Annotated in this window: 93 protein-coding genes; 40 read left to right on the top strand and 53 right to left on the bottom strand. The window is 63.3% G+C overall.

Going from position 1 to position 85,479, the window contains the following annotated elements:
* Positions 1–65 precede the first annotated feature (65 nt).
* The 5 genes from JKL45_RS17775 to purD all read right to left on the bottom strand — a co-directional run bounded on the left by JKL45_RS17775 (position 66) and on the right by purD (position 4,948).
* Positions 66–779 (bottom strand): hypothetical protein, encoded by a 714-nt coding sequence (locus tag JKL45_RS17775; protein WP_201862918.1) that lies wholly within the window; start codon positions 777–779, stop codon positions 66–68.
* 204 nt (positions 780–983) lie between these two features.
* A complete protein-coding gene (locus tag JKL45_RS17770) occupies positions 984–1,922 on the bottom strand; it encodes a YsnF/AvaK domain-containing protein (protein ID WP_210345818.1) in 939 nt (312 codons plus the stop codon).
* A 166-nt stretch (positions 1,923–2,088) separates the two neighbouring features.
* On the bottom strand, positions 2,089–2,523 hold the full coding sequence (locus JKL45_RS17765) for a YsnF/AvaK domain-containing protein (protein ID WP_201862917.1): 435 nt from the start codon (positions 2,521–2,523) through the stop codon (positions 2,089–2,091).
* A gap of 90 nt (positions 2,524–2,613) precedes the next feature.
* The gene (locus tag JKL45_RS17760) at positions 2,614–3,522 is read right to left on the bottom strand and encodes an alpha/beta hydrolase (protein WP_201862916.1); all 909 of its coding nucleotides are present in this window, start codon (positions 3,520–3,522) and stop codon (positions 2,614–2,616) included.
* Between the two features lie 148 nt (positions 3,523–3,670).
* Positions 3,671–4,948 carry a phosphoribosylamine--glycine ligase gene (purD, locus tag JKL45_RS17755; RefSeq protein WP_201862915.1) on the bottom strand — a complete coding sequence of 426 codons (1,278 nt, stop codon included), beginning with the start codon at positions 4,946–4,948 and terminating at the stop codon, positions 3,671–3,673.
* 185 nt (positions 4,949–5,133) lie between these two features.
* Between purD and xseA the strand changes: the two genes are divergently transcribed.
* Both xseA and JKL45_RS17745 read left to right on the top strand, forming a co-directional pair.
* A complete protein-coding gene (gene xseA / locus JKL45_RS17750; protein WP_201862914.1) occupies positions 5,134–6,708 on the top strand; it encodes an exodeoxyribonuclease VII large subunit in 1,575 nt (524 codons plus the stop codon).
* A 73-nt stretch (positions 6,709–6,781) separates the two neighbouring features.
* A complete protein-coding gene (locus JKL45_RS17745) occupies positions 6,782–7,000 on the top strand; it encodes a DUF2093 domain-containing protein (RefSeq protein WP_201862913.1) in 219 nt (72 codons plus the stop codon).
* Positions 7,001–7,012: 12 nt separating this feature from the next.
* Here JKL45_RS17745 and lpxK read toward each other — a convergent pair whose 3' ends face one another.
* From lpxK to JKL45_RS17710, 7 genes are all read right to left on the bottom strand, one after another.
* Positions 7,013–8,020 (bottom strand): tetraacyldisaccharide 4'-kinase, encoded by a 1,008-nt coding sequence (gene lpxK, locus JKL45_RS17740; protein ID WP_201862912.1) that lies wholly within the window; start codon positions 8,018–8,020, stop codon positions 7,013–7,015.
* On the bottom strand, positions 8,020–9,309 hold the full coding sequence (locus JKL45_RS17735; RefSeq protein WP_201862911.1) for a 3-deoxy-D-manno-octulosonic acid transferase: 1,290 nt from the start codon (positions 9,307–9,309) through the stop codon (positions 8,020–8,022). Before JKL45_RS17735 ends, lpxK begins: the two co-directional genes overlap by 1 nt.
* Positions 9,306–10,040, bottom strand: coding sequence for a lysophospholipid acyltransferase family protein (locus tag JKL45_RS17730; RefSeq protein ID WP_201862910.1), 735 nt, complete (start codon positions 10,038–10,040; stop codon positions 9,306–9,308). Before JKL45_RS17730 ends, JKL45_RS17735 begins: the two co-directional genes overlap by 4 nt.
* Before the next feature lie 10 nt (positions 10,041–10,050).
* Positions 10,051–10,284: a DUF4170 domain-containing protein gene (locus JKL45_RS17725; protein WP_190844795.1), complete on the bottom strand. Its 234-nt coding sequence runs from the start codon at positions 10,282–10,284 to the stop codon at positions 10,051–10,053.
* A gap of 61 nt (positions 10,285–10,345) precedes the next feature.
* Positions 10,346–11,152 carry an inositol monophosphatase family protein gene (locus JKL45_RS17720; protein ID WP_201862909.1) on the bottom strand — a complete coding sequence of 269 codons (807 nt, stop codon included), beginning with the start codon at positions 11,150–11,152 and terminating at the stop codon, positions 10,346–10,348.
* 106 nt (positions 11,153–11,258) lie between these two features.
* Positions 11,259–12,188 carry a 4-hydroxybenzoate octaprenyltransferase gene (gene ubiA, locus JKL45_RS17715; RefSeq protein WP_201862921.1) on the bottom strand — a complete coding sequence of 310 codons (930 nt, stop codon included), beginning with the start codon at positions 12,186–12,188 and terminating at the stop codon, positions 11,259–11,261.
* A gap of 18 nt (positions 12,189–12,206) precedes the next feature.
* A complete protein-coding gene (locus JKL45_RS17710) occupies positions 12,207–12,683 on the bottom strand; it encodes a hypothetical protein (protein ID WP_201862908.1) in 477 nt (158 codons plus the stop codon).
* Between the two features lie 208 nt (positions 12,684–12,891).
* Between JKL45_RS17710 and JKL45_RS17705 the strand changes: the two genes are divergently transcribed.
* The 4 genes from JKL45_RS17705 (at position 12,892) to JKL45_RS17690 (ending at position 18,878) form a co-directional block, all read left to right on the top strand.
* On the top strand, positions 12,892–13,638 hold the full coding sequence (locus JKL45_RS17705; protein ID WP_201862907.1) for a 16S rRNA (uracil(1498)-N(3))-methyltransferase: 747 nt from the start codon (positions 12,892–12,894) through the stop codon (positions 13,636–13,638).
* Positions 13,639–13,811: 173 nt separating this feature from the next.
* Entirely contained in the window at positions 13,812–14,951 is a 1,140-nt protein-coding gene (locus tag JKL45_RS17700; protein WP_201862906.1) for a carboxylate-amine ligase, read from the top strand.
* A 215-nt stretch (positions 14,952–15,166) separates the two neighbouring features.
* Positions 15,167–16,537, top strand: coding sequence for a glutamate--cysteine ligase (locus tag JKL45_RS17695; protein ID WP_201862905.1), 1,371 nt, complete (start codon positions 15,167–15,169; stop codon positions 16,535–16,537).
* Positions 16,538–16,781: 244 nt separating this feature from the next.
* On the top strand, positions 16,782–18,878 hold the full coding sequence (locus tag JKL45_RS17690) for a hypothetical protein (RefSeq protein ID WP_201862904.1): 2,097 nt from the start codon (positions 16,782–16,784) through the stop codon (positions 18,876–18,878).
* Between the two features lie 45 nt (positions 18,879–18,923).
* Here JKL45_RS17690 and JKL45_RS17685 read toward each other — a convergent pair whose 3' ends face one another.
* From JKL45_RS17685 to ilvD, 4 genes are all read right to left on the bottom strand, one after another.
* Entirely contained in the window at positions 18,924–20,417 is a 1,494-nt protein-coding gene (locus JKL45_RS17685) for a sensor domain-containing diguanylate cyclase (RefSeq protein WP_201862903.1), read from the bottom strand.
* 25 nt (positions 20,418–20,442) lie between these two features.
* Positions 20,443–20,760, bottom strand: coding sequence for a quaternary ammonium compound efflux SMR transporter SugE (gene sugE, locus JKL45_RS17680; RefSeq protein ID WP_201862902.1), 318 nt, complete (start codon positions 20,758–20,760; stop codon positions 20,443–20,445).
* 138 nt (positions 20,761–20,898) lie between these two features.
* Positions 20,899–21,195, bottom strand: a complete 297-nt coding sequence (locus tag JKL45_RS17675; protein WP_201862901.1) for a hypothetical protein — start codon at positions 21,193–21,195, stop codon at positions 20,899–20,901.
* A 216-nt stretch (positions 21,196–21,411) separates the two neighbouring features.
* Positions 21,412–23,241 carry a dihydroxy-acid dehydratase gene (ilvD, locus tag JKL45_RS17670; protein ID WP_201862900.1) on the bottom strand — a complete coding sequence of 610 codons (1,830 nt, stop codon included), beginning with the start codon at positions 23,239–23,241 and terminating at the stop codon, positions 21,412–21,414.
* A gap of 290 nt (positions 23,242–23,531) precedes the next feature.
* Here ilvD and JKL45_RS17665 point away from each other — a divergent pair, with 290 nt between their 5' ends.
* A complete protein-coding gene (locus JKL45_RS17665) occupies positions 23,532–23,774 on the top strand; it encodes a hypothetical protein (RefSeq protein WP_201862899.1) in 243 nt (80 codons plus the stop codon).
* Here the strand turns inward: JKL45_RS17665 and JKL45_RS17660 are convergent.
* Positions 23,771–24,208: a YqaA family protein gene (locus JKL45_RS17660; RefSeq protein WP_201862898.1), complete on the bottom strand. Its 438-nt coding sequence runs from the start codon at positions 24,206–24,208 to the stop codon at positions 23,771–23,773. The two genes, JKL45_RS17665 and JKL45_RS17660, sit on opposite strands and share 4 nt — an antisense overlap.
* Before the next feature lie 159 nt (positions 24,209–24,367).
* Positions 24,368–24,841 (bottom strand): aminoacyl-tRNA deacylase, encoded by a 474-nt coding sequence (locus tag JKL45_RS17655; RefSeq protein WP_201862897.1) that lies wholly within the window; start codon positions 24,839–24,841, stop codon positions 24,368–24,370.
* 253 nt (positions 24,842–25,094) lie between these two features.
* On the opposite strand from JKL45_RS17655, the gene JKL45_RS17650 reads away from it, so the two are divergent.
* On the top strand, positions 25,095–26,273 hold the full coding sequence (locus JKL45_RS17650) for a BaiN/RdsA family NAD(P)/FAD-dependent oxidoreductase (RefSeq protein ID WP_201862896.1): 1,179 nt from the start codon (positions 25,095–25,097) through the stop codon (positions 26,271–26,273).
* Between the two features lie 10 nt (positions 26,274–26,283).
* Here JKL45_RS17650 and JKL45_RS17645 read toward each other — a convergent pair whose 3' ends face one another.
* Positions 26,284–26,757, bottom strand: coding sequence for an AAC(3)-I family aminoglycoside N-acetyltransferase (locus JKL45_RS17645; protein ID WP_201862895.1), 474 nt, complete (start codon positions 26,755–26,757; stop codon positions 26,284–26,286).
* A 191-nt stretch (positions 26,758–26,948) separates the two neighbouring features.
* Between JKL45_RS17645 and JKL45_RS17640 the strand changes: the two genes are divergently transcribed.
* The gene (locus JKL45_RS17640) at positions 26,949–27,929 is read left to right on the top strand and encodes an aldo/keto reductase (RefSeq protein WP_201862894.1); all 981 of its coding nucleotides are present in this window, start codon (positions 26,949–26,951) and stop codon (positions 27,927–27,929) included.
* A gap of 3 nt (positions 27,930–27,932) precedes the next feature.
* On the opposite strand, the gene JKL45_RS17635 is transcribed toward JKL45_RS17640, so the two are convergent.
* The gene (locus tag JKL45_RS17635; protein ID WP_201862893.1) at positions 27,933–29,126 is read right to left on the bottom strand and encodes an aminotransferase class V-fold PLP-dependent enzyme; all 1,194 of its coding nucleotides are present in this window, start codon (positions 29,124–29,126) and stop codon (positions 27,933–27,935) included.
* A 17-nt stretch (positions 29,127–29,143) separates the two neighbouring features.
* Positions 29,144–29,968 carry a tryptophan 2,3-dioxygenase gene (gene kynA / locus JKL45_RS17630; protein ID WP_201862892.1) on the bottom strand — a complete coding sequence of 275 codons (825 nt, stop codon included), beginning with the start codon at positions 29,966–29,968 and terminating at the stop codon, positions 29,144–29,146.
* Between the two features lie 229 nt (positions 29,969–30,197).
* On the opposite strand from kynA, the gene JKL45_RS17625 reads away from it, so the two are divergent.
* Positions 30,198–30,440 (top strand): DUF3297 family protein, encoded by a 243-nt coding sequence (locus tag JKL45_RS17625; RefSeq protein ID WP_201862891.1) that lies wholly within the window; start codon positions 30,198–30,200, stop codon positions 30,438–30,440.
* Positions 30,441–30,556: 116 nt separating this feature from the next.
* Entirely contained in the window at positions 30,557–30,847 is a 291-nt protein-coding gene (locus JKL45_RS17620; RefSeq protein WP_201862890.1) for a hypothetical protein, read from the top strand.
* A 360-nt stretch (positions 30,848–31,207) separates the two neighbouring features.
* Here the strand turns inward: JKL45_RS17620 and JKL45_RS17615 are convergent, their stop codons facing one another.
* The 7 genes from JKL45_RS17615 to JKL45_RS17585 all read right to left on the bottom strand — a co-directional run bounded on the left by JKL45_RS17615 (position 31,208) and on the right by JKL45_RS17585 (position 36,862).
* Entirely contained in the window at positions 31,208–31,474 is a 267-nt protein-coding gene (locus JKL45_RS17615) for a DUF7696 family protein (RefSeq protein ID WP_201862889.1), read from the bottom strand.
* Positions 31,475–31,526: 52 nt separating this feature from the next.
* A complete protein-coding gene (locus JKL45_RS30830) occupies positions 31,527–31,835 on the bottom strand; it encodes a helix-turn-helix domain-containing protein (protein WP_201862888.1) in 309 nt (102 codons plus the stop codon).
* A 204-nt stretch (positions 31,836–32,039) separates the two neighbouring features.
* Positions 32,040–32,744, bottom strand: coding sequence for a M10 family metallopeptidase C-terminal domain-containing protein (locus tag JKL45_RS30525; RefSeq protein WP_201862887.1), 705 nt, complete (start codon positions 32,742–32,744; stop codon positions 32,040–32,042).
* A gap of 764 nt (positions 32,745–33,508) precedes the next feature.
* A complete protein-coding gene (locus JKL45_RS17600; protein ID WP_201862886.1) occupies positions 33,509–33,769 on the bottom strand; it encodes a PilZ domain-containing protein in 261 nt (86 codons plus the stop codon).
* A 123-nt stretch (positions 33,770–33,892) separates the two neighbouring features.
* Positions 33,893–34,663 carry an ABC transporter ATP-binding protein gene (locus JKL45_RS17595; protein ID WP_201862885.1) on the bottom strand — a complete coding sequence of 257 codons (771 nt, stop codon included), beginning with the start codon at positions 34,661–34,663 and terminating at the stop codon, positions 33,893–33,895.
* A complete protein-coding gene (locus JKL45_RS17590; RefSeq protein WP_376771047.1) occupies positions 34,657–35,697 on the bottom strand; it encodes a FecCD family ABC transporter permease in 1,041 nt (346 codons plus the stop codon). Before JKL45_RS17590 ends, JKL45_RS17595 begins: the two co-directional genes overlap by 7 nt.
* A 28-nt stretch (positions 35,698–35,725) precedes the next feature.
* Positions 35,726–36,862 carry an ABC transporter substrate-binding protein gene (locus tag JKL45_RS17585; RefSeq protein ID WP_201862883.1) on the bottom strand — a complete coding sequence of 379 codons (1,137 nt, stop codon included), beginning with the start codon at positions 36,860–36,862 and terminating at the stop codon, positions 35,726–35,728.
* 210 nt (positions 36,863–37,072) lie between these two features.
* On the opposite strand from JKL45_RS17585, the gene JKL45_RS17580 reads away from it, so the two are divergent.
* Together JKL45_RS17580 and JKL45_RS17575 are read left to right on the top strand one after the other, a co-directional pair.
* On the top strand, positions 37,073–37,855 hold the full coding sequence (locus JKL45_RS17580) for a class I SAM-dependent methyltransferase (protein WP_201862882.1): 783 nt from the start codon (positions 37,073–37,075) through the stop codon (positions 37,853–37,855).
* A 59-nt stretch (positions 37,856–37,914) separates the two neighbouring features.
* Positions 37,915–38,589 carry a hypothetical protein gene (locus JKL45_RS17575; protein ID WP_201862881.1) on the top strand — a complete coding sequence of 225 codons (675 nt, stop codon included), beginning with the start codon at positions 37,915–37,917 and terminating at the stop codon, positions 38,587–38,589.
* Between the two features lie 292 nt (positions 38,590–38,881).
* Here JKL45_RS17575 and JKL45_RS17570 read toward each other — a convergent pair whose 3' ends face one another.
* Positions 38,882–39,883, bottom strand: a complete 1,002-nt coding sequence (locus tag JKL45_RS17570; protein WP_201862880.1) for a threo-3-hydroxy-L-aspartate ammonia-lyase — start codon at positions 39,881–39,883, stop codon at positions 38,882–38,884.
* Positions 39,884–40,110: 227 nt separating this feature from the next.
* Between JKL45_RS17570 and JKL45_RS17565 the strand changes: the two genes are divergently transcribed.
* The 6 genes from JKL45_RS17565 (at position 40,111) to JKL45_RS17540 (ending at position 46,652) form a co-directional block, all read left to right on the top strand.
* Positions 40,111–41,166 carry a hemerythrin domain-containing protein gene (locus JKL45_RS17565; RefSeq protein ID WP_201862879.1) on the top strand — a complete coding sequence of 352 codons (1,056 nt, stop codon included), beginning with the start codon at positions 40,111–40,113 and terminating at the stop codon, positions 41,164–41,166.
* 413 nt (positions 41,167–41,579) lie between these two features.
* On the top strand, positions 41,580–42,389 hold the full coding sequence (minD, locus tag JKL45_RS17560) for a septum site-determining protein MinD (RefSeq protein ID WP_201862878.1): 810 nt from the start codon (positions 41,580–41,582) through the stop codon (positions 42,387–42,389).
* A complete protein-coding gene (minE, locus tag JKL45_RS17555; protein ID WP_196262949.1) occupies positions 42,386–42,664 on the top strand; it encodes a cell division topological specificity factor MinE in 279 nt (92 codons plus the stop codon). Before minD ends, minE begins: the two co-directional genes overlap by 4 nt.
* A gap of 87 nt (positions 42,665–42,751) precedes the next feature.
* Positions 42,752–43,687 carry a DUF5996 family protein gene (locus JKL45_RS17550; RefSeq protein ID WP_201862877.1) on the top strand — a complete coding sequence of 312 codons (936 nt, stop codon included), beginning with the start codon at positions 42,752–42,754 and terminating at the stop codon, positions 43,685–43,687.
* A gap of 233 nt (positions 43,688–43,920) precedes the next feature.
* Positions 43,921–44,592, top strand: coding sequence for a ComEA family DNA-binding protein (locus JKL45_RS17545; protein WP_201862876.1), 672 nt, complete (start codon positions 43,921–43,923; stop codon positions 44,590–44,592).
* A 239-nt stretch (positions 44,593–44,831) separates the two neighbouring features.
* Positions 44,832–46,652 (top strand): PAS domain-containing HWE histidine kinase family protein, encoded by a 1,821-nt coding sequence (locus JKL45_RS17540; protein ID WP_201862875.1) that lies wholly within the window; start codon positions 44,832–44,834, stop codon positions 46,650–46,652.
* A gap of 77 nt (positions 46,653–46,729) precedes the next feature.
* On the opposite strand, the gene JKL45_RS17535 is transcribed toward JKL45_RS17540, so the two are convergent.
* The 3 genes from JKL45_RS17535 to JKL45_RS17525 form a co-directional block, all read right to left on the bottom strand.
* The gene (locus JKL45_RS17535; protein ID WP_201862874.1) at positions 46,730–47,902 is read right to left on the bottom strand and encodes an ABC transporter substrate-binding protein; all 1,173 of its coding nucleotides are present in this window, start codon (positions 47,900–47,902) and stop codon (positions 46,730–46,732) included.
* A 124-nt stretch (positions 47,903–48,026) separates the two neighbouring features.
* Positions 48,027–48,803, bottom strand: a complete 777-nt coding sequence (locus tag JKL45_RS17530) for an SDR family oxidoreductase (RefSeq protein ID WP_201862873.1) — start codon at positions 48,801–48,803, stop codon at positions 48,027–48,029.
* Positions 48,804–48,881: 78 nt separating this feature from the next.
* Complete coding sequence (locus JKL45_RS17525; protein WP_201862872.1) at positions 48,882–50,081, bottom strand: ABC transporter substrate-binding protein; 1,200 nt, start codon at positions 50,079–50,081, stop codon at positions 48,882–48,884.
* Positions 50,082–50,252: 171 nt separating this feature from the next.
* Between JKL45_RS17525 and JKL45_RS17520 the strand changes: the two genes are divergently transcribed.
* Positions 50,253–50,645: a GFA family protein gene (locus tag JKL45_RS17520; RefSeq protein ID WP_201862871.1), complete on the top strand. Its 393-nt coding sequence runs from the start codon at positions 50,253–50,255 to the stop codon at positions 50,643–50,645.
* A gap of 50 nt (positions 50,646–50,695) precedes the next feature.
* Here JKL45_RS17520 and kce read toward each other — a convergent pair whose 3' ends face one another.
* On the bottom strand, positions 50,696–51,628 hold the full coding sequence (kce, locus tag JKL45_RS17515) for a 3,5-dioxohexanoate:acetyl-CoA acetone transferase (RefSeq protein ID WP_201862870.1): 933 nt from the start codon (positions 51,626–51,628) through the stop codon (positions 50,696–50,698).
* Between the two features lie 278 nt (positions 51,629–51,906).
* Between kce and JKL45_RS17510 the strand changes: the two genes are divergently transcribed.
* On the top strand, positions 51,907–53,589 hold the full coding sequence (locus JKL45_RS17510; RefSeq protein ID WP_246498623.1) for a methyl-accepting chemotaxis protein: 1,683 nt from the start codon (positions 51,907–51,909) through the stop codon (positions 53,587–53,589).
* A 138-nt stretch (positions 53,590–53,727) separates the two neighbouring features.
* Here the strand turns inward: JKL45_RS17510 and JKL45_RS17505 are convergent, their stop codons facing one another.
* Positions 53,728–56,187 carry a cadherin domain-containing protein gene (locus JKL45_RS17505; RefSeq protein WP_201862869.1) on the bottom strand — a complete coding sequence of 820 codons (2,460 nt, stop codon included), beginning with the start codon at positions 56,185–56,187 and terminating at the stop codon, positions 53,728–53,730.
* A gap of 261 nt (positions 56,188–56,448) precedes the next feature.
* Between JKL45_RS17505 and pepT the strand changes: the two genes are divergently transcribed.
* On the top strand, positions 56,449–57,684 hold the full coding sequence (pepT, locus tag JKL45_RS17500; protein WP_201862868.1) for a peptidase T: 1,236 nt from the start codon (positions 56,449–56,451) through the stop codon (positions 57,682–57,684).
* An 8-nt stretch (positions 57,685–57,692) separates the two neighbouring features.
* On the opposite strand, the gene JKL45_RS17495 is transcribed toward pepT, so the two are convergent.
* From JKL45_RS17495 to JKL45_RS17480, 4 genes are all read right to left on the bottom strand, one after another.
* Positions 57,693–58,448, bottom strand: a complete 756-nt coding sequence (locus JKL45_RS17495; protein ID WP_201862867.1) for a sulfite exporter TauE/SafE family protein — start codon at positions 58,446–58,448, stop codon at positions 57,693–57,695.
* A gap of 120 nt (positions 58,449–58,568) precedes the next feature.
* On the bottom strand, positions 58,569–60,059 hold the full coding sequence (locus JKL45_RS17490) for a TrkH family potassium uptake protein (protein ID WP_201862866.1): 1,491 nt from the start codon (positions 60,057–60,059) through the stop codon (positions 58,569–58,571).
* A 3-nt stretch (positions 60,060–60,062) separates the two neighbouring features.
* Positions 60,063–61,454 carry a Trk system potassium transporter TrkA gene (gene trkA / locus JKL45_RS17485; RefSeq protein ID WP_201862865.1) on the bottom strand — a complete coding sequence of 464 codons (1,392 nt, stop codon included), beginning with the start codon at positions 61,452–61,454 and terminating at the stop codon, positions 60,063–60,065.
* A 129-nt stretch (positions 61,455–61,583) separates the two neighbouring features.
* A complete protein-coding gene (locus JKL45_RS17480) occupies positions 61,584–61,730 on the bottom strand; it encodes a hypothetical protein (RefSeq protein ID WP_201862864.1) in 147 nt (48 codons plus the stop codon).
* 561 nt (positions 61,731–62,291) lie between these two features.
* Here JKL45_RS17480 and JKL45_RS17475 point away from each other — a divergent pair.
* The 6 genes from JKL45_RS17475 to JKL45_RS17450 all read left to right on the top strand — a co-directional run bounded on the left by JKL45_RS17475 (position 62,292) and on the right by JKL45_RS17450 (position 64,672).
* A complete protein-coding gene (locus tag JKL45_RS17475) occupies positions 62,292–62,501 on the top strand; it encodes a cold-shock protein (RefSeq protein WP_036357668.1) in 210 nt (69 codons plus the stop codon).
* 106 nt (positions 62,502–62,607) lie between these two features.
* A complete protein-coding gene (locus JKL45_RS17470; RefSeq protein ID WP_201862863.1) occupies positions 62,608–62,808 on the top strand; it encodes a hypothetical protein in 201 nt (66 codons plus the stop codon).
* Positions 62,809–62,851: 43 nt separating this feature from the next.
* A complete protein-coding gene (locus JKL45_RS17465) occupies positions 62,852–63,220 on the top strand; it encodes a DUF6481 family protein (protein WP_312896980.1) in 369 nt (122 codons plus the stop codon).
* A gap of 16 nt (positions 63,221–63,236) precedes the next feature.
* Positions 63,237–63,431: a hypothetical protein gene (locus JKL45_RS17460; RefSeq protein ID WP_201862861.1), complete on the top strand. Its 195-nt coding sequence runs from the start codon at positions 63,237–63,239 to the stop codon at positions 63,429–63,431.
* Between the two features lie 80 nt (positions 63,432–63,511).
* Positions 63,512–63,811, top strand: coding sequence for a 30S ribosomal protein S21 (gene rpsU / locus JKL45_RS17455; protein WP_199046515.1), 300 nt, complete (start codon positions 63,512–63,514; stop codon positions 63,809–63,811).
* Between the two features lie 141 nt (positions 63,812–63,952).
* The gene (locus JKL45_RS17450) at positions 63,953–64,672 is read left to right on the top strand and encodes a lysophospholipid acyltransferase family protein (protein WP_201862860.1); all 720 of its coding nucleotides are present in this window, start codon (positions 63,953–63,955) and stop codon (positions 64,670–64,672) included.
* A gap of 21 nt (positions 64,673–64,693) precedes the next feature.
* Here JKL45_RS17450 and JKL45_RS17445 read toward each other — a convergent pair whose 3' ends face one another.
* The 6 genes from JKL45_RS17445 to JKL45_RS17420 all read right to left on the bottom strand — a co-directional run bounded on the left by JKL45_RS17445 (position 64,694) and on the right by JKL45_RS17420 (position 70,697).
* Positions 64,694–66,967 (bottom strand): bifunctional diguanylate cyclase/phosphodiesterase, encoded by a 2,274-nt coding sequence (locus tag JKL45_RS17445; protein WP_201862859.1) that lies wholly within the window; start codon positions 66,965–66,967, stop codon positions 64,694–64,696.
* Between the two features lie 173 nt (positions 66,968–67,140).
* On the bottom strand, positions 67,141–67,389 hold the full coding sequence (locus tag JKL45_RS17440) for a DUF6894 family protein (RefSeq protein WP_201862858.1): 249 nt from the start codon (positions 67,387–67,389) through the stop codon (positions 67,141–67,143).
* A gap of 113 nt (positions 67,390–67,502) precedes the next feature.
* Positions 67,503–67,640, bottom strand: coding sequence for a hypothetical protein (locus JKL45_RS17435; protein WP_201862857.1), 138 nt, complete (start codon positions 67,638–67,640; stop codon positions 67,503–67,505).
* A gap of 129 nt (positions 67,641–67,769) precedes the next feature.
* Positions 67,770–68,858: a sensor histidine kinase gene (locus JKL45_RS17430; protein ID WP_201862856.1), complete on the bottom strand. Its 1,089-nt coding sequence runs from the start codon at positions 68,856–68,858 to the stop codon at positions 67,770–67,772.
* Entirely contained in the window at positions 68,855–70,357 is a 1,503-nt protein-coding gene (locus JKL45_RS17425; protein ID WP_201862855.1) for a DUF7125 family protein, read from the bottom strand. Before JKL45_RS17425 ends, JKL45_RS17430 begins: the two co-directional genes overlap by 4 nt.
* Positions 70,347–70,697, bottom strand: a complete 351-nt coding sequence (locus JKL45_RS17420; protein ID WP_201862854.1) for a HigA family addiction module antitoxin — start codon at positions 70,695–70,697, stop codon at positions 70,347–70,349. Before JKL45_RS17420 ends, JKL45_RS17425 begins: the two co-directional genes overlap by 11 nt.
* Before the next feature lie 233 nt (positions 70,698–70,930).
* On the opposite strand from JKL45_RS17420, the gene JKL45_RS30520 reads away from it, so the two are divergent.
* Positions 70,931–71,170, top strand: coding sequence for a NepR family anti-sigma factor (locus JKL45_RS30520; protein ID WP_201862853.1), 240 nt, complete (start codon positions 70,931–70,933; stop codon positions 71,168–71,170).
* The gene (locus tag JKL45_RS17410; protein WP_201862919.1) at positions 71,160–71,708 is read left to right on the top strand and encodes a sigma-70 family RNA polymerase sigma factor; all 549 of its coding nucleotides are present in this window, start codon (positions 71,160–71,162) and stop codon (positions 71,706–71,708) included. Before JKL45_RS30520 ends, JKL45_RS17410 begins: the two co-directional genes overlap by 11 nt.
* A gap of 18 nt (positions 71,709–71,726) precedes the next feature.
* Here the strand turns inward: JKL45_RS17410 and JKL45_RS17405 are convergent, their stop codons facing one another.
* Positions 71,727–71,963 carry a BrnA antitoxin family protein gene (locus JKL45_RS17405; RefSeq protein WP_201862852.1) on the bottom strand — a complete coding sequence of 79 codons (237 nt, stop codon included), beginning with the start codon at positions 71,961–71,963 and terminating at the stop codon, positions 71,727–71,729.
* A gap of 185 nt (positions 71,964–72,148) precedes the next feature.
* Between JKL45_RS17405 and JKL45_RS17400 the strand changes: the two genes are divergently transcribed.
* Positions 72,149–72,436 carry a hypothetical protein gene (locus tag JKL45_RS17400; RefSeq protein ID WP_201862851.1) on the top strand — a complete coding sequence of 96 codons (288 nt, stop codon included), beginning with the start codon at positions 72,149–72,151 and terminating at the stop codon, positions 72,434–72,436.
* A gap of 45 nt (positions 72,437–72,481) precedes the next feature.
* On the opposite strand, the gene JKL45_RS17395 is transcribed toward JKL45_RS17400, so the two are convergent.
* The 6 genes from JKL45_RS17395 to JKL45_RS17370 all read right to left on the bottom strand — a co-directional run bounded on the left by JKL45_RS17395 (position 72,482) and on the right by JKL45_RS17370 (position 78,324).
* Entirely contained in the window at positions 72,482–72,859 is a 378-nt protein-coding gene (locus JKL45_RS17395) for a hypothetical protein (RefSeq protein ID WP_201862923.1), read from the bottom strand.
* A 167-nt stretch (positions 72,860–73,026) separates the two neighbouring features.
* The gene (locus JKL45_RS17390) at positions 73,027–73,500 is read right to left on the bottom strand and encodes a VOC family protein (protein ID WP_201862850.1); all 474 of its coding nucleotides are present in this window, start codon (positions 73,498–73,500) and stop codon (positions 73,027–73,029) included.
* 49 nt (positions 73,501–73,549) lie between these two features.
* The gene (locus tag JKL45_RS17385) at positions 73,550–75,214 is read right to left on the bottom strand and encodes an ATP-binding protein (RefSeq protein WP_210345817.1); all 1,665 of its coding nucleotides are present in this window, start codon (positions 75,212–75,214) and stop codon (positions 73,550–73,552) included.
* Positions 75,215–75,219: 5 nt separating this feature from the next.
* A complete protein-coding gene (locus JKL45_RS17380; RefSeq protein ID WP_201862848.1) occupies positions 75,220–76,041 on the bottom strand; it encodes an alpha/beta fold hydrolase in 822 nt (273 codons plus the stop codon).
* 218 nt (positions 76,042–76,259) lie between these two features.
* A complete protein-coding gene (locus tag JKL45_RS17375; protein WP_201862847.1) occupies positions 76,260–77,807 on the bottom strand; it encodes an MFS transporter in 1,548 nt (515 codons plus the stop codon).
* 85 nt (positions 77,808–77,892) lie between these two features.
* Positions 77,893–78,324: a RidA family protein gene (locus JKL45_RS17370; RefSeq protein WP_201862846.1), complete on the bottom strand. Its 432-nt coding sequence runs from the start codon at positions 78,322–78,324 to the stop codon at positions 77,893–77,895.
* Positions 78,325–78,566: 242 nt separating this feature from the next.
* On the opposite strand from JKL45_RS17370, the gene JKL45_RS17365 reads away from it, so the two are divergent.
* From JKL45_RS17365 to JKL45_RS17325, 9 genes are all read left to right on the top strand, one after another.
* On the top strand, positions 78,567–79,250 hold the full coding sequence (locus JKL45_RS17365; protein ID WP_201862845.1) for a TetR/AcrR family transcriptional regulator: 684 nt from the start codon (positions 78,567–78,569) through the stop codon (positions 79,248–79,250).
* A 405-nt stretch (positions 79,251–79,655) separates the two neighbouring features.
* Complete coding sequence (locus tag JKL45_RS17360) at positions 79,656–79,865, top strand: cold-shock protein (RefSeq protein ID WP_201862844.1); 210 nt, start codon at positions 79,656–79,658, stop codon at positions 79,863–79,865.
* A gap of 118 nt (positions 79,866–79,983) precedes the next feature.
* Positions 79,984–80,193 carry a hypothetical protein gene (locus JKL45_RS17355; RefSeq protein ID WP_201862843.1) on the top strand — a complete coding sequence of 70 codons (210 nt, stop codon included), beginning with the start codon at positions 79,984–79,986 and terminating at the stop codon, positions 80,191–80,193.
* Positions 80,190–80,483, top strand: a complete 294-nt coding sequence (locus tag JKL45_RS17350; protein ID WP_201862842.1) for a hypothetical protein — start codon at positions 80,190–80,192, stop codon at positions 80,481–80,483. The genes JKL45_RS17355 and JKL45_RS17350 overlap by 4 nt, the downstream gene beginning before the upstream one ends.
* A gap of 50 nt (positions 80,484–80,533) precedes the next feature.
* Positions 80,534–80,839, top strand: coding sequence for a hypothetical protein (locus JKL45_RS17345; protein ID WP_201862841.1), 306 nt, complete (start codon positions 80,534–80,536; stop codon positions 80,837–80,839).
* Between the two features lie 37 nt (positions 80,840–80,876).
* Positions 80,877–81,017, top strand: coding sequence for a hypothetical protein (locus JKL45_RS17340; RefSeq protein ID WP_201862840.1), 141 nt, complete (start codon positions 80,877–80,879; stop codon positions 81,015–81,017).
* Positions 81,018–81,205: 188 nt separating this feature from the next.
* Positions 81,206–81,913 (top strand): spermine/spermidine synthase domain-containing protein, encoded by a 708-nt coding sequence (locus tag JKL45_RS17335; RefSeq protein WP_201862839.1) that lies wholly within the window; start codon positions 81,206–81,208, stop codon positions 81,911–81,913.
* A 46-nt stretch (positions 81,914–81,959) separates the two neighbouring features.
* A complete protein-coding gene (locus JKL45_RS17330; RefSeq protein ID WP_201862838.1) occupies positions 81,960–82,208 on the top strand; it encodes a ParB N-terminal domain-containing protein in 249 nt (82 codons plus the stop codon).
* Positions 82,209–82,427: 219 nt separating this feature from the next.
* Entirely contained in the window at positions 82,428–83,954 is a 1,527-nt protein-coding gene (locus JKL45_RS17325; protein ID WP_201862837.1) for a methyltransferase domain-containing protein, read from the top strand.
* A gap of 131 nt (positions 83,955–84,085) precedes the next feature.
* Here JKL45_RS17325 and JKL45_RS17320 read toward each other — a convergent pair whose 3' ends face one another.
* On the bottom strand, positions 84,086–84,715 hold the full coding sequence (locus tag JKL45_RS17320) for a peptidoglycan-binding domain-containing protein (RefSeq protein ID WP_201862836.1): 630 nt from the start codon (positions 84,713–84,715) through the stop codon (positions 84,086–84,088).
* A 188-nt stretch (positions 84,716–84,903) separates the two neighbouring features.
* On the bottom strand, positions 84,904–85,413 hold the full coding sequence (locus JKL45_RS17315; RefSeq protein WP_201862835.1) for a hypothetical protein: 510 nt from the start codon (positions 85,411–85,413) through the stop codon (positions 84,904–84,906).
* Positions 85,414–85,479 lie beyond the last annotated feature (66 nt).

Below are 85,479 nucleotides of genomic sequence, written 5' to 3'. Positions count from 1 at the left end.
AGCAGCGCCCACATGGTAGCCTCGGGCGACGAACACCGGCTCAGGCTCTCGCCGGAACAACCTGATCAGAAGTCACAGCTAGCAGTAACTGATATCTCTCCGTTGACGCCTTGGATTGTATCAATAGAAATGGTGACGACATTATTAGGAAGAGTGATTATGTCAGCTTCGATGTAGGTATTCCCTACATCGTTGTAGGAAAAAAGGCTGACGAATTTTCCAGTTTCCAGCGTTATTGAGCCTCTAGGATCTAACCCATCGCCATCCAAACGGTAATGATCTGATTCCCATTTGCCGTTCCGCTCCGTGGTGATGGTTGCCAATTGAGCTTGTTCGCTACTCTCTATACCGCTGTATAGAACCGAAAAACCCCCATTCTGAAGGGCGTGAATCTGCGGCATCTCTTGAGAGGTGACACTACTCTCTCCTAATGAGAGGAGCTCGCTTGAGGCCGTGAACTCTGAACTCAAAACTTTGCCAATGATGGATCGACCGGAGCTGTCGCTCTTGCCCCAGGCAACGACTGTTCGTCCGTCACTCAAGGTCGCAACTGTAACGTCCGAGTAGCTCGCCTGTGCCTGCTCAGAAGCGGCGTCGATCAGAAAAGTCTCTCGCAAGGTCGTGCCGTCCGCCTTGAAGGCTTTTCCATATACGTAAGCGGCACCAGTCGCAGAGAATTCTGTCCAAACTGTCAGAAAGCTTCCGTCATCATAGCGGGTGAGGTGACCGCTGCTCCCGAAAGAACGGAAATTCACAAAGCTTGGAACCGAGGATGCCATTGCCGTGCCTTATCTCTACGCGCCATATGTAATGAAGTTTCATATAGGCGTTCATAGGTCATCGCAACCTAAAAGCGGTGCGATGACGCACATCGAGCATCCGTTCCGTATCGGCAGAGGACCTACTCCCACAACGAGTAGTGCACACCTGACAAAGCCCGGGGCAGTCTGCCCCGGGCTTTGTCATTCACGCTGGTGACAACTCTAGCGATTCTTGTCAGCCGTACCTGTACGCGAGACGCCTGTGCTGCGGTCGTCGTCGACTTCCACTTCGGTCTTGCGCACCGTGTCGGAGACCGTTTGCGTGCGCTGGTCGGCGTCCTTGCGAACCACCACTTCCTCGACCACGCGGGCTTCCTTCGACACGACAGCTTCCTCGGCGCGCTCCTCCATCTCGATGGAGCGCTCGCGGAAGAGATCGCCATCGTTCACCGAGCCGGTGCGCATGGTGCCCTCGACTGGACGGCGCTCGACGGAGACGCGTTCTTCCCTGAGAGAAACCTGCTCCTGCACGGGACGTTCGGTCACGTGGGAGCGGATGCGGACGCGGCCGTGGCTGACTTCGCGCTTGCCCACATGCAGCTCTTCCTCGGCGACCGGAATCACCTCATCGCGATCCGAACGGCTTCCCTGAGCGTACAGGCGATCGTCCTCAAGGCCGTCGCGGTCGCGCATGGCGCTGCTCTCGGTCATGCCGGTGCCCAGCATGCCGGCAGATGTGGTCGCCGAAGCTCCCAGATCCGCAACGCCCGAGTCCTGATGGCTCCAGCCTTCCGACCGCCAGGCGTCCTGCCGCTCGTCGAGGTCGAGCACATCATCGTCGTCGAGGATGTCGACCACGCGATCGACCTCGTCGTCATCGCAGCGCACGGCAATGAGGGCGTGACCGCGGCGCACGCCTTCCGCATAGGCGCGGGCATCATCATGCGGCACGCCATTCGTCGTGAGATAGTTCTCAACACGGTCGTGATGCGATCTGCTGGAGCTCTCACCGAAGCTGCCGGTGCCGTCCCAGGTCCTGTTGTCGCCCGATGCGGTGAAGAGGCAGATCTTGCCTTGCGAGATGCCCGATTGCTCCAGCTCGCGGACGATGGAAGACGCTTGAGAGTCGCTGCCGAAGAGACAGGTTACAGTCTTGGCCATTGCGCAAAATCTCCATGGGCCGTCAAACACGGCACGGTTGTTGAACAGTTCGGTGCTTCTGAATGCCTGTGCCGCATACAAGAACGCATCGCGGCATCAGACGCATTGACCTGTCAATCGCTGCTCGTCGACTTCGTTCCTAAGGACAAGCTGCACACGCGTTGTTTCATGTGCTGGTGCTGGTATCGTCATCGACCGGCACACGCTCGATCACGGCACGCTGCTTGCGAAGCTCTACCGGAGCCTCGACATCCTCGGTTGTTCTGCGCTTATGAACATGCAGCTCCTCTTTCAGGACGAGACGCTTCTCGACGACAAGAACTTCCTCGAGGATAGGAATAATCGTCACGTCGTTCTCGGTGCGGATCGCGGGAGCTTGGTCGACAATTCTGTCGACGGGAACGCGCGTCACTTCGACGGTTTCGCCGTCGAGCGTGGCCTTGACCAGCTCCGTCTCCACATCGACGCTCGTCTGGACACGAACCTTGCCAGTAGTGACCATCCGCTTGTCGAGGCGCAACTCCTCTTCCGTGAGCGGAATGATCTCCGTGTCGGAAGATGCATCCTGTGAGGTCGGCTGGTCAGGAATGTGCTTGGCCATGAATGGGATCCCGTCTGCAGCGGTGAACGTGCCGCTTGCATGACAGGTTCCTCCGCCATGGATGCCGGGATCAGTGCAGGGCGTCAGGCTTCAGCTGAGCAGAAAAGCCTGCAACGCCTCCAGGGTAGCGCCCGGGTTCTCCTCCGCCACGAAATGTCCCGATGTCACGCCGATGCCGTTCGCCTTGGGCGCGAAGCTTCGGCGCCAGATGTCGAGCGGCTTCTGCGTGTGGCCCATCGGTCCGCTCACGAGATAGAAGTCGCTCCAGATCACGTAGGTCGGGCAGGAGATCGTCTTGCCGGCGGCAAGGTCGGCCTCATCGGCTTCGACGTCCTGGGTGGCGCCGGCGCGGTAATCCTCGCAGAAGGCGTGAATGCGGGTCGGTTCGTTGCAGCTCTGCCAATAGGCCTCCAGCGCCCGGTGATCGAAGGCGCTCAGGTCGCCCGCGGCGGACCATAGCCGCATCAATCCTTCGAAATATGGAATCGGATCGCGTCCGATCTCCTCCTCGGGTTTCGGATAAGCCTGCGAAAGATAGCCCCAATGCGCTTCCGGTATCGTTCCCGCGCGCATCTGCTCCCACACATGGTAGGTCGGCAGAATATCGAGGAGCGCGAGGCGTTCGACGCGGCCCGGGTGATCCAGCGCGAGCCGGTAGCCGACACGCGCGCCGCGATCATGCCCGGCAACGGCGAAATTCACATGGCCTAAGGCCTCCATGACGTCGATCACGTCGCGGCCCATCGACCGCTTGCTGTAGGTCTCGTGCTTTGCATCGCCTTTGGGCGCCGTTGACCAGCCGTAGCCGCGCAGATCCATGCAGACGACCGCATGGGTCTCGGCGAGCACCGGCGCCAAGTGGTGCCACATGGCATGGGTCTGCGGAAACCCGTGCAACAGGACCAGCGGCTTTCCGTTGCCCTTGCTGCGCGCGAAGATGCGCCCGACCTCGGTGTCGATCCAGTGGCTCTGAAAGCCGGGAAACAGATCATCGCTCATGGGCAGCCGCTCAGCGTTATGGAATGGCCTCCATGATAAGCTAGAGCGCCGATCCTCAAAGTTGATGAGCTGGCTCCGGAAAATGAGGCGCAACCCGGAGGGGAGAAAGCTTACCTAACGTCATCAGTCAATAGGAGTAAAGGCGCGTTCAACCCTGCTCACGCTCCACGGCCCGCCAGCCGATGTCACGGCGGCAGAAGCCCTCGGGCCAATCGATCCGGTCCACGGCCTCATAGGCCCTTCTTTGAGCGTCGGTGATGGTGGCCCCGAGAGCGGTCACGTTGAGAACACGCCCGCCGCTCGCGAGGATCCGGTTTTCCTCCTGCTTCGTGCCAGCATGGAAGACGATCACGTCGTTGAGGTCCTCGGCCCGGTCGATGCCTCTAATCTCGGAGCCTTTCTCGACCGCACCCGGATAGCCGTTGGCCGCCATCACAACGGTGAGCGCCGCCGCATCCGACCATTGCAGGGCAATGCTGCTCAACAGGCCGTCGCAGGCGGCGAGCAGGGCCGTGACGAGGTCGGATTTCAGGCGCGGCAGAAGCACCTGGGTTTCCGGATCGCCGAGACGGGCATTGTATTCGATGAGCTGCGGACCGCTCTCGGTGAGCATGAGCCCGGCATAGAGGATGCCCGTATAGGGCATGCCCCGCGCCTTCATGCCGGCGAGCGTCGGTTCGATGATCTCCCGCATGACACGCGCCTGCAGGTCAGGCGTCAGCACGGCAGCGGGGGAATAGGCGCCCATGCCGCCCGTGTTCGGGCCCTTGTCGCCGTCGAACACGCGCTTGTGATCCTGGGCCGTGCCGAACGGGATGGCGCGCGTGCCGTCGCAGAGAGCGAAGAAGCTCGCCTCCTCGCCTTCGAGAAAGGCCTCGATCACCACCTCGGCCCCGGCAGCGCCGAGTCCGCCGCCGATCATCATGTCGATGGCGCCTTCCGCCTCCTCGAACGAGGTGGCGACAACCACGCCCTTGCCGGCGGCCAGGCCATCCGCCTTCACGACGATCGGCACGCCGTAACTGCGCACATAAGTTTTCGCCGTCTCCGCATCGGTGAAGCGGCGATAGGCGGCGGTAGGAATGCCGAATTCGGCGCAGAGGTCCTTGGTGAAGGCCTTCGAGCCTTCGAGTTGGGCCGCGGCCTTGCTCGGCCCGAAAGCCTTGATGCCGGCAGCCTGCAGGTCGTCCACGAGACCGGCCACGAGAGGCGCCTCGGGCCCGACCACCACGAATTCGACCTTCATCACCCGGCAGAAATCGATCACCGCGTGATGATCGGTGACATCCAGGACCACATTGGTGCCGTGCTGCGCCGTGCCGGGATTGCCAGGGGCAATCAGGAGCTTGTCGCAGAGCGCACTCGCCGCGAGGCTACGGGCCAGAGCATGCTCCCGCCCGCCGGAACCGATGAGAAGAATGTTCATGCCAGAGCCTCCCGCTGATGCCTGCGCTCTTAGCGGCTCCCGGTCTTTTCGCCTACCCGGAAACTGCGTCGCCTAAGGCTGTTTCGAAGGGCGCGGCGAAATGCACAGGGGATAGGTTGTCGTCATCGCCGCCTGTTGCGCCTGCGCCCTTGGCAGGCCCCTGGGCCACGGGGTAGGTTCACGTCATGTTCGCAGAGAAAGCCCCATCGAATGCCCAGGAATGGTCGGTCTCCGACCTCGCGGGCGCCCTTAAGCGCACCCTGGAGGATGCGTTCGGCCATGTGCGCCTGCGGGGCGAAGTATCGGGTTATCGTGGGCCGCATTCCTCGGGCCATGCCTATTTCTGCATCAAGGACCAGAATGCCCGCATCGATGCGGTGATCTGGAAGGGCGCCTTCTCCAAGCTCAGGATCCGGCCCGAGGAGGGGATGGAGGTCATCGCCACCGGGCGCATCACCACCTTCCCGGGCTCGTCCAAGTACCAGATCGTCGTCGAGAGCCTGGAGCCCGCCGGCATCGGTGCCCTCATGGCGCTGCTGGAAGAGCGGCGCCGGAAGCTCAATGCGGAGGGCCTGTTCGCTCCCGAGCGCAAGCGGCGCCTGCCGTTCCTGCCCCAGGTGGTGGGCGTCGTCACCTCGCCGACCGGCGCGGTGATCCGCGATATCCTCCATCGGCTCGAGGACCGCTTCCCGCGCCGGGTGCTGGTGTGGCCTGTGCGCGTGCAGGGCGAGACCAGTGCGGCGGAGGTTGCCGCCGCCATCCGCGGCTTCAACGCGCTCGAACCGGGCGGGCTGATCCCGCGCCCTGATGTGCTCATCGTCGCCCGCGGCGGCGGCTCCATTGAGGACCTGTGGGGCTTCAACGAAGAGATCGTGGTGCGCGCTGCCGCCGAGAGCGCCATCCCGCTCGTCTCGGCGGTCGGGCACGAGACCGACACGACCCTGATCGACCATGCCGCCGACGTTCGCGCACCGACGCCCACCGGTGCTGCCGAAATGGTGGTGCCGGTGCGCGTCGAGCTTATGGCGGCCGTCAACGACCTGTCCCGCCGCCATGTGGAGGCGGCGCTGCGGCTCGTCGAGCGCCGTCGCTCGGACCTGCGCGCCACGAGCCGGGCCATGCCCAGCGCCGAGGCGCTGTTCTCGCCCAAGCGCCAGCGGCTCGATCTGGCCGCCACCAAGCTCTATCCGGCGCTCTCCCGCAATGCTCGCGGCCACGAGGAGCGCCTGCTCAAGCTGGCGCGCCAACTCGCCCATGTGTCGCCGGTGGCGAACGTGGCCCGCATGCGTGCTCGCCTCGATGCGGTGGGGCCGCGCCCCCACAACGCGGTCTGCCGCTCCATCCTGCTGCGCGAGGAGAGCCTCAAGCAGATCGGCCGGCGCCTCGTGGTCTCCCGCGAGACCCTGCTGCGCGCCGAGCGGACGCGGCTCGCACAGGCTTCCGAGACTGCCCAGCGTATTGCCGAGCGCCTTACTCCGGCGCTGAAAGGCCAACTCGCCCGCAAGGCCGACCGCCTGGATGCGGTTTCCAAGCTCTTCGACAGCCTGAGCTACAAGTCCGTGCTCAAGCGCGGCTTCGCCCTCGTACGCGATGCGGAGGGGCGGCCCATGAACTCCGCCGAGGCCGTGCAGGACGGCCAGGCGCTGGTGCTCGAATTCGCCGACGGCAAGGCCGATGCCACCGGCGGGCGCATCGGCTCGCGGCCTAGACCCGCGAAGCCGAGGCTCGTCGTAGCGGAGGAGCAGGGCGCTCTGTTCTGAGTTAAGATTGGCAATCCGCCGACGCAGCCCTTATGTGAGGGATTGAGCGCAACGCATTCCGTCGATGTCTTTCATGTTGAACAAGTTCGAACGCAGCGGCGGCGAAGCCGTCGTGCAATATCTCGACAGCAATCTCCGGGTGGTGAAGCCCGGGGCCTATGTGCGCTGTGCGGTGACGGGGGCCGAGATCCCTCTCGACGAGCTGAAGTACTGGAGCGTCGAGCGTCAGGAGGCCTATGCCTCCCCCGAGGCGGTGATGATGCGCCTCACCGGGAAAGCTGCGCCCAAGTAACAGGCAAGCGCCTCAGACGATGCGCAGGCGCCGTTCGTTGATGCGCCGCATGAGCAGGTTGCGCAGGCCCGTCTCGTTCTCGATCCGGAGCCGCACCGGCAACGCCGTCAGTTCCGGCCAAGCCTCCGACGCATTGGCAATCCGCACGAGATCCTTTTCGGTCGTGACAGGCAGGAGTCCTAGGCTTTCGGCCTCCTGTCGCAAGGCTGCCACTTCCTCCGGCTTGAAGGGATGGTGGTCGGGAAAGGTATGGGTTGCGTCCACGAGTGCGCCGCAGGCGTGGAGGGTGTCGAAGAATTTCTCTGGCCGTCCGATGCCGGCAAAGGCCATGATTCTCCGACCCTTGAGAGCTTCGGCCGCTTCCGGCGCCGGTTCCAGCGATGCGGTGAAAACGCGCTTGCCGTGCTCGTCCGCCTCCAGGGCGACCTGTCGTCCCGGCTCACCGTCCCCGATCACCAGAACGGCGTCGACCAGAGGCCATTGAGCCCCCATGGATGCCCGCAGGGGTCCTGCCGGCAGGGGCAGGCCGTTGCCGATCCCCGTGGCGCCGTCGACCACCGCGATGGCGCAATCCTTGACGAGCGATGGGTTCTGAAGCCCATCGTCCATGATGACGACCGTGGCACCGATCTCGTAGGCGAGCCGCGCTCCGGCAGGGCGGGAGCGGGACACGATGGTCCGGGCGGTGCGGGACAGAAGAACGGGCTCGTCGCCGATGTCAGTTGCCCCGTGCTGCGGCTGAACCCTCACGGGACCTGCGAGACGGCCGCCATAGCCCCGGGACAGAAAGGCCGGGCTCTCGCCTGCCATATCCAGGATCGTGGCAATCGCGATGGCGGTCGGCGTCTTGCCGGCTCCGCCTGCCGTGAAGTTGCCGATGCAGATGACGGGCAGTTCCGCCTGCTCGCCACGCCGCCTCATCCGACTTGCCGTAACGGAACCATAGATCAGGCCGACCGGGCGCAGCAGGTTCGCCCGCAGCGAAGGAGAGGGGTGCCACCAGAAGCGCGGAGCGCGCATCAGCGGCGGGCTCCGAGCTTGGCCTGCACGATGAAGGGCTCGACGGATTGCATGGTGCGGTCCACGGCGCCGCCCAGCGCCTGCACGGCGTCTCCGGCGGCCCGGGCCATGTCCCGGGTCAGGGCGGCGTTGCCGAGCATCTCGCTCACCGCTCGCGCCAGGCTGCTGCTGTCCTTCACCATCAAGGCTCCGCGGGAGCGGTCGAGAGCATCGTAGATCTCGACGGCCGCGTGAACATGGGGCCCGTGCAGAATGGCGGCTCCCAGCTTAGCCGGTTCGATCGGGTTGTGGCCGCCGACCGGCACAAGGGTTCCGCCCATGAGCACGACCGGGGAGAGCCGGTAGAACAGCCCCATCTCGCCCACCGTGTCGATCACGTAGACGTCCGTCGCCCGGTCGGGATGGATGCCTTGCGAGCGGCGCCCCGCCCGCAGACCGGCCTGACCCGCAAGGGCGGCGACCTCGTGACCCCGGTGAGGATGGCGCGGAGCAATGATGGTCAGGAGATGCGGGTGACGTTTCGCCAGGGCGCGATGAACCGCAATGATGGCGCTTTCCTCACCTTGGTGGGTGCTGGCGGCAAGCCACACCGGCCGCCCCGCGATTAGCCCTGAGAGCTGCGCCACCACGCGCGGATCTGCGGGCGGCGGGGCTGCGTCGAACTTGATGTTGCCGGTCACGACCACGCGCGGAGCACCGAGCCGCGCCAGTCGCTCTGCATCCTCGGCGGTCTGGGTCAGGCAGAGGGCGAAGCGTTCCAGCAGGCGGCGGATGATGCCGGGCATCTTCTGCCAGCGTTGGTACGACCGGTCCGACATGCGGCCATTGACCATGACGAGCGGAATGTCCCGCTCCGAGAGCGCCATGATCGTGTTGGGCCAGATTTCCGATTCAGCGATGAGGGCCAAGTCCGGCTGCCAGTGATCCAGGAAGCGCCTTATATAACGTGGCACGTCCAGCGGTACAAACTGATGCACGGCGCCCGGCGGCAGCCTGCGGGCGATCAGGGCGGCCGAGGTCTTGGTCCCGGAGGTCACCAGAACCGCGAGACCGCGCTGCGTCATGCGCTCCACGACCGGCAGGAGTGACAGGGTCTCACCGATACTGGCTCCGTGGACCCAGATCAGATGGCCCTTGGGCCGCTGCCTGCTGGGATGTCCCTGACGCTCGCCGAGCCGTGTCTTGTCCTCGCGGCCCTTGCGCTGGCGCCAGTAGAGGAGGCCGAGCACGGCGGGCTCCAGGATGGATACGACGGTGCGGTAGGTTCTGAAGGTGAACGGCAGCCTCATGCCCGGGAGCCTCCCGCAAGCATGGGGGTGGCCTTAGCCCCCGGATCCCTGGAGCCGACCAGCGCATAGGCGCGCTCGTGCACCCGGTCCAACTCCCGCTCGACGCTCTGTCTCAGGCGCTCAAGAGCAGGTTCGTCCGCATCTCTCGGCACCGAGACGGGCTCGCCCAGCACGATGGCGCCCCGGCCGAAGGGCAGGCCGATGCTGGCCCGGTCCCAGCTGTTGAAGTCGATGCGGCGGCTCGTGACCACGGCGACGGGCACGATCGGCCGCCCGGACAGCTGCGACAGGGTGACGATCCCCAAGCCGCATACGCGGGAAATCTTTGGGATGTCGGCCGTCATCACCACCATCTCGCCTTCACTCAAGGCACGCAGCATGGCCCGCAGGGCCTGGGCACCACCCTTCTTGCGGATATCGCGGCCGCGAGCGCCCGAGCCGCGGATGGCCCGGACTCCAAGGTGACGCAGGGCGATGGCGTTGAACTCGCCGTCGCCCGAGCGGGAGACAAGGCTCGCCGCCCGGTCCTGCGGCCGTCTGGCGAAATGGATCATAAAATGCTGCCCGTGCCACATGGCGGCGATCACGGGCATGTCGATCCGGTCATAGGCATCCGCCGGCTCCATGACGAACCGGTTCGTGCGCTGCACGAGCTTGAGATAGCCCGCGACGAGAAAGCCCATGGCTTCCTGCACCGCACGGGAGCGGGTGATGCGCTTGACGAGACCCATCGTGCTCGGGTCAGCCCTGCTGCGGATCCAGCAGGCGGTGCAGGTGGACGATGAAGTAACGCATCTGCGCATTGTCCACAGTCGCCTGCGCCTTGGCTTTCCAGGCGGCATGGGCCGAGGCGTAGTTCGGGAAGACCCCGACGATTTCGAGCTTGGACAGGTCTTTGAACTCGGTGGATTCGAGGCTGGTAAGCTCGCCGCCGAAAACCAGATGCAGGAGCTGCTTGCCAGGCGTGTCGGTCATGGTGATAGGGCTCTTCTGACGAGGGTTGTAACGATTGAGGCTTCAAGGAGCCGATGATGTTTCAGGCTCTCATGGCTCCAATAGCACGAGGATGCAACCGTGACGCAACGGCAATCATCTCATCGTGGGAGGGGACAGGCTTGTTATAGACCGGAGCTGAACCGCCAAGATCGGTCAGCCGGCCTCCCGCCTCCTGCAGGATAAGGTCGGCGGCGGCGATATCCCAGTCCTGGGCATGGGCTGAGACGAGGCCTACATCGATGGAGCCGTCTGCCACGCGGGCGAGCCTGAGGGCCAGGGACGGAACCTTGGGCAGGCGCTCGATGGGGTTGATCCGTCGCTCAAGCCGGTCGACGAGGGGCTTGGGACCGGCCACCCGTACAGGGCTCGAAAAGGATTCCGCCTCCGGCAGCCGCAGCTTCACGCCGTTGCTCCAGGCCCCTTCACCCAGCCGCGCTTCATAGAGACGGTCGTGGATCGGGGCATGCAGGATCCCGAGAACGGGCTTTCCGTCCCGCACCAGGGCAATGGAGATGGCCCAGTCCGGATGGCCCGAGGCGAAGGCCCGGGTGCCGTCGATGGGATCGACGATCCACACATAGCTTCGCCCGAGCCGGGCCGGATCGTCGACCGTCTCCTCGGACAGCCAGCCGGCCTCAGGGAGCAATTCGGAGAGTTGGCCCTTCAGGTAGGTATCGAGGGCGATGTCCGCCTCGGTCACCGGGGAGGACCCGGCCTTGTACCACAACTTGGCAGTACTCTGCGCGCCGGCGCGGAAGTAGGGGACAGCCAGGTCTCCCGCGCGGCGGGCGGCATCGCGCACGGCCGGTGCGAGGGACGACAGGGAATGGGGTGAGGGGAGCAGCATCGAACCTGAGATGGGAAGTCCTGGCAGGAGATACCATATCTCACCGGACCATTCCGCGACCTTTCCGGAGCGATGGGGGCAATGTCCTAGAACGGCCTTGAGAGCTCTAGATCAGGGCATCCAGGGTCATGGCGGCGAACAGGATCAGGCCCGCATCCCGGTTCGACCGGAAGAGCCGCAGCGCGCCAGCTCCATCGTTCCGGTCGATGCGCGCGACCTGCCAGCCCAGGTGAAGGGCGAAGAGGCCTAAGCCCGCGAACGAGACGAACCCCGCTCCGGCCTGCACGAACGCAGCGGCGAGGAAGATCACGGTCAGGGCATAGCAGATTCCGACGCCCTGCTTCACCTGTTCGCCGAAGAAGCGGGCGGAGGACTTGATCCCGACCACCTCGTCATCCTCGATATCCTGCAGGGCATAGATGGTGTCGTAGCCCACCACCCAACTGATGCTGCCGAGATACAGGAGAATGGGAGCCCAGCCCAAGGAGCCGAAGGCAGCCGCCCAGCCCATCAGGGCGCCCCAGGCAAAGGCAAGGCCGAGCACGATCTGCGGCATCCAGAAGAAGCGCTTCATGAAGGGGTAGAGGGCGACGATGCCGAGCGAGGCGAAGCCCGTGGCAATGGCGAAGACGTTGAATTGAAGCAGGACGAGGAGGCCGACGAGGCCCTGGAGGGCGAGAAACGCCAGGGCGCCCTTGAGGGTGATCTGTCCCGAGGGGAGGGGGCGCTGGCGGGTTCGTTCGACCTTGGTGTCGAGATCCCGGTCGACGATATCGTTATAGGTGCAGCCAGCGCCACGCATGGCCACGGCGCCGATCAGGAAGAGCAGACAGTGGAGCGGGTTGGGCCATGACTGGCCGGCGTTGAGAGCTGCCAGCGCCGCCGACCACCAGCAGGGCAGAAGCAGCAGCCACCAGCCGATGGGGCGCTCGATCCGGGCGAGGCGCAGGTATGGCTTTAGCGAAGACGGCGCCCACCGCTCGGCCCAATGGCCCCTGACGGCATCGGGCAGGGAAGGCGCGGCAGGGCGCTCCATCACGGCTGAGGGGTCAGATTAGAGGGCGCCCTTCGGGATCGACAGGGTGCCGGTCAGGCCACCGCCCATCTTGCCGGCCATGCCGCCCTGCTGGGCTTGCTGAGCCTGCTGCTTGGCGCGCTTTTCCATCTCGGCCATCTTGGCTGCGGCCTGGCAGGCATTGCCCTTGATGGTCTGGGTCTGCTTGTGGTCCCTGGTGAAGCCCTCGACCACCTGGTCGGGGATCTGGCACCAGTCCTTGTTCTCGGTCATCCACTTCTCGCCGGCACTGCCGTTCGCCACGAGCTTGGTGAAGACCGAGCAGGCGGCACGCGGGTCGATTTGCTTCTTCTTGCCGCCTTCGGTCAGCTTGTTGACCTGCTGAATGAGGCCCTGGCGCTCCTGCAGGATCTTCTGCCCGTCCTGGCAGGCGCTCGACTGTGCGGAGGCGGGGGCGCTCATGAAGAAGCCGGCAACGGCAAACGCAGCCAGAAGATGCGAACGGAAATGCGTCATGCCCAAAATTCCCTCGAAACGGCCTGCGACGTCTCGCGGGCCTGCGCTCTGTTATCAGGTGAAGGGCCACCAGGCCAAGAGGCGAATGGTCGCCTCGGCCTCAAGCTGTGCCATCCCGCACCTGAATTTCCCGTGACCAAAGCGGTCACCCCTCTCCCTAGGGGCGAGGGAAATTGATACAGCAAGGGCTCCTCGGCGCAAGGTTGTCATGGCTGAATACGATTTCAACGCTCCCCGCCTCTTCGTCGACGCCCCCCTCCAGGCCGGCGCCCGGATCGAACTCGACCGGGGGCAGGCCAACTACCTGCTGAACGTCCTGCGGCTCAAAGACGGAGGTTCCGTCCTGATCTTCAACGGTCGGGATGGGGAGTGGCGCGCCGAGGTCTCGGTGGAAGGCCGCAAGGCCGCCGACCTGGTCTGCGTGGAGCGGACCCATGAGCAGAGCCCGGCGCCCGACATCATCTATGCCTTCGCGCCCCTAAAGCATGCCCGTCTCGACTACATGGTCCAGAAGGCTGTGGAAATGGGAGCGGGCATTCTCCAGCCCGTCCTGACGCAGCGGACGCAGAGCTCCCGGGTCAACCTTGACCGGATGCGCAGCAATGCCATCGAGGCCGCCGAGCAATGCGGCATCCTGGCGATTCCCGAGGTGCGCGAGGAAGAGAATTTGGAGCGGTTTCTCAAAGGCTTGGAGAAAGAGCGCCTGGTGATTTTCTGCGACGAGGATGCGCCTGTTTCGAACCCCGTTCAGGCCCTGGCCAAGCTTGGGAACAATCAAGATGGTCTGGTTGTTATCGTGGGACCCGAAGGAGGGTTCACCGATCAGGAGAGAGCGCTTGTCGCTGCCCGCGAAAGATGTGTTTGCGTATCGTTGGGACCGCGAATCCTGCGTGCCGACACAGCCGCTGTGGCCGCACTGGCAATCGTTCAGTCCGTGCTCGGCGATTGGAACTGATCTCATCGTCCGACGACGGCTCAAGCCGATCTGCCCCTAGCCTCAAAAGCTTAGCAGTTTTACGCCGCCTCGCCCCATTCCGGCCCCATTGAACCGGAGTTTGGGCGATTGCCGCAGGCCGGTTCGGACACGCAAGAGATCATTTCTGCATAATATAAAGAGGACACGAGGAAATGAGCTGGGATTTCAAGTTCGGCATCGAGGAAGAGTACTTCGTCAACGATGCCCCCAGACGGGATATCGCCAAGGGCAAGATGGGAGAGTTCTTCGCCGCCTGCCGGGACCGGGTTTCGGGCGATATCCAGCCCGAGATGCTGGAGCCGCAGATCGAGATCGCCACCAAACCCTCCCTGGAGCTGGCCGATGCCCGCGCCCAGCTGGTCGACCTGAGAACCTCGGTCGGGGCCGTGGCCCGCGACTTCAACCTGTCCATCATGGCCTCCGGCACCCACCCGCTCGCCGTGTGGTCGCGGGTGCGCCCGACAGCGCAGCCCCGCTACGGCAAGGTGATGCACGACCTGCAGATGCTCGGGAGCCGCAACGTGTTGTGCGGCATGCATGTTCATGTGGAGGTGCCGGATCTCGGCATGCGCGTGGACATCATGAACCGGATCCAGCCGTACCTGCCGCTGTTGCTCGCGCTCTCCACCTCATCGCCCTTCTGGCAGGCGCAGCGGACGGGCCTTCTCGGCTATCGGCTGGCGGCCTACCGCGAGCTGCCGCGCACGGGCCTGCCGGATCTGTTCGAGAGCGCGCAGGATTACCAGCGCTACATCGACACCCTGGTGGCCGCCCGCGCTATCGAGAATTCCAGCTATGTCTGGTGGGTGATCCGGCCCTCGCTGAAGCATCCGACCCTGGAGCTGCGGGTGGCCGACAGCTGCACGCGGGTGGACGACACCATCGCGATTGCGGCGCTCTACCGCTGCCTCGTGCGCCATCTCACCCTCGATACGAATCTCAATGCCGGCCAGACCGGCGCCTCGCGCGCCATCAATGACGAGAACGGCTGGCGGGCCCAGCGCTACGGCATCCATGGCAGCTTCGTCGACGAGAAGACCCGCACGGCCAAGCCGGTCCGCGAACTTCTCGAGGAAACCCTGGACCTCGTGGTCGAGGACGCCAAGGAACTCGGCTGCCAGCGTGAGCTCGATCTCGCCCGCTGGATCGTCGCCCGCGGCACCAGTGCCGATCAGCAGCTGACGCTTTATACCGAGGCGGTCGGCCGTGGCCTGTCCAACCGGGATGCGCTCGCCGGCGTGGTCGACTGGCTGAGCGCGGAAACGATAGGCGAGCCTGCGTTCCGGCATTGATGAGGGTGCATCGTGCGGCTCGGTTCCGCACGATGCTCCAGCTATGGATTGGGCATCGGACCGCTCCCAAAAGTGCAAGTCACTTTTTGGGGCCGATGCCCGAGCCCTCATCGTTTTGTGCATGGGTCACGCATTGCACCTTGGCGTTAAGCCCCTTATGGAGTCCCGACGCTTAAGTCGGCGCGCCTTGAACGCGCTTATTGATGAGGTGATGCATGGCGCGGGACGTATCCGATACGACCCCCATCGGTGCGCGGTCGGAACTCGTGGAATGGATCGCCTCCGGCGAGAAGCCGCGCGATTCGTGGCGGCTCGGCACCGAACACGAAAAGGTACCCTTCTACAGAGCCGATCTCTCGCCCGTTCCCTATGACGGGGCTAAGGGTATTCGTGCGCTGCTGGAGGGCATGCAGGAGCGCACCGGCTGGGCGCCGATCATGGAGAACGGCCGCCCCATTGGCCTCGCCGACGAGGTGGGTGGGGGAGCGATCTCCCTGGAGCCCGGCGGACAGTTCGAGCTGTCCGGCGCGCCGCTGGCCACCCTCCATGACACGGCCCGCGAGACGGCCCAGCATCTCGACGACGTGAAGGCTGTCGGCGACAAGCTCGGCATCGGCTTTCTGACGCTCGGCATGAGCCCGCTTTGGACACGAGCCGAGACGCCCGTGATGCCCAAAGCCCGCTACCGCATCATGACCGACTACATGCCGAAGGTGGGTTCGCTCGGCCTCGACATGATGTACCGCACGTCCACCGTGCAGGTGAACATGGACTACGCGTCTGAGGCCGACATGGTGAAGAAGCTGCGCGTCTCCCTGGCGCTGCAGCCGATCGCCAGCGCGATCTTCGCCAACTCGCCCTTCACGGACGGCAAGCCCAACGGCTACCTGTCCATGCGCTCCAACATCTGGCTCGACACCGACAAGAACCGCACGGGCATGATGGCCTTCGCCTTCGAGGAGGGCTTCGGCTACGAGCGCTATGTGGATTGGGCGCTCGACGTGCCGATGTATTTCGTCAAGCGTGACTCGACCTATCACGACGTGGCGGGAGCATCCTTCCACGATCTGCTGGCCGGCAAGCTCGCGCAGTTGCCCGGCGAGCGCGCCACGCACTCGGACTGGGCCAACCACGTCTCGACCCTGTTCCCGGAAGTGCGCCTCAAGCGCTATCTCGAAATGCGCGGCGCGGATGTGGGCAATCTCGATCACATCGTTGCGCTGTCCGCCTTCTGGACCGGTCTACTCTACGACGAGGCGGCCCTCGACGGGGCCTGGGAGCTCGTGAAAAGCTGGAGCGCCGAACAGCGTGAGCAGCTGCGCGCCGACGTGCCGAAGACGGCGCTCAAGGCCACCATTGCTGGCCGTTCCGCCCAGGACGTCGCCAAAGACGCGCTGTCGCTGTCCCGCGCCGGTCTGCAGCGCCGCGCCTGTCTCGATGAAGCCGGCCAGGACGAGACCCGTCATCTCGCCTATGCGGAAGAGATCGTCACGTCAGGCCGCACGCAGGCCGAGCGGCTGCTGGAGCGCTATCACGGCGCCTGGAGTGGTTCGGTAGAGCCGGTGTTCAAGGAATACGTTTTCTGACATTAACCGATGACGAGGCGCCGTAGAGTGGTGACAAACGATGCCTCGTCACAAGTCTCCTCTTGGTGAATACCAGTTCTCCCTTCCGCAATGCGCTGAGTCGTCTGCGGGGAAGCTTTTTGTAGTGCCCAAATTGATATGTTATAAAGCCAGCAAGGGGCTACATCTTACCTATCGGCAATCAGAGAGATTGTGAATGATTGATTAGCTGGCTCCTTCGGTCGCAATTCGCCGGGAGGATCCAATGCCCGCTCCAACGATCAATCACTTAGACGGGGATTTGACGTACAGATCCCCCGGCGACACCTACCGCATCGACCAAAACGGAGATGCGATTGTCAATGACAGCGACAACGATCTCACAAGGCTCGAGGTGCTGTTGGACTTGACCGATGGCGCCATAGGCATCGATACGGAAGGAAAGGTGAGCCTGAATAATGGTGTCATCTCCGTCGAGGGTGTTGAGATCGGCGCAATCGAAGGAGACTTCGACCCCCTTCATCTCGTCATTGCGTTCAATCATGAGGCAACATCGACGCGCGTGCAGGAACTCATTCGCGCGCTCACCTACACGGCTCCGCAGTCAGCGGGCGGGTTCAGCCGCACGGGTGCGATTTACATCGATCTTCAGGATGGGAGCGGCTCATGGGGAGGAGCACGCGTCGACACCGCCGACAGACTTGTTGGCACTGAAGAGAGCGATACATTCTCTGCAACAAGTCACCTCATCTGGGACGGGGATCAACTCGATGGCGGAGCGGGCGATGACATCTTCCAATTGATAAATGGTGGAACATTCGATCTTTACCGGATGGCCAATATCAGCGGTATCGAGACCATCCAGGGATCATTGGCCAACGACATTATCATCATCAAAGGCGCCCAACTGAGTGACGTTCGGAGCATCGATAGCGGGGGAGGAACAGAGGACAAACTGACAATAACAGGGACAGTCATCGATCTGTCGAGCACCGTGATCAGCGGCTTCCGATCTATCGTGCTGGCCGACCACGCAGCGCAGATCACCGTCGGCAATGCTGAGACCGCCAAGATCGTGACCGGATACACTACCGCCAACGATCGCTTGATCCTCACGAACGGGACCTTGACCGTTGCGGAGCGGCTACTCCTTCACCGTCGCGGTGTCGACACGATCATCGCGAAGGATGCGAGCGGCCGCGAGGTCTCAACCACCCACAGGCCCCCTCAGATCGCCGCCTTCGACGGAGCAATGATCAATGCGCCCATCGGCACTAAGGCCTTTCTCGACCGGGGGCAGGATGCAGCCCTGACAGTAGATAGCGGCATCCTCGAGTCTCTGCTCGTCCAAATAAGTGGGGCTGCTGATCCGACTGAGCTGCTTGGGGTCCAAGAAGGTAACGGTGTGAGGCTCCTCGGCCGAGCAGTGTATGTTGACGATATCATGATAGGCTCGCTGTTTGACGAGCCAGATAGCCTGAGCTTCTCTTTCGATCAGGACGCTACGGATGCCCGAGTCCAGAAGCTCATTCGCGCACTGACCTATACCAAGACGGATGGCAGCGCTGACAAACTGCGCAAAGTCACTTTCCTCTTGAAGGATATCGGTGGCCGCGAGACGAAAGCCGAGGTGTCGCTCGATCTCTCATCCAACACGCCTCCCTCCGACATCGGCCTCACTGGCAAAAATGTTCGGGAAGTGTCTCCAGACAACGCCTGGATCGGCGATCTCTCGGCCACGGATGCCGTAGGCAGTACATTCACCTTTACCCTGGTGGACGATGCCGGCGGGCGCTTCAAGATCGACGGCAGCCAGCTCAGGGTCAACACCGGCACTCTGCTCGATCATGAGCAGGCCAAGTCTCACAGTGTCCGCGTCAAGGTGACCGATCAGGGCGGCCTCTCTTACGAGAAGTCCTTTGTCATCGATGTTGACGATGTCGCGCAGGAGACCGTCACAGGCACTGCTGCGAATGAGGTTTTCATCGGCGGCTCCGGCAGGGACAAGCTCGATGGCGGCTACGGCAACGACCGGCTGACCGGCGGCAAGGGCAGGGATACGTTCGTCTTCAAGGACAATCTCAGCAAGACCGGGAACGTCGATACGATCACGGATTTCAAGCCGAAGGACGATGCAATTCAGCTCGAAAACAGGATCTTCAAGAAGCTTTCGAAGACAGGCGTTCTGAAGAAGGATTTCTTCACCGCGGGGTCCAAGGCCAAGGACAAGAACGACTACATCGTCTACGACAAGACGAATGGGCATCTCTTCTACGATGCGGACGGCTCCGGCAAAGGCAAGGCAGTCCTGTTCGCCAAGCTCAAGGCAGCGCTGGACCATAAAGACTTCTTCGTCATCTAAGAGACCGTGTCGTGACTTGCACGCTAGTAGGCGTGCAGATCCCGATCAGGCGGCTTTCGCGCTGGCCACGCAGTTGCGCCCGCTCTGCTTGGCGCGATAGAGGGCCGCGTCCGCCAGGGTGATCAGATGGTCCGGGCCGATGCGGGAGCGGTCGAGGCTCGGAATGCGGCTGGCGCTGCCGATGCTGATCGTGAGGATGCAGCTCGGAGGATTAGCCTCATGCCGCACGCGAAGGGCCTCGACCTTCGCGCGCAGATCCTCCGCGATATTTGCAGCATCGGCCTCATCCGCTCCCGGCAGGAGAATGGCGAGTTCTTCGCCGCCGTATCGTGCTGCCAGATCGCCGGGCCGGCGGGCTGCTTCGGAAATGGTCTTGGCGATGATCCGCAGGCATTCGTCCCCGGCCTGGTGCCCATAGATGTCGTTATAGGCCTTGAACTGATCCACATCGATCAGGAGCAGGGACACAGGCGTTTTCTGGCGCGCAGCCCGAAGCCATTCCACTTCGAGCTCCCTGTCGAAGCTTCGGCGATTGGCCAGGCCCGTCAGGCCGTCGGTGGTGGCCAGAACGGCGAGTTCCGCCTCTGCATATTCCCGGCGTCGAAGGGCTCCCGCGAGAATCCACCCTAGGGAGCCGATCGTGAGGACGAGCAGGCCGATGATGCTGCTGCGGAATACGAATTCCTCGTTCCATCGCGCGAGCGCCTCGTCCCTGCCGACCGACGCAATCACCCCGACGGGAAAGATATGGTTGCGCTGATAGCCGCCGATGCGGACAAGCCCATCGACCGGGGAGGTGTAGTCGTAGTTGCCGGAGCCTTTCGCATTCCTGAATTGCGGGTCGTTCAGGACGTTGGATCCGATCGCGCGCTCGATATAGGGATAGCGCGACAGGATGGTCCCGTTCTGGTGAAGGAGGGTGATCGTACCCTGCGAGCCGACATCGAAGCGACCGAAGAAATTCCCGAAGTAGCGCGGCGGGATGCTCGCCTGGATGACACCGCCGAAGCTCCCGTCGGGCTTGTTGAAGCGTCGCGAGATGGTCAGGATCCAATCACCGCCGAGCGGATCGCGGATCAAAGGCCCCACGAACCAGTCGCCGCTGGTTGTGTTTTTGTGGTGCTGAAACAGCGCAAGGGCGCCGATATTCACCCGGCCGCGATGCCCAGGCAGCGAACTGCTCAGAAGAGTGCCGTCCTGATCAAAGATGGTCAGGGCCTTGATTCGCTGCAGCGGCTGAACCCGCTCGACCAGAAAGACATCCAGACGCGTGATGGCATCGGGCAGGGTGCCGCCCGTCTCGACCCGGTCGACCACATCCACCAGGAGCGCGTCCGCGAGCTCGAAGGTGTCCTGCGCATGCTGGGTCAGGGACTTGGCGAGGTTCAGGGTTTCGGCCTGAATCCGAGTGAATTCGTGCCCCCGGTCATGCCAGTAGCGCCAGCCCTCCAGGCCCAGGATCACGAGACAGACCACGAGCACGAAGACCCGGAGGCCTCGTGCCGAGGATCTCGGCCTGTTCTGAGCGAAAGCGGTCATGACGCCTCTACCATACAGATCCAAGCTAGCCTGAAGCTAACTTGAGGCCGAGGATCCCGGAGACGATGAGGCCGATGCAGACTAGGCGCATCGCGGTGGCAGGTTCGCCCAGCAGATAGATGCCGAGCAGGGCGGTTCCCACGGTGCCGATCCCGGTCCAGACCGCGTAGCCCGTTCCGACCGGCAGGGTCTTGAGGGCAAGGCCGAGGAGCACGACGCTGACCACCATGCTGAGGCCCGTCAAAACGGACGGAACCAGCCGGGTGAAGCCATCGGTGTATTTTAGGCCGATGGCCCAGCCGATCTCGAACAAACCGGCAAGCGCAAGCAAAGTCCATGCCATGACAGGACCTCCGTCATAGGCAGGGCCGTCCCTACCGTTTGTCAGGAAGCCGAGGTCGTCCTCGACCTCTCTGGATATAGAGGTTCCGGAAAACGTTCTCAACTGAATCCGAGCGCGGCCAAAGGTCAGCCTGGGAAGTTAGTTACCGGCGTCGTCTGACGGCCCGGCGCGGCCCAAGGCAGCATAAGGGTCGAACGGCGCGTAGATCTGGTGCTTCCATGCGTCGCCGCAATTGACGCAGATCGAGCGCACCATGTGGTTGCTTTGCTCCAAGCGCCTGAGGAGCTTCTGCTGCCGCTCCACAGCCTCGTTGACCTCCGGCTCGACCCCGGACGGGCGAACCGTGAGTTGGAGCGGCCTGCTTCCCGATGCATCCTGGGCAAAAACCGGACCCGTAAGCAGAAGAAGGCTGGCGGTCCATAGAAGGCGGGTCATCGGGGATCCTGCGGGTGATTTGGTACCGCCGACTGGACTCCAGGAGACACTGTTTCGTCAAGGCAGGATTGCCGCCCTGAGACTTTTGGCTGCGGCGGGTGTGGACGCCGCAGACCCGCTCAAGGTTCAGAACCGCACGCTCAAGCTTCCCGCAGGGTATGCTCCTGGTCGCGTGGCCAACGGCCTGATCATACATCAGGCCGGCAGTCACTGCGATCAGATCTGCCGCACGGCGCCCTTGGCGGCGCTGGTGGCGAGCATGGCATAGGCCTTGAGGGCCCCCGAAACCTTGCGCTTGCGCGGCTGAGCCGGCTGCCATCCCTTGGCCTGCTGCTCGCCGCGGCGGCGCTCCAGTTCCGCGTCGTCCACGGCCAAGCGGATGCTGCGGTTCGGGATATCGATCTCGATCCGGTCGCCGTCCTGCACGAGGCCGATGGTGCCGCCTTCGGCCGCTTCAGGGGAGGCGTGACCGATGGAGAGGCCCGATGTGCCGCCCGAGAAGCGCCCGTCGGTGATGAGCGCGCAGGCTTTGCCGAGGCCCTTGGATTTCAGGTAGCTCGTGGGATAGAGCATCTCCTGCATGCCGGGGCCGCCGCGCGGTCCCTCATAGCGGATGACCACCACGTCGCCGGCCTTCACCTTGCCGTTGAGGATGCCGCTCACCGCATCGTCCTGGCTCTCGAACACCACGGCAGGGCCGGAGAACACCAGGATGCTTTCGTCCACGCCCGCGGTCTTCACGATGCAGCCATCGAGCGCCAGGTTGCCGGAGAGGACGGCGAGGCCGCCGTCCTTGGAGAAGGCATGCTCCGCATTGCGGATCACGCCGCCCACCCGGTCCGTATCGACGCTGTCGTAGCGGCTCGATTGGCTGAACGCCGTCTGCGTCGGCACGCCGCCGGGCGCAGCAGAAAAGAACTCGTGCACGGAGGGGCTGTTCGAACGCTTCACGTCCCAGCGGTCGAGCGCCGTCTTCATGGTCTCGGCATGGACGGTCGGCACGGAGGTGTCGAGCAGCCCGGCGCGATCAAGCTCGCCCAGGATGCCCATGATGCCGCCGGCGCGGTGCACGTCTTCCATGTGCACGTTGGCGATGGCGGGCGCGACCTTGCACAGAACCGGCACCCGGCGTGACAGGCGGTCGATGTCCGCCATGGTGAAGTCGACCTCCGCCTCGTGGGCGGCGGCCAGCAGGTGCAGCACCGTGTTGCTCGACCCGCCCATGGCGATGTCCAGCGTCATGGCGTTCTCGAAGGCCGCGAACGACGCGATGGAGCGCGGGAGAACGTTGGCGTCGTCCTGCTCGTAGTAGCGGCGGGCGAGGTCGACGATCAGATGGCCGGCTTCCACGAACAGGCGCTTGCGGTCGGCGTGGGTGGCGAGCGTCGAGCCGTTGCCCGGGAGCGACAGGCCCAGCGCCTCGGTGAGGCAGTTCATGGAATTGGCCGTGAACATGCCCGAGCACGAGCCGCAGGTGGGGCAGGCGGAGCGCTCGATGACCTTCATGTCCTCTTCCGCGACGTTCTCGTCGGCGGCGGCCACCATGGCGTCCACGAGGTCGAGCTTCTTGGTCACGCCATTGAGCACGACCTTGCCGGCCTCCATCGGACCGCCGGAGACGAAGACCACCGGGATATTGAGGCGCATGGCGGCCATCAGCATGCCGGGGGTGATCTTGTCGCAATTGGAAATGCACACCATCGCGTCAGCGCAATGGGCATTGACCATGTACTCGACCGAGTCCGCGATCAGCTCGCGGGAGGGCAGGGAGTAGAGCATGCCGTCATGGCCCATGGCGATGCCGTCATCCACCGCGATGGTGTTGAACTCCTTGGCGACGCCGCCCGCCTTCTCGATCTCCCGCGCGACCAGCTGGCCCAGATCCTTGAGGTGGACGTGGCCCGGCACGAACTGGGTGAAGGAGTTCACCACGGCGATGATCGGCTTGCCGAAATCGGAATCCTTCATGCCCGTGGCCCGCCAGAGGCCGCGGGCGCCGGCCATGTTGCGGCCATGGGTGGTGGTGCGAGAGCGATAGGCTGGCATGGTGTCCCCCAGGAATTTGGGTTCTTGTTCACCGGAAATTGCGCAAGTTGCAAGAAAATTTGCCATTCCTTGTGGTCGCGCCTGCTTTGCCGCAAGGTCATTGCTAAAGCCTCGGACCCAAAAGTGGACTTGCACTTTTGGGATCAGATCCGATGCCTCCTTCTTGGATGAGAGCATCGTTCGGGCGGGCCCGCTGGGTCCGCACGATGCTCTAGCAGCCAAGCTGAAACGGCCGAGCCTCCGCAAACGTTGTCCCGCCTGGATCCTTCGAACAAGGGCAGGACGGCGACATGGTGATGCAAACCGATCTGGATGCTCCGGCTCATCTGCAATACGAGCCCTTGGGCCCGCAGGCTGGCAGCCCGGGCGCCCCGAGCGATATCGTGGAATTCCGCTCCTTACGGGAGGCGGTTCATTGGGCCATGACCAACGAGGCGCCCGCCGGGATGCATGCGGTCATCCGCACCGCATCCGGCGACGTGATCGAGCCAGGCCACCTGGAGGAGATCTGGTCGAGCCTCCAGGGGCCTTAAATCCACCCCAGGCTCAAGGCCCCGACGGCGAGGTAGCGGGCGGTCTTGGCCAGCGCCACGAGCGGGATGAAGACCCGCAGGGGCTCCCGCAGCAAACCGGCCACGATGGTGAGCGGATCGCCGATGATCGGCATCCAGCTGAGCAGCAGGGTCCATCGGCCGTAGCGGTGGTACCAGGCTTCGGCCCTGGCCATCTGGTGGCGCTTCACCGGAAACCACCGCCGATCCTCGAAATGGGCGAAGAAGCGGCCCAGGAACCAGTTCACGATCGACCCGAGAATGTTGCCCACGCTCGCGATGAGAATGAGCACCCACCAGGTGTAGTGCTCGGCCACAAGCATGGCGAACAGCACGGCTTCCGACTGGAACGGGAAGATCGTGGCCGAGAGGAAGGAAGCGGCGAAAAGGGCGCCGTATTCGGCAAGATGCGGCATGAGGCGGGGTGATCACGCGCGAGAGGAGGACTGGGACAAGGCTCAAGCTTGAATGAGGTGAGCCCTAACACAGTTCCGTTCTCCTGCCGAACCGATCTGTGCGAGGCAGGTCGGCACAGCGACTTCGATCGGTTCCCTGACAATCCCCAGCCTGCGTGATCAGTACATGGGTTCGCTGAACGACCCGTGTTGCGCCTGGGGATTGAGGCGCGCGAACTCATCGGCCTTCATATGCACCAGCGTGGCGTGATCCCCGCCCTCGAAATAGATGTCGTGCTGCCGGTCCATATCATTCTCGATGATCACGTTGAGTCCGTAGCAGGAGCCGACAGGCGGAATGGCGCCACGGTCGCAATCGCGGAACACCTCGACGATCTCTTCCTCCGACGCGAGGCGCAGCTCCTGGCCCAATTCCGTCTTCAGGTCGGACATGCGCAGGTGGTGGGATGCCGGCATCACGGCCAGCATGTAGTGCTGCCCATCGCTCAGCATGACGCCCTTTGCCATGCTGTCGCGGGGAATGTGACCGGCATGGGCCGTGCCCAGCGACGTCATGGCTGGCTCATGCGGGATCAGGTCGTATTGAATGCCCTTGTCGGCCATGTAGCGTTGAAGGGTCGGGGAGATTGTCATGACAGCCTCCTATGGAACGAGAATGCTCGCGTATCAGGAGGGCGGCTTTACTGACACACCGTCGCTTCGGGATGCGCAGCTGCACGTAACCTGTCGATGGTACACCTGTGATGGGTTGGCTTCAATCGAGAGATCATGAGTGGCGCCGAATACTTGCGCCTTTCAGAGAGGTTCATTACCAACGCTCTGTTCACTTTCTGAACGCAAGCTTTGCTGAGCAGAGCACCGATATTCTCCCTTAGGAAGATCTTTCTTGGACCAGTTCGACGTTGTGGTGATCGGCGCAGGCGCCGCCGGGATGATGTGCGCGGCCGAAGTCGGCAAGCGCGGGCGCTCCGTGCTGGTCATCGACCATGCGGCCAAGCCCGGCGAGAAGATCCGCATCTCCGGCGGCGGGCGCTGCAACTTCACCAACCTCAACGCGGGGCCTGCCAACTTCATCTCGCAGAATCCGAGCTTCGCCATCTCGGCCCTGCGCCGCTATACGCAGCGCGACTTCATCGCTCTCGTGGAGCGCTACGGCATCGCCTATCACGAGAAGACGCTTGGACAGTTGTTCTGCGACGGCTCGTCGAAGCAGATCGTCGACCTGCTGCTCAACGAGATGCGGCAGGTCAACGTGGAGCTTCGCCTCGCCACCTCCGTGCAATCGGTCGAGAAAACGCCTGTGGGGTTTTCCCTCAGGCTCTCGCAAGGCGCCGTGCAATGCCGTTCGCTCGTGGTAGCGAGCGGCGGCAAGTCCATTCCCAAGATGGGTGCCACCGGTTTTGGCTACGATCTCGCGCAGCAATTCGGTCTGAAGATCGTCGAGACGCGCCCAGCCCTTGTGCCGCTGACCCTGGAGCCGACCCTGCTGGAGCGGCTCACGCCCCTCGCGGGCGTCGCCGTCGATGCGGTGGCAGCCTGCGGCAAGACGCAGTTCGCCGAGGCGCTGCTCTTCACCCACCGGGGCTTGAGCGGTCCCTCCATTCTGCAGATCTCCTCCTACTGGCGCGAGGGCGACGAGATCACCCTGTCCATGCTGCCCGGCGTGAGCCTGTTCGAGGAACTGCGCGCGGCGCGGGCGCAGAACGGACGTCAGGCGCTGCAGACCGCCCTGTCGGCTTTCCTGCCCAAGCGCTTGGCGCAGCTCATCGCCGAGAGCGAGAAGGGGCCTGCCAACCTGGCGGATTATTCCGACAAGCGCCTTCGGGCGGTCGAGGAGGCGGTAAATCGCTGGCGCTTCAAGCCGGCGGGTTCGGAGGGCTACCGCACGGCGGAAGTGACGCTCGGCGGGGTCGATACCCGCGAGCTCGATTCCCGGACCATGGAGGCCAAGGCGGTGCCGGGCCTCTACTTCATCGGCGAGGTGGTGGACGTGACCGGCTGGCTCGGCGGCTATAATTTCCAGTGGGCCTGGTCGTCGGGCTGGTGCGCCGGGCAGGCAGCGTGACGTCTTCGGATCAGCGGGACGCAGGTGCCGTCGCAATGTCGAAGTGCAGCACCTCTTCGCGAACCCCGAGCTTCTCGTAGAGCGCGATGGCCGGATCGTCGCCGTAATCCGCCTGAACATAGATCACCCAGGCGTCTCGCCCGGCGGCGATCCCGCGCAGGTGCTCGATGAGCGCGGTCGCAATGCCCTGCCGCCGATGTTCCGCGGCGACGGCGAGGTCATAGATGTATACCTCGCGCCGCGCCCGCTCGAACTTGTCGAGCTCATAAGCCACGAGCCCACCCAGGACGTCTTCACCGGCCAGCGCCACGATGGCGAAGACGTGCTCCTTCGCGAGCAGCCCTTCCAAATAGGCATCGTCAGGCTGCTCGCCCGTGTAGGTCTCCGGGTCCCCGAAGGCCTCACCGAACAAGGCGTTCACCCGGCGAAGAACCGGAGCATCCCCTGGGCCGAGACGACGGAATGTGACGGATGGCGAAAGCATGGTCTGAGGATAGCACGGTTGCGACGACGGTTAAGCCCCTCGAACGCCTGCCGTTCCGCATCATCCTGATGCCGGCCGAAGCGACCGTCCGACGATCTCCGCCCTTGAAACCGGGTGGGGCGAGTCCAGTTGATGCTCCAACCCCCGCCATGCGCGCGGTGGCATCCTCATGTTTCACACCGGAGATCCTCATGCAGCAGCGTCGGCTTGGCCAATTGCAGGTGTCCGCCCTCGGCCTCGGCTGCATGGGCATGTCGGAATTCTACGGCAACGGCGACGAGGCGGAATCCATCGCCACCATCCATCGCGCCATCGAGCTTGGCGTGACCTTCCTCGACACGGCCGACATGTACGGCGTCGGCCGCAACGAGGAGCTGGTCGGCCGCGCCATCGCGGACCGACGCGACAAGGTGGTGCTTGCCACCAAGTTCGGCAACGTGCGCGGCCCTAACGGCGAGCGCCTCGGTATCAATGGCAAGCCCGACTACGTGCGCCAGGCCTGCGAGGCGAGCCTGAAGCGGCTGAAGATCGACGTGATCGATCTTTATTACCAGCACCGGGTCGATCCCGAGACGCCCATCGAAGACACGGTCGGGGCCATGGCGGATCTCGTGCGCCAGGGCAAGGTTCGCTATCTCGGGCTGTCGGAGGCAGGCCCCCAGACCATCCGCCGAGCCCATGCGGTTCATCCCATCGCGGCGCTGCAAACGGAATATTCCCTGTGGAGCCGCGATCCGGAAGACGAGCTCCTGGCCACCGTGCGCGAACTCGGCATCGGCTTCGTGCCCTATTCGCCGCTTGGCCGCGGCTTCCTCACCGGGCAGATCAAGAGCGTGGACGATCTCGCCGAGGACGATTTCCGCCGCAATTCGCCGCGCTTCCAGGGCGAGAATTTCCAGAAGAACCTCGACCTCGTGCGCGAGATCGAGGCGATGGCCGGGGAGAAGGGATGCACGGCCTCCCAGCTCGCGCTCGCCTGGGTCTTGGCGCAGGGCAACGACATCGTGCCGATCCCCGGCACCAAGCGCCGCCGCTATCTCGAGGAGAATGTGGGCGCGCTCGACGTGACGCTCACGGACGATGATCTGGCGCGGATCGACCGCATCATTCCGCCGGGCGCGGCTGCCGGCACGCGCTATCCTGAGCCGGCCATGAAGATGGTGGGATTGTAAGCCTTACGCAGCCGACGAGGTGTTGAGGGGCGCGGATTCCAGCGCGCCCGCCTCGTCGATGCGCTGAAGGAGATCATCCACCTCTTCTTGCGTCTGGTAGATGCCGAACCCCAGGCGCAGGCGCTCGCCGCGCACGTCGGTCACCACGCGCAGTTCCTTCAGGTCGTTGTGGATGGCCTGCGCGGCGGGCGTCTGGAAGGTGAGAAAGTTGCCGCGTCGCACCTCGTCCGCCGGCACCACGGGCGTGGCGTTCGAAAACAGCGCGGAACTGCCCACGCGACGCAGGAAATGCTGCTGCAGCGCCTTGGCATGGGCATGAATGATCGCCGGCGTGATGCCCTCGTCCGCGAGCCACCGCATCACGGCGTTGAAGCGGTAAAGGCCGGAGGGGTCGAAAGTGGCGCCCATGAAGCGCCAGCCATCCTGGCTGTAGCCCACCTGTCCGCTCTGCGCGTTCATGAGGTTGCCGAAGGCCGCGTACCAGCCGGTGTCGCGTGGGCGAACGCCCCAGCCGGGCGGACAATGCATGAAGCATGCGCCTTCGCCCGCCATGGCATATTTGTAGCCGCCGGCCACGTAGAACACGCGATCCGCGATGCTGCCGAGATCCGTCGGCCGCGCCATGAAGCCGTGATACCCGTCGATCACGACCATCGCGCCGTCACGGTCGCATTCAGCGAGGTGGCGGCCATCCAGGGCGAAGCCAGAATTGAAGAACACCTGACTGACGAAGACGAGATCGTACCCGGCTTTTGCTGCGGCGTGAAAGCGGTCTTCGAAACTGGCAAAAGGCTCCGCCGGAACGCGCGTCACGTCCACGAGGCGCTCCTCTTCCAACCGGGCGATCTGGCGTGTGAAGGAATGGAACTCGCCGTCGGAGGTGAGAATGCGCACCGGGCGGTCGGCCGGGAAACAGGAGAGAATGCGCTTCAGGAGTTCATGCGTGTTCGGCGCCACCGCGATGGTGGAAGCATCCGGCAGGTTGAGATGCCCGGCCACATGGCCGCGGAACTCGTCGAGAACCGGCCCCAGAATGTGCTCCCACTTATCGTCCATGAGGCGGGCGGCCTCGTCCCAGGCCTGGACTTGCGCCTCACGCGTCACGTCCGGCCAGGGGTGGTGGCTATGGGCTGCGAAATGCAGGCGGTCCGGCTCTGTGCCGAGGAAGCGGGAGAACTGGGAACGAAGATCGAGCATGCCGGTATCTCGCGTGATCAAAGCTTGCCGCGAACGGACCAGAGTTCAGGGAAGAAGTATTTCTCCAGCGCCTTGCGCAGGTAGCCGACGCCGCTGCTTCCGCCGGTGCCGCTGCGCATGCCGATGATGCGCTCGACGGTTTTCATGTGCCGGAAGCGCCATTGCTGGAAAGCGTCCTCCAGATCGACCAACTCCTCGGCGAGCTCGTAGAGATCGAAGTGCTCGCCCGAATGGCGGTAGATCTCCTCCCAGATCGCCTCGACGCCGGGATGCGCCGTATAGGGCTGGGTCACATCCCGTTCGAGAACTTCTGCGGGAACCGCATAGCCGCGGCAGGCCAGCAGGCGCAGGGCTTCGTCATAGAGGCCCGGCGCGCGATAGGCTGCATCGAGCTGCTCGGCGAGATCGCTCCGGTGCCGGTGCGGTGCCATCTTCACGGCGTCCTTGGCTCCGAGCTTGAACTCGACGAGCCGGTACTGCCAGGATTGGAAGCCCGAGGATTTGCCCAGCGCCGGCCGGAAGCTGAGGTAGTCCGACGGTGTCATGGTGGAGAGCACGGTCCAGGCCTGGATCAGCTGCTCCTGGATCCGGTTGATGCGGGCCGTGCACTTGAAGGCCGGCTGGAGCTCGTCGGCCCGGATATGGGCGAGCGCCGTATCGAGCTCCCGGTTCAGGAGCTTCAGCCACAGCTCCATCACCTGATGGATGGTGATGAAGAGCAGTTCGTCATGCTCGGAGGTCAGGGGGGACTGGGCGGAGAGGAGGGTGTCGAGCCGGAGATAGTCTCCATAGCTCATGCCTTCGGAAAAATCGGTGTGGATCCCGTCTGTCGCTGCCGACAAGTCTGTCTCTCCCTGATCGCTTCCGCTTACGCGCGGATTATCGTCCTGCCGTTGGGGCGTACAACGAAAGTAGGACATTGCGGCAGGCTTGTCACGTCGGCTCAAGCATCGGACCCAAAAGTGGATTTGCACTTTTGGGATCCATCCGATGCTTCAGCTGGAATTGGCTTTCGGCTCCCGAGACGGTAGGTTGCCGCCCCTGAACGTTCCCCATTGGAGAGACCCTCGCATGACCGACACCCTTCCTGACCGCCTGGCTTCGAACCCGGACAGCCCGTTCTACAACGAGGAGCTGCTCGCGAAGGGGATCGGCATCCGCTTCAACGGGGTCGAGAAGACCAATGTGGACGAGTATTGCGTCAGCGAAGGCTGGGTTCGGGTCAACGCCGGGAATGCCAAGGACCGCTTCGGCAACCCTATGACCATCAAGCTCAAGGGCAAGGTCGAGCCCTATCTAAAGGCTCAGGCGTAAGCCGCATTGCGAGAAGTCCTGACGTTAGGGCAGGACTGGACGTGCCGGCAGGCCCACCCCAAGATCATGTGCAAGCTCGTCAATCGAGGCGCATCCTCGGGAAAGGCTTGCCCTGAATGGTCTCGTTCAAGGTTCCGGCTATCGTTGCTGCTGTTTGCGTATGGGCCGGAGCGGCACACGCCCATGACTGGTATCCCGCGTGGTGCTGCGACGAGCACGATTGCCGTGAGCTCATCGAAGCCCGGGGCGAGACGGTGACGGAAACCGCCGAGGGCTGGCGGCTCTGGGACGGGCGCCTTGTCGGCCGCGAGTATGGTAAGGCGTCGCCGGATACCAAGTTCCACCTCTGCGAGGAGGCGACGACCCACGCTATCATCTGCTTCTTCGCCCCGCAGGGTGCGTCGTGACGGCTTGCCCCTGAAGCTGCGAATCGATTCAGGACCACAAAAAGGAAGCGCCCGCTCGATGAGGGGCGCTTCAAGGTCCGACCCGTAGGGGCAAAAGAGGGTCGTGAGCCTCTCTATTCGTAGAGTAATCGGGCTAAATTGTGACAGAACATGGCGGGAATAAAGCGTGTCAAGAGAAGAGGCGCGCTATTCTGACGCAAATGATCGTTTATTTGCGAACTATTTAGCCTTGATCAGGCATGAGCGATGGTTTAGTTCAGGTTAACCGTAGGGGCAAATACGGTCATAAGGGTCGCGAACACAGTCGAAAATAGGACTGGGCGCGGCCCTATTTCTTTTTATTACTATGATTGGGACCGATTACCTGGGATTGCCGCGGATGGCCTGCAGCCGCTCCATGATCGCGCGGATCTCCTCGGCGGCCTTTACCCCCCGGATGCCGATCACTCCGCGATCGACCGTTTTTCCATTCTCGTCCTTCCGGCCATTGAAGAATACGTCCCGCTCCTGCTTGGACATCTTCAGCAGGGTGCGAGCCTCGGTCTCGATCCGCCATTCCTCGGACCACGTGCTGACGGGCTGGCCGGTGAGTTCGGAGATGGCGGTGGTGTCGCGGGAGTAGGTCATGACTCCGCTTTTTAGGCGGAGAGCGTTAACAAAGAGCCGACTGTGCTTCGTGCTAGGCGATGAAGGGGCTCGCCATCTCACATGCCAACTCTGAGGGGCGAAGACCATTCGTCTTTGGTCCGCCGGCTACGCGACCAGAGGCCATAGCCTTCCGCAAGATCAACTTGATATGTTGTTTTACCGCAGCGTGGTCCGTTCCAAGGGCAATAGCGATCTCGGCGTTTTGCCTGCCTGCTGCAATCAAGAGAAGAATTTGGGCTTCTCGGTCAGACAGCGACTGGCCGAGAGCGTGACTTTGGTTCGCCGCCAATAGTGTTTCGTCTAGCGCGAGCTGCCCAGCTTGAGTGTCTAACTTGGCCATTCCTTGCCCCCCTCGACGGGATTAACCCATCGTTAACGTTTATCTCTTGCAAGCCTGCGAATTGCTATTGCGCTTCGGGGGTAGGGAGCTGCTTTGGAGAGCGTTCGGCTCTAAACAGGAGGGGTGAAGAGAGGGGTGAGGTCCGGAAACGAGACTCCAATCGGGCGAGGAGGACAGCAGCGATGTTTCGCCCATGCCTTCTGCTTAGATGACGAAGAAGTCCTTGTGAGTGAGGTTGAGGTTAGGATCAATCTTGGCGATCAGCACTGCACTCTTCGCGCCTGCGCCGTCCTGATCGTAGTAGAGCGCGCCCTTCTTCCTGTCGTGGATGATGTAGTCGTTCGCGTCCTTGGTCTCGGACGCCACCTTGAAATAGCTCTTCTTTAATGTGCCGGTCCGTGTCAGCTTCGTGAATACGGCGTTGTCGAGCTGGATCGTGTCGTCCTTGACGGAAAAGTCGGTGATCGTGTCCACGTTCCAGCGGCTGTGCGGCTTCGTGGCGAACACGAAGGTGTCCTTGCCCGCTCCACCCGCGAGTTTGTCGTTTCCCTTGCCGCCGGAAAGATAATCCTCGCCGCTGCCGCCGCTCAATTTATCGTTGCTGCTGGAGCCGTACAGATCGTCGTCCCCCGATCCTGCGGAAATAGTGCCGGGCTCATACACGGTCAGATCGAAGGTGGCCTCGGGTGTGCTGAAGAATGGCTCGCTGTCTGAGAGTGTGACCGTGTAACCGCCTGATTTGAGCTTGGGGAGAGGCCCAAAGCTCTGCTGCGTCTTGGGGATATTCAGCACTTGCCAAGCTACGGCAGCGTCTTCGACTACTTTGGTTGGTTTGATCGTCACGACGACAGGCTCCCCGTCTCGAAACATGCCAGGGGGCAGGTTGAGCGTGAACTTGGAATCGGCCATGACGTGAATGTCATCAAGGCGTTCTATTTCGCTGTGTTCGGTCACAATGTGCCCCCGGAGGATCTATCTCGATCCAGTCATTCGGCCCCACTCAGAGTAGAACCACATAAAGGATTATCTTCCCTTACGGAAGAGTGGCGTGCTTGAGCGCACGGGGCGGCTCAGCCCTTGTCCTCGATCCGCCATTCCTCGGATCACGTGCTGACGGGCTGGCCGGTGAGAGTTCGGAGGTGGTGGTGGTGTCGCCGCGTGAAGATCATGTTGCCGCCCGTGAGGCAGCTGCCATCAGCCACATTGGCCGCAAACCGCACGCAATGCCCATTTGCACCCGCTTCGGGACCGGGAAGCCTGAGTGCTTTCTCACACACCATCTTAAATTTAACTTAAGTTAATGTAATTGGCGCAGCTCGGCCGAAGCTTATGAGTCCCACTCCCAGGCTAGGGCAGCAAGGTCAACCTAGAGGGAAAAGACATGCCGAATCACTTCAACGAGCGCTGGGGAGGTCCCATCAAAGATCTTCTTCTCCCTCTCTCGGCTTGGAACAGCTTGAGGGACGAAGGCATCACAACCCTTGAGCAGCTTAGGGCGGTTGCGGATCAGCTCGAACAATTGCCTGGGATCGGGGTGAAAATAGCTCGGATCGTCCGAGATGAAATCACCCGTGTATCAACTCTTGAAGGGTGATTGTCAGACTGGACCATCGCTCAAATGGAAAACCGGATCCACTCTTCACTGATGCGGCCCTCTGCATCCGCACGATGCTCTAACTCGTAAATCGCGCCCCGTAATGGGTTCCGTCCGTCCACACCAGCCGTGTCATGGCCGTTGCTCCAGCCCCGGGGATCTGAAGCTCGAATTCCAGGGGAACATCGGCACAGTCGGAAATGACCAGGCGCACGCCTGATTGCGACAGATCCCATACGGAGCACTCGATCCGCACCATGCTTTTCGGATCCCTGATCCACCCATTCAATACGGTGGCGAAGCGCTCGTCCGATCGACGTTCAGTCAGTCCAAGGCTCATGCACGGGCTTCCATGATTCGACAGGGTCCCGTTATACCCAGGCGGGCTGGCGCGAGGCTATCCAGTTGCCGCCTCAGCATGCTGAGCGTGGCGACCGGCGGTTTAAGCTAACGACGTCCCATCTCACGCAAGTTCGAGCGGCCCGTCGATGATCACGTGCGGGCACAGGCGCGAGCAGCGCTCGATCCGCCCGTCGACCCGATAGATATTCTGGAGGAGGGCCGGGGTGATCACCGTCTCCACGGGGCCACAGTTCACCATGGTGCCTGCATCGATCACCATGACCCGGTCGGCAACGCGCAGAACTTGGTTGAGATCGTGAATGGCAAGCACCACGCAGATGCCCCGATCTCGGGCGAGCGAGCGGATGAGCGCCAGCACCTCCACCTGCCTGTGCAGGTCGAGGGCACTGGTCGGCTCATCCAGCAGAAGGATCTTCGGCTCGCGCACGAGCACCTGCGCAAGCGACACCAGCTGTCGCTGCCCGCCGCTGAGCTCATTGAGGCCCTTGAAGGCGATGGCCTCGATCCGCAGGCTGAAGAGCACGCGGTCGACCTCCTGGAGATCCTCGTCGCTGACTTTGCGCGGTGCACCCTGCTTGCGGGCGAGCAGCACGGATTCATAGACCGTCAGCACCGTGTTCACCGAGGTGTCCTGCGGCATGTAGCAGACAGGGCTCGGGCCGGGCCTCAAAGCGACGTCGTCGATGCGAATGTTGCCCGGCCCGTCGAGCAGGCCGGCGATGCGCCGGAACAGGCTCGACTTGCCGGCCGCGTTTGGGCCGATCACCGCCGTCACCTCGCCGCCCTTCAGCACCGGCGTGGTCACGCCGGAGAGCACCTCCTGCTTGCCGTAGCGGACGCCGACATCGGTCAATTGCAGGGTCGCTACCATGCGCGTCTCCGGGTGGACATAATCAGGCTGAAGAGGAACGGCACGCCCACCAGCGCCGTGATGATGCCGATGGGAAAGATCGTGCCGGGCACGATGGATTTGCTAATGACGGACGTGAGCGACAGGATCGCGGCACCCGACAGCACCGAGGCCGGCAGGAAATAACGCTGATCCTCGCCCACCAGCATGCGGGCAATGTGCGGGCCGACCAATCCGATGAAGCCGATGGTGCCCACGAACGCCACGGGTACGGCGGCAAGCAGGCTGATGACCATCATGGTCTCGAGCCTGACCCAACGCACATTGACGCCGAAGCTCGCCGCCTTGTCGTCACCGAGCCGCAACGCGGTAAGGGCCCAGGCGCGACGCATGAAAAGCGGCAAGGAAACCGCGACCACCGCCGTGGTGATGGCGAGCTTCGGCCATGTGGCGCGGGTAAGGCTGCCCATGGTCCAGAACACCACGGCCGACAACGCCTGTTCCGAGGCGAGATACTGCACCAGCGCGAGCAGCGCGTTGAAGGTGAAGACGAGCGTGATGCCCAGCAGCACAATGGTCTCGACGGTGACGCCGCGCTTCTGGCTCATGAAATGGATGAACAGGGCCGCAGCCATGGCCATGAGCAGCGCGTTGATCGACACAATGTAGTCGATGGCCCAAGGCAGGAAGCCAATGCCGAACACGAGAGCGACGGAGGCGCCGAAGCTCGCGGCTGCCGAGATGCCGAGCGTGAAGGGGCTGGCAAGCGGATTGTTGAGGATGGTCTGCATCTGCGCGCCGGCCGCGGACAAAGCCGCGCCGACGACCACCGCCATAAGGGCCACCGGCATGCGGATGTCCCAGATCACGACGCTGACCTGCTCCGTGACCTCCGGCGAACCCAAGAGGGCCAGAACCACCTCGCGCATGGAATAGCGCGCAGGTCCCAAGCCCAGATCGGCGATGACGGAGAGGACGAGAACGACAGCAAGCACAAGAAGCACGAGCTTCTTGCGCTGCACGAGGACGCGGTAGGCACCGCGTCCTTTGGCCATGGCGATGGCAGGGGAGTGGGCCAAGAGCCTATTCCTTGTCGGTGAGGGAAACCCAGTAGCCGGTCTTGTAGGGCACGGGCAGGAAGCGCTCGTAGAGCGTCTTCATGGTGGCATCCGGATCCACGTCCTTGAACAGTTCTGGGTGCAGCCACTTGGCCATCGCCTGGATGGCGATGAACTGGTACGGGCTGTTGTAGAACTGGTGCCAGATCGCGTGGACCTTGCTGTCCTTCACGGCCTTCACGCCGGTATAGGCGGGACGCTTCATCAGGGCCGCGAGCTTGTTGCGAGCCTTCGCCTTGTCCGCACCGGAACCGACGCCGACCCAGGCTCCGCCGGGCACATAGAGTTCCCAGTTCGAGCCGGTGACGATGACGTGGTCGGGATTGGCCGCGATGATCTGCTCAGGATTCACGACACCGAAGGTGCCGGGAATGATCTTGGCAGCCATGTTCTGACCGCCGGCTACTTCCACGAACTTGCCGAAGTTCTCGTTGCCGAAGGACATGCAGCAATCGTCGGAATAGCCGCCGGCACGCTCGACCATCACCAGGGGCTTTGCCGGATTGGCCTTGGCGATGCGCTCGGTCACGAGGTCGATCTGTGCTTTCCGGAAAGCGATGAACTCTTCCGCGCGGGTTTCCTTGCCGAACAGCTTGCCGATGAGGCGCATGCTGGCATCGGTGTTCTCGAACGGCTTCTCGCGGAAGTCGACGAACACCACCGGGATGTCGATCTTGGCGAGCTTCTCGATGAGCTTGGCGTCGTCGGTGGCTGTCTTGGCTTCAATGTTGAGGAGGATCACGTCGGGCTTGAGCGCGACCGCCTGCTCCACGTCGAAGGTGCCTTCCTTGAAGCCGCCGAAGGTCGGGATCTTCTCGATCTGCGGATACTTGGCGAGATAATCCTTGTAGCCGTCGAGATCCGCCTTCTGCAGGTCGTCGCGCCAGCCGACCACGCGCTTGAACGGCTGGTCCGTGTCGAGGGTGGCGACGAAATACATCTGCCGGCCTTCGCCGAGGATCACCTTCTCGACCGGCGCCTTCACCTCGACCTTGCGACCGGTGATGTCCGTGACGGTGATTTTGTCGGCGGCGGAGGAGGGAACGGGCAGGAGCCCGACGAGCGCCAGGGCGGCACCGAATACCAGTTTGGAGAGTTGCATGATGCGCCTCGCAGCGGTTGGGAAAGCGGGCTTCTCCTAGGTTTGATCCCATAGTCATGCAAGCAATATTTTTTAGAATTACTCCAGTTAAAAACAGTAGAAGTACAGTTTAAAATCGTTCTATTCTGCAGTTTACAGCAATTCCAATTTGACGTCTTCTGGGTTTGCTCGTAGAGGAGCGCCGGAATTCATCTTCATCACGAGCTTCTCATGAACGCGAACTACACGCTCCGGGACGAGATCCGCGACTATTGGTCGGCACGTGCGGCAACCTTCGACGAGCAGGTAGGGCACGAGATTTTCTCGGAAGGCGAGCGGCAGGCATGGCGCGACCTGTTCCTGCGTCATCTCGGATCAGGCGAGGGGCGCCGGGCGCTCGATCTCGCCAGCGGCACCGGGGTAATCTCCCATCTGCTGCATGGTCTCGGCTTTGATGTGACCGGCCTCGACTGGTCGGAGGCGATGCTGAACCGGGCGCGCGCGAAGGCGGCCCGGCGCGGCGCCGATATCCGCTTCGTCATAGGCGATGCCGAGAGAACTCTGGAAAAGCCGGAAAGCTACGACGTGCTCGTCACGCGCCATCTGGTGTGGACGCTGGTCGACCCGAAAGCGGCGTTTCGGGAATGGTACTCCCTCCTGAAGCCGGGCGGGCGCCTCCTCATCGTCGATGGCGACTTCGTGTCGGACACGCTGGTCAAGCGCTTGATCCGGCTCGTCGAGAAGTTGGTGCCGGGGCTTGCGGGAGCCCCGCATGCCCCCAACGCCATGCGCGAAACGCACGAGCGCATCCTGAGGCGGGTGTATTTCTCGAAGGGAGCGCGCGCCGGTGAGGTGGCAAACCTGCTGCGGGAGGCAGGTTTTGCCGAGATCACGATTGACCATAACCTGAAGCCGATCCATCGGGAGCAGGCGAAGAACCTGCCGCTCCTTAAAGGGCTCGAGCGGGCGACCCAGCATCGCTACGCCGTCCTTGCGGTCAAAGCCTCATCCTGAAAAGCCATAGCCTCCCTGCCGTGATCGTGCTCTCCTGATGCAGTCTTTCAGGAGGGCGAATGGGACGCAGCCGCTTCCGAGTGCTTGTTCTCTGCGCCGCGCTGAGCGCCACACCATGGGCTCAGGCGCAGCAGGGCGCGGATGTCGCGACGCCCGAGGGCTTGCCCGCCATCGGCAAATGGATGCTGACGGCCAAGGGCGTTCCGTCCGACTGGCTCGGTGAAATCTACCGCGGCAAGAACCTGCGCGAGCCGATCAACGTCATCATCATCGATGAGGGAGCCTCAAGCGCACAGGACGCCAAGGCGCGCCTGATCGCTGCCGCGGCTCATGCCGGTTATCCCATCCGCTTTGGCCACTCGGCAGGATATCAGGGCTTCATCGGCGGCGAGCTTCATGCGCAGCTGCCGCAGGGCAGAGATGATGCCTTCTCCAACGACATCTTCGAGGTGAGCAACAACCACGGCCGCATCTTCGGGCCGTATCTATCCGGACAAGCCTACCTGTTCACCGGCGCCTTCAGCCGTGAGGAGGTGGATCTCATCCGCGATCCGCCGCACCAATATGGCTCGTTCAACCGGGCGCGGGACGACTTCACGCAGAGACTTGATCGTAGCGCCGCCTACAAGGTGAGCGGCTTCGTCAATCTCAACAACGCGCTCATCGACGATCCCAAATTCACCACCGGCGATCACGACGGCATGGCTGTTCTGGTGCGGGCCAGCCCGCAATAGGAATCTGAGATCCTCATCGAAGGGATGTTCCTGGCATCCCGGACGGCGAAGCCGATCCGGGATCGTTCTCAGGATGGAGCGCCGGAATCTCCACATTGTCATCCCCGCGCAGGCGGGGATGCATAAACAGGACATTTCAGAAGAGAGCGAGCAGCGTCGCGCTTCGTTCTCCATCGTCAGCGGGTATGGATCCCGGGCTCCGCTGCGCGCCCCGGGATGACAGTGCTTTACTCGTCAGACGATCCCGGCTCGCCTGCGGCGTCCGGGATGACATCTGCGGAGAGCCGTCTCTCTAAACCGCGAGAAACCCTGCCAGCGCTCTCGGGTCCACATTGCCGCCGCTGATGATGATGCCGACGCGCTTGCCCTCGCACGTCACGAGGTTGTTCAAAGCCGCTGCCGCCGACAGGCAGCCCGTGGGCTCGACCACGATCTTCATGCGCTCGATGAAGAACCGCATGGTGTCGATGAGCTGCGCGTCAGAGACGGTGAGGATGTCGTCGACGAGGGCCCGCATGATCGGGAAGGTCTTGGACCCGATATAGGTGGTCTGCGCTCCGTCGGCGATGGTAGTAGGGACCGGGATCTTGACGATAGTCCCTGAGCGGAACGATTGCTGCGCGTCGTTGCCCGCCTCCGGCTCGACACCATAGATGCGGCACTCGGGCGAGAGCGCCCTGGCGGCGAGCGCCGAGCCGGCCAGCAGGCCGCCGCCGCCTGTGCAGACGAACAGCATGTCGAGAGAGCCTACCTCCTCGAACAGTTCCTTGGCGGCAGTACCCTGGCCGGCGATCACATCCTCATGGTCGTAAGGCGGGATGAGGGTGAGGCCGCGCTCCTCCGAGAGCCTGCGCCCGATGGCCTCGCGGTCTTCCGTGTAGCGGTCGTAGAGCACGACCTCGCCGCCGTAGCCTTTGGTGGCCGCCACCTTCATGGCCGGCGCATCCTGCGGCATGATGATGACGGTGGGCACGCCCTGAAGCTGCCCGGCATAGGCAATGGCCTGGGCGTGGTTGCCCGACGAGAAGGCCACGACGCCGCGCGCCTTCGCCTCCGGGGACAGCTGCGCGATGGCATTGTAGGCGCCGCGGAACTTGAAGGCGCCCGCACGCTGGAGATTTTCTGCCTTGAAGAACAGCGTGCCGCCCGTCTGCTCGTCGGCCGTGCGGGAGGTGAGGACCGGCGTGCGATGAGCCACCCCTTCGATGCGCCCGGCGGCCGCCACGACGTCGTCATAGGTGGGAAGCCCCGGCGGGATGGAGCGAAGGGCGTCCTGCTGTGCTTGTGCGTTCATCGATTCCCATGCTCCTCGGCGTTCTTCACTCAAAGCATCACGCCCTCAAAACGGGCGGATCCGGTCGTGGCCTTTCCATAGCAAGTTCGGCGAAGCCTTGTCAGTAGAGGATTGCAGGCCTGCGACTCCTCCGTAGCGGCTTTCCCCAAAGGAGCGCTCCTGCCGGAACAGCCGCCCGCCCAATCCGTTCATCCTGATCGAGGCAAAGGCTCAAGAGGAGGCTTCCCATGGACCTATGGCAAATGGTCATGTCGGATCACGCAAATATCGAGGAGCTCTGCCGCGAGGTGCTGAAGGCCACGAGCAGTGGGCCCAACAGCCGGGCTGAACTCTTTGCGGATCTCCAGGACGAATTGGAGCGGCATGTTGCGGCGCAGCAGAACGTGCTCTATCCCGCCCTGGCCCATCATGAGCGCACGTCCAGCTATGTGGCCGAACTGGAGCGCAAGCAGGACGAGATTCTGCGCCAAGTCGACGAGCTCGCCGCGCGGCCTGACAAGGACAGTCACGATTGGGCGCTGGATTTCAAGGATCTGACCGGCTCCATCCGGCATGCCTTCACCCTGGAGGAGAACGGGGTGATGATCGTCGCCCGCGGCGTCTTCTCGCCCAGCGAGCTCAAGAGCCTGCAGCGGGACTATGAGCGCGAGCGCATCGCTTCCTATGAATCCAGCCGCTGGCACATGCCGCAAGCCATGATGCCGAGCCGCTATGGCCTGCCCACCGGCACGGTCTTCGGTGTGCTGGCCGGCGCGATGGCCGTCGGGGCCGGCGCCCTGCTGTGGAGCATGAACCGGTCAGACTCCATGGGATCGCGGCAGAGCCAGCCCATGCGTGCAGCGCCGCGCCGTCCGCAGCCGCCATTCCCCCTCGAGAGCGGCGTCATCGACCGCAGCCTCGAGGGATCGCGCCGCAGCGGCATGGGGCAGGGGGCGTCCGGGGTGCGGACATATACCGGAGCCGGCGCAGCATCGGCGGCTTCAGCCTCCACAACGTCTCCCAGCCGGATGAGCGGCCAGCCGGGGCAGGGTGCCCAGGCCGATGATGCCCTGTTGCACGGCGCAGGCAGCGGAACCGCGCCGGCTCCCGGTGTCAGCCCCTCGGACGACAATTGGTTCTCGTCGGCCAACCCGCCCCGCGCTCCCTCGGGTCTCTCGACGCCCCTGCAGCCGGGCGGAACGCTCCCGGCCGGCAGCCCCGCGTCCTCCGCAGGCTCGATCGGCACCGGTAGTGCCCAGACGGGCGGTGTGGACTCAGGCGGGCTGAAGAGGGACGGCGTGTAACACCCAGAAGGCCTCACGCTTTCAACGTGAGGCCTTTTCCCAGGCCGTCACGGTCTCGGCAGGGTGGGGCGGTCCCGTTGCTGCCAGCCTCGGTGCCGAGCACATTAGATCATCCAGACGGCGGGACTTTCGGAGCAGGGTGAGCCAAGCTCGCCCTGCAGCTCATGCTTTATGTCCTAAGGGCATCCGACATTAACCGCGAAAAACCTTTGTTTTACGCCAAAAACCTGCCCTTCCTCCCGAAATCTTAACCGTCCGGTAACCATACCGGGCGCCGAATGGATTTCATCCGTTGCGTAAGAAATCGCGACAGCTCGATCCGCCTCCGCTCTCCGAACATGTTCTGCGGTTTCCCGGAGAACCTGCTGGTGATGCCGTCGCAACAACACTCTTGAAGGGTAGGAGAACCAAGGATGGCGAAAGTTCTTGTGGTGACATCGGGCAAGGGAGGCGTCGGCAAGACGACCTCCACGGCGGCCCTCGGCGCGGCGCTGGCCCAGTCGGGACAGAAGGTGGCAATGATCGACTTCGATGTCGGCCTGCGCAATCTCGACCTGATCATGGGTGCCGAACGGCGCGTGGTGTATGACCTGATCAACGTGATCAAGGGCGATGCCAAGATCGAGCAGGCGCTGATCCGCGACAAGCGCGTGGAGACCCTGCACCTGCTGCCGGCCTCCCAGACCCGCGACAAGGACAACCTGACGGACGAGGGCGTTGCCCGGGTCATCGAGGGCCTGCGCGAGAAGTTCGACTGGATCATCTGCGACAGCCCGGCCGGCATCGAGCGCGGCGCGACGCTCGCCATGCGCCATGCGGACGTAGCCGTCGTGGTGACCAATCCGGAAGTCTCATCGATCCGTGATTCCGATCGCATCATCGGCATGCTCGATTCCAAGACCTTGAAGGCGGAGAATGGCGAGCAGGTGGAAAAGCACCTGCTGCTCACCCGCTATGACGCGGCCCGCGCGCAGCGCGGCGAGATTCTCAAAGTGGAAGACGTGCTCGACATCCTGTCGATCCCGCTTCTCGCCATCATTCCGGAAAGCACCGAGGTGCTGCGCTCCTCCAATCTCGGCGCGCCGGTGACCCTCGGCAGCCCGAATTCCGCGCCGGCCCGCGCCTATCACGAAGCCGTGCGCAAGCTGCAGGGCGAGACCATCGTCGAGGTGCAGAAGCAGCGTGGTCTGTTCAGCAAACTGTTCGCCAGGAGGGCAGCATGAACCTGTTCAACTTCTTCAAGAAGAACACCACGTCCGCTCCAGTGGCCCGCGAGCGCCTTCAAGTCCTGCTGGCGCATGAGCGCACCATCGTCGGGGGCGGCGAGTCCGATCTCGTGGCCATCCTGCGCGAGGAGATCATGGCGGTGATCGCCAAGCATCTGGCGGTGCCGCAGGACAAGGTGCAGATCAAGATGGATCGCGGCGCCTCCGTGTCGACCCTGGAAGTCGACATCGAGATCCCGGCGACATTGACGGGCCTGCGCCCGGCTGCCTGACAAACCTGATCGCAGGCTGCGCTGTCCAGCCTGCGATCTTCCGGTTATAGTTCTCATCCGCGATCCCGCTCCGCCCGGAGGTGCTTCATGGATGACAACAGCTGGCCTGAACTCTCCTATCCTGCCTGGCGCGACACGGCCGCGACCCTGCAGCTCTGGACGCAGATCGTCGGCAAGATCCGCCTTGCGCTCACACCCTGGCTCAACCACGGCTGGCATGTGCCGCTCTACGTCTCCGCGCGTGGCCTGACCACCTCGCCTGTGCCTGTCGGCCGCGAGATCCTGGAGATCGAGTTCGACTTCATCGCGCATCGGCTGCTCGTGCGCACCAGCCGCGGCGAGGAGCGCATGCTGCCGCTCCGGCCGCAGAGCGTCGCAGCGTTCCACGCGGAGCTGTTCGGCCTTCTCGGCGAGCTCGGCATCCGGGTGTCGATCAACGAAATGCCGAACGAGGTGCAAAACCCGATCCGGTTCTCGGAAGATCACGAGCATGCGTCGTATGACGCCGATGCCGCTCATCGGTTCTGGCGCGTGCTGGTGCAGGCCGACCGGGTGTTCAAGCACTTCCGCAGCGGCTTTCTCGGCAAGGTCTCGCCGGTCCACTTCTTCTGGGGCAGCTTCGATCTTGCCGTCACGCGCTTCTCCGGGCGCGAGGCGCCGCTCCATCCCGGCGGCGTGCCCGGCTTGGCCGACGCGGTCACCCGTGAAGCCTATTCTCACGAGGTGTCGAGCGCGGGCTTCTGGCCGGGCAGCGATGCCTACCCTCAGGCCGCTTTCTATTCTTATGCCTATCCCGAGCCGCCGGGATTTCGCGATGCGGCTGTTTCGGCAGGCGCAGAGTTCGACCCTGCTCTCGGTGAGTTCATCCTGCGCTACGACGTTCTGCGCCAAGCGCCCGATCCCGATGCGATGCTGCTCGAGTTCCTGACCTCCACCTATGCGGCGGCAGCCGATGCCGGGCGCTGGGACCGCGCCGCCCTCGAATGCGACTTCGGCGCACCCGCACGCGTGCGCAGTGTTTGATATGGGCCACTTCGAAAGGTGATGACGTTGCCGATGCGAGCATCGCCCCGCAGAAAACCGACGAACCTATCCGAAATTGCCGTTGATCAGGGCCAATAACGGCAGATTGCCACGCCAGCGCCACATCCCGCCTCTAGCCCTTAGCATCGCATGCAAGGAGATGAGCCCCGTCTTCCCGCATGCACGCTCATCAAGAGTGGAGCATCCACCACGAGTAAAGGTGCGAGGACCCCATGCAGATCGGCGACTTGCCACGAACCCATCATTCCCATGCGCGGCGCGACAATGCAGCTTTTCAGGCGCTGCGCATTCTTCTGGTAATCGGCCTCATGGCTGGAGGATCGCTGGCCTTGTGGCTCTCCGCAGGCAGCAGCGCTTCCTCGGGCGGCATGGTCACCGCCGCGCCGCCGCAGATCCTGGCTGGCGAACAGCACATCGTGGAAATGCCACAGCCCACCAGGCGAGTGCAGGTGGCCGATGCGGATGCTGCCGCATTCATTGCACCCTCAGGCCCACCGGCGGAAGCGGCTTACGTGCCCGCGTCCGACCCGCAGGAGTCCGGCCCTGCACCCATGAAAGCCACCCCGTTGTCGCTTGCGGGCGAGCGGGTCTCCGCTGCTCCGGAGGCAACAACCTCCGCTCCTTCCGCCGACATCGACATGACAGGGGCCGTGGCCAAGCATGCGAGCCTTGCCGAGCCGGCGCCCCCTCAAAGCCCGGCTGCGGATCTGGTCGATCTCAACCGGGCCTCCTTCGAGCAGCTGAATTCCCTCAAGGGCGCAGGCGCCCTCGGCCGCGCCATCATCAGGCACCGGCCTTACAGGTCCGTCGATGACCTCATGAAGAAGAAAGTTCTTCGCCGCCCGGTCTTCGAAAGGATCAAGGCTCAGGTGACAGTGCAGTAGGGCGGGAAACCTCGCGTCCCAACACCTGCCAGGGCCGCAGCAGGGCCTGCGTCAAGGAGGTGCCGCCGGCCCCATTGTCTCCGGCGAGGAGGGCGCTACAAAACATCAAAGCGTCGCCATTCCAAGCCGTAGACAAAAGCCCATGCCCTTTCGACCCGTTCTGGACGCGTCTTTCGTGACAGGGCTTGCCGCACCTATCTTTATAAAGGCAGGGGCTGTTCGCAACGAAGTCTACCGCGATGGACGTTAGAACCCCACCATATGCCGATTTCCTTCGGGATGGCGGGGAGACGGGGGCGCTGATCCGCGGCCATGACTGGGCTCGCACGCCCATTGGGCCGATTTCCGGCTGGCCCCAGAGCCTGAAGACGACGGTCGGGCTGATGCTCCGTTCCCCGATCCCGATGGTTCTGCTGTGGGGCGAGCACGGGGTGATGATCTACAACGATCCCTACTCGATCTTCGCCGCGGGGCGCCATCCGCGGCTTCTCGGCTCGAACGTGCTGGAAGGCTGGCCGGAGGTCGCCGATTTCAACGCCCATGTCATGCAGGTAGGCATGGCAGGCGGTACCCTTTCGTTTCGCGATCAGGAACTGACGCTGTACCGGAACGGGGTGCCCGAGCAGGTCTGGATGAACCTCGACTACTCTCCCGTGACCGACGAGAGCGGTCAGCCGGGGGGCGTGCTCGCCATCGTGGTGGAAACCACCAGCCGGGTGGCCATGGAGGCCGCCCTGCGAGACAGCGAGACACGCCTGCGCGGCGTGCTCGACGGCATGGGCGAGAGCCTAGCGCTCCTGGACCGGGACTTCCGCATCATCGACATGAATGCAGAAGCGTTGCGCCTCGAAGGCCGGTCCCGTGACGAGGTCATCGGCAAAACCCATTGGGAGGCTCATCCCGACGCCGATCCTGCACTCGGCGAGATGTACCGGCAAGCCCTGGCGACCAAGAAGCCCGTGGAGATGAAGCACCGCTATGTCTGGCCTCATGGCCGGGTCGGCTGGATCGCCATGCATGCCTACCCGGTCGGCGAGGGATTGGCGGTGTTCTACGGCGACGTCACCGAGCAGGTGGAAGCCGAGGAGCGCCTGCGGGAGAGCGAGGAGCGCTTGCGGCTCATGGCCGATGCCGTGCCGCAGATCGTCTGGGTCACCGATGCCGAGGGAAAGACCGAGTTCTTCAATCGTCAATGGTTCGAATACACCGGTTCGACCGGCAAGCCCGACAGCGCGGCTCAAGTCGCAACGGATTTCGTGCACCCGGACGATGAAGCCGTGACAATGGAGGCCTACGGGAAGGCCCAGCGCACGGCCGGCATCTTTGAGGTCGAGCATCGCATCCGCTCGAAGGAGGGCGAGTATCGCTGGTTCCTTGTCAGGGCCGAACCGTATCGTGATCCCCGGAGCGGCGAGATCGTGCGCTGGTTCGGCGTCTCCATCGACATCCACGACCGCCGGATCGCCGAGGAGCATCAGCAGCTTCTCATCAACGAGCTGAACCATCGGGTGAAGAACACCCTGGCCACCGTGCAGTCCGTGGCATCGCAGACGCTGCGCAATGCGGGCTCGACCGATCAGGCCAAGGAGGCGCTGGAAGCCCGCCTCTTCGCGCTGTCCCGTGCTCATGACGTTCTCACCCGCGAGAACTGGGAGAGCGCGGATCTGTACGACATCGTCGAACAGGCGGTGGCGCCTTATTCGAGCCGTGGCGAGGATCGCCTGCATCTCGAAGGCGCAAGGGTCCGCGTGCCGCCCCGCATGGCCCTGGCGCTCGCCATGGCGCTGCAGGAGCTGGCCACCAACGCGGTGAAGTACGGCGCGTTGTCCAACGAGACGGGAAGGATCAGGATTGCCTGGAGCGTGCAGCCCGCAGAGACCGGACCGCGCCTGCATCTCAGGTGGGAGGAAACCGGCGGTCCCGCGGTCCGGCCGCCGTCGCGGCGCGGGTTCGGATCGCGGCTGATCGAGCGCAGCCTGTCGCAGGACCTCGACGGCACGGCCGAGATCGCGTTCCCGGTGACCGGCGTCATGTGCGTCGTGGATGCGCCGCTGACCTAGACTTGCGGCCCGCTTCTCTGAGAAATCCTACGTGAGAAGCGCCGCATGGGTGATGCGGCGCTTCCTGTGTGTTGAGATCAGTTGGCCTTGGCGGCCTTGACCGGATCCTTGACGTTCGGGATCGTGGCGAACTCCACGTTGTAGAGCTCCCCGTCCTTGCGCTCGACTTTCCGCACATAGATGTTCTGGATGATGTCACGCGTCTGCGGGTCGATCGACACCGGTCCGCGCGGGCTGGTCCAGCTCATGCCCTTCATGGCGTCGATCAGCGCCTGACCGCCTTGGCCGTTGGTCTTCTTCAGGCCTTCATAGATCAGGTGCATGCCGTCGTAGCCGCCCACCCCCATGAAGTTCGGGCGCATGTTGTTGTTGGCCTTCTTGAACGCCTCCACGAACGCCTTGTTCTCGGGGCTGTCATGCGCGACCGAGTAATGGTGCGTGGTGATGGCGCCGAGCGCGACATCTCCGATGTTGTTGAGCACCTCATCGTCCGTGACGTCGCCGGGTCCGATCAGCTTGATGCCGCTCTTGTCGAAGCCGCGCTCCACGAACTGTTTCATGAACTGCGCGCCCTGGCCTGCGGGCACGAACACGAACAATGCGTCGGGTTTGGCATCGGCCACCTTCTGCAGGAAGGGCGAGAAATCCGGGTTCGCCAGCGGCACCCGCAGGTTCTCCACCTGGCCGCCTGCCTTGGTGAACACACCGGAGAAGGCTTTCTCGGAGTCGATGCCCGGACCGTAATCCGAGACCAGCGTCACGACCTTCTTGATGCCGTTCTTGGCGGCCCAATCGGCCATCGGCTCGGTCGCTTGCGGCAGGGTGAAGCTGGTGCGCGTGATGAAGGGCGAGGCCTCCGTGATGGTCGCCGTTCCCGCCGCCATCACCACTGCGGGAACCTTCGCCTGGGTCGCGAGCGGTGCGGTGGCAAGCGCCAGCGGCGTGAGGCCGAAGCCCGCCAGCACGTTCACCTTCTCGTTGACGATGAGATCCTGCGCCGTCCGCTTCGTGGCGTCCGCGACGGCGCCATCGTCCTTGACGATCAACTCGATGGTCTTGCCCGCCACCGTATTGCCCTTCTGCTGCATGTAGAGCCTGGCACCCATTTCCACCTGCCGTCCGATGGCGGTAAACGGCCCGGTCAGCGGCAGGATCAGGCCGACTTTGACAGTCTCCTGCGCCTGCGCGCCCGAGACGGCAGCCACGAGCGCGGCGGCGCCTGCAGCGAGGATAAGCGTTCTACGGTGCATCGTTGGTCCTCCCATCGTTCTTCTTTGCTCTCTTATGGCATTGAACGAGCAAGGATACTCGGGCGGTCCTCCGAGAAAGCAAGCTGGAGATTAGGCCAATCGGCCATCCCGGACAGGAGACCGGTCATGCGAGGGATTGGGTGTCCCCGTCGATGGCGATGGCCTGGCCTGAGATCGTCCGCCCCCGGGGCGAGCACAGGAACACGATCTGATCGGCAATCTGCTGCGGCGCCACGGCCGTTCGCAAAGAGATGTGCCGGAGGAGTTCGTTCTCCATCTCCTCGTAGCTGATCCCGCGGGCTTCAGCCTTGCTGCCGATCACCCGGCGGATCCGATCACCTTCCACAACGCCCGGAAGGATCGCGTTGACCCGGATCCCGAGCGGCCCCAGCTCCATGGCCAGCGTCTTGGTGAAGCCGATTGCTGCCCACTTCGCAGCGGAGTAGGGGGAGCGCAGCGGAAAGCCGAAGCGCCCTGCCGCGGACGAGAGATTGACGATGGAGGCGTTGTCGCTCTCCTGCAGATGCCGGACGGCCAAGCGGGCGCAGTTGAACTGACCCGTAATGTTGACCGCAAGCGTCCGATCCCAGTCCTCGGGCTCGACCTCGTCCACCCGCGCGGTCGGGCCGGCGATGCCCGCATTGTTGACGAGAACATCGAGACCGCCGAGCACTTGCAGCGCCTCGTCGAACAGGCGGCTCACATCGGCCCTGTTCGCAACGTCGGCGCGGGAGCGGGTGACATCGGGGTCGCTCGTCGTCAGGGAGGCCAGCGCCGCATCGTCGACGTCGCAGACATGCACCTTCGCGCCCTCGCGCACGAAGCTTCTGGCGATTTCCAGCCCGATGCCGGCAGCGCCCGCTGTCACGAGAACGCGCAAACCCTGAATGCCCAAATCCATCGCAGCTTCCTTTCATCGCGGATCGATGCGCAAACAGACAGGGCCGGGTGAACCCGGCCCTGCCGTTGTCGGTTGCGATCAGCCCTTCACGAGAGGGCAGCCGCCTTCATTGAGAGGCCGGAAGGCCTGATCGGCCGGGATCGTGGCGAGCTGCTTGTAGAGATCCCACGGACCCTTGGACTCGGCCGGCTTCTTGACCTCGAACAGGTACATGTCGTGGATCTTGCGGCCGTCCTGACGGATCTTGCCCTTGCCGAAGAGCGGGTCGTCGGTGGGCATCTCCTTCATCTTGGCCATCACCTGCGCGGTGTCCTTGCCCTTCAGAGCCTCGACCGCCTTGAGGTAGTGAAGCGCGCCCGCATAGACGCCCGCATGCACCATGGTGGGCATCTTACCGCCGTTCTTCTCGGCGAAGCGCTTCGACCAGGCGCGGGTCTGGTCGTTCTGGTCCCAGTAGAACGCCTCGGTCATGACGAGGCCCTGGGCCACCTGAAGGCCAAGGGAATGCACGTCGGTGATGAACACGAGAAGCCCGGCGAGGCTCTGCCCGCCTTGGACGATGCCGAATTCGGCTGCCTGCTTCATGGTGTTGGTGAAGTCGCCGCCTGCATTGGCCAACCCGATCACCTTGGCGCCCGAGGATTGCGCCTGCAGGAGGAAGGACGCGAAGTCCTGACCGGGGAACGGATGGCGCACGGTGCCGACGATCTTGCCGCCCGCCTTCGTGACCAGGGCCGAGGTGTCGCGTTCAAGCGCGTGACCGAAGGCGTAGTCGGCCGTGACGAAGAACCAGGTGTCGCCGCCGCGCTTCACCATGGCGCCGCCGGTGCCGTTCGCAAGCGCCCAGGTGTCGTAGGTCCAATGGACCGTGTTGGGCGAGCATTGCGAGCCGGTCAGATCCGAGGTGCCGCCGCCTGAATTGATCAGGATCTTGTTCTTCTCGCGGGCGATGCCGTTGACGGCCAGGGCCACCGAGGAGGTCGGAACGTCGAGGATCACGTCGACGCCTTCCTGGTCATACCATTGCCGGGCGATGCTGGCGCCGATATCCGGCTTGTTCTGGTGGTCCGCCGCCACGATATCGACCTTGATGCCCTTCTCGGCTGCCTTGAAGTCCTCGGCGGCCATGCGGGCCGCGATCACCGATCCTTCGCCCGTGAGGTCGGAATAAACGCCAGACCGGTCGTTCAGGACACCCAGCTTGACCGAGGTCTGCGCCTGCGCGGCTCCGGTCATGGCCACGGCCACCAGAGCGCTGAGAACGTAACGGGTTTTCATTGTTTCCTCCCTGTTTTTAGGACAGGCATCTTAGGCATGCCTGCGCGGGATTGGAAAGCCGGACAGCGCTCGTGCATCGCGTGGTCTGAATCGGTGCAGGATCCAGGCAATTGCAATGAATGTGCAGCCCGTTGTAAAAATTCCGCCGCTCAGTTGTGGAGGAGGCGCAGCATGGACCGTTTCACGGGCGGGTGCCTGTGCGGGAAAGTCCGGATCGTGGCCTCAGGCCGCCCCTACCGGGTCGGCCTTTGCCACTGCCTCGACTGCCGCAAGCATCACGGAGCCCTTTTCCACGCCTCCGCGATCTTCCCTCAGGACGCGGTGACGATCGAAGGCGAAACGCGTGACTATGCCGGGCGGTTTTTCTGTCCCGGCTGCGGCTCGTCCGTCTTCTCCCGCAGCGCGGATGAAATAGAGGTGAACCTCGGCTCGCTGGATGCCCCTGACCAGCTGATGCCCACTTACGAGCTCTGGACCATCCGGCGCGAGTCCTGGCTGCCGGTGTTTCCGCTCAAAAGGCGATACGAGCGCAACCGCGACAGCGCGAGCCGCTCCGAGGATTAGGCTGCACCTGCAGCACCGGCTCTTCGTCGGCGCGGTTCTTTCGCGTCGTTCTAGAAGGCCGTGTGCTCCGGCCCTTTCGTCTGCAGCATGCGGCGCGCATCGTCCGGGGTCGCGACCGTGAATGAAAGCTCCTCGAGGATGCGGCGGATCTTGCGCACCTGATCGGCATTGGATGGAGCAAGCTCGCCCTTGCCGAGGTAGAGGTTGTCCTCCAGGCCCACGCGCACATGCCCGCCGAGGATCGCCCCCATGGTCACGAACGGCAGCTGATGGCGGCCGGCGGCCAGGATCGAGAGATAATAGTCGTTCCCGAACAGGCGGTCGGCCGTTGCCTTCATGTGCATGAGGTTCTCGGGCTCCGGCCCGATGCCGCCGAGAATGCCGAAGATGGCCTGCACGAAGAAGGGCGGCTGCACGAGCCCACGGTCTGCGAAATGGGCGAGGTTGTAGAGATGGCCGACATCGTAGCACTCGAACTCGAACCGGGTTCCGAGTGCACCGAGTTCGGTCATGCCCCGCTCGATCTGCGCGAAGGTGTTGGACAGGATGAAGTCCTTGGTCATGTCCAGATAGGGCTTCTCCCAATCGTTCTTGAACGACGCGATGCGTCCGCCTGCGCCGGAGATGTTGAAGTTGAACGATCCCATGTTCATGGAGGCGATCTCAGGCTGAGCCCATTTCGCCGCTGCGAGACGCTCGTCGAGGCTCATTCCGAGCCCGCCGCCGGTGGTGATGTTCACGATGGCGTTGCTGCCGTCCTTGATGGCGGGCAGGAACTGCTTGAAGACCTCAGGGCTCTGCGTCGGGCGGCCGGTCTGCGGGTCTCGCGCATGCAGGTGCAGGATCGCGGCGCCGGCCTCCGCCGCCGCAATGGCGCTCTCGGCAATCTGCTCCGGCGTCACCGGCAGGTAGGGGGACATGCTGGGCGTGTGAATGGACCCGGTGATCGCGCAGCTGATGATGACTTTGTCCGATCGCTTCATCGAAACCTCCAGGCCTGAGACCGCTTCGTTCCTAGGGAACAATCCCCAGGTTAGGCGAAACGGCAGGCGCGGGTCCATAGAGCGTCGGGTTCAGCGCGTGAATTTCGCTGAAAATGCGTGCCGTTCAGCGCTGCATGAACCGCTTCTTAACTAAAAACACCAAGTTATAGTCGCTCTGCTCTCGCAAGAATTCAGCTGAAGCTGACGGAAGGTTCTTCCGTGTCGGACTGGGCAGAGCATCATCACAAACAAAAATATTGCAGGTTCTGGGGGCATGCATGCGCATGAAATTCGGTATCGGGACGAAAATCCATTCGATCACGCTGACGGCACTGGTCGGCATCGCGGCGATCATGGCCGTTACATTGTTTTACCTGCGCGAGGAGATTACCCAGGCGCAGATGGTCAAGACCCAGCATGTGGTCGAGTCGGCCTATGGCATCCTTGCGCATTACGAGGCCGAGGAGCGGGCCGGCCGTCTGAGCCGCGAGGCTGCCCAGAAGGCAGCCGCCGATGCGATCAGGGTTCTGCGCTACGACACCCAGGAATATTTCTGGATCAACGACATGCATCCCAAGATGGTGATGCATCCGATCAAACCCGAACTCGTCGGCGTCGACCTGACGGAGAACAAGGATCCCACGGGCCTTCGCCTGTTCGTCGCCTTCGTCGACAAGGTGAAGGAAAGCGGCGCCGGGTTCGTGCCGTATCTGTGGCCCAAGCCCGGTGCGCAGGAGCCCGTCGGCAAGATCTCCTACGTGAAAGGCTTCAAGCCCTGGGGCTGGATCATTGGCTCGGGCGTCTACACCGACGACACCGCCGCCAAGGTGTGGAGCACGGCCCTGAAGCTCCTTTCGGGCGTGGCCGTCATCGTCCTCGTCATCGGCGTTGTGGCAACCTTCATCGGCCGCGGCGTGACCAAGCCCATCCTGGCCCTCGGGCAGGTTATGCGATCCCTTGCGGAAGGCGAGCGGCAGATCGACGTGCCGGCGCAGAACCGCAGCGACGAACTGGGCGCCATGGCCCATGCGGTTCAGGTGTTCAGGGACACGCTGATCGCCAAGGACGAGGCGGACAAGGTCTATGCGGTCGATGCCGATGCGCAGGCCCGCCGGGCGCAGCGTCTCGATCAGCTCACACGCCAGTTCGAGGCCAATGTCGCAACCCTCACCCAGACTCTCTCGAGCGCAGCGTTCGAAATGGAGGGCACGGCCCAGACCATGGCGGCCACCGCCGAGCAGACCAACGTGCAGTCCCAAACCGTTGCGACGGCGGCCGAGCAGGCATCCCTGAACGTGCAGACCGTGGCGGCGGCCACCGAGGAGCTGTCGATCTCCACCCGCGAGATCGCGTCCCAGATCTCCCAGTCGGCAAGGGTCGCCGGCGCGGCCGTCGAGGAGACGCGGCGCACGGACGTCACCGTTCAGGCCCTGGCCAGCACGGCGGAGAAGATCGGCGCCGTCATCGCGCTTATCAACACCATCGCGGGCCAGACCAACCTCTTGGCGCTCAATGCCACCATCGAGGCGGCCCGCGCCGGTGAGGCCGGCAAGGGCTTCGCCGTCGTGGCCTCCGAGGTGAAGGAGCTGGCGAACCAGACCACCAAGGCCACGGAGGAGATCTCGGCCCAGATCGTCGAGATCCAGCAGGCGACCCGCGAGGCGGTGAGCGCGATCCAGAACATCGGCAGCACCATTGGCCAGATGTCCGAGACCTCCGTGGCGATAGCGGCTGCCATCGAGGAGCAGGGCGCTGCCACAGGCGAGATTGCCCGCAACGTGCAGGAAGCGGCGCGGGGCACCGCATCGGTCAGCGGCAGCATCCTCGACGTGCGGCAGGGCGCCGAACAGACCGGCACGGCCGCAAGCCGCGTGCTTGGCGCCGCCCAGGAACTGGCGCGCCACTCCAGCGACCTCAGTCGCGAGGTGCAAGGCTTCCTCACTGATGTGAAAGCCGCCTGAGTACCGAACAGCAAGAAGCCTCGGGTCGACGCATCGACCCGAGGCTTCTCATTCCCACGGCAGTCTCTCGGTGCTGCGCCGCACCGCCTTCGATAGGATCGAGGATCAGCCGCTGGTGCGGTGATCCGAGTTCCTCATCTAAATGACGAAGAAGTCCTTGTAGGTCATCTTCAGCTTCTTGGAGAGCGTCGCGATCTCCACCTGCTTGTAGCGCGAGCCTGAGCCGTCGGCGTCGTAATACAGAACACCCTTCGCCTTGTCGTAGACGATGTAGTCGTTCTGGTCCTTGGCCTTGTCGCCGATGGCGAAGAAGCTCTTCTTCAACTGGGCGGGATTCATCTCCGTGCCCTTCTTCCCGAGCTTGGCGAAGACCTTGTTCTCAAGCCAGATCCCGTCGTCGTTCACGTTGAAATCCGTGATCGTGTCGGCATTCTTCGACTTCTGCGGGCGGCTGTCGAACACGAAGATATCCTGCCCCGTGCCGCCGGTGAGCGTATCCTTGCCCATAAACCCGTAGAGGATCTCGCGGCCGCCCGTGCCGGTGAGAACGTCTGCGCCTGCGGTGCCGTAGATCCTTTCCACATCCACGTCGCCGACTTGGATCGTGAAGCTCCGGTCGTGCGCGATGCCGCCTTCGTCGGTCACGCGAACGACGATGCTGTGTGAGCTATCCTGCTCATAATCGAGCTTGGCGCCCGCCGCGACGACGAGCTTGTTGCCGTCCAGGGCGAAGCGACCTCCGGCCGTGTCGATCAGGTCGAAGCGCAGGCCGTCGCCGGGATTGGGGTCCTGCGCCGAGAGTTCCCCGATTGCCGTGCCGGCGGCGGCGTTCTCCTGCACTGATGCGCCCTTGAGGTCAGGCACGCTCGGGGCCAGGACGTGCACGCCCTTGGCGTCCGTCACCTGCCGGATGCCCTGCGTGTAGAGCTGCTGCCGCTCCGCAAGGGTGAAGGTGTCGCCGGCTACGGAGATGGCGCCATCCTTGCTCTGGCTGTTGGCAAGAAGCGCCGTGGCCTTGTCGCCAAATGTGATCGAGCCGGTGCCGAGGAGAACGATCGCCTCGACGCCGGAGATGAACTTGGCGGTTAGGTCGTAGGTGCCGGCCTTCAGGTGCAGGGCGTCGCGACCGGCATGGCCCTGAATGCCCACGATGCCCACGAGGCGCGCATTATCCGTCACGATGATGTCGTTTCCGCCGGAGCCCTGGACGATCTCGATACCGGTCAGGACATCCGGCGCCGTGAGGTCGATGCGGCCGGGCTCGATCATCCTGAGGATGTCTATTCCGTTTCCAGCCTCAAGGGTGTCGTCCTCATCGAGGCCGCCGTCCATGACCTGGAAGAGATCGTTGCCCTCCGTTCCGGTCCCAAGCTCCTTGCCTTCGGCGAAGGCCGTCACGAAGTCGTAGCGCTGCTGGTAGAGTTCGTAGTTGTTGCCGATCCCTCCGGAGAGCCAAGCGACGACCCAGCCGTCCTGCGCTCCCTCGCCCCCGATTGCCGCCACCTGCGGATACCACTGACTGGCATCTATCGTCCCGTTGACCCTCTGCTCGGGACCGTGGGCATTGCCATCGGCATCGTAGCGCTGCTGGTAAACGCCATAGCTGCTTCCATCCTGGTTATAGGAATACCAAGTGACGACCCATCCGCCATCGGCGAGCGCCATCACGCTGGGGTTCGACTGCGAGTTTGCCGTGTAGGTATTGACCCGCGTCTCGCCGCGTATGGCCTCGCCAGCTTGGTTATAGCGCTGCTGGTAGACATCATAGAGGATGCCCTCTTGGTAGTAGGATTGCCATGTCACGACCCATCCGCCATCGGCGAGACCGGTGATGCTGGGAGCTTCCTGCATGCCGGCGACAGAGGTGTTAACCCGTTGCACGCCCTTCTCCGAAGGAGTGCCGCCGCTGTCGTAGCATTGCTGATAGATGCCTTTCTCGGACCCGTCCTGCGCGTTGGAGACCCATGTGACCACCCATCTGCCGTCGGACAGAGTGTCGATGGAGGATCTCGATGCGGAGAAATCTGGCGTGGAAACCAAAATCTCGCCATCAACCTGATCGCCATTAGCATTGTATCGTTGTTGGAAGATTCCTGCCCTTGACCCTCCGGGGATCACGGACGTCCAGGTAACCACCCATCCCCCATCGTCGAACACGGCAATGCCTGGATCCCCTGTATCCCTTACACCCTCGGAGCGTCGAGGCGTTGTGTTGACGCGTTGCTCAACCTCATCGGCCTTGCCGTCGGCATTGTAACGTCGTTGATAGATGTCTTTGCCGGACTCTTCATTGTGCCAAGGCGACTCCCAGGTGACGATCCATCCGCCATGGGAAAGAGCCGTAACCTTCGGGGGTTCCGTTGTAAAAGATTTGGAAGCGTTAACCTTTTCACGCTCATTGAAGGGCGTTCCATCGGCCTTGAAGCGTTGCTGGTAGATGTCGGCTCTGTCTGCTCGCCAAAACTCTTGCCACGTGAGAACCCAGCCCCCATCAGCAAGCCCGGTGACGCTCATGGGGGCGCTCTGGGGATCAAGGTAATTGAGGGTCTTGCCGACGGCCTTCTGCTCGCTGCCAAACCGGATGATCGATGCCGTCATGTCCATTCCCCCATAGCCGCTGCTCTATCCAGGCGCTGCCCGTTCAACCCATCAGATCGCAGGACTGTCTGCCGCCTATCGACGAATGGGTTGGGTAAGAACGGAAACCTATACACCAAAATGTAAGATTATAACAATAGCGATACGTAACCTAGCCGTTTTTAAGGTCTCCAGGTTGGGAGGAATTCCCCACCGCCCATTCCCGCAGTGGCATTTCCCAGGTAGAAGTCCATCGTCTCCTCGCGAATTGGATTTCAATCTATGGCCGCCAGCGTTACCGACCGTTTCCTCCGTTACGTCGTCATCGATACCCAGTCCGACGCCTCCTCGAAGTCCCAGCCGTCCACCGAGAAGCAGAAGGATCTCGGCCGCCTGCTGGTCGATGAGCTCCTGTCCATCGGCGTCTCCGACGCACATCTCGACGAGCATGGCTACGTCTATGGGACGATCCCATCGAACACGCCGAAGAACAGCGTTCCGGTCATCTGCATCTGCGCGCACATGGATACGGCGCCGGACTTCTCCGGCACGAACGTCAAGCCGCAGATCGTCCGCAACTACCAGGGCGGCGACATTCGGCTTCCGGGCGATTCCAGCCGGGTCATTCGCGTCGCCGACCATCCGGTCTTGAAGGACATGATCGGCCACGACATCGTCACCTCGGACGGTACCACGCTGCTCGGCGCCGACGACAAAGCCGGCGTCGCCGAGATCGTGGCGGCCGCCGAGTTCCTGATCAACAACCCGGAAATCAAGCACGGCACGATCCGCATCCTGTTCACCACCGATGAGGAGATCGGCCGCGGGGTCGACAAGGTCGACCTGAAGAAGCTCGGGGCCGATTTCGGCTACACCATGGATGGCGGAGCCGCCGGCAGCATCGAGGACGAGACCTTCTCGGCCGACGCGGTGGAGATCGCCATCCAGGGCGTGGCGATCCACCCCGGCCTCGCCTACGGCCGGATGGAAAACGCCATTCGGATCGCGGGCGACATCATCGCGCGTCTGCCGAGGGACATGGCGCCTGAGACCACGAAGGGGCGCGACGGCTTCATCCATCCCACAGGTGCTTCCGGGGTGATGGAAAAGGCGAACTTAAGCTTCATCATCCGTGATTTCACCGAGGAGGGGCTCAAGACGAAAGAGGCCCTGCTGGAGAAGATCACCCGGGACGTGATGGAGAATTATCCGGGCTCCAGCTACACCTTCACGGTCAAGGAGCAGTACCGCAACATGAAGGAGGTGCTCGACCGGCACCCGGAGATCATCGAGCACGCTGTCGAGGCGGTCAAACGCGCCGGCTTGGAGCCTCGGCGCGACAGCATCCGCGGTGGCACGGACGGCTCGCGCCTGTCCTTCATGGGCCTTCCCTGCGCCAACATCTTCGCCGGCGGACACGCCTTTCATTCTCCGCTGGAATTCGTCTCCAGCCAGGACATGGAGAAGGCGGTGAGCACCATCGTGGAACTGGCGAAAGTCTGGGAGGAGCGCTCCTAAAGCGCTCCTTAAGTCTGCAGCACCGACTTCAGCACGAGTTCAGCCCCGAGAAGCAGCAGGCCGATGAGAAACCATCGCCGGAACGTCTCGGGGCTGACCTTTCGCCTGACAACCTGTCCCAGCCACATGCCGGCAAGGGCGGGCACGATGGCGAGCGACGACAGAAGCAGGCCGTCGAGCTGAAACGCTCCGCGCCATCCAAGACCGGCCGCAAGCGCAATGGTCGACACGGTAAAAGACAACCCTAAAGCCTGGATGAGGTCGTCCTTTCTGAGCCCGAGAGCCTGGAGATAGGGAACGGCCGGGATGACGAAGACGCCCGTGCCTCCCGTGACGATGCCTGTCGTCAGGCCCACCAGGGGCGACGCCCATGTCTCCCAACGGGCCGGTACGGAGAGCTGCCGCGCCAGTAGGGTGAAGCCGGCATAGACGACAAGGGCAGCTCCTAGGCCTACTGTCGTCCACCGTGTATTCCCGTCGGCGAGAACGAACGAGCCGCCCACCGTGCCGAGCACGATCCCCAGCATCATCGGCCACAAGCGCCGGATCAGCGCCGTGAAGTTCGGGCCGGACAGCAGTTGCCACACATTGGTGACGAAGGATGGCACGATCAGCAAGGTGGCGGCCGTCACGGGTGCCATGAGCGCTCCCAGCGCTCCCATGGCCACCGTCGGCAGGCCCATGCCGGTCACGCCCTTGACAATGCCGGCAAGGAAGAAGGTCAGGCCGATCGAGAGAATGAGCCACGGCGATGGATCGAGCATGCCCTATTGGCCCATAGGCGGACGCGGGCGCAATGCGCATTTGACGGAGCAAGCCTTCGCGAGAAAGCCTGGTCAAAGGGGAGGGCGCCTGTATGGAAAGCCCTTGTGACGCGACTGGCCTTACCCGCGCCAGAACTGCGGAAAGAACAGGATCAGCACGGTGAACAGCTCCAGCCGGCCCAGGAGCATGCCGAAGCACAGGAGCCACTTGGAGGCATTCGGCAACGTGCCGAAATTGCCGGATGGGCCGATGATCGGCCCTAAGCCCGGCCCCACATTCGACAACGCTGCCACGGCGGCGCTGGCGCTGGTGAGGAAATCGAGATCGAACGCCATCAGGGCGACCGTGAGTCCGCTGTAGCAGATGAAGTACAGCGAGAAGAACACCACCACCGAGCCGATCACATCGTCCGGCAGCAGCCGACCCGCATAGACGCGTGGAAACACACCGCGTGGATAGAGCAGGCGCAGGAACTGGCTCTGCAGCATGCGGATCATCACCTGGAAGCGGAAGATTTTCATTCCACCCGCGGTCGATCCCGTGCAGCCGCCTACGAACATGAGGCCGAAGAACAGACCCACCATGAGGTTGCCCCAAAGGGTGTAATCGGTCGTGGCATAACCAGTCGTCGTCACGACAGACACCACGTTGAAGGCGGCAAGCCTCACCGCATCGGTGACGCCATGCCCACCTGCCAGGATCAGCCATGCTGCGACCCCGATGATCAAGGCAGCCAGAATCATAGCGAGAAACCGGACCTGACTGTCGCGCAGGGCATCACTCTGTCCCTGAACCAGCCGCAGGTAGAGTACGAACGGCACGGCACCCGAGAGCATGAACAGGGTGGCGATCCAGTGCAGCGCCGGATTGTCCCAGCGCGCCATCGAAACATCGGAGGTCGAGAAGCCGGCCGTCGAGACGGTTGTCAGCGCGTGGGCGACGGCATCGAACGGAGACATGGCCACCAGCCAATAGGCCAGTGCGCAGGCCACCGTGAGGGCTGCGTAGATCAGCATGATGCCGGTGGCGATTTCCCGCACGCGCGGCATCACCTTCTCGGACCGGTCGGAAGATTCCGTGCGGAACAGCTGCATGCCGCCGACGCCGAGGGCCGGCAGGATCGAGATGGCGACCCCGATGATACCGATGCCGCCCAGCCATTGCAGAAGCGCCCGCCACAGCAGAATCCCTTTGGGCGCATCGTCGAGGCCGACGATCACCGTGGCGCCGGTTGTCGTGAGTCCTGACACGGATTCGAAGAACGCGTTGGTGAAATGGTCCCTCAACTGGGCGTAATCGGAAATGTAGAGAGGAATGGCCCCAAACAGGGCAATCGTCGTCCAGGCGACCGGCGTGAGGAGAAAGGCCTGGCGCAAGGTCAGCCCGCCGGAGAGCCGGCAGCGGGTGACCTGGGTCAGTGCAGCGGCGAACGCGAAGGTGATGCCGCTGCCGATGAGAAAGGCTCTCCAGTCCGGATCGCCGGTATAGGCATCGACACCTGCCGGCAGGAGCATCGTCGCCGCCAGTGCAAGGAGCATGCGCCCCGTCAGGTGGAAGACCGGACGAAGGTAGGGTGGAGCCCAGGCGCTGGAAACCGATTTTTCCCGCATCGCTTAGACCTGGCTTCCCGTTTCGGTCGATGGACCGGCCAGGATGGCCTCGGCCTTGCGCAGGGCCCGATAGGCCACCACGGCGATGATGCTGTCGCCGGGATGCACGCGGGTCGAGCTGGTCGGAATGATCACCTCGCCGTTGCGGACGATGGCTCCGATCAGCATGCCGTCCGGCATGCCGGCCTCGCGCAGGGTGCCCTTCACCAGCCGCGAGCCCTCCTGGGCCGTCGCCTGGATCACCTCGCCGAAATCCTCCCGGAGCGTATAGAGGGCGGAGACCGAGCGATGGCGCACATGGCGCAGGATGGTCGAGATCGTGATGGCGCTCGGGCTCACGACCGCATCGATGCCCAGTGCCGGCAGAACGTGCTCGTAGGAGGTCTTGTTCACCAGGGTGATGGCGCGGGTGCAGCCCTCGCGCTTGGCCAGAACCGACGCGAAGATGTTGGTCTCGTCGTCGTTCGTCACGGCGATGATCGTATCGGCGCTCTGGACATTGGCCTCGAGCAGCACCTCCTTGTCGAGCGCATCGCCCTGGATCACCACCGCGGCATCGCGCAGCTCGCGGGAGACGTACTCGGCCCGCTCGCGCGAATGCTCGACCATCTTGAGCGAGACATGGGGAGCATGGCGGGCGATCCGGGTCGCCAGGTTGAACCCGACATTGCCGCCGCCCACGATCACGATGCGGCGGGCGACCTGCTCCTCATGGCCGAGATACGCCATGACACGGTCCACGTGGCTCGTTTCCGTTATCACGTAGATATCGTCGCCCTGCTGCACCTGATCCTCGGCCCGCGGCACGAACGCATGGCCGTCGCGCACGATGACTCCGACGACAATCCCGGAACCGCCCGACGTGGACAGCTCCTTCATCCGTCGCCCAACCAGAGAGCATCCGCTCGTATTGCAATGGACCCCGAGGAGGTGAACCCGACCGTCGGCCAGCGGCACGGTGTCGAAGGCACCCGGCGTCTTGAGGCGCCGGACGATTCCGTTCGCCACCTCGACCTCGGGTGAGATGATCACGTCGATGGGCAGCTGATCGGAGGCGTAGAGACCCTTCCAGATCGGCTCCAGATAGCCGTGATGCCGGACCCGGGCGATGCGCCGGCGGACATTGAACAGGGAATAGGCCACCTGGCAGGCGACCATGTTGACTTCGTCGGACTGGGTCACGGCGATGAGCATGTCCGCATCCTGCGCGCCCGCCCGCTCGAGAACCTCGGGATGAGCGGCGTGGCCGACCATCCCGCGGACATCGTAACTCTCGTCCGCCCGCCGGGCCTGTTCGGGTGAGAGATCCACCACCGTCACATCGATGCCCTCGGAGGCGAGGTGGCGGGCGATGGTCGATCCGACCTGTCCGGCACCACAGACGATCACTCTCACGGCGACTTCACTCCCCGGATACGCTTGGTTCCGGGGTAATGTAGGGCAGAGGTCCGTGGAGGACACGGACCCCTTTCAGGAGTTCATAGGCGGTGCGCCTATGGTTCTTAGGCGTGGGGTGCTGGGCGATCAGCCGATCATCTCGAGGACGATCTGGCGGATCTCTTCCCGTGACAGGCCGGAGGATTGCGGCTTCTGGGCGGCCTTGGCCTGCTGAGGGGCCTTGGCATGCTGCGGGGACTTCTTGACGTTCTGAACTTGAATAACACTCGACATAATGAACCTGTGGCCGCACCAGGCATGGCCTGGACGGCATAGTTGTGATGATGCCGTCGGCGCAGGGCACCGACCGGCAGAAATCCGCCCGAAAGGGCTGGAGGTAGCAAACGATGGGAACGGTAAGCGGGCTCGGCGGCTCGATCACGAGCTAGGGAGAGCAGGCCGAACATCTCGGTTGGATGCACACATATGGGGCATATGCCTGCTCATGGCAAGATGATACTTAGCGGAATCGGATGAATTGGCGCTTTCGAGGAAAGTAAAACCATAAGCCAGGCCGTGATTATTCCGTGATTTTCCTGAAAATCGGGCCTGCCTCGACCATCAATGCTCACAGGAGTATAGGCACTTTCTCAAAATGGTGACTTGTATTTGGGGGTTGGAAGCCCTACATCAGGATCATCGACCTTTGGCCGGACAATTGGGCCGTTTCGCCTTGGCATGCCAGGCGCACGTTCAGACGCTCTCCCAAACTTCGACGAACCCGAGCCCGGGGTCGTGCTCACGCACGTCCTCGTGTTCACGTGCACTAATGCATAAACTCCAAGGAATACTGCCATGATGACAGGCACCGTTAAGTTCTACAACGATCAAAAAGGCTTCGGCTTCATTCAGCCCGACAATGGCGAGAAGGACGTGTTCGTCCACGCTACCGCTCTCGAGCGCGCCGGCATCCGCGGCCTTCGCGAAGGCCAGAAGGTCTCCTTCGACACCGCCGAAGATCGTCGTTCCGGCAAGGTTGCCGTCAACAACATCCAGACGGCCTAAAGAATGATGGGCGCCACCTACAGCGCCTGACGATGAAGCCGCTCCCGCGTGGGGCGGCTTCTGCTTTGTGCAACCCCATCTTCGATGGGATACCGGCGAGGACCCAATGAACACATTTCGAAAAGCAACTGCGGCGAAATCCGTGATGTTCGTGGTGGATTATGCCGATGCACGCAGGGCCTATCTCTGGGTCGACAATCCGGGGAAGGCCAACGATCCCCGCGCGGTCGGCCTGATCGCGCGCGCCCAGCAGGAGCAGGGCACTCTTCCGGGCGGCGACATCGCCACCATAAGGCGCGTCCGGTAATCGGCTTCGTCCAACGAAGCATCAAACAGGAACAATGAGCGGAATGAAGCATCAGGATCTCGGCGAACGGCTCAATGCGGCCAAGAACGCGAAGCAGGCCATGGCGGAAAAGTTTCGGCAGCGTCCGGGACTTGACGATCCGGCGGTTGCTGAGCGGCGGGCTGCACGGGCGTCGGTGAGCGCCGCGCGCGATGCCAGAACCGCCGAGCGCGAGGCCAAGCGCCTTGCCGATGAAGCCAAGCGCGTCGCCGACGAGGCCCGCATGGCGGCCGAGCGCGAAGCTCGCGCAGCCGAACAGGCGGAGCAGGACGAGCGGATGGCGGCCGAGAAGGCTGCGGACGAGGCACGGCTCGAAGTCGAGCGCAAGGCAGCCCGCGACGCCCGCTATGCGGCCCGCAAGGCCCGCAAGTAAGAGAGGAACCGAAACGATGACTCACAAGTTCAAAGTTCGACAGATGGTTCGGCTGGCGCAGCCGGGTTTTTCCGATACCCGGTCGAATTCCGCGAACGTTTATGAGGTCGTGCGTCTCATGCCGGCCGATCAGACCGGCGAAGTGTCATACCGTATCAAGTCTGGCATGACCGAAAAGGCCGTGCGCGAAGGCGAGATCCGGAGCGCCTAGGCGCATCGCGCCGAACTCACGATCAATCGCCGGGCGCAGGCCGGGCAGAGCAACACTCCAATCTAGAGAGAGGACATCCATTGCAGGTTCTGGTACGCGACAACAACGTCGATCAAGCTCTCAGGGTGCTCAAGAAGAAGATGCAGCGCGAAGGCATTTTCCGCGAAATGAAGGCGCGGAAGGCCTACGAGAAGCCGTCTGAGCGGAAGACCCGCGAGAAGGCCGAGGCCGTCCGCCGCAATCGCAAGGCTGCCCGCAAGCAGGCGATCCGCGAAGGGCTGATTGCAGCTCCCAAGCCGAAGCCCCGTCCCGGCGCCGCCGGTGCTCGCCGCCCCATGGCGGCTCCCAGCGCCGCGCCCCGTACCGAGGCTGCAGAGTAAGTCCTGACACCAGGACTCCTTATCGGTCTTGCAGGCGGCGCATGTGATCATGCGCCGCTTCATGTTTTGTTGATCGTGAGGCGGCATCGCGGCAGAGCGTGATGGCATCAGACACTGATTCATCTAAAGCATTTCATTGCCATGCAGCTTCTCCGCTCCAAACTCTTCGATGTCTATCTGGCGCTCTGGACCGGTCTCTTCGCACCCGTTCTCGCCGTGCTGTGGCTGTGCGGCTCGCCTGAGCGCGCCGTGCGCCTGGCCTCGCGGCTGTGGGCACGCGGCATCCTGTTCGGCCTGAGATGGATCGTCGGCCTGACCTATACCGAGCGCGGACTCCACAACATTCCCGACGAGCCCTGCCTGATCATCGCCAACCATCAATCGACCTGGGAAACCCTGGCCTTCCTGGCGCTCTTCCCGGATGTGGCGATCGTCGCGAAGCAGGAGCTCCTGACCATCCCGATCTTCTCGTGGTTCCTGCGCAAGTCGCCGATGATCCTGATCGACCGGGAGAGCGGCTCGAAGGCCGTTCGGAAGATGGTGGACGAGAGCCGGGCCGCCCTGGCTCAAGGGCGCTCCGTGCTGATCTTCCCGGAGGGCACCCGCAAGTCCGTCTCGGAGCCCATCGCGTTCAAGCGCGGCGTGGAGCTTCTCTATACAAAGCTCGACCGGGTGGTTCTGCCGGTCGCCCTCAATTCCGGCCATTTCTGGGGGGTGGACCGGCCCGTCAAGCGGGGAGGGACCATCTCGGTCTCCTATCTCGACCCGATCGAGCCGGGCCTGCCCGGCGATGAATTCACCCGCAGGGCCGAGCAACTGCTCGAGGCGGAGCGGCAGCACTCATGGCCGCAGGCCGCCTGACCGGATCGCCGCCGCGGGCCATCAGGCGATGGCGCGCCTTGGCTGCTGAAGGCCTTCAACCTCCGCCATGAAAGCCGCAAGCGCCTCACGGGGCATGGGCTTGGCGATCAGATACCCTTGAGCCTGCGAGGCGCCGGCCACGCGCAGGGCGTTGAGCTGCTCCTGCGTCTCGACGCCCTCTGCCGTCGTGCTCATCTTCAGGTCGTTCGCCAGCCCGATCGTGGCCTTGATGATCGCACGGCTGCCCGCCGAGTCGCTCATGCCGCGCACGAAGGACTGGTCGATCTTGATCTTGTCGAACGGGAAGCTCCTGAGATAGCTCATCGACGCGTAGCCGGTCCCGAAATCGTCGAGCGAGATCCCCACGCCCAAGGTCTTGAGCCGCCTGAGCGCCGCCGTCGCTTCCTCGTTCAGCTTGACGGATTCCGTGATCTCCAGAACGAGGCGGTGAGCCGGCAGGCCGGACAGGTTCAGGGCCTTCGTGACGCTGGCGAACACGTCCCGGCGCTTGAACTGCACCGGCGAGAGATTGACCGCGACCTTCAACGGGAGGCCCCAGGTCATGGCCGTCGAGCAAGCCTCTTCCAAGATCCAGTCGCCGATGGGCGCGATGAGCCCTGAATCCTCGGCGGTCGGGATGAACTGCAGGGGAGGGATCATCCCCTTGGTCGCGTGCTTCCAGCGCACCAGGGCCTCGCAGCCCCACATCCGGTTCGTCGCGAGATCGAGGATCGGCTGGTAGAACAGCTCGAACTCCCGGTTGTCGAGGGCGCTCTTGAGGGCCCCCTCGAGCGCACGACGCTCCGCGCGGGAATCCTGGATGTTCGAGTCGTAGAACCGGTAGCTGCCGTTGGTGTCGGATTTTGCCGCGTAAAGCGCGATGTCGGCCGCTCGCATGAGCTCGGTCGAGGTCTTGCCGTCCGAGGGCGCGACGGCGATTCCGGCGGACAACCCGACGTCGACCTCCGTGTTGCCGGCCGTGCAGGGTGTCTTCATGGCGGCCTGGATGGCGGTGACGAGATCCGTGACCTGTTGCCGGTCCCTGACCGGCCTTTGAATGATGGCAAACTCGTCGCCCCCGATGCGGGCGAGGAAGTCGCTCTTGCGCAGACGCTCGCGCAGGCGCCGCGCCACCGTCTGGATGATCTCGTCTCCCGCGCCGTGGCCGTGATTGTCGTTGATGTCCTTGAAGCGGTTGAGATCGAGAAGATGCAGGGCGAAATCCGTGCTTGTTCGATGAGAAGCGAGATAGGTCCGCTTCAGTTCCTCGATGAAGAACGGCCTGTTGGGGAGCCGGGTCAGCACATCGTGGCGCGACAGGTAGCTCTCGCTCGCGGCCCGTAAGATGCCGGTTCTCACATGCCGCAAGCCGATGAGGCTCGCCGTGTCGACGGCAACGCCCATGAGATAGGCGATGAACCCGACCACCCGTGCCTCGAGGCGCTGCCCGGCCATGAGCTCCGCCACGGTGCGGCTCACCGCAATGCCGCCCGGCTGGTTGGCCAGCGGGTGCAGGGCGAACAGCCGCTCCTGCCGGTCGATCCAGCTCACGTCGCGGATGAGCGTCGGGCTGTTCTTCGCGATCATCCGCTGCAGCGGCGTGTCGGGCTTCCAGATCTTGCGGCCGAGCGCCCGCTCCGAATTGGGGATATGCGCCAGAACCACGCCGTCGCGCCGATAGAATGTGACGGCCGAGGAGGGCTTGCGCAGATGCTCCTTGTAGAGCGTCTCGAAATGCGTGAGATCGATGGTGGAGACGACGATGCCGAGGAGGTTGCCTTCGGTGTCGTTGATCCTGCGCGCCAGCGACAGAACCTTCTTGCCCGTGGCGCGGATCCGCATCGGCTCGCTCAGGTAGGAGGTGAGCGAGGGATCCGTCGAGAGGGCCTGGTAGTAGGATGCGTTCGTCAGATAGATGGGATCTGACATCGGCCGCGGGTTCGAGGTGCCGACGAGCCTGCCGCGGGCGTTGACGAGATCGATGCGCACGAACTGGGGCAGGGAGCAGGAGGCGCCGACCAGAACGAGCTTCGTGGCCTGCGATCCGGCGAAGCCGTCGAACTCCGATGCCCGCAGGCTCGCCTGCGGAATGCGCTCGACGAGATCCCGCAGAACGCCCTCGATGGATTGCAGGATGCCGTCCGTCCGCTCCTGGAGGGTCAGCGCCAGGTTCGCCAGATCGCCTTCGGCGCGCGCGAGATCGTCGGTGTAGCCCCGCACCAGAAGAAGCACGGCGCCGGCCAGGACGGCCACCGCGAGAACGATGCTGAGGGTGATGATCAGGGAGGCGGGCACTATGGTTTCGATGAGGCCTGGGAGCGACGATCCCCGCCACCATCCGCCCTCAGGTGTGGTTATTCCGTTAACTTCTGCCGGCCTTGAGCTTCCTTTAGGTAAAAAAGCAAAGCTTGGGTCTGTTCGAAGGGCTCAAGCAGCGTGAAGCGCGCTCCTTGGGGAGCCTTGACGCCTCAATGGGATTGCTGCGTGAACGGGATAGCTTCCAGGAAGGGGAACTCCAGAACGATCTCGTCCATGTCGTCCTTCACCTCGATATGGGCCGTGGCCCAGTTGACCGGCCGCTCGAACTCGGTGCCCATCAGGTTCCTGGCCATGGTCTGCGCCACCTCCCAGGCCTGATCCGCATCGCGCAGTTCCTGCCCTTCGGGATCGGCGAGGGCATCACCACCGATATGCACGTTGAAGAAGTAGCGCGGCATGGGTGTTCCTGAAGCTTGAGCTATAGAGGCCAATCGGGCCGGATGCTTTGGGTTCCGGGCGACCTCCGGAATTGCCAGCCGACGCGGCGGCGTGATGCCGGTGCCGGCATGGGCTACTTCTGGGCAATCGTCAGAGGTGACGACCACAAGGGCCGCAGAAGCGGTTCGGCCACAACCCCGCCGATTATGGCGAAAGCCATCAGGATGAGGCCGAGGCGGCCATAGCGCACAACGCGATCCCTATGGGTCATGAACCCTCGCAACCGTTGGCTGGAATCAGAACAATCGGATCCTTGTTGGCGATTGTGGCGACAATACTGCTCAGTTGTGACCGGGATGCTGCGACAGTGGCCAGCGTCCCGCAAATGTCCTTCGGGCATCTAGGCAACGGGGGCATCCACGGTGCAGACAACCCCTGCTGGACCGAAGGCGATTTCCACGTGACCATCCAAGTCGTTGGCCAGAGTCCGCTCGATCAGCCGGGACCCGAAGCCGCGCCGGCGCGGCGCCACCACGGGCGGTCCTCCAGCCTCCGTCCAGCTCAGGGCCAGCCGGGGAGGGGCAGCCCCGTTCTGCACCTTCCATGACACTTCGATGGTGCCGGTCTTGTTCGACAGGGCGCCGTACTTCACGGCGTTGGTTGCCAGCTCGTGCATGGCCATGGCGAGCGCGAGCGACATGCGGGGCGTCACGCGCACGTGCGGGCCCTTGATGTGGAACCGGCGTTCCCCCGACACCTGATAGGGCTCAATCGCCTTCTCGATGACCTCGACGAGGTCCGCTCCTTCCCAGCTCTCACGGGTGAGCACGTCGTGCGCCCGGGAGAGAGCGAGAAGCCGCTTCTCCAGCGCCTCGCGCGCGTCCTCCTTCGTGTCGGCCGTGCGCAAGGTCTGGGCCGAGATGGATTGCACTGTCGCGAGGGTGTTCTTCACCCGGTGGTTCAATTCGTCGATGAGCAATCGCTGATGCTCGGCTGCGCGCTTCTCCTTGTCGAGAGCAGATGTCAGGCGCTCCTCGCCCTGATGCAGCTCCTCGAGGCGGGCGCGGGCGTCGTATTGCCTGCGTCGCCCGCGCAAGGCGGACCGGGCAACGCTCACCAGCGTGCCGGGGTGGAAGGGACGCTCCAGAAACACGACGTTGCCGAGCACCTCGGACAGGCGCGTCAGGGCCGGATTGCGCTCGATGCCTCCGCCGCGAAGGGTGAGAATCACGAACGCGAAATCAGACCATGGCGGCTGATCCAGCAGCCAGCGGGAGAGGTCCTTCAGGTCGGCCGTGCGGAGCGCCTCGTCGGTCACGAGCGCGAAGCCCGCGCCCTGCGCGATCTCGCGCACGAGCGCCGGCATGTCGGGACAGATCTCCGACGTGATCCCGACGCTGCGCAGGATGTCGGCGGCAATCGCCGCATCCCGCCCATGGGGCGCCAGGATGATCGCGCGTTCAGAGAGCGAATGAAGGCTGTCGTTCATTCGGCGCGATCTTTGAGCAGCCGCGTGCGGTCGCCGTCGGTGAAGACCGGGGTGCCGCGCAGGATGCCCTGGAAGCCCTCCAGAGGTTCGCCAAGGGCAATGCCCTTGTTGGTGATCCGCATCTCGCGAATGGCGTTCTCGTGCGAGCCGAACCGCTTCTTGATGATCGATATCGCCCGCCGGACCTGACCGAACGCCTCGAAGTAGCGCAGCAGGATCACGGTATCCGACAAATAGGTGACGTCGACGGGGGACTTCATGTCGCCCACGAGCCCGTGCTGCGCAACCGTCAGGAAGGTCGAGACACCCTGCCGGTTGAGATATTGCAGCAGTTCGTGGATATGCAGGGTCAGAAACTCTTCTTCTGGCATGGCGGCCTGGTAGCCGTTGAGGCCATCGATCACGACCGTCTTCACCCCATGGTGATGGATCTTGGTACGCACCCGATCGGTGAATTCGCCGGGCGAGAGCTCCGCGGCATCGACCTGCTCGATGAAAAGGTTGCCGGAGGCGCACAGCGCATCGAGGTCGATGCCGATCAGCTTGGTCCGATCGATCAGCAGGCCGAGCTCCTCGTCGAAGATGAACAGGGCCGCTTTCTCGCCGCGCTGCGCCGCCGAGATGGCGAACTGCACCGTCAGGAGCGACTTGCCCGTTCCGGCCGGTCCCATCACCAGGGTGCTCGAGCCCTGCTCGACGCCGCCACCGAGAAGCGCATCGAGCTCGCCGATTCCACTCGTGAGGACATTACGCGCAAAGCCCGTCTTATGCTCACCGGAGACCAAGCGCGGAAACACCTGAACGCCTCCCTCGGCGATGATGTAGTCGTGGAACCCGCCCCGGAACGACTGGCCGCGATACTTGATCACCCGCAGGCGACGGCGCTCGGCGCCGTAATTGGGCGTCAGCCCTTCCAGGCGGATCACCCCGTGGGCGAGGCTGTGAACGGTCTTGTCGTTGGTGTCCGTGGTCAGATCGTCGAGGAGGAGAACCGTTGAGCCCTGGCGGGCGAAGTAGTGCTTCATGGCCAGGATCTGGCGGCGATAGCGCAGGGAACTCTGCGCCAGAAGGCGGATCTCCGACAGGCTGTCGATTACGATGCGGACCGGCTTCGTCCGGTCGATGGCGGCGAACACGGCTCTGGTGGTTTCACCAAGTTCGAGATCGGACGAGTAGAGCAGGCTCTGCTGGTGCTCGTCGTCGAGCAGGTTCTCCGGCGGCACGAGTTCATACACGTGCACCCTGTCGCCGAGGCTCCAGCCATGGGACGCAGCGCCGTCCCGCAGCTCGGCTTCCGTCTCCGACATGGTAACGTAGAGCCCTGTCTCTCCGGCCTTGGCGCCGTCGAGCAGGAACTGGAGTGCGATAGTGGTCTTGCCGGTGCCGGGGCTGCCCTCCAATAGGTAGACGTGCCCAGGCGCCAAGCCTCCGACGAGAATGTCGTCCAGGCCCTCGACCCCGGTCCGCGCTTTCGGAGCGCGTTGAGGTTTAGCGGTCATGATGAAGTCCGATCTCGGCCTGCAGAGCGGCCGGAAGCGTGTGGGTCGGGATCAGCCCGAGGATACCTGTCAGGGCCTGCTGCGCGTGCCAGAGGTCGTGCTGCTGCTGCCGCTCGAGCCAGAATCGCGGCGCCGTGCCTGAAAGCCGGGCGAGGCGGGTGGCCATTTCCGGGCTGACAGCGGCCCTGCCGGCAAGGACGCGATGAAGCGTCTGGCGGGCGATGCGCAACTCGCGGGCGGCTTGGCTGACGGACAGGCCGAGACCGGGCAGAACCCGATCGCGCAGAATCCATCCCGGGTGGGGCGGAGCCACCGGAAGAGCGTCTCGGGAGTGGGGCATGATCCTGCCTTTGTTGGCCAACTGTAGCGTTATGGGTGACAGGCGGCGAAAGGCAAGATCCTGCCGAGCTTGGGTGCGGTAATATCGCTGGAAACGTCCTGGGGGCCGTCCGGCACCTCCGCACACGCTTATCGTAGGTTAATGGCAGCGCCTCTTGAGTGAGCTAAGGCAGAGGGTGTCCTCCGAGCGCAACCGGCGCGCAGGGCAGCTTGGCCTTGTCTGGAGAAGCGAGCGTGTCCAACGACAATCACAAAGACGGCAACGCTCTGAAAGAGCCGGGGGCCCTTGAGGATCTTCTCAACGTCACCGGCGATCCCGGACCGGAGCCGACCCTGCCGCCTCATGTGGCGTCCTTCCTGGGCGAGCAGCTCCAGACCTACTACGCCCAGCTCATGAGCGAGCCGGTACCTGATCGGTTTGTCCAGCTCCTGAAGCAGATGGACGGGAAAGAACGTGACCGCGATGGCGAGTGAGGATCCTGTCCGTCAGGCGATGCTGGAGGCCATTCCGCACCTGCGCGCCTTCGCCATCTCGCTCACCGGCAACGTCACCTATGCCGATGATCTCGTGCAGGCGGCGCTCCTGCGCGGTCTCGAGAATCTCGACAAGTTCCAGCCCGGCACGAGCATGCAGGCGTGGCTGTTCACCATCCTGCGCAACCAGTTCTACACGGATATCCGCAAGAGACGCCGCGAGGTGAACGATCCGGATGGCGTGCTGGCTGGCAAGCTGGCCGTTATGCCGGAGCAGGGCGCGCGCCTGGACTTCACCGACATGCAGGTGGCTCTGGCCAAGCTCAGCGTCGAGCAGCGTGAGGCATTGCTGCTGGTGGGCGCCGAGGGCGTGTCCTACGAGGAGGCGGCGCAGATCTGCGGCACCAATCTCGGCACGATCAAGAGCCGCATCAACCGCGCCCGCACCCGTCTTGCGGAACTCCTGGCCCTCGATGCCCAGGAAGATCTCGGCCCCGACCGCCTGGTCAAGGCCGCGTTGTTCATGCAGACATCCTGAGGCCGCTCGGAACGATCCCTACTTGCCGGCGACCTTGCGCAAGGCGGCGTTGATGCGGTCCTGCCATCCCGGACCGTCCTGCTGGAAATACTCGAGCACATCCTGGTCGATCCGCAGGGTGATGCTTTCCTTAACGCCTGGGATGGCGGGAGCCTGCGCGGGTCCCTCGACGGGCTTGGTTGTGGCTTTCTTGAAGGCAGCCTCGGCTGCCTTGAAAGGATCGGTCGGCCTGCGTCCTCCCGGTGGTCTCGACATATCTCTCTCCCCGCTGAGATGTTGGGCAGCCGCTCGATCGTTGCCTGTGCGATCATGGCAGGTCTGCGTGAAATCAGGAAGGGTACGTCGCTTCAAAAAGGTCGGGCTGCCGGCTCGATCACTACAGGAACGAGATGTGATCATCTCTGTTGACCTCCATGTCCCTATGGAGGTCGAGATTGGCCATGACAAAGCTTGGACGCTTATCGGCTGTTCTTGCAGGATGCCTGCTCGCAGGCAGCCTCGCCACGGATGTGTCCGCGCAGCCCAGGATGGATCGCGATTGGGATAACGGCCGCGACTGGCAGGAACGCGACCGAGGCTGGGAGCGTGACAGAGACTGGCGCGACCGTGATCGTGACTGGGATCGCGGCCGCCGTTCGCGTGACCGCGACTGCTACTACGAGACCCGGCGCGAGCGGAACCGCTTCGGCGAAACGGTCGTCCGACGCTACCGGGTTTGCGAAGATTAATTCTTCAAGGCCGGCGGCATCTCCCCGGCCACCTGCCTCGATGATCTATTGAGACGTCGCAGGAGGCGTCGGCGCACTCGTGGCCGCGCGAGGCTGCGACTGCACCCGATCGAACATCCGCAGTGCCGCATCGACACAGGCCTGCGTCGATTCCCTGTCGCTGCAGACCACGCGAAGCTGCGTGTCGCCGCTGCGCACGAAGAAATGGGCATTGCCGCCGGGACGGTCGTCATCGTCGTCACGCATGGCGCGCCGGCGACGCTCGCCTCTGTTATCGTCGCGATCCCGGTCGCCATCCCATCGGTCGCGGCTGTCATACCACCGTCCATGGCGATCATCGTCGTCATCGCGCGACGGGCTCTGGCTCCAGGCCGACGTTCCGATCAGGACCAGTCCCGCTGCTAGTATGAGGGCTTTCCGCATGTGGGCCTCCATCAGGCGACGCCTTCAGGGAATGCGCGCGAACATCCTGTCAGAACGGCGTCTTAATACGTGAAAACGGGCGCCTGGGTGAACCGGGGGGAGGGGCGTAAGTTCCGAAAACAGGGGCGCCGCACAGCTCTGGCCGAACACTGTACGACGCTGAAGCATCAGCCGCGCCGCGCCGCCTCAATGGCCGCGACGTCGATCTTCGTCATGTCCATCATGGACGTGAACGCACGCTTGGCTTCATCGCCGCCGGCCGCCAGCGCCTCCATCAGGACACGCGGCGTGATCTGCCACGACACGCCCCACCGGTCCTTGCACCAGCCGCACGCGCTCTCCTGGCCGCCATTGCCCACGATGGCGTTCCAGTAGCGGTCGGTCTCCTCCTGATCGTCTGTGGCGATCTGGAACGAGAAGGCCTCGTTGTGCTTGAACGCGGGGCCGCCGTTGAGGCCGAGGCAGGCCACGCCCGCAACGGTGAACTCCACAGTCAGCACATCGCCCGCCTTGCCGGACGGAAAGTCGGCGGGCGCACGGTGCACCGCATGCACCGCGCTGTCGGGAAAGGTCTCGGCATAGAAGCGCGCGGCAGCTTCGGCATCCTTGTCGTACCAGAGGCAGATCGTATTCTTCGCCATCGCGTGTTCCTTTCGCTCTGAAGTCGACTTCGGCCCGTTCACAACCGCTCTAGAACTGATCTCCATCGAGCATGCGCCTTACCTTGGAGGCCAGCTCGGCATAGGTGAAGGGCTTTCCGATCAGATGCATTCCGGGGTCGAGGCGACCGTGGTGGACGATGGCGTTCTGCGTGTAGCCGGTCGTGTAAAGAACCGGCAGCCCTGGCCTGCGTCGGGAAACCTCGTCCGAGAGCGCTCGCCCGTTCATCCCTCCGGCCAGAACGACATCGGTGAAGAGCAGGTCGATCTCCGGGTGCTGTTCGACGATCTCAAGGGCTCCCCGGCCGTCGCCGGCTTCGAGGACGCGGTATCCCATATCCCGGAGCGCCTCGGTGGTATAGGTGCGCAGATCGGGCTCGTCCTCCACGACCAGGATGGTCTCGCCCATGCCCCTGACCATCACGGGGCTCTTCGACGGCATCTCGGCGGGCTCCTCGTCGGAGCCGATCAGGCGGGGCAGGTAGATCTTGATCGTCGTGCCTTCGCCGAGCTCGCTGTAGATCCGCACATGGCCGTTGGACTGGCGGACGAAGCCGTATACCTGGCTCAGGCCCAGTCCGGTGCCCTTGCCCACCTCCTTGGTGGTGAAGAAGGGCTCGAACACCCTCTCCATCGTGGCCTTGTCCATTCCGGTGCCGGTGTCGGAGACGGCCACGAGCACATACTGCCCGGGCGGCACGGGCTCCGCCAGAGCCTCCACATAGGCCTCGTCCAGACGGGCATTGGCCGTCTCGATGGTGAGCTTGCCGCCCTCCGACATGGCATCGCGGGCGTTCACCGCCAGGTTGAGGATCGCATTCTCCAACTGGTTCGGATCAGCCTGTGAGCGCCAGAGGCCACCGCCGAGCACGGTCTCCAGCACGACCACCTCGCCGAGCGTCCGCCTCAAGAGGTCGGACATGCCGGCCACAAGCTTGTTGACGTCGATGGGCTTGGGATCGAGCGGCTGGCGCCGGGAGAAAGCCAGGAGCCGCTGGGTCAGGGTCGCGGCGCGCCGTGTTGCCTCCATGGCGTGCGTGGCGGCCCGCTGGAGGCGGTCGGATCCTTCCGGAAGGCGGCGCTGGAGGAGCTCGATATTGCCGACGATGATGGTGAGCAGGTTGTTGAAGTCGTGGGCGATGCCGCCGGTGAGCTGACCGATGGCCTCCATCTTCTGAGCCTGCCGGAGAGCCTCCTCGGCCTTCAGGCGCTCGGCCACCTCCTGGGCGACCCGCTCCTCCAGTGTCTCGTTCAGGCGCTTGAGTTCCTGGGTGGCCCGCTCGGCCTTCTGCCGGGCAAGGAGAAGCTCCCGCTCGTACTTGCGTCGGTCGGTGGCGTTGAAGAGGGTGATGCGATGAACCATCGGACGGCCATTCGCATCCCGCTTCTGGACCAGGTTGGCCAGAACCGGCAGGGCACGTCCATCGGAGCAGGCGAGATCGAAGGCGATCTCGTTCACGAAGCCCTGCATCCGCAGGAGCGGCGTCAGGTGCGTGTCGTAGAAGATCTTGGCGCCGATGCTCAGGATGTCCTGGAAGCACCTGTGCCCGACGAGCTCCTGCCGGTCCATGCCGATCCAGGTGAGGAACGTCTGGTTGGCCCTGATGATGGTGCCGTCGGGCAGGGTCGAAAGGTAGCCGCAGGGAGCGCTCTCGTAGAGTTCCTCAGCCGTCTCGATCAGCGACCCTTGGTCCATCTTCACTATGCGACGGCTCTTGCCGGAGTCGGATCGCTCAGGAATGCTTCCATGGCGGCAATGGTCTCCTCAGGAGCGCTCAGGTTCGGGCAGTGTCCTGTGGCAGTCAGTTGAACGAATTCGCTGCCCGGAAGGCTCTGGTGCATGTAGCGCCCGACCGCCTCGGGAGCAATGGCATCCTGCGAGCACTGAAGAATGAGCGCCCTGGTCTTCACGCTGGGCAGATCGGCTCGGTTATCCGAGAGGAATGTCACGCGGGCGAAGTGCTTGGCGATGTCCGGGTCGGTGCGGCAGAAGCTGTTGGTGAGTTCCTCGCCGAGCTCCGGACGGTCCGGATTGCCCATGATCACCGGAGCCATGGTGCTGGACCAGCCGAGATGGTTGCTGTCGAGGAAGTCGAGCAGGCCTTCGATGTCCTCCTGCTTGAACCCGCCGACATAATCGCCATCGTTGATGTAGCGGGGGGAGGGGCCGATCAGGACCAGTCGGTCGAACCGCTCCGGCTCCTTGTTGGCCGCGAGGATTCCGATCATGGCGCTGACGGAGTGGCCGACGAAGATGACGTCCTTCAGGTTCAGCTCCCGGCAGATCGCAAGCACGTCGTCGGCGTAGCCATCGAGCGAGGCATACTTCGCCTGGTCAAAGGCTGCCGCATCCGACTGCCCGTGCCCGACATGGTCGAAGAGGATGATCTTGTAGCGGTCCTCGAAGGCCGGGGTGATGAACCGCCACATGTTCTGGTCGCAGCCATAGCCATGGGCGAAGATCATGGGCTGCTGACCCTGGCCGAGAACCTTGACATTGTTTCGCTTGAGAACGGCAGACATGGGAGCTCCGCGGACGCCAAAGACCAAGGCAGATGGCTGGGGTGGGTGCCGCTCGCTTATAGCGGCGGGTGCTAGCTTCGCTATTCAACCCACCTAAATAGATGGGTCTGCCTCCGTTTCAACAGATCGACCATCCCGGCCGATCATGGATCAAGACCAATTGCGTTGGCTCCGCAGAGTTTTCCGAATTGGCGGAACGACAACCGTCGTAGACCTCCCTAGTGATGCACCGCCGCATTCTCTTCGATATGGGCGCTGGCATAGATCCTGCGTGCGAGCGCCGCCAGGCCGAGCAGGGTGATGGCCGCGAGAGCGCAGCAGGCGGCAAAGCCCAGCGAAAAGCCGCTGCGTGCCGCTTCCAGCCATGCCGGTGCAGTGCCGCCCATCGCCTTGGCGGTCTCGACCGCGCCGGCAAGGGTGGCGGAGACGGCGAGCTGCTGCGCGGCGTTCAGCCCGCTCAGGTCCACACCGTCCATGGTCGTGCGGTAGACGAGCGTTCCCAGGCTTCCGAGAAGCGCGACGCCGAGCGCGCCGCCGAACTCCGCGCTCGTCTCTGAGATCGCGGAGGCGGAGCCTGCCTGCTCCGGCGGTGCGGTGCCGACGATCAGTCCCGTCGTGGTGAGCACCACCGGCACGAAGCCGAGACCCACCAGCATGCTGGCCGTCAGGACGCCGACAAGGCTCTCGGCATAGGCGGCAACGGCCATCGCGGAGACCCCGACCGTATAAACGAGCAGCCCAAGCAGAACGGTCTTGACCGGCCCGAGACGGCTCGTGAAGCGGTAGGCCTGGAACGACATGATCGTGAAGACGAGCGCGGACGGTATGGACCATACGGCGGCCTCGAGTGGTGACAGGCCGAGAACCAGCTGCAGGAACAGGTTCTGGAACAGGAACACGCCGAACACGAAGAACATGCCGGCGAGGTTGACGATCAGCGAGGCGGTGAAAGCCGGGATGCGGAACAGGCGCAGATCGATCAGCGGATGCGCGAGGGTCTTCTGTCGGCGCACGAACAAGACACCGATCAGCAGACCGGCCGCGATGGCCACCAACTGGCGCGGCGCAAAGCCATCCGCCGCCATGTGCTTGAAGCCGTAGATGATCGGCAGCACGGTCCCAAGCGACAGCGCCACGCTGATGAGATCGAGCTTCTCGCCGCCCTCGTTTTTGTATTCCGGCAGCAGGAAGGGCGCGACGACGAGCAGCGCGAGCATGATCGGGATGTTGATCAGAAACACCGATCCCCAATGGAAGTATTGCAGCAGCGCCCCGCCGATGAGTGGTCCCACCAACCCGCCCAGCGCGAAGGCGCCGCCCCAGATGCCGATGGCGCGGTGCCGCTCGTTCTCGTTGTGAAACAGATTGACCACGAGGGACAGGGTCGACGGAGCGAATGTCGCGCCGGCGATGCCGAGCAGAGCGCGCGCGATGATGAGCTGCTGCGCCGTGCTTGAGAATGCAGCGAGCGCGGACGCCGCGCCGAACGCGGAGGCGCCGATGAGCAGCACGCGCCTGCGGCCGATCCTGTCGCCGAGCGTGCCCATGGTCACGAGAAAACCCGCGACCATGAAGCCGTAGATGTCGTTGATCCAGAGAAGTTCGGATGCCGATGGGTCAAGATCCGCCACGATGGCGGGCATCGCCAGAAAGAGGACCGACAGGTCCATCGAGTAGATCAGGCAGGCAACCGACAGAACGCAGAGCCCGATCCACTCACGGCGCCCAGCAAGCGGCTGGTCTTGAACAATTGCCTGTACTTGCATGAGCCGACTTTCATCGCTGTAGGGGCCGCTCCTTACACGCTCACACGCGGATTCGGCAACCCGAACAGCCCAATCGATGCTTGCACTAATCCAGCATGACCACCGCTTCGACCTCGAACAGCATGGGGTCGATGGCGAGCTTGGGGACGGGAACCAGGGTCTGCGCCGGCAATGCCGCGCCGAACATGGCCTTCACGTTCCTGGTCAGCACGTCGAGCTTGGACATGTCGTGATCGACCACGAAAACCGTCAGCTTGGCGACCTGATCGGGCTTTGCGCCGAGCGCCTCGATGGCGGCGCGCAGATTGGCATAGGCCTGCTCCACCTGAACGGCGAAGTCCGGCGACAGGCTTCCCGTGCCGTCCTGGCCGCCCTGGCCCGAAATATACGCCACCCTGGCGCCAACGGGCACGATCACCGCCGTGCTGTAGCCGTTCGGCGTGGGGTCGTAGAGGTTCTGCGGGTTGACGATCGTGAGCTTGCGATCGCCCGCCGTCGTGGAAATGCCCATGGTCATGATGATTGGTCCTCCGAAAGAGAGATGCCTGATTACGCGCGGTACGATGATCTCCCGGCCCTCGCAGCCGGAATCCTTGAGCCCCGGCGGCCGGCGGAATTGACCTTCAACCCGCCGTCGCTATGATTCACTCGTACGCTGTACGATCAAGTGCCATCGTACCAGGTACGAGTCAACGGTCCGGGGTCGACATCTCTCCCGTTGTCGGCATAGATCGGCGTTCGAGCGGCAGGGAAAGACGGATGGCAGCCAAACGCAGCAGCGTCGCAGGCAAGCGGCCTCGACGGACGGGGGCATCCCCCCGATCCGCCCAGGAGCCCCCGCTGTCCCTGGAGCGGATCGTGGCGACCGCCGTGGAGCTTTTGGACACGCACGGCATCGATGGATTGTCCATGCGGCGGCTCGCCGACCGGCTCGGCGCGGGCGCCATGAGCCTGTACTGGCACGTGGACAGCAAGGAGAAGGTCTTCGATCTCGCGCTCGACTCGGTGCTCGCCTATCGCGAGTCGCAAACGGCAGGCTTTCAGGACTGGCGTGAGGATGTGGTTCACATGCTGGAAGACTGGCGCGCCTGCATGCAGCGCCACCCGTGGTCGGCCTCGCTGCTGCCGCGCCGGGCGCTCGGCCCGAACATCCTCGGCCGCCTGGAGCAACTGTCCAAGACCTTGTCTGAAGCCGGTGTTGCGGACGCGGATCTGAACGCCGGAATCTGGTCGCTCTGGAACTACGTGATGGGCGCCACGGTCACCCGGGGCAGCTTCGATCTCTCGGACGACGACAGGGCCGCCGCGCAACGGCGCCTCACCGATCTCAGCCGGCTTTATCCGACCATCGAGCGTTCCCGGCTTCTGCTGGACGACGACTGGGACGGCGCTTTCCGGAAGGGCCTCGACTTCCTGCTCGACGGCATTGCGCCGAGGCCGTGAAATTCTCCACCTCGTGGACGAGAATGTCTCTGATCGCGCAAAGGAGAACTGCCGGCCATGTCGGATGGGGCAGGGGGAGCGGCAGGTGAAGATACACGGAATGAGCTCTACAATACTCCGAGCGATGCTCCCGGCCACTTACAGTTTTCGTCTCTTGGTTATGCTGAACTCTGCGAGTTTTTATTCAGATAAAATCAAGTGAACGGCAGTGCTTGCTATTAGTGAATAAAAGATTTATATAATTCTTATCGGATTTTGGCCGGACAATCGGGTCGTTTCGCTTTTGGTTTTTCCCAGGCGCACGTTCGGACTTTCTTACCATTACATCGACGAACCGAGTTGAGGTCGCGCTTCTGCGCGCTCTCCGCTCACGTGCATCTGCAAAAACTGCGAAAGGTTACCCCCATGATTACGGGCACAGTAAAGTTCTACAATGACATGAAGGGCTTCGGCTTCATCCAGCCGAACGATGGCAGCAAGGACGTGTTCGTTCACGCCACCGCTCTCGAGCGCGCCGGCATGCGCGGTCTCGTCGAAGGCCAGAAGGTCTCCTTCGACACCGCTGAAGATCGTCGTTCCGGCAAGGTTGCCGTCAACAACATCGAGATGGCCTAACCGCTTATGGTGGGCACAGGCTACAGTCTGCGCCGCTAAGCCTTGAAGCCGCTCCCGCACGGGAGCGGCTTTTTCATTTGTAGCCAGCCTAATGATGATCAATTTCTAGGTGAACAGAATGTCCCATAAGTACCGAGTTAATCAGATGGTCCGCATCACCCATCCGCGTATTTCGGATAAGCGTGCAAGTGCGAGCGGCATCTACGAGGTGACCCGCCTCATGCCGGCCGACCACACCGGTGAATTCTCCTACCGTATCAAGTCCTCCGGCTTCGGCGAGCGCGCCGTGCGCGAGGGCGAGATCACAGCACGGATATCCGAGATTTGACCAGCGGCGAAGCCTTCTTCCGGGGATCGCAGATCTACGAGCCGGTCGCGCTGCTGCGACGGGGCGGCGAGATTCTGTACGTCGCCCGCGTGGGCATGAAGGCCTCGCGGCAGTTTATGATCCTGACGCCGACGGGCGAGCCCGCTTGGCCGCACGAGCCGCTCGGCAGCGTATCGGACGTCGGATGGGCACTTCGAGCTCATGAGTGGCACGGCGTAACGCCTGAGCCCGTTGACGAGAATGAGCGCGTGGCCAAGATGCTGGCTCGCCTGCTGGTCGAACGCGCTTGAGGCATCGACCCATTGGGGACACGAAGGTAGCGAACGCGGAGGAACAGACGATGGCTGATCAACCAACCAATCTCGATGCTCATCGCGGCATGGCGGCTCAGAAGGCAACCGATCTTCGACGTCTGCGGTCCGAGGTCGAAGCCGACCAGCAGGCGCTGCGCACGAGACAGGCGGAACTCGAAGACCTGCTGGCGGCCGCACCCGCGGCCGATTGGCACGAGGCGGTGGAGAAGGCGCGCTACCTGCTTGGCCTCTTCGCGCAAGGCCTGGATGCAAGCGATCTGCGCCGCCGCAAGCTGATCGACCGCGTCATGGCTGATTTCGACCATCTGCTCGACAAGACAGCCGACGACTGAGATGATCTCACCCACAAGCGAATAACGGAGGCGGGCCATGGCCAAAGGCGAACAGCGCAGCAATCGCGAGGCGAAGAAGCCGAAGAAGGACAAGCCCAAGGATGCAATCCCAACCTCGCCCTTCGCGAACCAGGGTAAAAGCGGGACGCCGGCGAAACCGTCTGGTGGCAAGCGATAGGCGCCTCGCGCACCGGCTGGCGAATGACTCTGCTCGACGCGTTGATTGAACACGTTCGCGCCGGCGACCATGATGCGGTGACCGAACGCATGCGTGAGCGTGCGTTGATCGTCCGAATGTTCCCGGCAAATGCATTCAACCGTGCATGTGCCGGGGCGAGAAAACTACTGTTACACGAAGAGCATTTCATGATCCCGTGGGTCTTACTCGACACGGCGAAAATCCCTGGTGACGAGGGCGAACTGCGCCTCAAGAAGCGCGGCTCCGAGTTCTCCATCATGCTGGGCAGCAACGAGCTGATGAACAGCCGCCTGAGCGGCTCCGAGGAGGCGCTTGCCAAACTCTCATGCCTGAGAATTCAGGGCCGCGAGCGACCAAAGATCCTGATCGGCGGGTTGGGAATGGGCTTTACGCTTCGCGCGGCCCTTGCCGAACTCGGCTCCGACGCCGAGGTGACCGTGGCCGAACTCCTCCCGGCTGTTGTGGCTTGGGCGCGAGGTCCGATGGCCGAAGTGTTCGGCGACAGCCTCAACGATCCGCGCGTCAGAATCCATGAGGGAGATGTCGGGCGTCTGATCCGATCGAGCAGGTCTGCCTACGACGCCATTCTGCTCGATGTCGACAATGGACCCGAGGGCCTGACGAGCAGCGCCAATGACAGCCTCTACGACTTCCAAGGGCTTGGCTACGCCCGGACAGCGCTGACGCCGGGCGGCATCCTGGCCGTGTGGTCATCGGCGCCCAGCAGAGCCTTCACCCAGCGCCTGCGCAAGGTGGGATTTAGCGTGGAAGAGGTCAGTGCCCGCGCCAAGCGAACGGGTGGTGGCGCGAGACACACGATCTGGCTTGCCGCCAAGCCAGGGGGCTCATCGGCCCCGCAGCATGCACGAAACTAGAGCGACAGCATTCATCGACACGAGCCTTGGACCAGGAGCAGCAGAGATGATGAAGAAGCAGATCCTCCCGATCCAGGATGTCTACGTGCCTGTGCAGCGTCGGCAGACCCTGGATCTGCAGAAGGTTGCCGCCCTGGCGGAGAGCATCATCGAGAAGGGGCAGCAGGCGCCCATCCTTGTGCGGCCCGACGGCAAACGCTTTGTCCTGGTGGAGGGTCTGCATCGCCTGGAAGCCTGCAGGGCTCTCGGAGAAACAACGGTGCCCGTCTACTTGGTGCAGGCCCGCAAGCACTAAAGCATCGGACCCAAAAGTGGATTTGTACTTTTGGGATCCATCCGATGCTTCTTCCTTGATTGAGAGCATCGTTGAGCGCGACCCGGAGGGCCGCGTCAGCGAAAAACCGGGTCCACTTTTGCGTTCGATGCTCTAGCTGACCTCGACTTCCTCTCGACGGCATCGCGCCGAGGCAAGGCTCGGCAAAGCTAGCGGGTGTATCCGGGCACCAGGGGCCTGATGTCAGGCCCGCGAGGCATGCGGATCCTGACCATGACGAACATCCATCTTCCCGACGTCGGCGTCACCATGGCGCTTGTGGCGAGCCTCCAGGCAAGCCTGCCGGATTTCGGCCGCATCCTCGACCGGTTCGGGCATCCGGCGCCCGCGCTGCGCAAGCTCGGTCTCATGCACTGGGAGAACGGACGCTTCGACACCGCCGCCCGCAGCTTCGAGGCCGCGCTCTCCCTGGCGCCGGAGGAGCCCGATCTCTGGCGCGATCTGGCGAGCGTCTACAGCGCCTCGGACCGCGACGAGCAGGCCCTGACGGCGATCCGCACATCCCTCGATCTCGATCGGAACAGCGCCCCATCCTGGCAGGCCCTGGCCAGCATCGCGGACCGGCTCGACGCCGCCGAGACGGCCGAGGAAGCCTACCGCTGCACCATCGCGCTCGACCCGAAGGCGCCTGCCGCTCATCTCGGGCTCGGCCTGCTGCTGTTCAGGAAGAAGCACTACCAGGAAGCGCTCGCCGCCGTGCGCGCCTCCGTCGAATTCGACCCCGTCAACGGCCTGGCGCATTTCGCCCTCGGCCACCTGTCCTTCATCGTGTGCGATTTCGGGGCTTGCGCGCGCGCCTTCGACGAGGCCGCCCGGCTGACCCTGGAGCTCGATGCGCCCACCCGGCAGAAGCGGGCCCGCGCCATCACGTTCCAGGCCATGATCGAAGGCCGCGTGCGCGAAGCGCTTCTGGCTTACGACGCCATCGCCGGCGAGGACCGCGAGGATCTCGACATCATCGCGCGCGATGCGTTTTCCGTGCTCAGCGCCTCCGGCCACCTGGAGGCCGCCGCCGAGATTGGCCGGATGCGATTGGCCGAGCAGCCCGACGATCCGGTCCGGCGCTATCTGCTCGACGCGGTACTGGGGCGCAGCCTGGAGGCCGCGCCCACGGCGTACATCGAAACCTATTTCGACCTGTTCGCGCCCCAGTTCGACAGTAAGCTCACCGAGGCCCTGCAGTACAACGCCCCGTGCCAGATGGCGAAGCTCGTGGCCGGGCACCGCACCGGCTTTCGCCACATGCTCGATCTCGGCTGCGGCACGGGCCTTGCGGCCGCGGAACTGCAGCCGCTCGGGGAAAACCTGACCGGACTCGATCTCTCCGCAGGCATGCTGGCTGAGGCGGCCAAGCGCGGCCCCTACACGGAGCTCGTCAAGGCGGAGGCCGGCGCCTACCTGGCGGCCACGCAAAGCCGCTTCGATCTCATCTTCGCGGCGGATTCGCTGATTTATTTTGGCGATCTCAAGCCCCTGATGCGCGCCGCCGCCGGCGCCCTGGTGCCGGGCGGGCTGTTCGCGCTCAGCATCGAGCGTGCTGAAGGCACCGGCTACACCCTGCAGCCCTCCGGCCGCTTCGCCCACTCCCTCGATCACCTCGAGGACGCAGCCCACGACTTCGTCATCCTGGAAACCCAGGAGAGCACCATCCGGCTCGAAGCCGGCCGCCCGGTGCCGGGGCTCTACGTGGTCATGCGGAGGCGGTGAGGGGAGCGGACGCGCCAGGAGGCTGTCTTCAGGTAAGTGAAACGCCGGAACGATCTCGTCCAGATCGTTACCTTGATATGCGGCAGCTCCCTCATGGTTCGAAAGCGCGCGGATGTGTCCGCGACCCGCCGTCACTCGGCGGGCTGCTCAGCCCGTTCGTTCTGCGCCGCGACCACTTTGGCGGATCGCATCAGGGATTGCAGCGTCAGGCCATGCAGTTCGCCGGTGACGGTCAGTCCGACCACCTGCTGGAACCTCTCGATCGCCTGCCTGGTGGTCGGCCCCATGACGCCATCGGCTTCGAGGTTTCCGAACCCGAGCTTCGTGAGCGTCTCCTGGGCGGCAAGGATATCCTGCTTTGCGGACGATGGCGTGATGCCGCGCAGGGCCGGCGCATTGCCGAGGGCCGGAGGCGCGTTGAGCTTCTGAAGCGATGCCAGTTGCTCTTGCGCGGTCGCGAGGTTTGCCTCAGCCTCCCTGGCCTTCACGGCAAGACGCTCGTTTTCGCTTCGTGCGGACACGAGCTGCTCCTGGAGCCGCGCGACCTCGCGCGCGCCTTCCTCGGCTTTCCGGCGCTGTGTCAGAAACTGCGCCTGATAATCCTGAAGCGCGGCCGTTTGCCCGTTCATCTGTCGTTCGATCTGCCTGGATGAGAGAGCCGAATACCCATAGGCGCCCCATCCTGCGATGGCCGCGACGGCGAGGCCGGAGATCATGAGTTTGCGGGTGGTCGTGGCTCGTGTGTCCTGGGTCCGGGTCACGATGGTCCTTTCAACGTTCAGGCTGCAACGGCGGGGTGAATCGCCGGCCCAAGGTGAACAGGAACGTGGTCAAAGAATGACGAGGCCGGACGCGGCCGCCTTACCTTGAGGCTGGCAGCGAAGGATAACGCAATGCGCGGTTGGTACATACATCAAAGATCGCGCACCGCATCAGGCATTCTCAACGCCTAGGCTGCTTGATGTCGGCTGCCTTTATAAATGCTATTGTGCTGAATGGCCGCCTTTATATTTGTATAATACGGAAGACTTTTTACTTCAGTTCTTTTTAGAGCCCGCTCTAAAAATTGATTGATAATCAAGTTGGACTGTCGATTTGACTGGTCTGAATTTTGTGCATGTTCGTCAGTTTGTTTATGCAGTGTCGTAACAGTTAGATAAACGAATATGATTCCTAACAAAGCGCTTGGATCATCCCTAAACTCTTTCATGAAGCCGCTCCAAACATGATAAGGCACATCAAGCGGCCATAGCCCAGCCTTCAGAAACTGGCTGCGGTCAAGCGGAAACTCAGAGAAACCAATACTCCCAATTTCTCTAAGTGCTGAAAGTGCAATATCTCGCGTCATCCCCGTGCTTTTGAAGGAGCGGCTATAATCCTTTGAGGAGCATAAAGCGATCTGCGTAAAGCTATCTATTCCATAGAAAACATCTGGAATAGGGTTGCTATGACCTGCCACTGAAGTTTCATCCAGCCGCCGTTAGAGCCCCGGCAGGTGATACGCCGTGTGGCGCGACGTGAGCAA

The organism is Microvirga soli, assembly GCF_016734765.1.
Taxonomy (GTDB): Bacteria; Pseudomonadota; Alphaproteobacteria; order Rhizobiales; family Beijerinckiaceae; genus Microvirga; species Microvirga soli.
The sequence above is the reverse complement of the archived record's forward strand: the minus strand, read 5'-3'. Positions and strand labels throughout refer to the sequence as shown.

Coding starts and splice junctions, on each gene's coding strand:
- JKL45_RS17775 (WP_201862918.1), bottom strand. CDS start 779: ATGGCATCCTCGGTTCCAAGCTTTGTGAATTTCCGTTCTTTCGGGAGC.
- JKL45_RS17770 (WP_210345818.1), bottom strand. CDS start 1,922: ATGGCCAAGACTGTAACCTGTCTCTTCGGCAGCGACTCTCAAGCGTCT.
- JKL45_RS17765 (WP_201862917.1), bottom strand. CDS start 2,523: ATGGCCAAGCACATTCCTGACCAGCCGACCTCACAGGATGCATCTTCC.
- JKL45_RS17760 (WP_201862916.1), bottom strand. CDS start 3,522: ATGAGCGATGATCTGTTTCCCGGCTTTCAGAGCCACTGGATCGACACC.
- purD (WP_201862915.1), bottom strand. CDS start 4,948: ATGAACATTCTTCTCATCGGTTCCGGCGGGCGGGAGCATGCTCTGGCC.
- xseA (WP_201862914.1), top strand. CDS start 5,134: ATGTTCGCAGAGAAAGCCCCATCGAATGCCCAGGAATGGTCGGTCTCC.
- JKL45_RS17745 (WP_201862913.1), top strand. CDS start 6,782: ATGTTGAACAAGTTCGAACGCAGCGGCGGCGAAGCCGTCGTGCAATAT.
- lpxK (WP_201862912.1), bottom strand. CDS start 8,020: ATGCGCGCTCCGCGCTTCTGGTGGCACCCCTCTCCTTCGCTGCGGGCG.
- JKL45_RS17735 (WP_201862911.1), bottom strand. CDS start 9,309: ATGAGGCTGCCGTTCACCTTCAGAACCTACCGCACCGTCGTATCCATC.
- JKL45_RS17730 (WP_201862910.1), bottom strand. CDS start 10,040: ATGGGTCTCGTCAAGCGCATCACCCGCTCCCGTGCGGTGCAGGAAGCC.
- JKL45_RS17725 (WP_190844795.1), bottom strand. CDS start 10,284: ATGACCGACACGCCTGGCAAGCAGCTCCTGCATCTGGTTTTCGGCGGC.
- JKL45_RS17720 (WP_201862909.1), bottom strand. CDS start 11,152: ATGCTGCTCCCCTCACCCCATTCCCTGTCGTCCCTCGCACCGGCCGTG.
- ubiA (WP_201862921.1), bottom strand. CDS start 12,188: ATGGAGCGCCCTGCCGCGCCTTCCCTGCCCGATGCCGTCAGGGGCCAT.
- JKL45_RS17710 (WP_201862908.1), bottom strand. CDS start 12,683: ATGACGCATTTCCGTTCGCATCTTCTGGCTGCGTTTGCCGTTGCCGGC.
- JKL45_RS17705 (WP_201862907.1), top strand. CDS start 12,892: ATGGCTGAATACGATTTCAACGCTCCCCGCCTCTTCGTCGACGCCCCC.
- JKL45_RS17700 (WP_201862906.1), top strand. CDS start 13,812: ATGAGCTGGGATTTCAAGTTCGGCATCGAGGAAGAGTACTTCGTCAAC.
- JKL45_RS17695 (WP_201862905.1), top strand. CDS start 15,167: ATGGCGCGGGACGTATCCGATACGACCCCCATCGGTGCGCGGTCGGAA.
- JKL45_RS17690 (WP_201862904.1), top strand. CDS start 16,782: ATGCCCGCTCCAACGATCAATCACTTAGACGGGGATTTGACGTACAGA.
- JKL45_RS17685 (WP_201862903.1), bottom strand. CDS start 20,417: ATGACCGCTTTCGCTCAGAACAGGCCGAGATCCTCGGCACGAGGCCTC.
- sugE (WP_201862902.1), bottom strand. CDS start 20,760: ATGGCATGGACTTTGCTTGCGCTTGCCGGTTTGTTCGAGATCGGCTGG.
- JKL45_RS17675 (WP_201862901.1), bottom strand. CDS start 21,195: ATGACCCGCCTTCTATGGACCGCCAGCCTTCTTCTGCTTACGGGTCCG.
- ilvD (WP_201862900.1), bottom strand. CDS start 23,241: ATGCCAGCCTATCGCTCTCGCACCACCACCCATGGCCGCAACATGGCC.
- JKL45_RS17665 (WP_201862899.1), top strand. CDS start 23,532: ATGGTGATGCAAACCGATCTGGATGCTCCGGCTCATCTGCAATACGAG.
- JKL45_RS17660 (WP_201862898.1), bottom strand. CDS start 24,208: ATGCCGCATCTTGCCGAATACGGCGCCCTTTTCGCCGCTTCCTTCCTC.
- JKL45_RS17655 (WP_201862897.1), bottom strand. CDS start 24,841: ATGACAATCTCCCCGACCCTTCAACGCTACATGGCCGACAAGGGCATT.
- JKL45_RS17645 (WP_201862895.1), bottom strand. CDS start 26,757: ATGCTTTCGCCATCCGTCACATTCCGTCGTCTCGGCCCAGGGGATGCT.
- JKL45_RS17640 (WP_201862894.1), top strand. CDS start 26,949: ATGCAGCAGCGTCGGCTTGGCCAATTGCAGGTGTCCGCCCTCGGCCTC.
- JKL45_RS17635 (WP_201862893.1), bottom strand. CDS start 29,126: ATGCTCGATCTTCGTTCCCAGTTCTCCCGCTTCCTCGGCACAGAGCCG.
- JKL45_RS17625 (WP_201862891.1), top strand. CDS start 30,198: ATGACCGACACCCTTCCTGACCGCCTGGCTTCGAACCCGGACAGCCCG.
- JKL45_RS17620 (WP_201862890.1), top strand. CDS start 30,557: ATGGTCTCGTTCAAGGTTCCGGCTATCGTTGCTGCTGTTTGCGTATGG.
- JKL45_RS17615 (WP_201862889.1), bottom strand. CDS start 31,474: ATGACCTACTCCCGCGACACCACCGCCATCTCCGAACTCACCGGCCAG.
- JKL45_RS30830 (WP_201862888.1), bottom strand. CDS start 31,835: ATGGCCAAGTTAGACACTCAAGCTGGGCAGCTCGCGCTAGACGAAACA.
- JKL45_RS30525 (WP_201862887.1), bottom strand. CDS start 32,744: ATGGCCGATTCCAAGTTCACGCTCAACCTGCCCCCTGGCATGTTTCGA.
- JKL45_RS17600 (WP_201862886.1), bottom strand. CDS start 33,769: ATGAGCCTTGGACTGACTGAACGTCGATCGGACGAGCGCTTCGCCACC.
- JKL45_RS17595 (WP_201862885.1), bottom strand. CDS start 34,663: ATGGTAGCGACCCTGCAATTGACCGATGTCGGCGTCCGCTACGGCAAG.
- JKL45_RS17590 (WP_376771047.1), bottom strand. CDS start 35,697: ATGGCCAAAGGACGCGGTGCCTACCGCGTCCTCGTGCAGCGCAAGAAG.
- JKL45_RS17585 (WP_201862883.1), bottom strand. CDS start 36,862: ATGCAACTCTCCAAACTGGTATTCGGTGCCGCCCTGGCGCTCGTCGGG.
- JKL45_RS17580 (WP_201862882.1), top strand. CDS start 37,073: ATGAACGCGAACTACACGCTCCGGGACGAGATCCGCGACTATTGGTCG.
- JKL45_RS17575 (WP_201862881.1), top strand. CDS start 37,915: ATGGGACGCAGCCGCTTCCGAGTGCTTGTTCTCTGCGCCGCGCTGAGC.
- JKL45_RS17570 (WP_201862880.1), bottom strand. CDS start 39,883: ATGAACGCACAAGCACAGCAGGACGCCCTTCGCTCCATCCCGCCGGGG.
- JKL45_RS17565 (WP_201862879.1), top strand. CDS start 40,111: ATGGACCTATGGCAAATGGTCATGTCGGATCACGCAAATATCGAGGAG.
- minD (WP_201862878.1), top strand. CDS start 41,580: ATGGCGAAAGTTCTTGTGGTGACATCGGGCAAGGGAGGCGTCGGCAAG.
- minE (WP_196262949.1), top strand. CDS start 42,386: ATGAACCTGTTCAACTTCTTCAAGAAGAACACCACGTCCGCTCCAGTG.
- JKL45_RS17550 (WP_201862877.1), top strand. CDS start 42,752: ATGGATGACAACAGCTGGCCTGAACTCTCCTATCCTGCCTGGCGCGAC.
- JKL45_RS17545 (WP_201862876.1), top strand. CDS start 43,921: ATGCAGATCGGCGACTTGCCACGAACCCATCATTCCCATGCGCGGCGC.
- JKL45_RS17540 (WP_201862875.1), top strand. CDS start 44,832: ATGGACGTTAGAACCCCACCATATGCCGATTTCCTTCGGGATGGCGGG.
- JKL45_RS17535 (WP_201862874.1), bottom strand. CDS start 47,902: ATGCACCGTAGAACGCTTATCCTCGCTGCAGGCGCCGCCGCGCTCGTG.
- JKL45_RS17530 (WP_201862873.1), bottom strand. CDS start 48,803: ATGGATTTGGGCATTCAGGGTTTGCGCGTTCTCGTGACAGCGGGCGCT.
- JKL45_RS17525 (WP_201862872.1), bottom strand. CDS start 50,081: ATGAAAACCCGTTACGTTCTCAGCGCTCTGGTGGCCGTGGCCATGACC.
- JKL45_RS17520 (WP_201862871.1), top strand. CDS start 50,253: ATGGACCGTTTCACGGGCGGGTGCCTGTGCGGGAAAGTCCGGATCGTG.
- kce (WP_201862870.1), bottom strand. CDS start 51,628: ATGAAGCGATCGGACAAAGTCATCATCAGCTGCGCGATCACCGGGTCC.
- JKL45_RS17510 (WP_246498623.1), top strand. CDS start 51,907: ATGCGCATGAAATTCGGTATCGGGACGAAAATCCATTCGATCACGCTG.
- JKL45_RS17505 (WP_201862869.1), bottom strand. CDS start 56,187: ATGACGGCATCGATCATCCGGTTTGGCAGCGAGCAGAAGGCCGTCGGC.
- pepT (WP_201862868.1), top strand. CDS start 56,449: ATGGCCGCCAGCGTTACCGACCGTTTCCTCCGTTACGTCGTCATCGAT.
- JKL45_RS17495 (WP_201862867.1), bottom strand. CDS start 58,448: ATGCTCGATCCATCGCCGTGGCTCATTCTCTCGATCGGCCTGACCTTC.
- JKL45_RS17490 (WP_201862866.1), bottom strand. CDS start 60,059: ATGCGGGAAAAATCGGTTTCCAGCGCCTGGGCTCCACCCTACCTTCGT.
- JKL45_RS17480 (WP_201862864.1), bottom strand. CDS start 61,730: ATGTCGAGTGTTATTCAAGTTCAGAACGTCAAGAAGTCCCCGCAGCAT.
- JKL45_RS17475 (WP_036357668.1), top strand. CDS start 62,292: ATGATGACAGGCACCGTTAAGTTCTACAACGATCAAAAAGGCTTCGGC.
- JKL45_RS17470 (WP_201862863.1), top strand. CDS start 62,608: ATGAACACATTTCGAAAAGCAACTGCGGCGAAATCCGTGATGTTCGTG.
- JKL45_RS17465 (WP_312896980.1), top strand. CDS start 62,852: ATGAAGCATCAGGATCTCGGCGAACGGCTCAATGCGGCCAAGAACGCG.
- JKL45_RS17460 (WP_201862861.1), top strand. CDS start 63,237: ATGACTCACAAGTTCAAAGTTCGACAGATGGTTCGGCTGGCGCAGCCG.
- JKL45_RS17450 (WP_201862860.1), top strand. CDS start 63,953: ATGCAGCTTCTCCGCTCCAAACTCTTCGATGTCTATCTGGCGCTCTGG.
- JKL45_RS17440 (WP_201862858.1), bottom strand. CDS start 67,389: ATGCCGCGCTACTTCTTCAACGTGCATATCGGTGGTGATGCCCTCGCC.
- JKL45_RS17435 (WP_201862857.1), bottom strand. CDS start 67,640: ATGACCCATAGGGATCGCGTTGTGCGCTATGGCCGCCTCGGCCTCATC.
- JKL45_RS17430 (WP_201862856.1), bottom strand. CDS start 68,858: ATGAACGACAGCCTTCATTCGCTCTCTGAACGCGCGATCATCCTGGCG.
- JKL45_RS17425 (WP_201862855.1), bottom strand. CDS start 70,357: ATGACCGCTAAACCTCAACGCGCTCCGAAAGCGCGGACCGGGGTCGAG.
- JKL45_RS17420 (WP_201862854.1), bottom strand. CDS start 70,697: ATGCCCCACTCCCGAGACGCTCTTCCGGTGGCTCCGCCCCACCCGGGA.
- JKL45_RS17410 (WP_201862919.1), top strand. CDS start 71,160: ATGGCGAGTGAGGATCCTGTCCGTCAGGCGATGCTGGAGGCCATTCCG.
- JKL45_RS17405 (WP_201862852.1), bottom strand. CDS start 71,963: ATGTCGAGACCACCGGGAGGACGCAGGCCGACCGATCCTTTCAAGGCA.
- JKL45_RS17400 (WP_201862851.1), top strand. CDS start 72,149: ATGACAAAGCTTGGACGCTTATCGGCTGTTCTTGCAGGATGCCTGCTC.
- JKL45_RS17395 (WP_201862923.1), bottom strand. CDS start 72,859: ATGCGGAAAGCCCTCATACTAGCAGCGGGACTGGTCCTGATCGGAACG.
- JKL45_RS17390 (WP_201862850.1), bottom strand. CDS start 73,500: ATGGCGAAGAATACGATCTGCCTCTGGTACGACAAGGATGCCGAAGCT.
- JKL45_RS17385 (WP_210345817.1), bottom strand. CDS start 75,214: ATGGACCAAGGGTCGCTGATCGAGACGGCTGAGGAACTCTACGAGAGC.
- JKL45_RS17380 (WP_201862848.1), bottom strand. CDS start 76,041: ATGTCTGCCGTTCTCAAGCGAAACAATGTCAAGGTTCTCGGCCAGGGT.
- JKL45_RS17375 (WP_201862847.1), bottom strand. CDS start 77,807: ATGCAAGTACAGGCAATTGTTCAAGACCAGCCGCTTGCTGGGCGCCGT.
- JKL45_RS17370 (WP_201862846.1), bottom strand. CDS start 78,324: ATGACCATGGGCATTTCCACGACGGCGGGCGATCGCAAGCTCACGATC.
- JKL45_RS17365 (WP_201862845.1), top strand. CDS start 78,567: ATGGCAGCCAAACGCAGCAGCGTCGCAGGCAAGCGGCCTCGACGGACG.
- JKL45_RS17360 (WP_201862844.1), top strand. CDS start 79,656: ATGATTACGGGCACAGTAAAGTTCTACAATGACATGAAGGGCTTCGGC.
- JKL45_RS17355 (WP_201862843.1), top strand. CDS start 79,984: ATGTCCCATAAGTACCGAGTTAATCAGATGGTCCGCATCACCCATCCG.
- JKL45_RS17345 (WP_201862841.1), top strand. CDS start 80,534: ATGGCTGATCAACCAACCAATCTCGATGCTCATCGCGGCATGGCGGCT.
- JKL45_RS17340 (WP_201862840.1), top strand. CDS start 80,877: ATGGCCAAAGGCGAACAGCGCAGCAATCGCGAGGCGAAGAAGCCGAAG.
- JKL45_RS17335 (WP_201862839.1), top strand. CDS start 81,206: ATGATCCCGTGGGTCTTACTCGACACGGCGAAAATCCCTGGTGACGAG.
- JKL45_RS17330 (WP_201862838.1), top strand. CDS start 81,960: ATGATGAAGAAGCAGATCCTCCCGATCCAGGATGTCTACGTGCCTGTG.
- JKL45_RS17325 (WP_201862837.1), top strand. CDS start 82,428: ATGTCAGGCCCGCGAGGCATGCGGATCCTGACCATGACGAACATCCAT.